Origin of the sequence: Alloprevotella tannerae ATCC 51259 (assembly GCF_000159995.1) — a bacterium.
Taxonomy (GTDB): domain Bacteria; phylum Bacteroidota; class Bacteroidia; order Bacteroidales; family Bacteroidaceae; genus Alloprevotella; species Alloprevotella tannerae.
In genome coordinates, this window is record NZ_GG700643.1 from 153,291 (window position 1) to 268,633 (window position 115,343).

Here is a 115,343-nt window from a genome sequence, read left to right on the forward strand (position 1 = left end):
CTGCTGCAATGAGTACGTCGACAAACTCAAATCTCTTGGAATACAAATAAGTATGACGCAAAGCGGAGACCCATTGCACAACGCCCTGGCCGAGAGGATGAACAATACGCTCAAGAACGGATGGCTCTTCAGTACAGAAGACAAAAGTCTGCAGCAGGTCAAGCGCCTCACAAAGAAAGCCATCGAACTGTACAACACGTTCAGACCGCATCAGAGCCTGCAGATGAGAACGCCAATGGAAGAAGTCGGAAGGTTGACGGCATAACTTCCTCGGCACACATTATTAAGTCGAACAATAAAAGAAGGAGGCAGAAACAACCGCAACAAGAAAATAAAAGAGTAATTTTGCAATTAGAAGACAACTGTCAACTAACTATGTAGTTAAGAAAAGAACAAGACAAGCCTAGTTGAACTTAGCAAATAAACTTGTCAAAGAAGAATGAAATTAAGAAACCAAAGTTGTCAACTAATTCTAGGACATTACAGTTGTTTTTGAGCTTAGGAGAAAAATTCCAACACTCGGAATTTCTTTCCGGCTACTTGGAATTTTTGTCCGCAACGCTTGCAATTTTCGTCCCAAGATAAGCGGACAAATTGGAACACCTTACGAATTGATTTTAAGCCTATAAAGAATATGAAAAGACTACTGCTTATGTGTTTTCTTGTGCTGGGCTCTTTTAGAGCCTATGCTCAGTCGTGTATCATAGATGGAGTCATCATACCCGATTCCCTATTGCGCGTAAGCGTTGACGAGATGCGCTCCGATTCGGCCAAGCAGATTGTAGCCAAGCGCTTAGGCTTCCTTTCTCCCTTTGCTATTGATACCATACGAATATTTCCTAAAGGTAAGATGCAGACCTTTTGCCGGGAACCTGCTGATATAATTTTGATACAAACCAACACCTTGGCTCAACTACAATGGGTCGTAAACGGGAAGCTCAAGAAACCCAAGAAGCGGCTGACGATCATCGACTACAAACTGTCGCCCACGTGCTTAGAAGCAGCTCTGCCAAGAGGGGTAAAGCCGAAGAAGATAGTTTCCGTACAAGTGTTGATACCTAAGGCTTACACCATTAGGCCGGAGGCAAGGCCAACCATAGTCATAGAAATGAAGAAGTAGGGCGATAGATACGCATAGGGCGAACGAAATGACCTAATACGCCACCAAAACCGAATGAAACGCGTTGTTAAATATATCGTTTATGCCTTTGTCGTCATATTGCTCATCAACTTTGGCGTAAAGGCCTATTGGAAAATGAAGCCCTATTCATACGACGCTTACTTGAAGGATGCGTGGACGTATTGTCACGAAAAGGGCTTGAACGAAGACTATTGCCTCTTCGTCGACTTCTCGCGTCCATCAGGCGAAGACCGCATAGCCCTCTACGACTTTAAGACGCAGTCGATGGTTTATGCCGCTCCCTGCGCCCACGGCAATGGTAAGGGCAACACGGCTTGGCGGCCTAAATTTTCAAATGAAGAAGGCAGCCACTGCTCCGTTACAGGACATTTTAAGGTGGGCTGCAAGGGCTATTCGTGCGCAGTAGGCTTGCATTTCAAACTTGATGGCTTGGACGCCGGTAATAGCAATACCCGTCAGCGTCATATATACATTCACGCTTCAAAATATGTTGGCATAGCCGCAACGGTCACCTCTTATCTGCCGCTCACCGATGCTTCGCAAGGTTGCTTTACCACGAGTGAGGCGATGTTGAAAAAGATTGCTGAGATTCGTGCGAAGTGCGACAAGCCACTTTTACTTTATGCCTATTACGAATAGCCGATAACCGGATCTCGCTTCGCAGCATATCCTTGCATAAAAGTATAGTTAAGAAACCAACCGTTAGCTTGAAAAAGCTGCTGCTCAGTAAAGGAGAAGCGGAAAAAAGTATTTACTTTTGCCTCCAATAGTTATGAGACGACCCAACAAGCCTTCAAAGACGTTCACCGTAAAGACCGCAACCACGCTGCTGCCCTTCTTGCTCGAAGCCCTGGGCGGCACGAGTAGAAACCGCATAAAAGCCATTTTAGGCGGAGGCGGCATCAAAGTAGACCGAGCCATTGTCAAGCAATTTGACCATCCGCTTCGGCCAGGTATGCAAGTAGAAATCAGTCAGAGTAAACCGAAGAGCGAACTGAAAAGTTCGCACCTGCGACTGGTTTACGAAGACGAATTCATTGTCGTTATCGATAAGTCGGCGGGCATACTCTCTATGGCCGGTTCGCCGCATATCTTCTCCGTGAAGACCATCTTGGACGACTATTTCGCAAAGACCCATAAACGCTGCCGCGCTCACGTGGTGCATCGCTTGGATAGAGAAACTTCCGGTTTGCTCGTTTATGCCAAGACCATTGAGGCTGAGCAGATTTTAGAGCATAATTGGCAACGCATCGTGAGAGATCGCAGATATGTAGCCGTCTTGTCTGGCGTTTTAGAAACGCCAAGCGGAACGGTGCGCAACTGGCTTAAAGACAATAAAGCCTATGTCACCTATTCTTCGCCGACAGACAATGGCGGGAAGTTTGCTGTGACCCATTTTCGCAGGCTTAAACATAGCGAAACGCACACTTTAGCCGAATTTAAGCTTGAAACCGGCCGTAAGAATCAGATTCGTGTCCACGCGCAAGACTTGGGGCATCCCGTTTGCGGCGACACAAAGTATGGCAATGGTGATAACCCTATTGGGCGCCTGTGTCTGCACGCCTATCGCTTAGATTTTTATCATCCGATAACGGGTGAGCTTTTGCATTTTGAGACGCCCTATCCCAAGCCTTTCTTGTCTGTTTTACAAAAATGACGTCACGCTTTTATGCAACATATACATCGCCGCTTGGTGAAATTCAGATAGAGAGTGACGGCGTAGTTCTCACGGCTTTGGATTTCAGAGAGAGTAGGGGAGATGCGGCAGACAAGTCGCATTCAGACAGCGAAACGTTGCTTTTGCGCGATGACAAGTCGCTTTCAAGCGGAGACAAGGCTGGACTTCATATTTTCGACGAGGTGAAAACGTGGCTCGATGCATATTTTAGTGGCTGTCAGCCACGACATACTCCACGGTTTCGCCTATCAGGAACGCCCTTCCAACTGATTGTGTGGGAAGAACTGCAAAAGATCGCTTACGGAGAAACGGCTACTTACGGCCAATTGGCTGAAGTCGTGGCAGTGCGAAGAGGAAAAGCCAAGATGTCTGCCCAAGCCGTAGGCAACGCCCTGCATAAGAATCCGATTTCCCTCGTTGTGCCTTGCCATCGCATTATTGGAAGCGGCGGGCAACTCGTAGGCTACGGCGGCGGATTGCAAAGAAAAGAGGCTCTTCTGGCTTTAGAGCAAGGGCGCGCTTCTTGGTTAGACGGCTGCAAGATACGTTCCGTACCGAATGTTCGCTAATATCGTTATCAGGCCATTTGATAATTAGGACGATTGCCGCTGATCTTTGCAGAAAAATAAGGAGAAAAAGAGATAGGCGGCCACAAAAATAGTCGGCAAATGCCGCAAGCCGCCAAAGAGAGACGGAATAATTCATAAAAATACAGAAAAATGGTGGCAGAGTAGGTTAGAAGTACGTAACTTTGCACCGTTTTTATTCTTGACTATGCGCCAATTAAAAATAAACAAAAGTATTACCAACCGCTCGAGTGCGGCTTTAGACAAGTATTTAGTTGAAATCGGTCGCGAGGGACTTATATCTACAGACGAGGAAGTAGAACTCGCGCAACGTATACACAAAGGAGATGCTGAAGCGTTGGAAAAATTGACAAAGGCCAACTTACGATTTGTTGTCAGTGTGGCTAAACAATACCAGAATCAAGGGCTTGCGCTCAATGACCTCATTGACGAGGGCAACTTGGGTTTGATTCGCGCTGCGCAGAAGTTTGATGAGACGCGCGGTTTCAAGTTTATCAGTTACGCCGTTTGGTGGATACGCCAGAGCATCTTGCAGGCTATTTCCGAGCAAAGCCGTATCGTTCGTATGCCCTTGAATCAAGTTGGCTTCCAAAGCAAATTGACGAAGGCTATCGTGAACTTCGAGCAGGAGTTCGAGCGTAGACCTTCTGTGCAAGAGCTTGCAGATATTTTGGACACAGATGTCGCTAAGGTGCAAGAGGCTATGGGCACGAACGGCAAGAAAGTATCCGTAGATGCTCCCTTTCAGGACGACGATTCTAACAGTTTGATTGATATTATGACCGACGAGAATGCGCCGGGCACGGATGATCAGATGGAAAAGGAGTCGCTCTCTTCTGATTTGGACGCAGCACTCGGCACCTTGACCGAACGTGAGCGCTTGGTGCTCAAGATGTTGTTTGGTATCGGACGCAATGAAATGACGGCAGAAGAAGTGGCCAATTCGCTAAGTCTGACGCGCGAGCGCGTTCGACAAATTAAAGAGCGTGCACTGCGCCGTTTGCGTGAAGCCGATAACATCCACATTCTGACCAAGTATTTAGGTTAGTAGACGGATTCCTATTTTGCAGCTTTATGGCTGTATGTTTATACTCGACATCTTCACCATGCAAGGCTGAAGGTGTCGTTTGTTTTTCAGGCATAGCGGGCTTTTACATTGCTCGTCAAGCTTTTAGTTGATAGTGTTGAGAGTGTAGGCGATAGCGCCAAGCGCCTGTTTGCTTTAAGCGCGGTTGCGCTAAGTTTTCTCTCGCTTTTCCGGCCTTCAACTCGTTTTTTCAAACGTCATAATACACATTGCAAGATGACAGAATCTTATCTTCTTCGCCTGTTGCTCGCTGTCTGTTTGGGCAGCATCATCGGTTTAGAGCGCGAGTATCGCGCCAAGGGAGCCGGCGCCCGTACTCATTCGCTCGTATCCTTGGGGAGTGCACTGTTTATGGTACTTTCTTACGCCGGTTTCGACTTTGTGTTGGCGCAAACGCCCAATGTCTCACTCGACCCTTCGCGTATTGCTTCGCAAGTCGTGACGGGCATCGGCTTTATCGGGGGCGGCATCATCATTTTCCAAAAGAACGTGGTCCACGGCTTGACTACGGCTGCCGGTCTTTGGGTTACATCGGCCATTGGTATGGCCTGCGGCGCAGGGCTCTATATTGTCTCTTTCTCTGTCACGGTGATGGTTTTGATTTGTATGGAAACGTTTCATCTGATCTTGAGTCGTTTTAGTCGGCGCAGCATTAATTTTACGCTGAGTGCCCCTTCGAGTGAGGAGATTCAGCGCGTAGTCGAGCAAATCAAGGCTGCAGGTATGCAGGTGGATACTTTTGAATATCAGAAGCGTAATTGTTCAGCATCGGTCGCATGTTTCGCTACGCTGGAGGTGAAAGTAAAACGGGGAAAGCGAGCCTTCGACGTGTTCGACTTCCTCTCTCAATTTGACACGATCACGATAGAGCATCTTATCTAAGAAAGTCCGGTGAGAGCGGTAGGTTTCTGCCGGCAGCTGCTTTTCATGTGTTTTACCGGATTGCAAATCTCATTGCTTCCTTTCGATTTATTTTTCAGGGTTACGCGATTAGGCGATGCTTATCTTAGGCTTGTTTTCAATAGTGGCAGGCTGAAATAAGCGAAGGTAGGGCAAGCGTAATGTACCGATTGATCATTGCCCCTTCGACTGTCTTTTATGCTTTCTTTCGGCTGATGTTTGTTTGCGACCATTACGTAGTTGTTTGCGAAAGCGTATTTTTGTAACAGTTATTTTCTTTATTTTTAGGCTAATGAGGTAGAGCTTTTGGCACGCAGCGTTTTCTGTTTTATTGTTTGGCCCGAGCAAACTATCGTTTGCTGGGAACAAACTATCGTTTGGCGGCGGCAAACTATTGTTTGGTGGTAGCAAACGAAATGCTGCTGCGTTTTGAATGACGAAAATGTGTGCATCTGCGTTTGAAAAGTCTTATGTGCCCATAGGAATGTGTGAATGTAGTATTAGCCGTAGGGAGATATATTTTAATCCCCCAAAAGTGAAGATTCAACTTTTGAGGGATTAAAAAATGTAAGTGCTATTCCGAGAGTAACGCTCAGCAGTTGCTCACTAACGTTTAGAGGTTTTTTGCTTGCCGCGCTTGAAAAAGAATTTGAAGCCGCGAACGAGTTTGTAGCCTACCAAGATACCGTCGACGACGTTGTAGATCGTTTCGGCGTGCTGCACTGCTCGCTCAAAGAAGTTGCGGCCCGGAGGTGGAGGTGCAAAGAGTTCTTCTAAATTTGCCTTGATGCTTTCCTCCTTTTTTTCAATCTCTTGCTGCAACAAACGGCGTTGTTCAGCAATCATCTCCGGATGAAAAGGCTGCTTAGTCATTGCGTTCCTCCTTTCTCTTGCTGTGTATCGTTTAGAAACAAAGCGGTCAGCAGATGCAAAAGCGGTTTTAGGATCCACGCTTTGCGCTTTGTGATGAGCAAAATTCCGATGAGGAGATGGGCCAATGCGATGAGCGCGCAGGCCCAAGCCATTCCGCCGACGTGAGGCGCTAAGGCCATCGCTGCTGTTGCCGATAAAAAGAGTACGATGATAGCTAATAGCACGGATAAAACCAAACCGAGTACGAGCAGAGACAGCAAGACGCCGACTTTGCTCACGAGGTCCAGACGCGCTACTTTAAGCTTCAGCTCGATATAATCTTTTATGTCGGCAAAAAGCTGCTGAAGCGTTTTTATGTTTTGGTCGTCAGATAGCACCGCTGTTGTTTTGCTTAGTCGTCAATAGGTTTGAGTTCGTCGGCAATGTCGTCTACCATATCCTCCATGTCTTCGCGGCTGAGTTTTATCCCTTTGTTGCGAAGCGTCTCATTGACCTTATCGGCGATACGTGCGCCTTGTGCTTTTAAGCGACGACGCGTTTCTTTTCCTTCTTCGGGCGCCAATAACAAACCTGCTGCTGCGCCGATCGCAACTCCGCCGAGGAGTGCTGCAAAAATACTGATTGCTTTCATAATTGCGTGTTGTTAAGTGTAAACTCTTGGAGCAAATATAGGGTAATTCTTTCAAAAAATCTTGGTTTTCCATCAAAAGTTTTGAAAAAAGAGCCGTTTAATGTAGTTTAACGGCGATTTTTCTTTTATTTACGGCTTTTCCGTCCTATCTTTGCGGAGATAAATAGTCGAAAACACATACAAAATCAATAAGACAATGAAGAAGACTCTGTTATTTTCCTTTGCTCTATCGGCAGTATTTGCTTTGAGTTCTTGTAAATCTCAAGAGAGTGCCTATCGTCAAGCATATAATAAAGCGAGAGAGCAAGATGCGTCGCAAACTGACAACGGCCGTGCGACGGTTGCAGTAGGTCAGCAGGACAATGGAGTGACTGTTACGCCCGTTACACCGACGACGTCGACGGGTAGACCGGCCGGAGCTGATGATAACAGCGATGTTAGAACCATTCCCGGCGAAGTTACTGTCGTTAGCGGCGGAGCATTACGCACGTATAGCGTCGTTGTAGGTAGCTTTATCAATCAAACGAATGCAGAAGGCTTGCGCGAGATGTTGGTTCGCTCGGGCTACGATGCACGCGTGTTGAGGACGAATGAGACAATTAACGGTCAGACGGGTTGGTTCCGCGTGATCGCTTCTTCGTTTGAAGATAAAGCCAGTGCGATACAAAGCCGTAACGAGTTGCGCAACAAATATGCCGGTGCGTGGCTGCTTTATCGTAAATAAAGAATAGACTACACATTATATAATAGTGATGCCCGCCGTTTACGGTCTTGGGCATCACTATTTTTTATAGGGCTATCCTACGATGAGGATGCGCTCTTCGAGCTTTTTGTGCAATTCTGTGCGGGTGGGGTATGATTCTACGGGTTACAATCATAGAAAAGAGACAACTTTTTACTACTTTTGCAATACTAATGGTCAACTATGAAGAATCCCATTTTGATCGCCGGTCCGTGCGTAATTGAATCTGCCGAACTGCTTGACGTAATTGCTCGGGAGCTCGTGCGCATTAACGCGGCGCTAAATAGACAAATTATCTTTAAAGCCTCGTTTGATAAGGCTAATCGTACGTCGCTCCATTCTTTTCGCGGGCCGGGCATTTCGCGTGGCTTGCAGATGCTGGCGGATATTAAGGAGAAGTATGGCCTTATGCTGACTACGGACATTCACGAAAGCACTCAGGCCGAACAGGTTGGCGAGGTCGTGGACGTGTTGCAAATCCCCGCTTTCCTTTGTCGGCAGACGGATCTCTTGGTTGCAGCCGCCAAGACCTCTTGTATTGTCAACATCAAAAAGGCTCAGTTCCTTTCCGGTGAAGATATGCAATATCCTGTTGAGAAATGCCGAGAAGCAGGTGCAAAAGAAGTGTGGTTAACAGAGCGCGGCAGTATGTTTGGCTACAATAATTTGGTTGTCGACTTCCGTAATATACCCATTATGCACCAATATGCAGATCGCGTCATTATGGATTGCACTCACAGCGTGCAGCGTCCGGGAGCTGCCGGCGGCAAAACGGGGGGCAACAGAGAATATATTCCGGCGATGGCATTGGCTGCTCAAGCTTTCGGGGCTGATGGTTTCTTCTTTGAGACGCATCCTACACCCGACGAGGCTAAAAGCGACGGCCCAAATATGTTATATCTTCGAGATTTGCAACAAGTAATTCAATCCTTAATATCATAAAACCAGTAATGAGTAAGTATATAGACGTCGCCATCAATTGTTTGCGCGACGAGGCGGAGGCAGTTCTTCACTTGATTGACAATATAAACGCCGACTTTGATAAAGCTGTAGAGTTGATTCTCCAGTGTAGCGGAAAGTTGATCGTGACCGGCGTGGGTAAGAGCGGGCATATCGGTGCTAAGATCGCGGCAACCCTATCTTCCACGGGGACGCCCAGCTTCTTTGTCAATCCATTGGACGTCTTTCACGGAGATTTGGGCGTTATTACTAAGGAAGATGTCGTCTTAGCGTTGTCTAATTCAGGACAAACAGACGAACTTCTACGCTTTCTTCCCTATTTGTTGGAGCAAAAAATACCGGTTATCGGTATGACGGGCAATCCAAAATCCCCGTTGGCCCAAAATTCCACCGTCCACCTCAATGCTGCCGTTGCCAAAGAGGCCGGTCCTTTAGGTTTAGCTCCCACATCTTCTACCACAGCAGCTTTAGCGATGGGCGACGCCTTGGCTTGTGCGTTAATGGATGCGCGCGATTTTAAGGCTTCCGACTTTGCTCAATTTCATCCCGGCGGGACATTGGGGCGTCGCCTCTTAACTAAGGCCAAGGATATTATGCGGACAGAGGATCTACCTGTCATTTCTCCGACAATGCTATTGGGTGAGGCTGTCATACATGTTAGTAATGGACGCTTAGGACTATGCGTGGCGCAAGAAGAAGGTAAAATCGTAGGCATCATTACCGATGGTGATATTCGAAGGGCCATTCAAGCCTCGCGCGACAACTTCTTTCAGACCACCGTGGCTGAAGTAATGACGCGCACACCTAAAACCGTGAGTCCGGAAGCCAAAGTTTCCGAGATAGAGTCCATATTAAACACCAACAAAATTCATTGTGTCCTCGTCACAGCTCCCGATGGGCGCCTCTTGGGTATTGTCGATTCATTCCGGACTGCATTATAATTGAGTGTTTTTATGAGTATGCGTCGGCTATTCCTGCTTCTTTTCTTCCTATTTTCCTTTTTTCCTCCCTTTGCGCTCGCTATGAGTGGCAACGGGAGCGACGAATTAAATACGGTTGTTGAGAATAACGAAGCGCCGACTGATAATGTACCGAAGCGTTCTGATCTTCAGATCGCTAATTACTTGAAAACCCATTTTGATGTCCCGTTTACGGACAACAACAAGCTGGTTTTCTTTAAGACCGGACAAGAAAAATTCGATGATCTCTTCGCGGCTATTCGGCAGGCGCGCCGGTCTATTCATCTCGAGTACTTTAATTTCCGCAACGATTCCATATCACGTGCACTTTTTGGGCTTTTAACGGAAAAAGCCCGTCAGGGTGTAAAGATCCGCGCGTTGTTTGACGGTTTCGGAAACTCCTCCAACAATCGCCCTTTGCGCCGTAAACACTTAGAAGCCTTGCGCGCCCAGGGCATTGAGATTTATGAATTTGATCCCCTCCGCTTTCCTTACGTCAACCACATCTTTCATCGCGATCACCGCAAGATTGTTGTCATAGACGGACTCGTGGCTTATACCGGCGGGATGAACGTAGCCGACTATTATATCAAAGGAAAGCCTGAGATAGGCGACTGGCGCGACCTCCACGTGCGCGTTGAGGGAGATGCAGTAGGTGATTTGCAGCGCATTTTCATCAGTTTTTGGAATGCTGTGACCCATCAGCAGGTGCAGGGGCCTGAATATTACCCCGGCGAGAAGCAGGCTTCCGATTATTTTGTCGGACTAAAAGAAGACAAAGACGCAACGGCCGGCCATAAACTCGTTGGTGTGGTTAATCGTGATCCCGATGAATCGCCACGTATTATTCATGATACGTTTGTCCAAGCTATCAATGCCGCCGAAACCAACGTTACGTTGATCAACCCCTACCTGACGCTCTGCCCCCATTTGCGGCGCGCACTCAAGCGAGCCTTGCGCAGAGGCGTTGAAGTCAATATTATGGTTTCTGCCAATAGCGATATACCCGTTACGCCCCGCGTTGTGGAGCATACCGTTCACAGATTGATGAAAAAAGGTGCAAAAATCTGGTTTTTCGAAGGCGGTTTTCATCATTCCAAGATAATGATGGTCGACAGCAACTTCTCATTTGTCGGTTCGGCTAATTTGAATAGTCGCAGTCTTTCGTTTGATTATGAATGCAATTTGCTGATTGCCGATCGCCCTTCGACTGCACAATTGTTGCGTCTCTTTGATGACGATCGCACGAAGCATTGCTGGCAACTCACCCCCGATACGTGGCGCACAAAGTTTAGCAAAGGCCGGCGTTTCCAAGCTTGGTTTTTCCAATTCTTGACGCCCTTTTTATAGTCAGATCCCTCTTTTTTGATAACCCCTCCCCAAGTACGATAAAGCAATGAACGCACAACGTGACATCTCCTTTTCGATTTGTAAGGCCTTCGCTATTATTTTCGTCGTCCTATCTCACGCCGGCGGCCCCGCTTGGTTAAGCAGTTTCGTCTTTCAGTTTCACGTTCCTGTCTTTTTCCTCTGTGCCGGCTACTTTTTTAAGCCGACTGCACTCAACGACGAAAAGACCTTCCTCCTTAAGCGCTTGCGCAGCCTCTATTTTCCCTTTGTGCGCTGGAGTCTGTTCTTCTTGATTATCCACAACGCATTGTTTTATACCGGCTTGCTCAATGAAACCTACGGTAACGGCGCAGGCGGCGTTCTCCATCCCTATAATTGGCCCGTCTTTAGTCAGCGCGTTTGGAACGTAGTTTTCGGAATGAGCGGCTACGATGAGTTTTTGACCGGCAGTTATTGGTTCTTTCGCAGCCTCTTTGTCGGAAGTTTGGGTTTCTTTGTCTTACTAAAAATTCTTCATCATTATAATTACCGTAAACCGATTCACCACTTGGTGGGCGCCATCGTCGTTTTGCTTTGGCTTACCATCCTTTGGATGCTGACGAGCGGGCTCCACGTGCCCGGAATGGCGCAAGGCGGCTATCGCGAACTAATGGGGGCGTCGCTCTTGGGCTTAGGTTTCCTTTATCGCTACTTTAGTGAGCGTATCAAACTCAATCTGCAGGTCCTCCTGTGTTGTTTGATTTTTCTCGTTGTTTCCACTATTTATTTCCCAACGAGCATGGCGCCTCACCCAACGCTACTTCAGTTCTTTACACTTCCCCTTACGGCCTTGGCCGGTTTCTTCCTTTTGCGCCGTCTCTCGCTCTTGTTGGCTGCTCGAGCCGGTTTCCTGACGCGCATCTTAGCCTATATCGGCGACCATTCGCTTTATGTCTTTGCCTTCCACTTAGTGGCTTTCAAGCTGGTCAGCATGCTGAAAGTCGAAGTCTTGGGCTTGCCTTGGGAAGCCGTAGGTGGTCATCCCGTTGTGCAAGCGGGTGCGGCCACAGATGGCTTTTTCCTCTTGTACGTTCTTGTCGGCGTGGCTGTACCGCTCTTGTGGAATGCCGGCTATAAGTATTTGGAGCGCACTTTCCATTTCAATCTATCCCTTTCATCTTTGTTAAATTGGGATTTGTCGCGCCAAATAGCCGCCCTCGTTTGGCTACTGCTCAAGGGCTTCGGGCGTGGCATTTATTGGTTCTTACGCTTTATTGTTTTGAGCGTCAACAGATTCTTCAATGGCTTGATAAGTTTGGGAAAAGGTATCATAGAAGCCAGTCGACCTCGCGACGAATTGCCGGAAGGTGAGGAAGACGAGGAAGAAGAAGAGGACGATCGCGAAGACGGTGGTAGCAATTTTGGGCGCGATCTCTTCTCTTAAATCGTAAAGCCGGCTCGGAGCAGGCCGATCTTGGGAAAACGCCTTATCCGAACGCTATATTTTTTACTTCTGCCGCAAATGCAGCACGCGCGTTTGCTTGAAAATTTTATCCATAGTCGACTACTGCATAAGCAGACGTAGTCGACTATTTTCTTTTCTTGATTTATTGACGATGAGCGATTGAAGACTGTGTTATCAAGGTGCAAGTCCGTTTCGTTTGGTGAGGCCAAACCATCGTTTGCCCCGACCAAACTATGGTTTGCCGGTATCAAACTATCGTTTGGTGCCGCCAAACAAAAAGAGAAGCTGAGCGCGTGAATGAGAAGTAAGCGTTTAGGCGCTTGATAATCAGAGAGGAGTTCGCTTTTTTAAGCGTGAATAAGTTTTCGTAGGACTACAATAAAGCCCAACCATACTGCACGAAGCAGAAAGTTGGGCATCCTTATCTTAAAGTTTATACGAAGTCGTTTTTGAAAAGTCGTGGCAGATCAAGCACCGGCCAGGCGGTTTTCGCGATCAGGGAAAACAACCGTAGGCTTAAACTGTGTCGCCTCCTCGGCCGAAAATTCGCCGAAGGACATAATGATTACTTCATCGCCTACTTGAAATTTGCGTGCAGCAGCCCCGTTTAGGCAGATTACGCCGCTGCCTCGCTCGCCGCGAATAACGTAGGTCTCAATGCGTTCCCCGTTGTTGTTGTTGACCACGTGGACGTGTTCGTAGGGCAGTAAGTCGGCCGCTTCCATCAGGGCTTCGTCGATCGTGATACTCCCCATATAATGGAGATTAGCCTCGGTCACGTAAGCGCAATGTATCTTCGACTTTAACAAACTAACGCGCATGGTTTCTGTAATTTATATTGTCAATCAGTCGAACCGGACGCTGACCGCAGTAGACCGTGATGCAGCCCTGCACATTTTCAGCTTCGCTCCAATCCTTAATGGGTTGTAGTGTCTGAGCATCGACTATTTCAAAATATTCTACCTCTAATCCGTCAAAAGCATTCAACGCTTCGGTGACGAAAGCCTGTGTATCGGCAACGGATTGTGTTTGGCTGAACTCCAAACTTACCTTCAAGGTCTTGTAAATTTCAGATGCCAGCCGGCGCTCATCATCCGTGAGCAGCGAATTTCGGCTGCTCAAGGCTAAACCGCTTGCTTCGCGCACGATGGGACAGGGACACAGCGTGACGGGCAACTGCAGGTCGTTTACCATAGCGCGAACAACGGCGATCTGCTGAAAGTCTTTTTCGCCGAAATATGCCCGCGTAGGCTGCACAATTTGGAAGAGTTTGCTGACAATGCGGCAGACGCCGTTGAAATGTCCGGGGCGGCGCGGTCCTTCCATAACGTTCATTTCCGGATAATCGAAGGTGCGCGTGTCGGGTTCAGGATAAATCGCCTCGACCGTGGGTGCAAAGAGAATATCCGCGTGAAGCGTTTCCAGCAAGGCGCGATCTGCGTCTAAATCGCGCGGATAAGATGAAAAATCTTTGGGATCGTTGAACTGTGTAGGATTGACAAAGTCGCTAACAACCGTTACGTCGTTTTCCCCGACTGCGCGCTCCACGAGTGAAGCGTGGCCGGCGTGGAGTGCGCCCATCGTGGGAACCAAGCCTATCGACTTGTTGGCTTGGCGATACGGGGCTAAAGCGGCGGTAAGGTCGTCTATCGTGGTTAGAGTGATCATTTTCGTTGTTTTTTTAACGGTGCAAAAGTACGATAATTTTACAAGAAGCCTGCGGAGAATGTGCGCTTTCTTCCAAATTCGAAGTAATCGAAGCTCGAACTTGCTTGCTGCGCCGTTTGCAATCATACGTAAACATAAAAAAACCGACTGCTTTTTATTGCAGTCGGGCTTTGTGGGAGGGAGATTCGGCTTTGTGTTTTGCAGCTTGCCGATAGTGTGAACAAGTTTTGGCATTGGGCCGAGCCGGATTGGACGTGGCGCAAGAAGAACAGGCGCCTGTCGACTGCTGCGCGGACTTTAAGTTTTTAAGCGGACATTCGGCTGTGCAGGATGCGCACTTGTTGACGCCTTTTCCTGAAGCGCGAAAATGGCGAAACAGTCCGAGGATACAATATATAAAGGCGGCGCCTACGATAATATAGACGATAATATCTTGTAACATTATAATTCAAATGGGCCGGAGGGAATGCGGCGGCGTAAAACGTGAAGTTGCGACTTGCAGTCCGAACGCTCGAGCGCCTGCGCTATGGTCTTGCGGGCTAATTCAGGATGGTTATTCTCCTCGCTGAGGTGACAAAGCCAGATATTCTCAGTCGTCGCTGCTAAATTTTCTTCCAAAATGCGTGCCGTTTCAGCATTGCAAGCGTGCCCTGTTGGCGCTTTGATGCGCTTTTTCAAATGTAAGGGATATGGGCCTTCATCTAACATCGCGGCATCATAGTTGGCCTCAATCACCAGATTGCGTGCGCGGCGAATGAATGAGATCATCTCAGGCGTAAAACTGCCGGCGTCGGTGATAAAGCAAAAATTGGTGGTGGCTGTCTCTATGAAGTAACCGCAATTGTGGCTCGCATCGTGTGGAACAGTAAAGGTTGTGATGTGAAAAGGGCCAATTGACCAGTCGTCGCCCGGGAGATAGGTGCGACATAATTCGGGGCGAACTTTTTTGTGTGCGTAGTAATTGTTCAGAATGCCTTTATGCACTTCTTCCGTAGCAAACACTTCGAGATTGTATTCGCCGGATAGTGCGCCCACGGCCTTTACGTGGTCGGTATGATCGTGTGTGACGAGTATGGCTTTAAGTGTGGGGTAGGTAAAACCGTATTCGCGGAAGTATTTTTTGAAACTTCGTATTCCGATTCCTGCGTCAATGATGAGTCCGATGCCGTCTTCTAAGAGATAATAACAGTTGCCGCTGCTACCGGAACCGAAACTGATAAACTTCATGTGTGGCTTGTTTTGTTGGTGGCTGGTTATTGGGGCTGCTTGTTGGGCTAAAGGCCTGGCGCGTGGGCACAAATAAAACCAGATGCCGTATGAAAAATTGTAAGAAAGCCGCCTCACTCATTCAGTCAGGCGGCTTTAATTCGTATATAAAAGAGGAGGAGGGGCTACGTCTTAATATTTTAGGATCTGTCCGGGCCTCAAGCGCGTCTTTTTTGTAAGGTTCGAGTTGAATGAACAGAGTGCGTCGACGGTAATTCCCATATCACGCGCAATAGAATAGAGCGTCTCGCCGGCTTTCACCTGATAGAAGCGTCCGCTCATAGCCGGCTCAGCTTTCTTAGAAGCTGTGTGCGTAAACGAATCGTCAGACGCGTTCTTATGGAAGACATAATAATCACCCGTTACATCTTGTTGCGCGAAGTCAAAGAGCAGAGAGGGGTCAATTGCTTCTCCCAAAAGACGTGTCTCAAAATGAAGATGGCTACCGAAAGATAAACCCGTGTTGCCGCCCAAGCCTATAGGTTCTCCTGCCTTTACATTCTGATTAGCGCGTACCAACTGCTTACTCAAATGCGCATAGATCGTCTCCAAACCATTGGGGTGACGAATCACGATATAGTTGCCGTAACCGGAAGCTTCGTAGCGCGCGATACGCACACGGCCATTGAATGCGGCGTAGATAGTGTCGCCCGTATATACTTTAATGTCTAAGCCTTTATGCTTGCGGCGGAAAGCCGGACGATAGCCAAAGCGACTCGTGATCTTGCGACTTGGAGTAGGCATAAAAAAACCACGTAGATCAATACGGAAGGAGTCCGGAACTTCGCTACGTGAGTAACAATGGGTTGTGTTGTTGTTCCAAGAAGAATACAAGTTGTTGGCGGGTTCTTCTAAGTTTTCTTTCTGAATCAGTCGATTCAGCATAATTGTATCTGAAGACTTCAAATGGCGATCAACAGGTGCCTGGCGCGCAATCAAATCTTGCGCCGAGGCTGTTGCAGCTGAAGTTAGCAGCAATAGTCCTCCGATGATTTTTCGTATGGTTACGAACGTCATTTTTTGAATAGTTTTTTGTTTATAATGCGTGGCCGAAAGCTAAAAATCTTCATATATTGGCGCCGCATTTATGGGAAATAGATGCGCAAAGGTAACACTTCTTTTCTGATTATCAATGCTAATGCCTTGAAAACTTCTTTAATAACGTAAACGGAACTGACCTTTAACGGACATAATAATCCTTTGTCAGATCCTCATAAGCACGTGATCTTCTACCATCTGAACCCGTCAAGACAAAACTGTCTTCTACAATTGGGCAAACTTCTTTTCGAAGTTCTACCAATACTCTTTTCGGGGCTTTCTGCATCGTCGTGTGAACAAATGTCGTATGCACAACAAATAAGGCTTGTGCGGCGGCGGCCGAACTGAAGTGTGTCAGCGCTGTGGCGGGAAGGATGGCGCAAAAGCTGCCTTCAGGGCTCAATAAGCGTCCGACATGGAAGAGTAAGGCCTCGAATGTGAGTGCCTGCGTATGGCGAGCTTGCGAGCGAGCTGCGTCGGGCGGGAGTAGCATTTCGTTGAAAAAAGGCGGATTAGAGACAATCAAATCAAAGGCTTGGTATGATGTGTAGCCGGCTATGTCTGTCGCAACGATTTGCAGGCGATCTGCCCACGGAGATGCAGCAACGTTTTCTTGCGCTTGGGCGGCCGAAGCCGGATCAATCTCTATCCCTGTGATCATTGCATCTGTGCGTTGTGCAAGCATTAGGGCAATGAGGCCGGAACCGGTTCCGATGTCTAAGATGCGCCGCTTTCCTTTCACATTAGCCCACGCGCCGAGCAATACGCCGTCTGTACCAACTTTCATGGCGCAGCGGTCGTGGCGAATCGTGAATTGTTTGAATTGGAAAGCTTCAGTCATAATGATCGCAAATGCTTATTTATAAAACAGCACAGCCGCCGGATTATTGTAATGCTCTAAGGCTTTTTGTGGGGATGGCGTGCTCCGTACACCTTTTAATCCCTCACTTTTTGGTCATATTAAGTTTGACGGCCAACTGATTGTATCTGTGATTTTGAACAATTTCTAAACATGTAGAAGCATTTCTGAAATAATTTGCGTAATTTTGTGTTATTGAAAGAAAGAAAACTCTTCTAAACGAAAAATTTGCGGCTTGGGAGAGAACACAAAATAAGGATACGTTGAATTGATGAGTGCCCTTGGGGCCGTTACATTTTGCGCTTTGAAAGCAAATGAATGGGTGTATCGGTCGCGTAGGTTGCAAAATATAGAGGGTGAATAATAAGAAGCGGAAAAAGGTTAGAAAAATATGGCGTCGTTTATTACTGATTGGGTATGGGCATTATATGTACCTTTGGGTATGTTGCTCCTTTTGATGGTTATGATATATTTTCATAGGCATCATTGGCTGAAGTATGTGTACCTTGTCAGTGCTTCTTGTCTGCTTATAGAGATCTTTTCTCTTCTCTATTTACAGTGGCAGTCTCAGGGAGTGTCACCGGTGTCAACTTTTTCGGTTATCGTCGTTTTCTTGTTTATGTCCACTTATGGGCTTGGTTTAGGGCTTGCGGTGTTGTCCGTAGGTGCTTTTCTTGTAGAGTATGCACAGCGGCAGTGGTGGGCGAGAATCGTTATCGGCATTGCGCTTTTTGTGATTATCGTACTATTTTTTGTTTGCGTCTACTGGTTTATGCAGGGAGTAGCCTCACTGAATAGTGGCTGATGCGCTATGGGAGGCGCGCACTTGACGATAGAAAAAGAAGATTAAAAGGATCGTCAAGCGAGTTTGACGTAAGACACTCTGATGAGTGTGGGCACAGAGGAAGAAATGATGTTTTTGGTATTCATTTAAGGAGAACAACAAATGACAAAAGAAGAAAGAACAACAAAATGGCTCAAGCGTATACCGGGCGCAGAGCATATAGATATAGAAAAGAAAATCAAAATATGCGATAAAGTAGCAAGGAGAGCACTAATTGTCTTCTTTACTGTCTTGATCGTAGAGTTTGGTTTGCTGTTAATTATTGGTCAAGGTGAGTTGTTTAACGATATAGCCAATTTGCTGAATGCCATAGCAGATGGAAGCCACAGTCGCGCACACCGTAGAGGGCTGGCGATTGTAGGCGCGTTAGTCTGTGTGCCCATGATTGTGTTGCCTATCATTACCGCTCTTCTGCTTAAAAATAGGTGGCTTCAAGCGGAAGTGGATAAAGAGATCAGCGATTCGCATAAAGGCAAGTAAGCCTTGATTGAGATGGTTAGGACTTGCGGCAGTTGAATGCGGAGTTAGCCTGCTTATATAGTATTAGTTTTCAATTTATAACGTGTTCCATTTCGCGCTCAATAGTTGGGACAAAAATCTCAAGCGTAGCGGATAAAAATTCCGAGCGCTTAAAATAAAATTCCCCGGCTTGGAAATTTAGTGCCAAGTCGGGGAATTCATTTTATTTCAGCAGAACGGCGAACGAGACTACCAAAGCGAAGCGCTGCACACTACTCCTCGTTGAAGCAATAACGGTCTTGGTGCGAATCAAAATCGGTCGGCCCGTCGTAGCCGTGCGCATGTAAGATTTTCCGGATCTCCTCTTGCTGTTTCGGCGAAAGCGTGTGTTTGCCGTTCAAATAGCGATAGTAGTTGCTTCGTCCGTTAAGTAGTCGTATCAGATCAAGGCGCGCGGAGCGCATTTCGCCTACCTTTAAGTCTTCCATCAGTCCTTTAAATCCTGCGGCTATGCGCACTATTTCTACCGGCCTAAAGCAGGGACATTGCGCCTTTTTTAGTGCGGCGGGCACCACAGCATAGGTCGTAAATTCTTTGTTGGGCAGCGCCAGCCCGGCCTTGTAGCGAAGGCATTCGTTCTTGCGTTTACAAGATTCAAGGAAGCATACAGCCCAACCATTGGGCACGTCTTCATGTTTCAGTGTGATCATCATGGTTTGAATGTTTATAGGTGTATATTAGTTGTAAGCTTGAATAGCGGGAGGATATAGATTCTCGCTTGTTTTCAAGTATTTGTTTTCATGCGTTTCAATAGGTCATTCTTCTTTTCTTCAGCTTGCACGCTGTTGGCCGGCACTTTCGCTTTCGGCCCACCAAAGATTGATGAGCCGAAAGGCTGATTATTTGAAAGTGCGTAAGGAGCGCTTTAGCGTTTTACCTTTTTTACGCCGTCTACGATATAGATGCCGGCGGGTTGTTGCTCAAAAGGCTTATCAAGCTTCAAGCCTGTCAAATTGTAGATACCGCACGTCGAGGTAGGCGTCTTAGTGGTGGGCTCGTCAATACCGGTTGTGTTTTTCTTGATTTCTACCCAATCGGTCACTACTTTACCATCTGCACCAAAAACACCATAGAGGGGGTCGCAGATGGGATCAATAACATATTCTTTCCAATATGCTCCGTTAGGACTCGAAAGTTCGCAGCCGATAAACTCCGGCTTTTTATGTAGGCTTGCGATACTGCCTGAATCTTTAAACGCCTTGCTGCCCGGCGCTTGGACGCGGACGTTGCAGCAATCAAACTTCCATTGGCCGCAACACAGCCCAAAATCTTTTCCGCTTACCGCGATGGTGCAGTTGTTTATAGTGATAAAACCCTGATTAAAAATACCATAGCGAGTACCAAGGATGATACTCGTTGTTGTGCCCTTTATCGTTAGTTTTCCGCTCCCCTTAATTGTGAGCAACTTTTGGAACATATTGTATATTCCTTCGCGATGGTCCGCGATAATGCTGTTGTCGCCGATAAGATAAATGGTCAGTCCGTCTATATTGTTTGTAAGTCCGCCCGCATGGCCGCTTTCCTGCGTACTATGAATCGTGGCATTTTCGAGTGTGAGCGTTTTTGTTGCAGGGTCATATTGCGCTTTTCCGCTTACGCCCTCTATGACGCTGAGATCGTTATAATTTTCAGCCGTTACTGCCGTACCGGCAAGGTAGAGACCGTTTTCTTCTTGTGCCTCTGCCTGCTGTGGCAGTAAGAACGCGGCGATGAAGAGCAGGCCTATCGCCGTGTACAGATTTTTAAGTAAAGGTTTGTTCATAATGATATTGCCCCCCTGTTACAACTCCTTACAGAGCATCGCTGATTCGAGGACTTGAGCGTTAAGGTTGTATGATTAGGACGTGAATCAAAGATTCGTTGCAAAGTTAAAGAGAACGGACTATATTGTCAATCAAATGCTATATTTTTTTTCTTAAACTAAAAACATCGTAGAGAGTTGCAGCTTCACTTTAAAACAAGCTCTTCAAAGCAACGAAGAGATTTCCCTTCAGGCTGCCGAGGAGAAGCAGATGAAAACGCTTCATTTACTTGGGCATTCTGCTGATTTGTCGTACTTTTGCGCGAAGAAAGAGCGCATTCTGTCTTTGAGTAGCATTAGTCCGGGTGCTTGTTTATACAATATATTATATACAATAAGCCTTTCCCTTATTTGATATTGGTATATCTTTTGTTAAGAGATGAACGTTTGAATGCGTCATAAGCCTGAATAGGTTCAATAGTAGATAAAAGAAGAATATGAACGATAATAATAATTCTCCCAACCCTTTTTCTTTAATAGCAGACTTTGATGGGGACATCTCCGAACTCTATAATCGAGAGTTTAATGATGTGCTTCCGGTTTTGCCTTTGCGCAATATGACATTTTTTCCGGGCGTAGTGGCTCCCGTCATTGTCGGGCGAGAGTCATCTATGGCTTTGGTCAAACAAGCTGTGGATAATGGTAGCTTGATCGCCTTGGCCTGTCAGCGTGAATCCGAGAAGGAAGCGCCCAAGATCGAAGATCTTTATCCGATTGGCGTTGTAGCCAAGATTATGCGCGTTTTGGAATTGCCTAACGGAGCAACTTCCGTCATATTGCAAAGCTACGGACGCATCAGCCTGGGGGCAGCTACGCGCCAACGCCCTTTCTTGCGGGCTCGCGTAACAAAATTGCCCGATGTCCTCCCCGAACAAAACGATAAAGAGTATCAAGTGATGGTTGATTCCTGCAAAGATCTGACGATTCGCTTCTTGCGCACATCAGATATAGGGCACGAAGAAGCCGTCTTTGCTATTCAGAATATTTCTCATCCTGTTTTCCTTATCAATTTCATCTGTACCAATCTGCCTTTCCCGATGCAAGAAAAGCAGGAGTTGATGGCTGAATCGGATCATAAGAAGAAGACGCTGCGTTTGATGGGCATCTTGAATAGAGAATGCCAATACGCTTCGTTGAAGTTGCATATTCAAAATCAGACGCGCGAAGAGCTGGATCAACAACAGAAAGAATATTTCCTGCAACAGCAGATTAAGAATATTCAGAGCGAACTCGGCGATGCGCAGAATAGCGATGTGAAAGAGTTGCGCGAGAAGGCAAAAGATCTGAACTTTCCACCAAAAGTGGAGGAGACGTTTAATAAGGAGTTGCAAAAGCTCGAACGCCTTAATCCGCAAAACCCTGATTATAGCGTAGAACTTAACTATTTGCAGACGCTGACCAACTTGCCTTGGGGGAAGCAGACGGAAGATAAAATCAGCATTCCGAATGCGGAGCGCATATTGAACCGCGAGCATTATGGATTGGAGAAAGTCAAAGAGCGCATACTTGAGCATTTGGCGCTGATGCAATATAAAGAAGGCTTAAAAACGCCAATTCTTTGCCTTTACGGACCTCCGGGCGTGGGTAAAACTTCGCTGGGCAAGAGTATAGCCAACGCCTTAGGGCGTAAATATGTGCGCGTCTCTTTAGGCGGCGTCCACGATGAGGCTGAAGTGCGTGGGCATCGGCGTACTTACGTCGGCTCTATGCCCGGACGCATTATTAAGGGGCTGATCAAGGCACAGACGGACAATCCGGTCTTCGTCTTGGATGAGATAGATAAGGTCTCAGACAATAATTATAATGGTGATCCTCAAAGTGCACTGCTGGAGGTACTTGATCCTGAGCAGAACAGTGCATTCCACGATAACTTCTTGGACGTAGATTATGACTTGTCCAAAGTCCTTTTCGTCGCAACGGCCAATAGTCTTTCTACACTCCCCAGGCCGCTCTTAGACAGAATGGAGATAATTAGCGTAGATGGTTATTTGACGGAAGAAAAGAGAGAAATTGCCCGTCGTCACCTCATCCCTCGTATCGAAGAGGGTTTAGGCCTGCTTGGTAATATTAAATTTGCGCCTGCCGCATTAGAGTTTATCATCGAAAAATATACGCGTGAGAGTGGTGTGCGCCAATTAGAGAAGCAATTGGAGAAGATTTATCGGAAGATTGCCTTTCATAAAGCCAAGAATGGCACGTTGCCGTTTGATGGCGCCCAGCTTCGTCAGAAAGATGTCGAAGAATTGTTGGGCAAGCCCCTTTTCAGTCGCGAGCGCTATCAAGGCAACGGCTATGCCGGTGTCGTTACGGGCTTGGCGTGGACTGCAGTAGGCGGAGAAATTCTCTTTATCGAGACGAGCATAAGCCGCAGTAAAGCGCCGAAACTGACTTTGACGGGAAACCTTGGCGACGTGATGAAAGAAAGCGCTATCCTTGCTCTGGAATACATCAAAGCCCACGCTGAGAAGTTGCAAATAGATCCTCGTGTATTTGAAAATTGGAGCGTCCATATTCACGTACCCGAAGGAGCAACGCCTAAAGATGGTCCTTCAGCCGGTATTACCATTGCTACGTCCATTGCCAGTGCCTTGACACAACGCAAAGTGCGTCCGCATACCGCAATGACCGGAGAGATTACCTTGCGAGGGAAAGTAATGCCCGTCGGCGGTATCAAGGAAAAGATATTAGCCGCGAAGCGTGCCGGTATTACAGATATAATAATGAGTAAGGAGAACGAGAAAGACATTAAGGAGATCAACGAGAAATATGTGCACGGTTTGACCTTCCATTTCGTAGAGAATGTAGAGGAAGTGCTCAATATCGCCTTGTTGCAGGATAAGGTTGATAACGCCATCCAATTTGTATTTGAAGAGAAGCATGAGCGAGCTGATAACAAATAAACGTGCGGCGGGCTTCTTTACGCTTGAGCACACCGACGCCAACTCTGCCGCGCGTGTTGGGCATATTGCCACGGATCACGGCGTGATTCAGACACCGATCTTTATGCCGGTCGGCACGGAGGCAACGGTAAAATGCGTGCACCAACGCGAACTTCTTGATGATATACAAGCGCAGATTATTCTGGGCAATACGTACCATCTCTATTTGCGCCCGGGTCTGGATGTTTTAAAAGCGGCGGGCGGTCTGCATCGATTCAATGGCTTTACCAAACCGATGCTTACCGACAGCGGCGGATTTCAAGTCTTTTCTCTGACCGGCATTCGCAAACTAAGTGCAGAGGGCTGCGAATTTCGCTCGCACATCGACGGAAGTAAGCACTTCTTCTCTCCGGAACGCGTGATGGATATTGAGCGTACCATAGGTGCCGATATTATGATGGCTTTTGACGAATGTCCTCCCGGTACGGCCGATTATGCGTATGCTCGTAAGAGTCTTGATCTGACGCACGATTGGTTGCGTCGCTGTGTGAATCGTTTTAATCAGACAGAGCCGGAATATGGTTACCATCAGGCCTTGTTCCCGATTGCTCAAGGCTGTGTCTATAAAGACCTGCGCGAAGAGAGTGCCCGTTTCGTTAGCGAATTGGACGCCGAAGGTTATGCCATTGGCGGACTTGCCGTTGGTGAGCCTACGGAGCAGATGTATGAAATGATAGAAGTGGTCAACGCCATCTTGCCGCAAGATCGCCCGCGTTATTTAATGGGTGTAGGCACTCCCATCAATATCTTGGAAGCTATTGAGCGCGGCGTCGATATGTTTGATTGCGTGATGCCTACACGCAATGGGCGCAACGCTATGTTGTTTACAGCCGAAGGCACGATGAATATGCGCAACGCTAAGTGGGCTAAAGATTTTTCGCCCATTGATCCCGCCGGCACGAGTTACGTAGATACGTCTTACACGAAGGCTTATTTGCATCATTTGTTCAAGGCTAAGGAATTCTTAGCTATGCAGATTGCGAGCATACACAACCTTGCGTTCTATTTATGGCTGGCCGGTGAAGCGCGCCGTCATATTTTGGCCGGCGACTTTGTCGCTTGGAAGCGCGATATGGTAGAGCGTATGTCGAGAAGACTATAAATAAAGGAATGGAGCACAAAGCGCAGCACTCTCAGACGAAGACTTTCGCCGCCCGCTTGAGGAGTATTTTCTCCTTCGGCAAGCGGCGACGTGCGAAAGTTGCAAAGTCTGACGCTGCCCCTGCGGATGCAAAGCCGGCACGGCGAGCCAACCGATTGCCGCAACCTTTGCGCCGATTGCTGCAAAACCTTTCCGACCATCCACTACTTACTCGGTTGGATCGTTACATCATTTATAAGTTTCTCAGCACGTACATCTTCTTGATTGGCATTATCATTTCGATTGCTATCATCTTTGATTACAACGAGAAGATTGATAAATTTGAGAAGGCGCACGTATCTTGGACAAAGATAGCGTTCGATTATTACCTCAACTTCATACCTTATTTTTCCAACCTCTTTAGTCCGCTCTTCGTCTTCATTGCCGTCATCTTCTTTACCTCGAAGTTGGCCGACAATTCTGAAATAATTGCGATGAAATCTACGGGCATGAGTTTCCGCAGGCTCTTGCGCCCTTATATGATATCTGCCGCCATTATCGCGCTGACAAGTTTCGGACTCGGTGCCTACGTCATTCCGAAAGGCAACGTTGCTCGCGTTAATTTCGAGAACCGTTACATCAAGAAGTTGAATGCTCCCACGTCCGTCGAAAACGTACAAATGCAAGTCGACACCGGCGTTGTCGTCTACATATCTCGCTTTGACAACGAAACAAAGAGCGGTTATGGTTTCTCGCTTGATAAGTTTTACGGCAAAAAGCTTATTGACCACCTCACAGCGCAGTCTATTCAATACGACACATTGGCCGGCAAGAAAAACCAATGGACTTTGCGCCAAGTGCAACAAAGAAAAATGCGTGGTTTGCGTGAGCGTATAAGTTATGCCGACAAGGTTGACACCATTATTATGATGGAACCGCAAGACTTCTTCTACGTTCGCAACCAGCAAGAGACGATGACCGTGCCCGAACTGCGACAATTCATTGACAAACAACAAATGCGCGGTGCAGCCGGCGTCAGCCTTTTTGAAGTAGAATACCACAAACGCTTTGCGATGCCCTTTGCCGCTTTCATCCTGACGTTGATTGGCGTTTCTTTGTCTTCTCAGAAACGCAAAAACGGTATGGGTACGTCCATCGGTGTCGGCATAGCGCTAAGTTTCTCTTATATTTTATTCCAAACGATCAGTTCGAGTTTTGCGGTCAATGCCAATTGGTCGCCCATGTTAAGCGTTTGGATACCCAATTTACTTTTTGTGCTTATTGCCTTCGGTCTATATAAGCGCACCCCGCAATAACAGTTCACTTTAATAGAGACAGATTAAAACATGATACAGGAAGAACCTATTTTTTTTGAAGATTTAGCGCTCAGCGACGATGTGCTGGACGCGCTCTACGATATGCGCTTTGAGAAGTGTACGCCTGTGCAAGCTCGCTGTATACCTCCGATCTTGGAGGGCCGAGATGTCATCGGCATAGCTCAAACCGGCACGGGTAAAACCGCCGCTTACCTCTTACCCTTGCTCACGCTTCTGAAGCAAGAATCGCATCCTACAGACGCCGTCAACTGTTTGGTGATGGCGCCCACGCGCGAATTGGCGCAGCAGATTGATCAGGCCTTGCAAGGCTTTGGTTATTATGTGGATGTCAACGGAGTAGCCGTTTACGGCGGCAATGATGGCGTGCGCTACGAGCAAGAACGCAAGAGTTTGAAGCGCGGCGCCGACATCGTAATTGCTACGCCCGGCCGCTTACTGACCCATTTGGACCTCGGAACTTTTGATTTGAGTCGTACGACCCATTTAGTGCTTGATGAGGCGGATCGTATGCTGGATATGGGTTTCTCTGACGACATTCTGAAAATCGTAAAACACCTGCCCGAGCAGCGGCAAACGATTCTCTTTTCCGCAACGATGCCCGCCAAGATTCGCGAATTGGCTCACAAGATTATGCATAATCCGGAGGAAGTCTCCATTGCCATATCCAAACCGGCCGAAAACATCCGGCAAAGTCTTTTTATTTGCAAGGAAAACGACAAGACGGCGATTATCAAGCACCTCTTTGCCGACCAAAAGCCCGAGCGCGTGATCATCTTCTGCGGGAGTAAGCAGAAGGTAAAAGAGCTTAACATCACGCTAAAGCGTAAAGGCTACAATGTAGAAGCCATGCACTCCGATCTGGAGCAGAAACAGCGCGACGAAGTGATGCTTGGCTTCAAAGCCGGACGCATTGACATCTTGGTAGCCACGGATATCGTGGCCCGCGGTATTGATATTGACGACATAACTTTGGTAATCAACTACGACGTGCCGCGAGATGCGGAAGATTACGTGCATCGCATCGGTCGAACGGCTCGTGCCGGACGCAACGGCCGTGCAGTGACGCTCGTCGGAGAAAAGGATCGTTACGCTTTGCGCAATATAGAGCAACTTTTAGACAAGGAATTGCCGCGCGAAGTGCTGCCCGAGGGATTTACGCCGCCTGAAAAGCCAACGGCAACTTCAGGAGAACGGCGAGGAAATGCGCATCGTCGTTCGGCATCGATTAAACAGCGGGAGCAGCACGACCATAAGCGACGCGACAAGCGTAAGCCTGCGGGGGCAAAACACAATGATGGCGAAGGGCAAAAGCAAAAGCCGGCTTCCGCCCAAGGCGAACGGCCGACAGAACAAACCAACAAGCGCCGCCGCCGTCCAAACAGGTCGCGTCCGCGTCCGAAGGCGAAAGAAGAGGAGCCCAAGCGAGTGACGCCGCCGCCCATTCCTCCCCTGCCAAAGCCGTAAACTTTTTGGTTTTTTCGGCTATTCGCGCATTGCGAACAGCGATGCATATTCACCCAATATTAGCCCTTGTAGCAAGCGTTCTCTGCTACAAGGGCTTTCCTTCTTTTTTGATCAACCTTGTGCTTGCCTATGGTCGCCAACGGCTGAAATGCGTTATCGGTTGAGGCTGAAAACGATGAAAAACGGCCGGCATTGCTCTGTTGCTTGGCGTACTTGCTAACGATGTAGCTTGATCCTTCTTTCGTTTGCTGCCGGCAAACGATGATTTGGTGGCAGCAAACAATGGTTTGGTGTGAGCAAACTATGGTTTGTCGGCAGCAAACGAAACGTATATTCGAAATGGGGTGTGGCATAAGGCTTTGTTTGGCAGAAAAATCGTTGATGTGGCGAGAAATATTTTGGTGAGCATCTATACGTTTCAAACGTTTGACTGGTCAGCATCATACTTCCCGATACAATCCTTGTAGATGAGGGTTAAATCTTTTATGCTCCGCTGTTCTGATTGGGTGGGGGAGTATTGTAGTCGCGTTTGTAGGCTCAGATTTTGGGGCTTCCGGATTAACTTTCAATAGGGCGTATGAAAGGGATTGACGCCCGTGGAGTATGCATAGGATAGCCGCCTTTGAAGATTATACATCGTCTTCACCAAAAGCATAAAAAACGTCCGAACACGCGAAGCGTTCGGACGTTGGTTCATCTATAAACCTTGTAGGTTAGAGTTGGTCGTAAGCTTCGTGGAAGCCGACAACGGCTTCTATACCTTTGCGGAAAATATCTAAAGAGAAGTTTTCGTTAGGCGAGTGTATCGCGTTGCTTTCTAGGCCGAAGCCCATTAAAATCGTTTTCACGCCCAATACTTTTTCAAACACGCTGATGATAGGAATGCTACCTCCGCGGCGTGCAGCAAGCGGGCGTTTGCCAAATGCTTGTTCGAAGCCTTGCTCTGCAGCCTTGTAAGCGGGTAAAGATATGGGGCAGACGTAGCCATGACCGCCATGAGAGAAGGTGATTTTGACTTTTACGCTCTTGGGTGCAAGACTTTGGAAGTATTGCGCAAAGAGTTCGTTGATCTTATTGTAGTCCTGATGAGGCACAAGTCGGCAAGAGAGTTTGGCGTAAGCCTTCGAGGGGAGCACCGTCTTAGAGCCTTCGCCGATGTGGCCGCCCCAAATGCCACAAACGTCGAAACTCGGGCGGCAACTGTTGCGTTCAATGGTGGAATAACCTTTTTCTCCGCGTAACTCTTCGACATCAAGGGCGCGCTTATACTTCTCTTCATCGAAAGGAATAGAAGCGATCATTTTGCGTTCTGCGTCGGGGAGTTCTTCTACATCGTCGTAGAAGTGCGGAATCGTGATGCGTCCGTCGGCGTCCGTCATTTTCGCAATCATTTCGCAAAGCACGTTGATCGGATTGGCCACTGCACCGCCGAAATGTCCGCTGTGGAGGTCGTGGTTCGGGCCGGTCACTTCTACATCCCAATAGGCGATGCCGCGCAAACCTGTGGTGAGGGAGGGGAGATCAGCTGCCAGCATACTGGTATCGCTCACAAGAATTATATCGCTTTTCAGTAGTTCGCGGTGTTGCGCTAAGAAGGTTTCCAAACTGGGAGAGCCTATTTCTTCTTCGCCTTCGAGTATGAATTTTACGTTGTGGCGGAGCAAATTATGCTTAACCAAAAACTCAAAAGCTGCGTATTGGATGAAGGATTGCCCCTTGTCGTCGTCTGCTCCGCGGGCCCAAATGTGCTCGTCGCGCACCTCCGGTTTGAACGGGTCGGACTTCCATAGCTCTAAAGGCTCAACGGGCATCACGTCATAATGGCCGTAGATCAAAATAGTCTTGTCGGCGCCGGGAATAAGCTTTTCGGCATAGACCAGCGGATTGCCATCGCTGGGCATAACTTCGGCGCGGTCGGCTCCGGCAGCAAGCAAGAGTTCTTTCCATCGGTCGGCGCACTTCAGCATATCATCGTGGTGCTCGGGTAGTGCGCTGATGCTTGGAATACGTATGAGACTGAATAAATTTTCTAAGAGTCGGGGCTCATTATCCCGGATATAAGATTTTATCATTACGGTGTGTTTTATAGTAAATGGGTCTTTTTGCTTTCAATCATCCGCTCTCGCCGGCCGCTTGAGGCGACCGGCGAGCAGATAAGTTGGGTTGTAGAAATGGATCTTTGAATCTTGCCGGCCTGCTATGGCGATAGCGTGGCGCCGGAAGTTATGCGCCTATCGACGATTAAAGACGGCAGCGCCTAATCTTCAATTAGCAGAGCTTGCGAGCGCCATCTCCGATGACAACATCAATAACAACGGGCGCTTTGCCAAACTTTTCTTGATAGCTCTTTCGGGCTTTATCAATGAAATTTGCGTAGAGCTCTTGGCTGACTAAGTTGATCGTGCAGCCACCAAAGCCTCCGCCCATCACACGTGCGCCACTGACGCCGCAATCGCGAGCTACGTCGACGAGAAAATCGAGTTCGGGACACGAAACTTCATATTCGCGCGATAATCCGTCGTGCGTTTCATACATTTTTTTGCCTACTTCTTCGTAATCTTCCTTTTCTAAAGCGGCAGAAACTTCCATTACGCGCTCTTTTTCGCCGATGACGTAGTGGGCTCTCAGTGCATCTTCCTTGCTAACCTCACTGCGTACTTCATCGAGCAGTTCGTAGTTGGCGTCTCTTAAACTCTTGACTTCCGGATGATGTTTGCAGATGGCGGCAGCAACGTTTTCGCAACTTTTGCGTCGGTCGTTGTAGGCAGAATCAGCCAAGCCGTGCTTCACTCGCGTGTTCAGCAGAACGAGTTTATAGCCTTTGGGGGAGAAATTGAAGTATTGGTATTCCAAGGAACGACAGTCTAAACGCATAATGTGGCCGGGCTTGCCAAAAATGGATGCGAACTGGTCCATAATCCCACAATTGCAGCCGATATATTTGTGCTCGGTGGCCTGTCCTACCTTCGCGAGCGTAAATTTGTCGATGCTGTTATTGCCGAAAAGATCGTTGAGCGCAAAAGCAAAGCAACTCTCGAGCGCTGCGGAGGAAGACATGCCCGCTCCTAAAGGAACGTCGCCGGCAAAGGCGGTGTTAAAACCTTCAACAGGGACGCCTAACTTCATCATTTCACGACATACGCCGTAGACAAAGCGAAAATGGGTGGCCGTAGGGCCTTTTTCGTCGTCTAAACTAAACTCTACGTAATCTTTTAAGTCGATGGCGTAAGCGCGAACTTTGCGCGTGCCGTTGGGTTTCAACTCGGCGATGACGCCTTGACTGACTGCGCCGGGGAAAACAAAACCATCATTGTAGTCGGTATGTTCGCCGATGATATTTATACGGCCGGGAGCAGCGTAAACCGAACCCGTGCTGCCATCAAAATGCTTTTGAAAACGACTTCTTACGTCGTCTATAGTTAGTTTCATAGTAGTTGGAATTTTATTGGTTTGAGATTGGGAGGCAAACATTGAAGTCTACCTCCCAATAATGTTATCTGATTAAGTCGTCTGAATGTCTTTGTTTACATTCTTGGACCCTACGAGTGCGTAGAAGAGAATGTAAGCGGCACAAATCAGTACGACGATGTAGCTCCAGAGGAAGTTGTGCATTTGATCTGCGATCCAGCCTTGGAAAGGTACGATAATGCCGCCACCACATACCATTACCATAAACATACCTGAGGCAAACTCTGTGTATTTTCCTAAACCTTCTACTGCTAAGTTGAAGATGCCGCCCCACATAACGGAGGTGCAGAGGCCGCCAAGCACGAGAAAGAGAATGCCAATGGGCACTTGGGCTGAGGTAAATGTGCTTTCAGTGCCGTTAAAGCCGAAAACAGTGATCATAACATCAGTCGGAGCGAGCATTCCGATTAACACCAAAATGATGCAGAGCGTGGAAACAACTGTAAGTTGCATACGACTTGAGACCTTTCCGCCAATCATACCTCCAACAAATCGACCGCAAAGCATCAATAACCAATAGACGCCTGCAATAGTTCCGGCAATGCCGGCGTCCATTCCGAATCCGGGCGTTGCTTTGTCGGGGGATGTGGATAAATACTGAAAGACATATGTTGGCAAACCAACTTCGACACCTAAATAAAGGAAGATGGCTAGGATGCCAAGGCGGAAGTGACGGAACGAAAACGCACTGTGCTTATCCGGCGTCGCTTGCTTGTTTTCTGCTTTTTGCGCCAAAGAGGGCTCGGGAATGCGTACAAACAATAGAACAAAGAAGACAACAGCGAAAATTGCTAAGGCAATAAAGAGCGCCGGCGTAGCGTCGCTAATTTTAGCTTTGGTTGCTTCGCCGATCAGTGCGCCGCCGAGCATCGTTACTGCAGTTGCCGAGAACGAATTTAAGACGCCGCCGAATTGAATCAGCTGGTTTCCTTTATTTCCTCCGCCGCCAAGCGTGTTAAGCATAGGGTTAACAACGGTATTCAGCATACACATACAAAAACCTGCGACAAAGGCGCCGATAATGTAGACCGGAAAACTTTTAATACTGTCCCAACCGGACATATACTCGAGAAAGACGCCGATAAAGCCTAATATGATTGCCAACAAGGCAGTGTTCTTATAGCCGATCTTTTTCAAAAGAAGACCGGAAGGGATGCCCATTATCGCGTAAGCAATAAAGTTGGCAGCGTTACCCAGTTGCGCTTCAAAGTTGGAAGCTCCAAATTGATTCTTAACAATAACGCCCATCGGGTTACAAAGGTTCGTGACGAATGCAATCATAGCAAACAACAAGAACATCATAATGATGGGTAGCGTGTTGTTCTTTTGAGAATTACTCATTTTCTTCTGTGTTTGTTCAGTTAATGTCTAATGTTGATTTATTATGCTTCAACCCCGAAGCGATAGATCGTCTTTTGTGTATAAATCTCTCTGGGTTTAAGCGTTACGGGTGGGAAGTAGGCGTGATTAGGACTGTCGGGGAAATGTTGTGCTTCGAAGCAGACAGCACTACGTTGGGGGAACGTGGCGCCGTGTTGTCCTTTCGTGCCGCTTCCATTATTATTTGTGTAGAATTGGAGTCCGGGTTCAGTCGTGTAGACCTCCATTGTGCGGCCGCTAACCGGCTCTTTCACCTTCGCAGCATAGGATAATTCTCCCGGTTCTCTTTTTTGCAATACAAAACAGTGGTCGTAACCGTTGCCATTCTTCAGTTGCTCATTATCTTCATCAATATGATCGCCAATGCGGTGAGCATTTCTGAAGTCAAAGGGCGTACCTTCCACACGGCGAATTTCTCCTGTCGGAATCGCCGTCTTGTCTATCGGCAGATAGTAGTCAGCATTGATTTCGCAGATCACGTCTTCTACCGACGGCGTCGGGTTTGCCGTTCCTGCCAGCGAGAAATAGCCGTGGCTGGTCAAGTTTACAATCGTCTTCTTATTGGTTGTTGCCGTATAATCAATGACCAATTCATCATCATTCGTCAGCGTATACATCACCGTAGTCGACAATTCGCCCGGGAAGCCTTCTTGATAGTAAGACGAAACGTAACGCAAGACGAGGCAGTGTTCATTTATTTGTTCCGCCTCCCAAACGCGAGCGTGGAAACCCGTCGGTCCGCCGTGCAGATGGTTCTCTCCGTTATTGATGGCCAAATGATATTCTTTTCCGTTCAGGCAAAAGCGCCCTTTAGCTATACGGTTGGCGTAGCGGCCCACGAGTGTACTCAAAAAAGGTTGGTCCGAGTTCAAGTAGTCCTCGAGTTTGTCGTGTCCTTGTATGATATTGGCAAAATTGCCCTTGTTATCAGGAGTCATAATCGAAACGATTGCTCCCCCATAATTCGTTATGGCCACTTCCAGGCCGTTCTCATTGGTAAGAAAGTAGAGGTCTACGGCTTTCCCGCTGACTTCTTGCTGAAAATCTTCCTTGCGCAGACCACTAAGATTTTGTTTGTTTTCCATAACGCTAAAATTTTAAACGATTGTAATGGCAAATTTGGAAATAAAATCGCAAAGTACAAAGCACAAAAGGCTGAATTTTCCACATTAAAAGCGAATATTTGTCTGATTTGCTCCCTTTTTCCTTTTCTTGGCATTTGTTATGCGGTGAATGCGTGCTTTTTAGCTCTTATTTTAGCCAAAAACGGGCAAACTTCCAAAGCTTCAAAAAGCGTGGAAGTTTGCCCGTTCAGTAACGCGAACTGCTTAGAGCGCTCAACGCACTGTTGCCGGTTCGCAGCGTTCTCTTAAATAGTCGAGTAAGAGGTGAATTGCTTTCTCCGTAGCGTTAGCTAAGTTGAGGTCGCGTCCGTTATCCTCCTCCAATTTCAAGGTAACGATGTCGTTTTCCTGACCTACGGCGATCCAAATCGTACCGGCAGGCACGGCAGATGTCGTATCATTGCTGGTAGCCGGTCCTGCGAAGCCACTCACTGCCACTGCGTAGTCCGTATGTAGGAGTTTGTTCGTCCCAATGACCAACTGCTTTACGACGTCTTCGCAAACAGCCGTCTGTTCTGCTATAACAGCCGCATCCACGCCTAAGATTTCCGTCTTGACAAGGTTGCTATAACAGATAATGCCTCCTTTATAATAAGACGAACTTCCCGGAATGGCGGTGATAACACTTGCGATGCGTCCGCCCGTGCAGCTTTCTGCCGTGCCTAAAGTTTTTTTATTGCGCCACAAGAGTTCGTTAATGTCTCTGCTGGCGAGTTTTACGTTCAGTTCCATATAATAATTTGTTTACTTTTTCCGTACTTGAAGGCGTCTTGTTCAAATCAATTGCGCCCTTTGCATTGTATTTAGAGTGTCGTGCGACTATAAGCCGGTTTGTCCAAGTCGCAAAAATCGCCGTCCATATATTTATAGTAGCCCGTGATCGCAATCATAGCCGCGTTGTCCGTCGTATAGCCAAACTTCGGTATATATATATGCCAGTTGCCTGCCGCTTCCTGCGCCTTGAAGGCTGCGCGTAGTGCCGTGTTTGCCGATACGCCGCCTGCGAGTGCTACGTGATTGATCCCCGTCTCCTTGACGGCTTGCTTCAACTTCTTCATCAATATGTCGACGATGGTTTTCTCCAAAGAAGCCGCAAGATCCTCTTTGTGGTGCGCTATAAAATCAGGGTCAGTCTTGATCTGATCGCGCAAGAAATAGAGAAACGACGTCTTCAGTCCACTAAAGCTATAATCCAGTCCTTTCACGTCAGGCTTACTAAAGGTAAAGGCCTGCGCATTGCCCTGTCGGGCGAGCTTATCTATGATTGGCCCGCCCGGATAGCCGAAGCCCATCACCTTAGAGCATTTGTCCATCGCCTCGCCTGCCGCGTCGTCGATCGTCTGTCCCAGCATCTCCATCTGATTGTAGGCGTTTACCTTCACAATCTGCGAGTTGCCTCCACTGACCATCAAGCAGAGATACGGATATGGCGGTGCTGCGTGCGCCTCTCCCTCCACTTCGATGAAATGCGCCAGAATGTGCCCTTGCAAATGGTTCGCCTCGATTAGCGGGACGCCGAGCGCAGCGGCCAAGCCTTTCGCAAAGGACACACCAACGAGCAAACTACCCATCAAGCCCGGGCCCAAGGTCACGGCAACGGCCGAAATCGCTTCTTTATCCACACCTGCCTGCCGCAGAGCTTGATCTACGACCGGCACGATGTTTTGCTGGTGTGCGCGCGACGCCAATTCGGGGACGACGCCCCCATAAGCCTCGTGCACAGCTTGGCCCGCCGTCACGTTGCTCAAGAGATAGCCATTCTTAATCACAGCTGCCGACGTGTCGTCGCAGCTTGATTCTATGCCCAATATGATAATGTCTTTCATACTTCCCAATTACATCTGTCGAGCACCGGCCGGTTTTGGCGCAGTGCTTAATATGTCAGGATTTCCATCCCGTTTTCTGTCAGTAAAAACGTGTGTTCCCATTGCGCAGACGGCAATTCGTCTTCTGTTACGACCGTCCACCCGTCCGCTTCGTCAATAAACACGTCGCGTTTGCCCATATTGATCATCGGTTCGATCGTAAAGACCATACCGGGCACAAGCAACATACCGTTTTTGTGCGTATTGTAGTGCTCTACCTCCGGATCTTCGTGAAATTCGAGTCCGACGCCGTGGCCGCACAGCTCGCGCACGACGCTGTAACCATTGCGTTTGGCGTGCTTTTCTATGGCTTTGCCGATATCGCCTACGAAACCCCAAGGCTTTACTGCCGCTGCCCCGATGTCGAGACACTCTTTGGTGACCTGTACAAGGCGTTCCTTTTCAGGCGTGGTGCGGCCGATGATGAACATACGCGAAGCATCGCTGAAAAAGCCGTCTTTGATGGTCGATACGTCTACGTTGATGATGTCGCCCTCTTCCAATACTTCGTCTTCAGATGGAATGCCGTGGCAGACTACTTCGTTGATACTCGTGCAGACGCTTTTCGGAAAGCCTTCATAATTGAGCGGCGCCGGAATAGCCCCGTGCTCGGTCGTGTAGTCGTAGACCAATTTGTCGATCTCTGCCGTCGTCATTCCTGCGCGAATCTTGCTTTCCACCAAATCCAATACGCCCGTATTGACCTCGCCTGAGCGGCGTATGCCGGCTATCTGCTCATCGTTTAAGACCAAGTGGCGGGGCGGAACGAGTGCGCCACGATTTTGGAAAGACAATACTTTTTTATCTAAATCAGTCATTGGCTGTCCTTTCGGTACATACCAATTCCTCCTTTTTAAGCTATGCATAAATCTCTGCTTTTTATCGGCGCGAAGATACAAAATAATTTTCACGCTGAATCCTATATTGCATAGCCTTTGACGCCGTTTTTGCTTCTCCGGCGCCCATTTTTCTTTGCATCGAGTGGGGCACTTTATGGTTTGATGGCAGCAAACCATCGTTTGGTGGGGGCAAACTATCGTTTGCTCGGGCCAAATCATCGTTTGGCGGCAGCAAACCATCGGAGGGCGGATCGCTGCGCGGCCCGCGTTTGGTCGGGTGGGGAAGATTACGTATCTTTGCGGCGATTTATTTAATACCAACAATTTAAACCATGAGTATCAATTTCAGATTTTTCCGCGCTTCGGGGCGGGTAGCCAATGGTGGTTCGCATTATGTGCGACCTGTGGTTAACAATGTGCTTACTTTGAATGATTTAGCCGCGCGCGTCGAGAGTGAGACCTCGTTCAGCGTGTCAGATGTCAAAGGCTTGGTCGAGGCTTTTCAGAAGTACATCGCTGTAGAATTGTCCTTGGGGCATAGCGTGCGGATCGACGGACTCGGCACTTTCTCTTCCGCCTTGTCGGGCAAAGTGGAATGCAGCAAAGAGGGACGTTTGCGGTTGCGCCGTCCGCGCGTTCGCACCGTCAATTTCCGACCGGCTGTGGCTTTGATGAGGCGTTTTGGTGAAACGACCTTTCGTGCGGAAGCCGGTGCGCCTTTGACATATGCAAATCCGCAGCGCGATGAACTGCTGGAGAAACTTCGCGACTTGGGGGCGCAGCAAACGTGTTTTTTAGCTTCAGATGTTATGCGCGCAACGGGGATGAGTCGTGATCGTACCTATGCGCGCTTACGACAATTTGTGGACGAAGGCACGCTGCTCAATGTCGGGACGCGGCGCAGAGCCGTTTATCGCCTGCCTTAAGCAGAATCGCGCCTTGAAAAGTCGCGCGTTCGGATAGCAGATGCAGCTCTTTTCCCCTCGTAAATCCTTGCCGCTACGGCAAAAAAGAGAGGGGCGCGAGTGGTGGCGCAGGTTAGAAAAACCGTTTGGGAGATTATAAAACACCGTTGTCGTTTTGTAATTCTCTCAAACGGTGTTAATTTTGTACGCTCTAAGCCTTTCACAGGCAGGAGATAGCGCGGCCCGAATCGCTGCCGGTCTTCCTCGTTCCGCTCCGCCACATCGACTCGGTTAAAGCCGTAGTAGATGCTTACACTTTCGGTTGATGCATGCGGCTGCTACGTGAGAGGATTTCGGTAGCAAAGCGGCCACTACTCAAATAAAGAAAACAACGCACAATACAATAGATTTCGCATGGATATTTCGGTAATTATTCCGCTGTATAACGAAGCAGAGAGCCTGCCGGACCTTTACGCCTGGATCAAACGCGTGATGAGCGCAAACGATTTTACGCACGAGATTATTTTTATCAATGACGGGAGCACGGACAATTCGTGGGACGTCATCGAAGGCTTGGCGCGCGAAGATCAGCAGGTACACGCCATCAAATTTCGCCGTAACTATGGTAAGTCGCCTGCACTCTTTTGCGGCTTTCGCAAGGCCCAAGGCGATGTGGTTGTGACGATGGATGCCGACTTGCAGGATTCGCCCGATGAAATACCGGAACTCTATCGTATGATCACGGAGGAGGGCTACGATTTAGTCTCGGGTTATAAGCAAAAACGCTACGATCCGCTTTCCAAAACCTTACCTACCAAACTTTTTAATGCGACGGCGCGCAAGGTTAGTGGGATCAAGAATTTGCACGACTTTAATTGCGGATTAAAAGCTTATCGCTTGGAGGTCGTAAAAAACATTGAAGTATACGGTGAAATGCACCGTTATATCCCTTATCTGGCAAAGAATGCGGGTTTTGATAAAATTGGCGAGAAGGTCGTGCAACACCAAGCCCGCAAATATGGCAAGACGAAGTTTGGCGGTTGGAATCGCTTCTTCAATGGCTATTTAGACTTGCTTTCGCTTTGGTTCCTAAATAGTTTTGGCTTGCAACCGATGCACGTATTCGGCTTCTTGGGCAGCTTGATGTTTATTATCGGCCTCATCGCGATAGTCATTGTCGGCGCTATTAAGTTGATCGCTATTTTCCAATACCGACCTGCGCCATTGGTGACGGACTCGCCTTACTTCTACATCTCGTTGACGATGATGATACTCGGCACGCAATTGTTCTTGGCCGGCTTTTTGGGCGAACTGATTTCGCGCAACTCGTCAAGACGTAATGATTACCAGATAGCAAAGGAGTTGTAATGAAAAAATGGTGCTTCATCGTCTGTGCAAGTTTGGTCCTGCTGGTTAGTTGCTCGAGTATAGATTGCCCGCTTAACAACGTGGTGGGGTTGAAAGCCGGCTTGCGCTCTGCGGCGACCGGTGCGAGTTATACGCTGCAAGACACGCTGACCATTACTGCGGCCGGAACGGATTCCGTTTTGCTGAATCGGGCTACAGGCATTGCGAGTTTGGGACTGCCGCTGAAGTACTTCGGCACGACAGACACCTTGCGCTTGCGCTTTAGCGATGCGCAGGGACGCGTAGCCACCGACACATTATATATAAGCCACGACAATATCCCCCATTTTGAGAATCAGGATTGCCCCGTCTTGATGTTCCATAAATTAGGCAAGATACGCTGGACGAGTCACGACTTGTCGCAGATGCCTGTTACGATCGACAACGTGGTTGTCGTGCGCCCCTTAGTAGATTATCAGAATGCAGAGAACATACGTATTTATTTGCGCACTGCTACTCAGTAGTTTTGCGGCCTTTTCTACCTTGGCGCAAGTGGTCAAAGCGGATTCAGTAGCCGCTGCTGCAGATAGTATCCGACAACAAAAGCCTTCGGTAGTTCAGACGAAGAAAAAGTTGCCGCAAAAGTCGCCACGCATTACCCAATATCCATCGCGCGAGGCTGCAGCAAAAGCCTTAGAGGAAAAAATACCCCTGTTTGCAGGGGTGAGTGTGGGCTATGATTTGTGCGGAACGGTAATGGCACTCGCCACAAGCTATGGTCAATATGAGGGATCAGTGCGTGTGAGCCTCAAAAATAAGTACTTTCCCATCGTAGAATTGGGCTTAGGACTTAGCGATTACACGCATGAGGATACGCACATACACTATAAGACGAGTGCACCTTATGCTCGTATTGGTTTAGACTATAATTTTCTGCGTAATCGGCGCTCCGGTAACCGCCTATTGGGAGGTATACGCTTGGCATATACGAACTACAAGTTTGATTTAACAGCGCCGAGTCTTACCGATCCGGTCTATCATACGACGAGACCTTTTACTTATCAAGGACAAAATGCCTCGCTCTTTTGGGGAGAATTAGTCGGCGGATTGCAAACCAATATCTTCAAGTTTTTGCGCTTGGGTTGGAGCGTTCGCTTGCGTATCCCGCTTTTTGAAAAATCGCCGGCTGTGGGCAAATCCGCTTATATTCCCGGCTTTGGAAAGGGAAGCGAGACGCTCTTTGGGGGGACATTTAATATTATATTCGATATATAATGAGCTATTTTGACGCCTTGCTCTTGGGTATTGCGCTGGCGATGGACTGCTTTACGGTCAGCATCACGTGTGGTATTATCGAGCGGCGTTTAGGCTTGCAGGTTTTGGTGATGTCTTTGGCTTTCGGTATTTTCCAATCGGGCATGACGCTCATTGGATGGGGAGCCGGCGACTTAATTAGTCCTGTCGTGTTGGCGTATAATCAATGGGTGGCTTGCGGATTGCTCGTATTACTTGGCGTAAAAATGATTTGGGAAGGTTTTTGCCATAAAGAGGAAGATGCGCACTTTAATCCGTCAAAAGGTATTACGATCTTGATGATGGCACTTGCGACAAGTATCGACGCTTTAGCGGTGGGCTTTTCCTTTATTGGTACGACGCAGCGAGACTGCACATCACTCTATGTGGCGGTGGGGATTATCGGACTCACATCGTTGTTGGCGGCGTGGGTAGGTAAGTATATTGGAGTCGTAATAGGCCGCCGATTTTGTTTGCCAATGGAGCCATTGGGCGGCATCATTCTTGTTATTATCGGAATTAAACCCCTTTTAGTATAGACTGTTATGGAAAAACATACAACTAAAGATAGTATAACTCGCCGCCCGCAGAGACGCGGATGGCGAACCGTTTTGAGTGTTTTGTTTTTAGCCTTCCTTATTGCGGGAACTTACTTTATTTTGCGCAGGTCGGCCTCTTACGTGATGCAGGAGGATTCGGGCTCTATCTTTGGTACAACTTACTCTATTAAATATAGGTACGACAAGGATCTGAATAAGGAGATCCTGGCTGAACTGAATAAGGTTGACGCTTCGCTCTCAATGTTTAATCAGCAGTCGACGCTTGCTAAGATCAATAGAAATGAGACCACGCAAACGGATGATCTGTTGCGGGAGGTCTTTATCCAAGGGCAGCAGATTTCGAAAGCTACTAACGGCGCGTTTGATATGACTGTCGGCCCGCTTGTTAATGCTTGGGGCTTTGGTTTTAAGCAGGGCATTGATGTTACCGATAAACAGTTGGATAGTTTGCGCGCTTTTGTCGGTTATGAGAAAGTCAAACTTGTTGGCGATCGCTTGCAAAAGACTGACTCGCGCTTGATGCTTGACGCCGGCGCAATAGCGAAGGGCTATGGCGTAGACCGCGTGGCGCGCTATTTGGAAAGCAAGGGCATTAGAGACTATATGGTTGAAATAGGCGGAGAAATTCGTGTGAAAGGGAAGAATGCCAAAACGGAATCTTGGACGATAGGCATTCAGCGGCCGCAAGATGGGGCTGTAGAAGATGGAAGCAATTTGCAAACTGTATTGAGATTGAACGATGTTTCTTTGGCTACGAGCGGAAATTATATGAATTTTTACTATAAGAATGGCCGCAAGTATGCACATACAATAGACCCGCGTACTGGAAAACCTGTTCAGCATAGTCTTCTTTCGGCTTCTGTTTTAGCTTCTGATTGCGCTATGGCTGATGCTTACGCCACAAGTTTTATGGTTATGGGCTTAGAGCAGGCTAAAAAGCTTTTGGAGAAACAGCCACGGCTGAAGGCTTACTTTATATACGAAGATCAGGGTGAGATGAAGGTGTGGTATTCTCCGGAACTTGAGCGATTGATTGTGAAATAAGAGATGGAAACGAGTATTTTTGACGAATTATTGCTGCTTCCTTTCTTTCAAGGAATGTCTAAGGAGCAGTTACTTTCCGTCGCGGAGAGCTTTCGGCTTGATTTTCGGACGCTGAATAGTAAAACTCCTATTGTGCGGCAAGATGAACTTTGTCAAAGTCTCGTGTTTATTATCAAAGGAGAGGTAAAAATTGAGCGCCATAGCGATGATCATACTTACCGTCTCTGCGAATGGGACTCTCGTCCTGATGTTGTACAGCCTTCTTTTCTTTTCGGCTTATCTACGCGCTATAGTCATAGCTATACAGCAAGTGATTGCGTGCACTTATTAGAGATAAAAAAGGACGATATTCGCACTATCCTTTCAACATATCCCACTTTTCGGCAGAACTTTCTCAATTTCGTTAGTTGGAAGAACCAACAAGCCGATCGTGCGCTTTGGAAACCAATGCCGACGGACTTACATGAACGCTTTGTTAAGTTCGTACAACAACGCTGCTTACGTCCTGCCGGCCGTAAAGACCTCTATATCAAGATGACGCAATTAGGAAAAGAATTAGGGGCGACCCGCCTTAACACTTCTCGGATGCTGCACGATTGGGCAGAACGTCAATGCTTATCCTTTGAGCGTGGACATATTATTATTCCTGCTTTTGAACAGCTGATAGCAGCTCCTTGGGAGCCTTAATGAGACGAGTCGCGCCATTCTCGCGTAAGAATTGTTCATCTCGGAATCCCCATAGGCAAGCAACGCATGGTATTCCTGCGTTTTTAGCTGTGGCAATATCTACTTCAGAATCGCCCACATAGATACTTTCTTCGATATTACTGCCCAATTGTTTGATTGCTTGTAAGACTGCATCCGGATTAGGCTTGCGGCGAACGTCTTTACTCTCACCTACAGCAATGTTAATCCACGGCGAGAAGAAGCGAGCGGCCAATTGCTTCACAGCTTCATCCCCTTTATTTGAGACGATAGCCATTTTATATCCATTATCCCGAAGCGCATCGAGCATTTCAGCGATGCCATCATAAGGCTTAGTTTCGTCTTGACAATGTATTTGATAATATGCACGGAAATTGTCGAGTACTTGTTCCGTTATTAAAGAAGTCGTATGTGGAGGTACAGCGTGCGCAATCAAGTAATGGTAGCCATTGCCCAAAAAGCTACGCACTTCATCTTTTGTTCGGCTTGGAAGATTTTGTTTGCAAAGCGCATAGTTTACACAAATGAATATATCTTCCAAGCTATCCAACAACGTGCCGTCTAAATCAAAAACTATCGTATTCTTTTTCATCTTTCTTCTTTAGAAACGTCTGGCCTCAGGCCTGCAAAATTTGCGCTTATGATTGTCATAAAGCGCTACTACATAAAAAATCGCTTTACCGAGATACCCGGAAATGCGATTGATAAAGGCTTATAAGACGCGAAAGTCAACTCAATCCTCGATCAAGTTTAGTTCACGGAGCGTCTTAATAAAGTTTTTTATATCCTTAGTTGCCGTTGCCTCGTCTACTTCGTATGTTTTGCAGAGCAGTGTAACCAGATCCGCTTCGGTAAACGACTTGTCCACGATCTGTTGCCATAGATACGCACTGCTTTCGTTCAGGGCAATTATTTTATTGAAGTCTATATTTTCCAAGCCCTGTGCAATGATCACTTTTTGATTACAGATATCTCGTAATTCGAAGTTCGATTTAATTCTCATTTGTCGTATTTGTTTATTTGAGGTGGAAAGATTTTCAGCCAAATGTTACGATGGGCGTAGAGTAAGTACCTACGCAGAGGCGTAAGAAGAAGCCATATTTTAGAATAGTAGCGCCATTTTCTGCCGCTTGCAAGGTCTGGTGTCTTTCTGCCCTTACGATAAAATTCCGTAACAATGCCTACGACGTCTTTGCGTATGCAAGATTCCGTATAATTTATGTTTCCATCACCTTGCAGCGTGATTTGATCACCTTGCAGGCGGACAACGCGATGCAAAACGTAGTGTTTCGGAGCAACTTCAGCTAAAATAGCGTCTCCGACCTCCGGCGCTTTTGATAAGGGGGCCAAGGTTACTACATCACGCTGGTCTTCGAGAAACGGTCGCATACTGATTCCCCGCACACGGAAGCGTACCGTATGGCCTTCATCCAGCAGTTGCTTAAACTGCGGAATGAGTATTTCATTGGGGATCGTAATAGATTGCACGCCTATATCTTTGTTACGTTTGTAAAAGAAAGGCGGGCAGCTTCCTCGTCCGGTTTACATCTTAAATGGAATAGAGGTGCGCGCATCGCTATTGCAGATACCGTGTTGCAAATCTTTTCATACAAAGGCTTATCCCAAAGCATGCTCGACGTAGACGTCAATAGCGTGGCAAAAGCTTTTAATGGCGGTTCGCGGCGAATGATATTTTCCGGATATTGCTCCAGTTTTACGAAAGCGCCAATCGGTACTTGCTTGTTCTTATAGCAAGGTGTCTTTCCGCTCCAAGGCGTTCCGTAGACGATGACCTCGTCGTTTATTAAGCGAACAGCCGGATTATCATCGTTTAAGAGCTCCGTTCCCGGAATATGCTTCAGCCATAGTTGAGAGTGCGTACTTTTTCCCGTTCCGCTTTTTCCTAAAAAGAGGTAGCCTTTTCCATCTTTCATCGTCACTGAGGCGTGAATAAGCAGAAGGTCCTTTTGGGCGCCACTGAATGCGAAAGCAATCATGATGGCATTGTTCAGTCCGAAAACCCAATTCCTCTTGTTTCCAAATAAGGAAACCTTTATCGAAGAGAAGTCGGCATTCGTAATGAAAGCCGCGGCCGGCTCTTTGCGGGAGTTGGAGACAATCATTTTATACCCCCCATCCGGTAAAAGATAGACGCCGTGGCTGGAATCAGGGTTGTCAAACTGACCAATCTTTTTTCCCGCCTCGTTTAGGTCTACAGCATCCTTGTTGATGGTAAGTGTAAAGATGCGAGGCGCATCTGTTTGCTCTACGAGGAAAGGTTCGTAGGATGGAAGCAGCGCGCGCCCTTCTGCATAATCCTCAAAGTGGATGCAAAAGCTAACTCCTGCTACTTGATATTGCAATATTTGGTTTGTTGTCATCTTGAATAAATTCTATGTAGGTCTGTGAGGGGCTTATGTGCACGATTGTAGCTTTGTGAAACCGGAGTCTTACGTCGTGTTACTCCGTTTTTTTCGTCTCATCTGTAGCGGCCGCAACCTTAGTGACGAGTTTGTAAGAAAAGTCATTGAGCGACACTTCGTGGATTTTCGCCGGACAAGTTTTCTTATACAGACGCATTACGCGCTCATACGAGCGGTCAATCTCTTTACGCGTATGCGCAAAGAACACGGAACTGGTCGCCAACACATAAAAATTGTCGGCAATAAATTCAGAAAATTGATGAGAATAGTCAGCACGATTTTCCAAAAATCCCGTTTTTTGATCATAAGTCAAGTCTGCCAAGTGCTGAATGGGGGAGATGTAGACGGTAGAGTCAGAAAAATTGATTGCCACGCCAAATAGATATCCGCCGTTGGGAATAACTGAGCGCTTTTGAGCCCAAGAAGAAGAAACAGCCGTAAGGAGGATAACGAGGAGTAAAAGTATTTTTTTCATTTCATTCGAAGCTGATTGCGCAGCAAAGTTACGTATAATCTCTGAAATATTATTATTGAGTGAAGCCATAAAGCGAAAAAACGGTGAGGAGAAAGTTTTGAAAGCAAAACAACTGAATTATTTTTAGAGAAGTAAACTTACAAGTCAGCTCAAATTGAGATAAAATTTCGCAGCCTGGTTTATTCGTGAGGACAGTTGCTGTAGACGCCGCTTTGTGCATTAAAATAGATGCCAAGCGCTTGCTTCTTGAGTAGCTTTTGTTCGCTGCAACCATTGTTTGGTGCCGGCAAACAATGGTTTGACGCCGGCAAACGATAGTATGCTCCCGGCAAACGATAGTTTGGTGCCGGCAAACGAAATGACAGAGGAGGGTAGAAATAGAAAACTGAGTTTGCTTACCTTCAAAACCGTCCTTTATCTATGGAACTATTGATGTAAAACGTAGGGATAAAACGAGGGGCGAACAAAAATGTCTACTTTCATTTTCATTCGCCTCTTATCAAAATTTCAGAAATAATCGTTGGGTAACGATTATTCGCGTTTTGTGCTTTCGTGGTGACGCCGCAAGATCATAATGGCCTTTACTTTTATTTGCCTTACGCGTTCGCGACTCAAGCCTATACGATTGCCTATTTCCTCCAGACTGATGCCCTGACCTTTAAAGCCGAGATAATATTCGATAACCGAGCGCTCCAGAGGTGGGAGCAAGTTGAGCATACGCTCTACTTTCCATCGCTCTGCTTCTTTTAGGAGTGGTCCGTCGGCCGACGAGCCTTTGTCGCTCCTTAATCGCTCCGATAGCGTTCGCGCCTCATCTTCAGTCAGGGGGGCATCAATCGATAGGGGCTTGTTTTGCAGTTGTAATGCTAAACGCACGCGCTCTTCTGTTACTTGCATTTGTTCGCAGATCTCTTCAATCGAAGGAGGGCGCTCATAATCTTGCATATACTGATTGTAGAATCGGAGAATCTTTTGAATACTACTCATCTGGTTCTGTGGTAGTCTTATCAATCGGCTCTTCTCAGTAATAGCTAAGAGGATGCTTTGCCGAATCCACCAGACGGCATAAGAGATGAACTTGAAGCCGCGTGTGTCATCGAAGCGATGGGCTGCTTGGATCAAACCGAGATTTCCCTCGTTGATGAGGTCAATTAGGCTGATGCCTTGCCCTTGATATTGCTTGGCTACGGAGACAACAAAGCGGAGATTGGCTCTTACTAAGCGCTCTACGGCTGCTTCGTCGCCATTCTTGGCTCTGCGCCCCAGTTCGACTTCTTCTTCTACGGTGATTCGGGGTTCTCGGGAGATTTCAGACAAATAACGCTCTAATGACTCATTGTTGCGGTTGGTGATAGCCGGGCGTATCTTGATTTGTCGTCTCATGGTTTTTGATTGGTAAAATGGGGTTTCTTATTCGTATTTTTTGATGATGCTTGCTGCGTCTTCATTGCCGAGGGCCTTTGAACGCTGTAAATGACGGAGGGCTGCAGCCTTCTGCTTCAGTTCGCCATAGGCCACTCCTATGATCAGGTGTAAGCCTGCTTCTTCGGGACGAACCTTTAATAGTGGCTCTACATATTGAACTACAGCTTTATAATCGCCTACGCGCAGGAGGATGGCGGCTTCTTCTTCTTGATAGAGCGGAAGCGTTGCTGCATCAGCCTTTGTCTGTGCCGTGCGTATGTCGTCTAAGGCTTGCTGAAACATTCGCGCTTGCATCTCCGCTTGCTCTCGAAAGACGTAAAACTTATCGGTGAGATTGCTCGGCCCAACGTTGCGCTCATATTCGTTTAAGTCTATGACGGCTTCGCGGAACTTGCCTACTTTTACTCTTTGCTGCGCGCGCAGCCAGTAGTATTGTACGCTTGTCGCGTTGAGCGGCGTTTGGATGTTGGCAATCACGCTGTCTAACAATGCCAAAACTTGTAGGTTGTCGCCGCCGGCTTTTTCTAAAGAAATGGCAGCGCCGTAAAAGGCTTCTGGAGATCTGAATGTGCTTTCTTGGCCATCAGCTTGCGCAATGTTTTTTGTGGAGGCCAAATATTTGTCGTAGGCTTCTTTGTAACGCTCCATCGCAAAAAGGCATTGCGCTTCTTGGTAGAGATACAAGGGCTTGGGCTTTATTGTGTAGGCTTTTTGCGCTTCGGCCATAGCCTTCAAAAGGGCATCGTTGCCGAGTGAGTTTATGATAGCGAAGTTGAGGAGCGTCGTACTATATATATAATGTATAGCATCTGCGTTCTTGGTCGGAAGAGATAACGCTTTTTGGAAGCTGCGATCCGCATCGGCTATGGCGTTAGTGAAAGTTTGAAACTTCCCTTGTAGTGCCCAGCCTTCAGCGTTTTGGGGATAAGTTTTCGTGAAATCGCTAAATGCATTTGCAGAAACCAGTGTATCAGAAAAATTGATCAAATATAAGGCGTTCATTGCCTCTTGCTCGTCGTTGGGCAATGCTATTGGTAGCTTTATGGCCAAAAGATCACCGTTGATAAAATTGAGCGCTTTGGGTTGTAGTTCGTTGATAAAACGTGCATCTAAGGCGCAGGCTTGCACCGCTTGTGGTTTCACGTTTTTCTGTATGATTCCGACTAATTCTCCGCTGCTGCTGTAAAGCGGACAGCCGAAATTCTCAGCTTTGTTTGCCGCCGTAATGTCGTAGTAGTTGTAGGTGTTGAAAGGGTTTACTTTTTCTACATTGGCCGTTATCGGCTTGGCATTTTTGTGCGTGCTATATACGAAATATTGTATCTCACTTCCTGCTTGAATGCCCGTAGTCGTAATATCGGATAAAGACTTTTTCTTGGCTGCGTTCGTACTGAAGCGTACCATATCGTAGGTGCTGTTGGCTCCTTCTATGCGCTGTACGTTGTACTTTTTACCGCTATCGTCAACAACAACGGCTTTGCTCGCTCCCTTAAAAAGATGATAAGGGGCGATTCCGGTGCCTTTCTCATCTAAAAAGAAGCCATTACCTTCTCCTTTTAGCTGCCCCTGTGCATCATAAGTGAAGACTTTAAACAGCCAAGTGGAAGGCCCGCCGGCAAAAATAGTGCCGGGCAATGAAACAAGTAGGATTATTAAGTGTAGGAAATATTTCATAGTTTAATTGATTCTCAAAAGTGATTTAGCATTATTGATGGCTGCTTCAGTCATTTCGCAACCTGTCAGCATATTTGCAACTTCTTTGATGCGTTCTTCTTGGGATAAAAGCGAAATGTGGCTTGTTGTTTTGTCTGCGCCTTCGATCTTATAGACGCGATAATGGTAAGCGCCTAAAGCTGCGATTTGCGGTAGGTGAGTGATGCAGAGCACTTGACAATGTTCTGCTATTTGTTGCATTGTTTGCGCCATCTTTTCGGCCATCGTTCCTGAAACCCCGGTGTCGATTTCATCAAAAATAATCGTTGGAAGTGCTTTATTCTTTGCGGTTAATGCTTTTAGAGACAGCATTAACCGGGCAATCTCGCCACCGGATGCTATTGCTGCAACGTCTTGCATTGGTCTGTTTTTGTTTGCACTGAACAGTAGCGAAATGGTATCACCACCATTTTTTTCAAAAGACGATTTGGACGTTAGTGAAAAGTCCAGCTTTACGTGCGGCATTCCCAATGTCTGTAGTTGCTTAATGAGCGATGCGGCGATTGTTTTTGCGGCGGCCGTGCGACTATTTGTTAATGCTTCCCCTATTTTTACTAATGCTTCAAATTGTCGCTCAGCTTCCTTTGCTTTCTCTTTGATCGTTTCGTCGATATTCTCTATCTCACTGAGTCGCTTTTGTAGATCTTCGTAAATTTGTAGGAGTTCAGCGATGGTGCTAACCTTGTGCTTTTGCTCTAAAGAATAGATCGTGTTTAGACGTTCTTCAACGAAGTTTTGTCGAATAGGGTCGAACTCTATTCCCATTTGAGCTTTTTCCAGTTCGGCAGAGAGATCCTCTAACTCAATATATGCACTATTGAGGCGTTCGGCCAATTCTTTGGCCGGTGGATATACAGCACTAATGCTTTCTAATTTCTGTGTGCCGATCTTGAGTTCTTCTAAAAGATGCGACTCTTCTGAGGTTAAGGGCGTGTAAGCTGTGAATAAGGCCTGCTTAATATCTTCTGCATGATTTAATGTTGAGGCCTCTTGCTCCAAATCCTCTTGCTCTCTTTCTGAAAGATTGGCCTCTTCAAACTGTTGTAGTTGAAATTTGAGGTAATCTTGGTTGGCTTGATCCTTTTCTGCTCGGCCTTGAAGTTCTTGTAACACAGCCTGGGCCTTTTTCCAAGCCTCAAAAGTATGGATATAATCCTCTCGTAAACTTTGATTTCCCGCAATGGTATCTACAATATCAAGCAAGAAATCTTCTTGGTGCATCAATAAGTTTTGATGTTGGGAATGGATATCAATCAGGTAAGTGCCCAGTTCTTTTAATTGTGTAAGTGAGACTGGTGTATCATTGATAAAGGCACGGCTTTTTCCTGTATTTATTACTTCTCTACGCAAGATACATTCGGTATCGTCGTTGTCGATGTCGTTATCTACGAAGAAAGAGTTTAGATTTAGCACACGGATGTCAAAAGATGCCTCTATGCAACACTTCTTTTCCCCATTTTTTATAGCCTGTGCGTCAGCCCGCTTTCCCAGTAGTAGTCCTAAAGCGCCTAATATGATACTCTTTCCGGCTCCCGTTTCGCCGGTAATAACCGAAAAGCCGTCGTGAAAATCAATATCTAACTCCTCGATGAGCGCGTAATTTGTAATATATAAATGCGTGAGCATATTATCTTATCTGATTCCAAGAAGGGTTTTTAGAAGCATTGATAGATGAAAGTATTTCTATTACCTCTTCTCGCTCCTTTCCATTTCCTTTTCCTTTAAAGATTTGGACAAGTTCATCTGCTTTGTACTCGGTAAAGATCTGCGGCAGGGCTGACATTGGCTTATTTTCGTGAGCTGTTTTGAGTAATTCTAAAGCCTTCTTTATTGCATTTCTACCAATGTCACTGTCTTCTGCCATTTGGTCGAGGCCTTTGCGATAATACGTATATTGTAAATTGCGGAAAGGCTCCATTCCATTGTCGAGCAAATCATTGATAATAGCATAGCGGTTTTTTGCATTTTCAAATGCTTTCCAGCCTTTATCCGGAAACGATTGCGAATTGTTAACCACAGTCTGAGCCATTTTAAAAGCGTCCGTTCCTGCTTGCGATTCCATCCCATCTGCGTCCATTCCTATTATTAAGTAAGCATAATAGGCTATGAGAGCCGTCAGCTGATTGTCGGCGGCATCGGGCCTAAACTCTAATTTGTCGTAGGCTTGATACTGAAAGTGAAACTCATTGTCTTGTAAAGCGAAGACCGTAGTCGTGTAAGTCGAATTAAAGACAGGGCGAGTAACTTGTACCGACATAGTGCAGTCAAATTTTCCCATAGATTCATTGTACTTGTTGACTACAATATTAAATGAGCAACGGATGCGCTCATTCTTGCGCAATACCAAACCCGTCCATTGTCGGTTATTGATAAACTCCGTTAGGGCTGTTTGCAAATTATCAAAGACAGCCGTTGATGTCTGACTGATCTTACGGTGGTTTATAGTGACGCGAGCCTCCAATTCTTGTGCTTTTACAGCATTGAGGCTAAAAATAAGGCCACAACAGAACAATATCAATCGAATGATTCGCATAAATAATCTATAATATCTTGCGCTACTTCGCTTTTGGTTTTTAGCTTAAACACGCGCTCTTCGTTTTTTGCGATGATGGTCACTTTATTGGTGTCGTGAGCAAAGCCTGCGCCTTTATCATTGAGCGAATTGAGCACGATAAAGTCTAAATGCTTCTTTGCTAATTTGGCTTTTGCGTGTTCCTTTTCATTAGTTGTTTCCAATGCAAAGCCTATCAACTTCTGATCCGTCCTTTTCGCTTGGCCCAGAGCGGCGGCAATATCACGCGTAGCTACTAAATCCAGATGCAGCGTATCGTCTTCTCGCTTTATTTTTTCGGTGGCGGTTGTTGCCGGAGTGAAGTCCGCAACGGCAGCACAAAGAATGCCAACATCAGCCTTGGGGAATGCCCCCGTTGTAGCGGCATACATTTCGGCAGCACTCTCTACATGTATAATATGTATGTTCGGATGCTTCGCCGTTAAGGCGACCGGACCGGAAACGACCGTAACCTCCGCACCTTGCGCTGCACAAGTTTCCGCCAGAGCATAACCCATCTTGCCGGAAGAGTAGTTTCCGATAAAACGTACCGGATCTATCTTTTCGTATGTCGGGCCGGCAGTGATTAAGACCTTTTTTCCTTTCAACCTCTGGTGCGAAGCGAAGAAATCAGCTAAGGTTTCAAAGATCCTTTCCGGCTCTTCCATTCGGCCTTTGCCTATCAGATGACTAGCCAATTCGCCGCTTTGCGGTTCAATGATAATATTCCCAAACGCTTTCAGTCGGTCAAGGTTCTGCCGAGTTGAAGGATGAGCAAACATATCCAAGTCCATAGCCGGCGCAAGAAATACGGGTGCCTTCATAGATAGATATGTCGTGATCAGCATATTGTCTGCCACACCATTCGCCATTTTTCCGATCGTTGATGCCGTGGCCGGTGCGATAATCATCGCATCCGCCCATTGCCCAAGATCCACATGGCTATGCCAAGTTCCATCTCGCTGCGCGAAAAATTCGCTAATGACAGGCTTTGAGGTCAATGCCGACAGCGTTAACGGCGTAATAAATTCCTTACCGCTCGGCGTGATCACAACTTGCACCTCTGCGCCCGCCTTAATAAGCAAGCGTATGAGCGTGCACGCCTTATAAGCGGCTATGCTGCCCGTGATGCCAAGTACGATATGCTTCCCTTTCATTGCGTAGGCTTATAAACCTGCTTTCAATCTTATGCGTAGCAGCGTTTGTTTTGTATTTTGCGTGAAATCACCTTGCATGATCCAAGAAAAATAGCCGGGATCTGAGCGCAGAATGTCAGTAACGGCGCGCCCCTTATACTTTCCAAAATTGAAGACCTCCGTGCCCTGCTCGTCATAAGCTATGCGCCCGGCTAAATCTACATTGCGATTGCGGCGCGTAAATTCAGAAAGCCAGCCTACATTGCCTTGCAACTCTTTACCATATTTGTCCAATTGTGCTTTAAGCACTTCATACGTAGCCTGCGTATCGGCCATAGCCGTATGGGCGTTGTGTAGGTCCTTGTTGCAATAGAATTTGTAAGCAGCAATCAAGTTGCGCGGTTCCAATTTGTGGTAAATGGTTTGCACGTCCACCAGCTTGCTTTTCGTTATGTCAAAGTCAGAGCCGGCTCGGGCAAATTCTTCGACCAGCATCGGTACGTCAAAGACGTTGGAGTTAAAGCCTGCCAAATCGCAAGATTGGAAAATGGCAGTCAATTCTCCCGATTTTTCTTTAAAAGTGGGGCAGTCTGCCACGTCTTCATCTTTAATGCCATTCACCGCTGTCGCTTCTGCCGAAATGTGCATTTCAGGATTAAAGCGTAGGGTCTTTGATTCCTCTCTTCCGTCGGGGAAAACTTTGATATAACTTAGCTCTACGATGCGATCGCGTGCTATTTGCAGTCCGGTAGCCTCTATATCAAAGAAGATGATGGGGCGTGTCAGATTTAGTTGCGTCATTTATCGAATTGTTTCTGTTGGTGTTGCATCAACCAATAAGCGGCCTGATATAGAGCAAGTCGTTCGGCCGCATTATGATGGCGTGGTTTGTATTCTTAATCAATGATCATCATAGGCATGAGGAGCATTAAAATGTCCTCTCCCTCCTCTTGCTCCGTCGGCAGGATCAGGCCGGCCCGGCTGGCATCGCCCAGTTTGAAGACAACTTCTTCGCCCGGCAAGTTGTTGAGCAGTTCGAGCAAGAACGGGCCTCTATAACCGATCTTGATAGGCGTGCCGCTGTAATCGCAGAGTAAGTTTTCTTCAGCCGACATCGAATAATCCGTGTCCTGAGATGAGATTCTCATCTTGCCATTGTCAATGTTTAGCTTGACCAACGAACTAACTGCATTGGAGAAAATCAAGACGCGGCGGAGCGCAGCTATGAGCGCTTCGCGATTGACGCTGATGATGTTAGGATTATCTTGCGGGATAACGCCGGCATAGTTGGGGAAGCGCCCTTCCGTTAAGCGGCAGTTCATCTCGAAGTTTGTGCCCTTAAAGACAGCCCTTCGTCCGTCAAACGCCATATCTATCGTATCCTCCTCTTTGCCCAAAATATTTTTGAGCAATGTAGCCGGTTTTTGCGGAAGGATAAACGAGCCGGGCTTCTCGACTTTTATATCGACGAGCGTGTTGCAAGCCATTTTTTGTCCATCGCTGGCCACCATCGTCAGGCCTGACGTCTTGAGGTCAAAGTAAATACCGTTCATCACGGGGCGCAACGGATCATTGGCTGCTGCAAACAATGAGCGGTTGATAGCGTTGAGCAGGTGGCCGGAGGTTATGTTAACGTGCATCGTTTCCTCATTCAGCGCCGGCGGAATCGGGTATTCATCAGCCGATTCTGCCATAAAGTTGTACTTACCGTTTTGATATTCTACGGTAATTTCCATATTGCTCTCGTTAACAAAGATTTCCAGAGGCTGTTCCGGTATTTCTTTGATCGCGTCTTGAATAGTTTTGGCGTTGACGGCAAAGCGAATGTCGGCGTCGCTCTCAACGAGATCGATGTATGTCCGAAGTGTTATTTCATTGTCGGCGGCTGTCAGTTCTAAACGTTTTGATTTGATGTCGAAAACAAAGCAATTCAGAATAGGCATGGTTGTTTTTGCTGCTATGACGCGTCCAATGGATTGCAGGCGAGCAGATAAAACGGAACTGGAAATAACGAATTTCATTATGAATATCTATTTTTAATTGTTTGACTTAAGTTTGGTGATCAGACGAATAGCGCCCATATCGGGACAAATTTACAATAAAACGACTGCAAAGCCAAATAATCCTACTTTTTTCTCCTCTACGGTCTAAGCAGTGCTAATCAGGTGAAAGCTGTGGGCGAACATAATTGAGGCGCTCCGCCTTATTAAAAAATCAATGCCTTTTTAGAGTGTTTTTGGTGGTATAATTTGCGTTGTCATACCGATATTTGTCCGGCTGTAGCGGATTGTTGGATTGCAGAAATAAGGTTGTTTATGGTTTGCTGGCAGCAAACTATCGTTTGCCGGGAAGAAACTATCGTTTGCTGCGAGCAAACTATCGTATGCTGGCAGCAAACAATGGAGACGTGTGTCGTGATACTTGAATAACCGCTTGCAAATGATGTGAATACGTAGTGTTTTGCTTGTTTGACAAGCGTAAACGATGAAAGGATAGGGAGTGCTCTGTTGAGAAGGTGCTTGTTTCTTCGAAAAACAAAATTTCCGCGTAAAAGACTTGTTGCGGATAATGTTAAAGGCGTGTTCTCCGAATGCTCATCACGCTGCTCTGATTTGGAAATACAAGAAGCGCAACAAACATTAAATTTGCCGCGCTTCTGATAACTAGTTTTCTATGCGATTTTCGCTTATTTCACGATCAATTTTTTACCATTGACAATGTAGATACCCTTGTTGAGCTTATTGATAGGCGTGCTCAGCTTCGTTCCGCTTAAAGTGTAAACAGCAGACAGTGCATTCGTCTTATCCAATTCAGCGTTTGCGATGCCATCACTGAGACGAACGATGTTTACAGCTTCAGTTACGATCTGCCCACCGAGCGCTACGCCTTTGAGGTCTGCATCAAAGGCTGCACCAACTGGTTCCTTGATATAGCTGCCTTCAAGCCTTAGCTCTGTGATGTCACAGATAGAGCCGTCAGAACCCTCAGCTGTTAGTTGCGCATTCTTAATAAATAATTTGCCAGCCTCAGCAGCGTCGCCACCGGCCACGCCCCATTGTCCCTTGGCGCTTACTGAGCAGCCTTCGAGGGTGAGTGAAGAACCGGGGAGGAAGATGCCACAGTTGGCAGTTGTCTCTAAATTCAGAGAGCCTTCGCCGTAGATAGCCGTGTTCTTAGATAAGTAGAGCGTAGACCAGCGATCTGAGAATATTTTGTTGTCGCCGATCAACTCAATCTTGAGGTTTTCAGTCTGTGATAAGACACCATAAGTTTTGGCTTCAATCTCTGCATTTTCAAATGTCAACGTTTTCGTCGGTGCATCAAAGTAGACTTTCCCTGATTTCAGCCATTTGCCTTTAATGTTATCAGCATTGTCGGAGGTTATTTGCTCGCCGCCGATCGTAATGTCGTACGGGATTGTCGTGTTCGTCGTTGCATAGTTGGGGAAGTAGTCGGTTTCGTTGTCAGCTTCGTCCAGAACCTTTACGTAGAAGGAGTACTTCGTAGACATTTCGAGGTCTTGCATTACGTATCCGTCTTTGTTCAACAGCGTGTCGCTCTGCATGTACTCAGTAGCGCCATCTTTTTTGTAGAATACGATATAACGCAAATCCTTTTGCTTAGAAACGTCGTCAGAAGCCAATTCCCAGTAAATCATAATGGTCTTGCCCATAATTTGACCCACCTTTACCACAGGATCTTTGAGTGTGGGCGGGTTCACATCAGCAGGTTGGATAATTACTTCCGTCTTTACCAATTCACCGTTTAAAGTTACGCAGCGTTTAGCGGGATCAAAGATAGCCTTTCTGGGCTTCGTGATCTTGCAGCCTTTTGCTGAAATGTTGGAGATCTGACAAATAGAGCCTTCAGAGCCTTCTACGGAAATCAAAGCCTCTTTGATGATGATGGAATCTTTGTCAACATCATTTCCTTGTATACCATATTTGCCCTTAGCCTTGAGTGCGCACTGATCAATCGTGAGCGCCGCATTGTTAAGTGCGATTGCCGCAGCATTATCTGCAGTGATTTCGATCTCTCCGAGGCCTTTAAAGGTCACGTCTGTCTGTTGTAGTTTCACTGCAACGTCAGTTGTGTGCACATAGTTCTTACCAGTAAGTTCGATTGCCAATTCGGGTTCGCTTGAAACAATACCTTCGTTAGCGCTTTCCAATTTTACGTCCTTCAACTTCAAAGTTTTAGATTGAGAATCATAAGAGATCTTTCCTTCTTTGAGCCACTCGCCGGTCACATTGTCTGCATTCTTGTTGGTAATAGCAGTGCCGTTGATTGTGATGTTGTAACTGAGGACTCCGGAAGTCGTTGTTGCTTCGCCTTCAGTGTAATCTACAGAATTTCCGGCTGCATCTGATGCCGTCACAAAGAACTGATAGGTCGTTTCAGGGTCGAGTTCCGTCAACGTGTATGTGTCTGCATCTTTCAGTGTCGGACTGTTAGCGTAGCTTGCCGCAGTATTTTTCTTGTAATATACAGTATACAACAAGTCGCTTTGAGCTGTCGTCTCGTCAGTTGCTTTGTTCCAAGACAGAGCAATGGATCTTTCCCCAATTTGTCCTACCGTGATGGTTGGATCTGCGACGGTTGGCGCCTTAGTGTCAGCAGTTTTGATCTCACATTCCGATACCAACTCTCCATTCAGCATAATGCCGCGGCCGGCTTTTACGAATTGTGCACCTTCGGGCTTAACAATGCTGCAACCTTCCAATTCAAACTTGAAGAAATAAGACGCAGCGTTCAGTGAGCCTTTGAGCGTAACGTTCGACCTCTTAACAATCAAACCCGTCTTTGCGAGTGGGTCTTCGCCCATAAAGCCAACGCGCCCTTCGAGTTTGACGTTACAATCTTTAATCGTGACAACGGAACCGAAAGCATAGATGCCCATACCATTAGATGACGTCAATTCCAAAGAACCTTCCCCCGTAATGGTCGCGTCAGCCTCAGAAAGGATGATTGCAGACTTGTTGCCGGATACTTTGTTTGTACCGATAACCTTAATAGTAAGGTCTTTGATGCCGGAGTTAATGGCTGCGAGAGGAACGTAGCCTCCAACGTTATACTCCAACACAACATTGTCGAGCGTCAACGTCTTTGTGGCTTCGTCGTAGCTGATTGTACCTGCTGATAACCCGTCGCGTTTAATGTCGCTATAGTTATCCGTCGAGTTGAGCGCTTTACCGCAAATCGATAATATGTTTCCTTGCGCATGAGCTGTGAGTGTGGGAAGCGCAAAGAGCAGTGTGGCAATAAGAAGGCTTGCCAATCTGCCAAAAGGTTTTAGTTTCATAAAATCGTATTTTGAGATTAGTTCAAAGTCAAGTTTATTTCTTGATCAGCTTCTCTACCTTGTTGCCGACTTTGAGCAAGTAAGCGCCGAGGGGCACGTTGTTCAGCGGCAGGCGAGTAAAGTCTGACGTAATGATGCCGCCGGCGAGCTTTGCGCCGTTCAGGTTATAGATAGCATAAGTAGCGCCCAGCATTTTGTGGGGTACAGTTAGCGTTGCGAAGTCGCTACCGGCGTTTTGGTTGACTTCGATAGCGCGCTGGTTGATCAGTTCTATGCCTGTCTGTTCTTCACCGTCGTAGATCACGTATGAGCCTTTTTGATAGTTGAACACATTCCAGCCTTTGTTGCGTGCAATTTGAACGTCTGCCTTTGTTGCTACGTTTTCCTCGTTCTCAAGTGTTTTGTCGACCAAGAAGAGTTCAGAAGCAGTACCGCCCGGCAGCGAGTTAACAAGTGCCGTCATTTTTTCTCCCTTAATCTTATTGCCATACGCATATACCTGGAAGAGGAACGTGTTGTTGGAAAGATTCAATGCTTCGAGCTTGTTTTTGCCGACTGATACGCGCTTCAGTGCGGGAGCACCGGACAAATCGATCTCTGTCAGCTTGTTGTTTTTCAAGCCCAATGAAATTAGATCCTCCATGTCTTTCATTTTGACTGATGTGATCTGGTTTCCGTCAATACCGAGGAGCTTAATTTTGCCTTCAATTTTTACATTCTGTTTCGTCAGTGTAACTAAGTTCCACTCATCGTTCTTAAATTGGCCTTTAAGACCGTCGATTTTGAGCTGTTCGCCTTCGCCAACTTGAAGGAAAATTTGGAATTCAGAGCCAACCGACATATCTGTGGTCAACTCGATCGTGCTTTGTGCAAACGAATTCGCAGCAGCAGCAAACATCGCTAAGAGCGATGCAAAAAGAGTACTTTTTCTCATAGTTTTTCAATTTTGCTAATTCGACATATTATTTGACGCCACAAAGATAAGTGAAAATATATAGTACAAAAGTTTTTTTTAATTTTTTCTTTAGTTTCGTGCATTATTTTTTTTGTCTTGCGAAAATTCGGAAATAATCTAAGTGTAAAATTTACAAATATGCAAATCATAGTTTGTTGTATCTGATAAATCGTTAAGATGATAGCGTCTTCGTAAGCGCATTGTCCGTGTTTGCATCTATTAACACGTAGCATTAGTCGTTTGGTGGCAGCAAACGATGGTTTGGTGGGAGCAAACAATAGTTTGGTGGGGGCAAATGATGGTTTGGTGGGAGCAAACTAAAATTTGATCAATGCAGCAACCCGCTTTGCCTATTATATATAATGTGTAGTTGAGCTATGCGCACTCAGAAAAATGATAAAAAAGAAGCAACAAGCATTTTGCGTTGCTTGTTGCTTGATTGTGTGGTCAGGAAGATGTTTGTTTTAAGTTTGGAAAAGCGTCGGTCGCTTAAAAAAATCGTGTGGCTTATACGCCATACAGCCTTTTGACATCGTCCTTAATAGCATCCGGCACCATTTCTGCGATGTCGCCGCCGGTTTGTACGGCTTGCCGAATCATCGTAGAACTATAAGGATAAATTGGCGCATCGAGTAAGCGGACGTTTGCGGGTAAGTCGGTTGCCGTCACCTCATAGCCATCGCGCGGATAGATTAAAAATTGATAGTTAGCTAACAATTGGTCGTGATTTGCCCATCGATCAAACAGTAACCAGTTGTCAGCGCCGATGAGTAAGACCAACTGATCGGCAGGGTAGTGTTGCCTTAGCGCATCCATCGTTTTCCACGTGAAAGATGGGCGTGGCAGGTGAAATTCAAAGTCGGAAGCTTTGAGCAGCGGATAATCGGCCAATGCTTTTATGGTCAAGCTGAAGCGCAATTGCTCATCTAAGAGTTGCTGATCGCACTTCAGCGGATTTTGTGGCGATACGAGGTAGTGTATTTCGTCAACTTCTTTATCTGCTATTGCCTTTAACCCGATATGGATGTGCCCTTTGTGGATCGGATTAAAGGAGCCGCCAAAGATACCTATGCGCTTCATGCATCCAAAAATTGACTAACGAGCGCCTTGGCCGACTTTAAGACTGTCTCTAAATTGTCGTTGATTAAGGTAGCATCGAATTTGTCGGCTTCACTCAGCTCGTAGTCGGCGCGGCGTATGCGTTCCTCGATTACTTCCGGGGCATCCGTGCCTCGCGCCGTCAAGCGGTGGCGCAAAACTTCCAACGACGGCACTTTGATAAATACCGTCAGCGCTCGGTCGCCGTAGATGCGCTTGATGTTTTGCGCCCCGACGACGTCGACGTCGCAGATGACGTTTTCGCCTTTGGCCAGCAGGCGGTCTACTTCAGCTTTTAGTGTCCCATAATAGCGCCCTTCGTAGACTTCACAAAATTCTAAAAACTCGCCATCGGCAATGCGTTGTCGAAAATCCTCAGCCGTCAGGAAGTAATATTCCACTCCGTGTTGCTCTTTTCCGCGAGGTGGGCGCGACGTAGCGCTGATTGAAAAATGCAGATTCAGCTGTTGATCCATCAAATAGTTGATGATCGTGGATTTACCACTTCCCGAAGGCGCTGAAAAAACGATTATCTTTGCCATAATTGCTTATAGAACGTTGAGTACCTGCTCTTTGATTTGTTCTAATTCATCTTTCATCTTCACGACGATGTTCTGCATCTCTGCCAAGTTGCTCTTAGAGCCCGTCGTGTTGATTTCTCGGCCCATTTCCTGCGCGATAAAGCCCAGCTTTTTGCCTTGTCCGCAACCGCCGTCCAGCGTTTCGCGGAAGTATTTTAAGTGGTTGGTCAGCCGTTGCTTCTCCTCGCTGATGTCCAGCTTCTCTATGTAGTAAATAAGTTCTTGTTCTAATCGGTTCTTATCATAATCTACGCCTTTTAATTCGCACAAGCGTTCTTCCAGACGTTGACGGATTTTCTCCGTACGCTCCTTCTCATAAGGCACAATCGAAGACAAGAGTTGCTCAATGTTGTTGATCTTGAGCGTAAACATCTTGTAGAGTGCTTGCCCCTCTTGTTTGCGAAATTCGATTAGCGCTTGCGTGGCTTGCTGTATGGCCCGATAGACCTCATTCCATTCATCTTGAGATAACTCTTCCTGCTCTACCGGCGTGGTTAATTCAGGTAGGCGAACGATAATGTCCCACCAATTGGTCGTAGGCGCGTTGATCGCCAAATCTTTACTGATCGCCTCAATCTGCTGTTTGTAGTTGCTGACCACAAACGGATTGATGGGCGTAGCTTGCCGATCGGCATCTTTTTCCACCCAGATCGAGAAATCGACTTTTCCACGCTCCAATGCTTGTGCGAGATATTTGCGTATTTCAATTTCTTTCTCGCGATAGAGCGGAGCGATGCGTGCGCTCAAATCAAGCGCTTTAGAATTGAGCGATTTAATTTCTATGTGTATCTTTTTCCCGTTACAATGGGCCTCAGCTTTGCCGTAGCCAGTCATTGATTGTATCATGGTGGAATGCTTTATGAATTATAATCTCTGTTGGTTTGTAAGCGCAAAGATAATGAAAGAGCGCCAACGCTAGTTCAATTACTCGTCATTTCTTCTCTCCGAATATAATAAAATATTACTTTTGTCGTTGTTTTCACAGGTGACGTCTGTAAATACAGGGCGCTTCACATCTCTGACAAGACAAATGATTGACTATATCAAAGGACAGATAGGCGAACTTACACCTACGAGTTGCACGCTTGAGACTTGCGGTGTCGGCTATGAATTGCTGATTTCGCTGAACACCTATACGGCTATACAGGATCGAAAAGAGGCGAAACTTTACGTCTATGAAGTCATACGCGAAGATGCCTACCTGCTGTATGGCTTCTCGACGAAGCAAGAGCGCCAGCTTTTTACGTTGCTGATTTCCGTAAGCGGCGTGGGCGGACAGACGGCTAAAGTTATCTTGTCGTCTTTCTCACCCGGCGAGTTGGCTAACATTATTCAGATGGAGAATGTAAAACTTTTGCGTGGTGTAAAAGGTATCGGGCCGAAAGCTGCTCAACGCATTGTCTTGGACTTAAAGGACAAAGTGGTGGGAATAGAGGGCGGAACTACGGTACAACAAGGCGCGGCGAATGCCGTAAACGCCAATGCCGTGGCAGAAGCCGTATCTGCACTTACTACTTTAGGCTTTCCTCCGGCTGCTTCTCAGAAGTGCGTTGCTGCATTGTTGCAAGAGAATCCTAATCTGCCGATAGAGCAGATAATCAAACAGGCTTTAAAACTACTCTGATTTGCACAAGTTTGCTAAAATAATCTGCTTGATAAGTCTATTGACCGTCATTTCCGTGGCGGCCCGCACGTATACTGTGCGTTTTACGGCCCCTGTTGAACCGACGGATAGCCAAACTCAAGTGGAAACTGCACCGCGAGATACCATTGTAAAACCCAAATTTCCTGTAAAAAAGACTGCGCCGCAGGAAGAAAAGGATGCGAGATCCTCTTCGACAGACTTGAAAGATCCGGAAAACGCCCAAACGCAGGCTTATTACGATGAAAAGGATGGAACCTATCGTTTAGGTACGAAAGTAGGCGATTCCTTTGTTGCAACTCCGCTCGAATTGTCGCCAAAAGAGTTTCAACAATGGACTTTGCGTCACTCGTTGCAAGCCTATTACAAACAAAAGAATCAAGAGCTCTATAAGAATAAAGGCAAAGAGAAGTTTGATTTCACAGATCTCAAATTCGATCTCGGTCCGGCTGCAAAGATTTTTGGCCCGGGCGGTGTGCGTATTCGTACGCAAGGCTCTGCCGAACTGAAATTGGGCGCAAATATGCGCTCTGTTGAGAACCCATCAATTGCTGAACGTAACAGAAAAGTATTTGGTTTTGACTTTGACGAAAAAATTAACGTCAGCGTTAATGGTAAAATCGGCGATAAGATGGGGATGGACTTTAATTATAACTCTGATGCTACCTTTGATTTTGACGCACAGCGCTTAAAGTTACAATATCAGGGCAAAGAGGATGAAATCATCAAGTTGATCGAAGCCGGTAATGTGTCTATGCCGACCAATAATTCGCTGATTCGCGGCACGAGTAGCCTTTTGGGTATTCGTACAGACCTCCAATTTGGTAAATTGAAACTTTCGACTATCATAGCACAAAAGAAATCGGCTACTTCAAGCGTACGAACCAAAGGCGGCGTGCAATTGAGTACGTTTGAATTCTCTGCGGATGATTACGATGAAAACAGACACTTTTTCTTGGCTCAATATTTTCGCGATCATTATGATGAGAACATGGCCCAATTGCCCAATATTCTTAGTGGTATAACGATCAATCGTGCAGAAGTATGGGTGACCAATAAGACCGGACAAACCACAAATACACGAAATATCATTGCTTTGACCGACTTAGGTGAGGCTTCGAAGATTCATAACCCGCTGTGGACGCCGGGAAGTACGACCGTGCCCGCCAACGCAGCGAACACATTATATAATATAGTGTCCGGCATCAACGGAGTGCGTAACATCTCGACCGCAACTTCGGCTTTGGATGGATTTGGCCTGACTGGTGGCGTTGATTACGAGAAGTTAGAATCTGCTCGCCTGCTTTCTCCTTCAGAGTATAAAGTTAATGCAGCTTTAGGTTACATCTCGCTCCGTTCAGCATTGCAACCGGATCAAGTCTTGGCCGTAGCTTTTGAATATACCTACAGAGGTACGAACTATCAGGTTGGAGAATTTTCGACTGACCGCAAGGATAACACGGAAACATTATTGCTGAAGTCGTTGAAAAATACGGCAAACTCGCCCTCTCAAGGCAACTGGGACTTGATGATGAAGAACGTCTACGCCTTAGGTGCCTCCAATGTGCAGAAAGAGAAGTTCAGATTAGATGTAAAATACCTCTCTGATACGACGGGTGTTTATCTTAATTATCTCCCAGAGCCAACGCTGAAAGACAAACGTTTGATACAGTTGCTCGGGCTGGATAGATTAGACAATAATAATAAGCGCAACTCCAATGCGTATTTTGACTATGTGGAGGGATATACTATTGACCCGACTGATGGCCGCGTCTTCTTTACCAGCGTGGAGCCTTTCGGCAAATATTTGCGCAAAGTCATTGGAAACAACGCGATCGCTGATAAGTATGTGTTCCAAGAATTGTACGATTCGACTAAGACTATGGCTAAGCAGATCGCAGAAAAGGATAAATTCATCATTGCAGGACAGTATAAAGCTTCACGAGAGGATGAGATATCCTTAGGTGTGTCGAATGTGCCGCGTGGCTCTGTGCTGGTAACTGCAGGAGGACAAACTTTGGTCGAAGGTGCAGATTATACTGTCGATTATAATAGTGGTGTCGTGCGGATCTTGAACAAAAGTTTGCTTTCCGCCGGTACATCCATCAATGTCAGTTTGGAGAGTAATACCGATTATGGTATGCAAAGGAAAACTTTGCTGGGGCTTAATTGGCAGTATGATTTCTCCAAAAACTTTATGATTGGCGGTACAATTATGCATTTGGGCGAGAAACCTTTGACTACGAAAGTCGCCTTTGGCAGTGAAGCCATCAATAATACAATTTGGGGGGTGAACTTAGCTTTTAAGAAGCAAAGTCAACGTTTGACGGATTGGATAGATAAGCTCCCGTTTGTAAATGCTACGCAGCCCTCTTCAATTAACTTTACGGCCGAGTTTGCCCAATTGATCGCCGGCAAAGTACAAGGCGCTCAGGGTAATGCCTCATACTTAGATGATTTTGAAAATGCAACTTCAAATATAGATATTTCCAATCCGAAAGAATGGAGCATTTCTTCTACGCCTTCAATGTTCGCTGAGTCGTCTCTCTCTAATGATGTGAGATGTGGCTATAATCGCGCCTTACTCGCTTGGTATTATATTGATCCTTTGTTTACAAGGCGTAGCTCTTCTCTGACTCCCGGCTATATCAAGACAGATCTTGATCAACTTTCGGATCCTGATGTGCGCGAAGTACCCAAGAGTGAGCTTTTCCCGAATAAACAGACGAACTACAAGGAAAGCACAATCATGAATGTGCTCAATCTTGCGTTTTATCCGAATGAGCGTGGTCCATACAATCTAGATCCCGATCTAAACGCGGCAGGTTATTTGAACAACCCGCGAAAACGCTGGGGCGGAATGATGCGTAAACTGGATGTCTCTGACTTTGAGAATTCCAACGTAGAATATATTGAGTTCTGGATGATGGATCCTTTCATCAAGGCGCGTAAAGAAGGACGTACTTTTACCGGTGAGCTTTACTTCAATCTCGGAGAGATTTCGGAAGATATCTTGAAAGATGGGAAGAAGTTTTATGAAAGCGGAATGCCTATAGATGGGTCTTCTACTCTTATTGAGCAGACTGCATGGGGTAAAGTGCCGACACAAAGTAGTGTAACCTATGCTTTTAATACGACTTCCGGCGCTAGATCAAAACAAGATATAGGTTTAAATGGGTTGACCTCGGAAGAAGAAAAAACGTATCCTGCTTATCAAAACTACTTGCAGACAATTCGTGGCATTGTGTCGGCTGCAGTTTATGATTCGATAGCAGCTAATCCTTCCGGAGACAGGTATCATTATTTCCGCGGTTCTGATTATGACCGCGCTAAAAAGAATATACTTGAACGCTATAAGTATATCAATAATCCTAATGGTAACTCTTCTGATACGGAAAGTTCGCAGGAAAATTATGCAACGGCTTACAAAACGACGCCGGATGTTGAAGATATCAATCAAGATTACACCTTAAATGAGTATGAGAAGTATTATCAATATCGTGTTGCAATAGATCCTAATAAAATGCGCATTGGCGAGAACTATATCGTCGATCAGCGGACGGCATACCCAAAGACTCGTAATAATAAGAGAGAGCCAGTTAATTGGTATTTGTTCCGCATTCCCATTGAAAATTACGAGAAGAATGTTGGTGGAATGAATGACTTTACGTCTATTCGTTTCATTAGGATGTTCTTGACCGGATTTGATCAGCCCGTCGTGCTCCGCTTGGCAACCTTGAACTTGGTACATGGGGAATGGAGATCTTACGATCAAGCATTATATAATGGTCAAGCGCCCAGTGTGAGTGGTGTACTTGAACCTTCGTCTGTGAACTTTGAAGAAAATAATGATAAATCTCCGGTTAACTATGTAATACCTCCAGGTATTAGTCGCGTAATAGATTCTGGTCAAGATCAATTGCTGCAAAACAATGAGCAAGCATTATCTTTAGTTGTTAAGAATTTAGCTTCTGAAGACGCGCGTGCTGTTTACAAGCGCACCAATTTAGACTTACGACGATATAAGCATCTACAGATGTTTAACCACGCCAATTCTTTAGAAGGCTATCCTGCGGTGGAAGATGGACAAGTCTCTTTGTTTGTTCGTTTAGGCAGTGACTACAAATCCAACTTCTACGAATACGAAATACCGCTAACGGTAACTCCTCCTGAGCATTATGCAAACTCCGATGCCGGTGCTCTTGCCGTTTGGCCAGCAGCAAATATGTTGGATATAGATTTGTCTCTCTTTACCGATCTGAAGCGTAATCGCAATAGAGCACGAGCAAATGGTGCCGCCTCCTTTGGACGACTTTATACAGAATATGATCCACAGAAGCAGGCCAATCGCGTGAGCATTATGGGTAACCCTACGTTAGGGGATATTCGTACGATTATGATTGGAGTGCGTAATAACTCTCGCCAAGTACAGCATGCTGAGGTTTGGGTAAATGAGTTGAGATTACAGCAGGTCTCAAATAAAGGTGGTATAGCTGCACAGGCAGCCCTCAATTTGCAACTTTCAGATTTGGCAACTGTAGATTTGACGGGCCATTTAGAGACCGAAGGCTTCGGAGGTTTGGAGGAGACTGTGCAGCAACGCAGAGACAACAACTTGACACAATATTCTGTGACAACTAATGTACAGTTGGGTAAATTCCTGCCAGAGAAAGTCAAGATGAATGCACCTCTTTATTATTCTTATTCTAAAGAAAGGATTGAGCCAAAGTATAATCCACTTGATACGGACTTACCGATGAAAGATGCACTTTCAGCTTTAGCGACTAAAGCAGAGAAAGATTCTTTACGTCGAATAGCTAATCGCGTCGTAACGTCTAAAAATCTATCGCTGACAGGTGTTAGGTTTAATATACAGACAAAGGGGCATCCAATGCCGTATGATCCTGCTAACTTTACATTCGGTTATGCTCATTCTTCAAGAGAAACTACCGGTCAGACGACGGCTTGGGAGAAGGATCAAAATTGGCGTTGGAGTTTTAATTACAACTATTCACCCAACTACAAACCGTTTACGCCGTTTAAGAAAATATCCAAATCCAAGTGGCTCAAAATTCTTACCGATTTTGGTTTAAATTATCTTCCGCAGAATCTAGCTTTTAATTCGGAGATAACGCGTTCTTATTATGAGCTGCAAGAACGGGATATGGAAAACTTAGGCAATACTTCGATTCCCTTAACTTGGAATTCCGATTTTCTTTGGAATCGTAGTTTTAACTTGCGTTGGGATATTACTAAGAACATACAGCTGAGTTTCCAAAGTGGGACAAATGCCGAAATAGAGCAACCCTATACAGCCGTTAATAAGCAATTGTATCCAGATCGTTACAGAGCTTGGAAAGATTCAATTTGGCAGAGCATTCGCCATTTAGGGCGTCCACTTTCTTATGCCCAAAATTTTCAGGCAAGTTGGCGTTTGCCAATCAATATGATTCCACTCTTCGATTGGCTTACATCCGATGTAAGTTATCAAAGTTCCTATAACTGGATTCGTGGAACCGTATTAGAGAATGGAATGAACCTGGGTAATAACATTTCTAACTCTCGTAACATTACGGCCAATGCACGTCTCAATATGGAGACATTATATAATCATATCCCTTTCCTTAGGAAAGTCAATCAGAAATATTCCAATAGCAATAGTTCTTCTTCTAAAAAACAAGATCAAAAGAAAGTCTTCACGCAAGAGTTGCACTTAAAGGCTGATACAACGCTGATAGTTAAGCATAATCAGCAGACCAAAAAGATCCGATTAACCGCTTTGCGTAAAGACGGATCGCGAATACAGTTAAGGTATAAAGTCATAGATAAAAACACCATTGAGATTCTGAATCGCGACAGCGCACAAGTTAAGCTGACTATTGCTGCACGTAAGAGCAATGAAGACCAAGCTTGGTATAAGACCCTGCAAGGTATCTCACGTGTCTTGATGATGGTACGTAATGTTAGCTTCAACTACTCCAATAGGTTTAATATGTCTCTTCCCGGCTTCCTCCCAGAGATAGGTAATACATTCGGTCAGTCGCGTGGGGGAGGTTTGAAGCCTGGCTTAGATTTTGCCTTTGGCGCGGTCAACGAAAGTTATATTCGCAGGGCCGCAGAGCGCGGTTGGTTACTAAGGACTGATTCCATTATAACCCCCGCCACAACGAATCTTACGGAGACATTCCAATTCCGAGCAACTTTGGAGCCGTTCCGCGACTTTAAGATTGATCTTTCCGCTACGCGCGATGTAAACACGGCAAAGTCTATTCAGTATATGTTTACGAATATGCCGACTTTGGAATCTGGTTCTTTTGCGCAGACTACTATTAGTATAATCTCTTCTTTCGAGAGTTTTGGCAATGCCGACAATGGTTATGCAAGCAATACCTTTAGGAAGTTTATCCAATCACTGGATAGTTATCGCAATCAAGTGGAGGCAAATTATGCTAATGCAACGTATCCCGCCGGAACATCTTTAGCAGGAACGCCTTTTAATCCCGCTAATGGCACGATCTCCAAATATTCGGCCGACGTAATGGTTCCCGCCTTTTTGGATGCTTATACTACCGGCGGATCAGGATTGCGTATTTTTCCCACCATCTTGCGGATGCTCCCCAATTGGTCTATCTCTTATGCCGGCTTAGCGCGTTTATCTGCGATGAAGAAAGTATTCAAGAGTTTCAATTTGAATCATTCCTACAAGAGCATATACAGTGTTGGCGCCTACTCATCTTTTTCTACATTCAGTCGATACATGGGCAACTGGGGATTTGTTACAAATGTTTCCACCGGACTTCCCGTCCCCAGCTCTCCCTTTGACGTCTCTTCAGTTTCGATCAATGAGACATTTGCGCCCCTGTTTGGTGTTGATATGACCTTCTTGAATAATCTTTCTACACGAGTTGAGATTCGTCGTACAAGGATTCTTACGCTGAGTATGACAAATGCGCAGATCAATGAGGCGCGTTCCAACGACTTTGTGATAGGAATGGGATATAAGATTCCCAATTTCAAACTCTTTGAAGCGAAGAAAACCGTTCGAGCTAAGAAAGCCAAGTCCAAGGGAAGCGAAAGAAATAAGGCCGACGACCTTGATTTGCGAAACGCCATTTCTGGCTTCTCGAGCGACTTAAACTTACGTTTCGATTTCTCTTTCCGCAGTCAAGCATCCCTTAATCGGGATATTATGACGGGCTTATCTCAGGCAACGAGTGGTAATAAAGCACTTCAAATAAGTTTTAGTGCGGACTATGCACTCAGTCGTTTGCTGACGCTGACGGTTTACTACGATCGACAGATGAATCGCCCATTGCTGACGTCAGCTTCCTATCCAACGACGACGCAAGACTTCGGCGTAAGTTTGAAGTTTAGCTTGAATCATTAGCGAAATTTTTTGCTTAGCAAGCGGGCGGGAAACCTGTGCCTTTCTTTGACCATTGGTTTCCCGCCTGCTTCTTTTTAAGATGCGATGTTTCGTAGCACTACTATCTGATTTTTGTTACATTGTTATATGCCTTCTTTAGTAACGCAGCCAAGCTTCCTTCGCGTACCTCCGTGTTGCCTTTCCATCGATAAGTTTTGCCTTTTGTAGTGATGCTAATACCCAGATTACCGGGTGTATCCGTAATCGCATATTCTGCATCCTTGGTACAAAACTTCAATGTGTTGTTCTTGTAGAAATAAGAAAAGTCAGTCTGCTTGTTCGCTGCTATTTCCGGATAATAGAATTCTACCAATCCTTCCGTGTTAGTGATGGCATAGTGTAGCGATTGGTCATTCAGACTATAAACTATAATAGTTTTCCTCTTATTGTCTTTTCTTGCCCATCGGTCGTTTATCTTAAGTAAAAATAGCGCAAGACAAGCGCCATAAAGATGCACCTATCGCATACAAATGTCGCGTATCTGCATTAGTTTCCGTATGAAACATTATCAAATGCTTCCTTTAACAGTGTAGCCAAGCTTCCTTTTCGCGTCTTTGTGTTGCCTTTCCACTGATAAGTTTTGCCTTTTGTGAGAATACTGATCCCCGCAATGCCGTTCACATCGGTAATCCTGTATTCCGTATCCTTATTCCAAAAAGTCAAAGTATTTTTTTTGCGAGAATAATGAAAGTCTGTTTTACCCTCACGTACTAATTCCGGATACAAAAGTTCTATTGCTTCCTTTTTATTGGTGATTGTATAGTGAAGCGTACTGCCATCGATGCTGTAAAGTATTATGGTTTTGTTTTGTAAGTCTACATGAAAAGTGAACAAACTCTTGATGTTATTACTGTAAATGTTGAATGAAGTTATAGAGCTTCCTACCATTTTCTTCCCATCCCAGACTTCCTTCGTTAGCGTATGTATCGGTGCGTTGCGAGCATCCTCTACAATCATACTGATGAGAAAAGGCATAAAGTCTTCTATAATGTATGTAGAGTATTTACGCCAATCATCGCCATCCTTGGTCATAGTCACTAATGTCTTGTTCTCATTGTCGACCGAAAACATTCCGCAGTTTTCATGAGTCAAAGCCGTAAGTTCCGGACTAAAGATAAATCCCTTTTTTGAAGTAAAGAAAATATGATACGAAGGTCCGTGATCGTAACTATGCAGTCCATCCATAAGTGCAAAATCTTTCATTCCATCGAAGTTGAAGTCTTGATAAATCAACACGCTGTGTTCCCCATAAGGGGTTTTTGCAATGTTTTGCTTCAACTGACTGCCGTGTAACTTATAAGAGAGTTCATCGGCGTTCACGCGGAATAGTTCCTTGTTTGTTCTGCGATCATATACGGCCACCCAGCCTTCGCAATACACTTCTGAGGTGTCAGAAAAATAGGCTCTGCCATAGTATTTGTCAGAAAAGCCATCAATCTTAAATATTACCTGTCCGAAGCTTGAGAGCAAGCAGCTCCAAAGCACGAAGACAAGGAGTATAACTTTTTTCATAACAACGATTATTTATTGCCAGTCATTGATTATTCTCATTGTAAGTGGCGACTCGCGGCCTGCCTATGTCTTTTTTGAGCCTCGGCCGCCTATTTTATGTAGAGATAGCGCCAGCCGAACGCCAAGGAGGTGCACTTCCCGCGTGCTGATGTCACGTATCAGTATTAGTTTCCGTATGAAACATTATCAAATGCTTCTTTTAACAGTGTAGCCAAGCTGCCTTCACGCTTCTTTGTGTTGCCTTTCCACAGATAAGTTTTGCCTTTGGTGAGAATGCTGATTCCCGCAATTCCGTTCACGTCTGTAATCGTGTATTCCGTATCCTTATTCCAAAAGGACAAAGCATTCTTTTTGCGAGAATAATAAAAGTCCTTTTTACCCTCTTTATTTATTTCCGGATACAAAAGCTCTAATTCTCCATCACTATTTGTGATCGCATAGCAAAGCTGTCTGCCATCGCCGCTGTAAAGGATAATGTCTTTGTTCTGTTTGTCTACATGAAAAGTGAATAAACTCTTTATGTATTCACATTCAAAATCGAAAAAGGTTGAAGTCTTTTTTACCATTTTCTTTCCATCCCATTCTTCCGTCGTAGTGGTATTGATAGGTTCGTTGCTTACATCTTCTATAAGTGTGCTAATGAGAAAGGGCTCGTTGTCTTTGACAATATAAGTGGAAAACTTGTGCCAACCATAGCCATCTTTGGTCATTGCCGATATTGTGTTTTCCTCTTCATTGACTGAAAACATGCCGCAGTTTTCTTGCGCCAATTTCGTAAAACCCGGACTGAAAGTGAATCCATTGTTTGACGCTAAGAAGATTTGAAATGAAGGTCCGTGATAGCAGCCGTGTTGTCCATCCATAAGCGCAAAATCGTTCTTCCCGTCGAAGTTGAAGTCTTCATAAAGTAGCAGACTATGTTCTCCATAAGGGATTTCAGCAATGTTTGCCTTCAATTGATCGTCGTGTAGATCAAAGGAGAGTTCATCGGCGTCTACGTGAATCAGTTTCTTGTTTGTTTTTCGGTCATATACGGCCACCCAACCCTCGCTAAACACCTCTGAAGTATCAGAAATATATGCTCTCCCGTAGTATCTGTCAGAAAAACCATCGATTTTAAATGTTACCTGCCCAAAACTTGAAAGCATACAGCTCCAAAGTGCGAAGAAAAGAAGTAGAACTTTTTTCATAAACGTCTATTATTTATTGTCAGTCATTGATGTTCTTATTGTCATTGGCAAACGCCGCCCAATTTTATCTTTTCTTTGTTGTTCGCCGTTTGTCAAATGCAAAGATAGAGTTAGCAGCCGGTATCGAAGAAATTTTCGAAGGCTATGCTGGCGCCTCTCTTGTGCAAAGATAGCGCAAGCATGTTGCAAAGAAGTCGCTTTTTAGTGTTTTCGATAAACTATTTTAGGCAAAGATAAGATCTGTTTTCGAATTTTTCAACTTTGTATTTTCCCTATTTTGTTTCGTTCCCGTTTTGCGAAATAGCCATAACAAGCGCCTAAATAGAGAAAAGATGAGAAAGAGCTTGCGACAATAACAAATTGGCTTTCGAAATGAGGCGCTTTTAGTCCCCAAAAATGACTTATAAGTTTCCAACTCTGTGCAGGCAACCTCCGCTTGTTTAAATTTTCATCGTGAGAACACGAACGTCCTTTCACGATGGTACAAACTTTTCATCGTGAGGGTACAAGCGTACGCTCACGATGAAAATATAGCCAACTTTACGCTTACGTGCCAAAATCAGACTTTTCTCGCTGCATTTCCAACGTTTGTAGCTCCTAATTCCGACTTTTTCGTTACCAAGTAGCCTTTGTTGGCGTGATATGTAATATGGTGTATATATCATACGAACCTTTAGCATAAGTAGGTGAGGAGGTAGTGTATAAAACGCAACAGAGCGTGAACCGGTAGTGATCTCTTTTCTTCAGCTTCTGATGTTTCTTTCGCCGCATAGCCCTTTTCTCGGTCAGAAGGGCGGATAACGTAGGCAGTAGGTGCTTAAAAAATCGTATCTTTGCATACTTTATGCAGTGGAACTGTGTACGAGGAGAGCTACAATTATGATATATCCGGAAAATTTTGAGCAAAAAATAGGCTTTGATGAGATCCGCACTTTGCTGAAAGGGCGCTGTATGTCGACGCTTGGCACGGAATGGGTCGATCATCAAGTGCAATTTATGACCGATTACGACAGCATCTTAAAGGCGCTGACCCAAGCGCAGGAGTTTGCCCGCTTTTGTGAGACGGAAGACGATGTCTATGAAGAAAATTTCTTTGATCTTCGCCGCCCTTTGCTACGTATTCAGCCCGAAAATACGCATTTGGAAGAGTTGGAATTGTTTGACTTGAAACGGTCCTTGATGACCATTCACGCACTCACATCTTTCTTTTGCAAACACAACGACGAGGACGCTTATACCTATCCCGCTTTGGCTGAAATGGCGACCGGCATTGTGGCTTTTCCGAATATCATTCGTCGGATAGACGAGGTGCTGAATAAATATGGGAAAATAAAAGACACCGCTTCGCCCGAATTGCTCTCCATTCGCCATCAGGCGGAAGTGACGGTCAGAAGTATTTCCCATAATTTGCGCACGATTATCAGCGATGCTCAGAAAGACGGCTACATAGATCGCGACGTAACCCCCACGCTGCGCGATGGACGCTTGGTCATTCCCGTAGCTCCTTCCGTGAAACGCAAGATTAAAGGTATCGTACACGATGAGAGTGCTACCGGAAAGACCGTTTTCATTGAGCCGGCCACGGTTGTCGAAGCCAATAATCGTGTCAGAGAACTAAAAGCTGCGGAGAAGCGGGAGATTATCCGAATCCTTTCCGAATTGAGTAAGGAGATCCGTTTGCACATCCCCGACCTTTTGGCCTCTATGCATTATTTGGCCCATATCGATTATTTGCGTGCATTGGCAAATTTCGCGACTTCCTTTTCCGCCACTGTGCCGCAGGTACACAAATATCCTTGCTTGGATTGGGTGCAAGCCGTGCATCCGCTGCTTCAGCAGGCCTTAAAGAAGCACGGTGCAAAGCAAGTGCCTTTAGACGTGACCCTCAAAGGCAAAGAACGCCTCCTGCTGATTTCCGGTCCGAACGCCGGCGGCAAGTCCGTTTGCTTGAAAACGATCGGACTCCTACAATATATGCTCCAATCCGGTATGCCCGTGCCGATGCGTGAGAACTCTAATGTCGGAATCTTCAAAGATATCTTCTTAAGTATAGGTGACGAGCAGGATATTGAGAACGAATTGAGTACTTACTCCTCTCACCTCTTAGGTTTGAAAGAGATGATGAAGCGCAGCAACGCCAAAAGTATGCTGTTGATCGATGAATTTGGTAGTGGCACGGAACCTCAGATCGGTGGCGCCTTGGCTGAAGGAATCTTAGACCGCTTTGTGCGAAACGGAACTTATGGTGTGATTACGACACACTATCAGAATCTGAAAAACTACGTCGATGCTTGCCCGACGGCCGTAAACGGTGCGATGCTCTACGATCGCTCACGTATGCAGCCGCTGTTTATGTTGCGCATAGGCCATCCCGGTAGTTCGTTTGCCATAGAAATTGCGCGCAAGATCGGACTTCCGGCTGAAGTCGTGGCTTATGCCGAGTCGCTTGTCGGTAAAGATTACGTGATGAGCGATAAGTATCTGCAAGATATAGCGCGCGATAAAATGTATTGGGAGACCAAGCGTGAAAAAGTGCATCGACAAGAGAAGCAATTAGAGGCTACACTGGCCAATTATGAGCAAGAAGTAGAACAGTTTAAGGCACAAAAGAAGAGCGTTATAGCTCAAGCCAAGGCCGAAGCGCAAGAATTGCTCCAGCAATCAAATGCTAAGATTGAGAATACCATTCGTGCTATCCGCGAAGCTCAAGCAGATAAGGAGCGAACCAAAGAGATACGGAAAGAGTTGTCGGACTTCAAAGAAACATTGAGCGCCACCGATGACAACGATGCCGACATTCGTCGCCAGTTGGAAAAGATCAAGCGTCGCCAGCAGCATAAGCGTAACCCCAAAACGCCTTCCGGCAAGACTGAATCGAGCGCTGCGCCTACAAAGTCGGTAGGGGAGCAAGCGGTCGTGCGGCGCGATTTTCGCGAAGGCGACTTCGTTCGCCTGAAAGGACAGACCACCGTGGGGCGTATCGAGCATTTGCAAGGCCGACAAGCAAAGATTCTTTTCGGTAGTATGTATACGGCTGTACCCACAAGTAGGTTAGAGCCAGCCGAAGCGCCACAGACAGAAAAAATAACCCAAGTAGCGACGTTTATAAGTAAAGATACGCGCGACGCCGTTTATCAAAAGAAATTGCATTTCCGTCCGGAAACGGACCTGCGAGGGATGCGTGCCGACGAGGCTTTGGAGGCCGTTACTCATTTCATTGACGACGCAATTCTATTAGAACAACCGCGCGTGAGAATCTTACACGGTACGGGTACAGGGGCATTGCGCGAACTGGTACGCCAATATTTGAAAACCGTGCCCGGCGTTAAAACGTTTAGGGATGAACACGTACAGTTTGGCGGCGCAGGTATTACAGTCGTAGAATTTGAATAAAGCAGTATTTATGCCTATTCCCTTATTAAAATATGCGATAGACAAAGACGTGGTTGCTTTTACAACAACCCGAAATGGGGGTGTGAGCGAGGGCAATTACGGACGTTTTAATCTCAATCCTTATTGCGGTGATTCGCCGGCACACGTCAAGGAAAATAAAGACCGGCTTTGTGCACAATTAAATATAGAAGAAGAGCGCCTAATCTTGCCGCATCAAGTGCATAACGATGCCTCGCTGATTATTGATGAGCCCTTTTTCGCACTTTCTTCCCAACAACGCACTGCGGCTTTGGAGGGTGTCGATGCACTTATTACCCGGCAGCGCCATACGTGCATCGGCGTCTCTACGGCTGACTGTGTGCCGATTTTGCTCTTTGATCAGAAGCAGCGCGTTGTAGCAGCTGTTCACGCCGGTTGGCGAGGCACGGTGAAGAAGATCGTCTCCAAAACTTTAGAAACGCTCTTTTCATCGTTTCAAACGCGGGCGGAGGACGTAAAAGTCGTGATTGGGCCGAGCATTTCTCAACCCGTCTTTCAAGTAGGACAGGAAGTTTATGACGCCTTTTGCGAGGCAGGGTTTCCGATGCAAGATTTCGCTTACCCGCAACAAGATAAATGGTATATAGATCTTTGGGGTACGAACCACTATCTCCTTGATAAGGCCGGCGTTCCTTTAGAAAATATTCAAGTAGCAGGCATTTGTACTTATCAAAACCACGAAGAATATTTTTCAGCCCGTCGCTTGGGTATCGATTCCGGCCGCTTATTTACCGGTATTTTACTCTTATAAACGAATAGGTATAAGCTTTTCACCACAAAACGAAACTCGCGTGCAAGTTCTTCGTAGCAAGAAAGCCGCGCTTTCGTAAAAATTCATATATTTGCAAGTCTGATAAGAAAATAAGACACCGAACGTATTTATTATTATGTATTCAGTAGAACAACTTAACGACAAACTCATAGATCTTGCCTTCTCCGAAGATATTGGTGACGGCGATCATACGACGCTTTGCTGCATTCAGGAAACAGCGATGGGAAAGTCTCGCCTGCTGATCAAAGAAGAAGGTGTATTGGCCGGACTCCGTATAGCTAAAGAAATCTTCCGCAAATTTGACCCCGCGTTGGAGGTAACGACAAGTTTGGAAGACGGCGCAACGGTAAAGCCCGGCGACGTGCCAATGGTTGTATCCGGTAAAATTCGAAGCCTGTTGCAGACGGAAAGACTTATGCTGAACGTGATGCAGCGAATGAGCGGCATCGCCACGATGACGCGTGAATATGTGCGGCAGCTTGAAGGCACGCACGCAAAAGTGCTCGATACGCGTAAGACTACTCCCGGTTTGCGTATGCTGGAGAAAGAGGCCGTCCGGATCGGCGGTGGCGTCAACCATCGCATCGGTCTTTTCGATATGATTCTCTTAAAAGATAATCACGTGGATTTCTGCGGAGGTATTGATCAGGCGCTCAACCGTTGCGAAGCCTATCAGCGAGAAAAAGGATTGCACCTGAAAGTAGAGATAGAAGTGCGCAGCGAAGATGAGATTCGGCAAGTTATGAGCAATGGTAAGGCCGACCGCATTATGCTTGATAACTTCAGTGTCGAAGCTACCGAAAAGGCAGTCAAACTCATCGACGGCAAGTTCGAGACAGAATCGAGTGGCGGTATTACTTTGCAGACCATTCGCTCCTATGCGCTTTGCGGAGTTGATTATATTTCCGTCGGCGCGTTGACCCATTCCGTAAAAGGATTGGATATGTCTTTTAAAGCAATTGATTAATGATTCATTGTACTATGAAAAAAGTATTCCTGACCCTTTTTGCTGCCTTTATAGCAGCATCAAGTTATGCCTGCACAAGTTTTCTTGTCGGCAAGAAAGCCACTACTGATGGCTCAACGTTTATTTCCTACAACGCCGACGACTACGGTATGTACGGGCATCTGATTTACCTGCCCCACGCTAAGCATCCGAAGGGCGCAATGCGCAAGATCATCGATGGAGATTCCAACCGTTACTTGGGCGAGATCCCGGAAGTACCCGAGACGTATGCAGTTCAAGGTTACATCAACGAATATCAAGTAGCCGTGATGGAGTCAACCTTCGGCGGACGTCCTGAACTCGTAGACCCGAAGGGCGTTCTTGATTATGTAAGTCTTATGCGCATCGCCTTGCAACGTGCTAAAACGGCGCGCGAGGCCATCAGCGTGATGACCGGTTTGGTAGAAAAATATGGTTACGCCAGCAGTGGCGAGTCTTTCTCTATTGCCGACAAGAACGAACTTTGGTTGATGGAGATGGTCGGCAAAGGTCCTAACGAGAAAGGCGCACTTTGGGTGGCCGTTCGTATTCCTGACGACTGCATTGCAGCGCATGCCAATCAGAGCAGAATCCATAAATTCCTGCAATACGATAAGAAGAACGTCATCTATGCCAAGGACGTGATCAGCTATGCACGCAAACACGGCTACTTTACCGGCAAAGACGCCGACTTCTCTTTTGCCAATGCCTTCTCACCGGCCGATTTTGGTGCCGTTCGCTTTTGCGACGCGCGCGCTTGGAGCTTCTTCAATCGCTTTGTAGACGGTATGGACAAATACTTAGACTATGTTGATGGTATGCACATCGGCAAGGCTGAGCCCTTCCCCCTCTATTTTAAGCCGAAGCGTTTGCTTTCTCGCCAAGATATTATGGATGGTATGCGCGATCATTACGAAGGCACGCCTTTCGACGTGCAAAAAGATTGCGGAATGAGTCCCGGGGAAATGCCATATCGCCCCACACCGCTCGAATTTACCTATAACGGCAAAAAATATTTCAATGAGCGCCCCATTTCTACGCAGCAGACAGCCGATACATACATTGCCCAGATACGCGGATGGTTTCCCGACGCCGTGGGTGGCATACTTTGGTACGGTAGCGACGATCCTAACATGATTAGCTACACACCGATTTATTGCCGGAACACGTCCGTGCCCGAGTGCTTCGATGCTCCGGGCGCCGATGGCTGCACCTTCTCTTGGAAGTCGGCCTTTTGGGTTTGCAATTGGGTTTCTAACATGACCTATCCTCGCTATAATCACCTCTTTCCCGTTGTAAAAGAAGTGCGCGACGGGCTCGACAAAGATCTAAGCGCAAAGCAGCCCGAGGTAGAAGCTAAGGCTGTAGGTTTATACAAAACGAATCCGGCTGAGGCTGTTCGTTATCTGACCGACTATTCCGCAGAGCGCGGCGCAAAAATGCTGACGGCGTGGAAAGCCCTCGGCGAACGTTTGATCGTAGAGTTTAACGATATGGCTGTAAAGCCTCGTAAAGACGGACAATACCTGCGTACGAAAGAAGGACTTCCTGCTCGCGTTCAGCGTGTGGGCTATCCCGATTCATACAGAAAAGTTATTGTCGACCAAACGGGCGATAAATATCTGCTTCCGGCACAATGAAAAAAGCCATCGTAGCGTTTGCGCTCCAAGAAGAAGTAGTCCCCGTAAGCATTCCCGGCTTTGAGGTACACACAATTCTAACGAAGATCACCAAAGTGCAGGCCGCTTTTCGCCTGACGAAGGCTATCTTCGAGTTGCAGCCCGATTTCGTGTTGAATGTGGGCACCGCCGGCACCTTAGCCTACAGCGTGGGAGATATTTTCTCTGCCACACACTTCATTGATCGCGACAGTGCAAAGCAAAATTTCACGAGTATCTCGTCCGAAGTTCAGACTACGCCTCTGCTGTCATTGCCCTCAATTGTCGAAGGCCAAGTCACGACCGACGCTTTTATCGTCAATACCGGCGATGATTTTGTTACGGCCGCTGATGCCGTCAATGGCGCAGCCGTAGATATGGAAGCCTTTGCCGAAGCCTTGGTTTGCCGCGAAATGGGCATTCCCTTTCAGTCCGTAAAATATATAACGGATAAGATCGGCGCCAATTCGATGAAGCATTGGGAAGATAAACTGGCTGATGCGCGCACAGCTTTGGCCGACTATTTCAAAACATATTTAGGCTGATAGCCATATATCAATGAGCAAGCCCCGCATTCCGGCTGTTAAAGCTGAGGTGCGGGGCTTGCTGTTGGCTTATTTCCGGTAAAAGCGACAGAATATTTAGCGATGCGCTGCTATATTTGAGGTGTTCCCTTTGATTTTGACTATTGTTTGGTGCAGCCATACTATCGTTTGGTGGGAGCAAACCATAGTTTGGCGGGGGCAAATTATCGTTTGGCGGGAGCAAACAATGAGGAAGTGGAGTAATGGTGGGCTTAGCCCGACATCTTCTGTCTGGAAGTCTGTTGATTAAAATTACAGTTTGTGCTGCAATTTTTCGCGTTGTTGGCATTGTTGCACGACGCTAGGCCGTTGCTCTCAATAAGATGAAATGGACTTGCCGGCCTTTGGTCGAGCCTTTTTAGCAGAGCAGAGATGGGCTATTTCTTTTGAGCAGAGCACGGAAGAGCAAGGTAGAGGTTGGTATTTTATGGGATTATCAATAAAAAAACATCGAGGCTCTTGTTCTTTTCGTGCGTTATGTCTAATTTTGCTTCCGAGAGCCTGCATCTTGATGGGCTACCACTCATTAACAATACGGTGACAACATAACGCGAGAAAAACTTTAAAAACATAATCCGGCTATTGGATCTTTAGACTACTACTATGGGAGAGTATGAAGCTTGAAGGTCTGACAAGCAAACTAAAACCAAATTATTATGAATTACAAGAGTACTACAAAAGCTTTCCTTGCAGCTCTGGCCCTTTCTTGGTCTACTTTTGCAATGACTGCTGATGCGCAAGTGTTACAGCGCAGTCCTATGCCGACATTCCCTACTGTTGCTAACAGCACGCAAGCACAGGCCCCGACGTTAAAGCTCGATCCGGCTGCTAACCAAATATGGTGGGGCCATTATACGCCGGGAAATGACCGCAGCGGCTTGGGTGTGCAGAATGCAGAGACTTACGACTTGGCTATCCAAATCACGCCTGATAACCCGGTTGTGGTTGGTAAAAAAATTCACGCTGTTCGCTTTTATCTTCGCGATAAGAGCGGCCTCAAGGATGTGAAAGTTTGGCTATCCAAAACTTTGCCGGCGAATGTTTCTAAAGCCGAGGTAGTGAAAGATTTGAATACGGCAGATCTGAATGCAGGCGATGAAGGGCAAAAAAAGTTAGGTAAAGTCAACGACATTAAGCTAGATGCTCCTTATGAAGTGACAAGCGCCGGTGTATACGTTGGTGTCAGCTTTACCGTAACGTCTACAAAATCTGATGGCTTGAATTTCCCAATTGTAACCGGAGATGGTAAGGGTATTAAAGGCTCTATTTTCCTCCGCACATCTAAATCCGTAAAAGATTGGGGCGATTTCAAGGATGATAAGTTTGGCTTGTTAGCGATGCAAGTACTTGTAGAGGGTGAATTCACGCAAAATGCTGTGCAGCCGATGGACTTCGGTATGCTGACAACCTTACTTGGTAAAGCAAAAGAGTTTGAGCTTTCTATGGTAAATGCAGGTTCTGCCGGTATTACTGATTTCGATTACACGGTAACTACTGATGGCACTGTTGGCGCAGAGAAGCACGTAACGCTTGCACAGCCTTATAAAGTGTATGGTGGCACTACAAAGGTTGCTGTCACTTTGGATCCGGATGCAACTTTAGGCACTAAAGAGAAGGTTATTACGATTACCAAGATTAACGGCGTTGCCAATGAGGCTGCGGTCAAAACGGCTAAAGGTCAATTGGTCGTCTTGTCGAAAGAACTTCCGCGTGCAGTCTTGGTTGAAGAATTTACCGGTACCGGTTGTCCTTGGTGTCCGCGCGGTATGGCCGGTATGGCTAAAATGGCTAAGACCTTCGGCGAAAAGTTTGCAGGCGTTGCCCTCCATAACTTCAATCAATCAGACCCGATGTCAATCTCTTACGACAGGAACGTGGGCCTCGAAGGTGCTCCTAGTTGCCGCCTCAATCGTGGCCAGGTTATGGATCCCTATTATGGCACAGGTGAGGATATCGCAGACGACTTCCGTAAGGAACTTACTGTGCTTCCTTTCGTAGGTATCACGCTTACGGGTGTATATGATAAGGCAACTGAGAAGGTAACAGCTGAGGCAACTATTGAGCCTTTGGTATCAGGCAATTTTAAGCTTGCTTACGTCTTAACGGCTGACGGCCTCACTGGCGATGAAAACGCTTGGAAACAAGCTAACAACTATGCTCAGTTTGATCAAAACCGCCTGCCGGATGATATGAAACCTTATGGTAAGGGTGGCGAGTTTGGTCAAAAAATGTTCAAGGGCGTATTTGATGATGTAGCTATCGCTTCTTCTTTCTCCGGCGCTGCTGTTGATCTTCCTGCTTTGACTGAGAACAACGTTGTGAAGAACTCTTATACTTTGGCATTGCCGACGAAGCAACCGCTTCGCAAAGCCATCAATGTAGAGAAGATGCACGTGATTGCATTCTTACTGGATGCACAAGGCAAGGTTGTTAATGCTGTAAAGGCTCCTGTAAAAGATGTTCTTGGCGTAAACGGTGTGATTGCTTCTGAAAACATTAAGGAAGTAGCACGCTACACGATCGACGGCCGTCGTATCAACGAACCGCAAGCCGGTATCAACATCGTGAAGATGTCTGACGGCACGACGGTTAAGGTTCTTGTAAAATAAGGAATAAGAATCTCTGAACTATAAGACGGGTTTCTCCCTCCGTCTCTCACTTTCCCCGAAGCTTCATAGCGAAGCTTCGGGGCTTTTTTGTAAAAGAGACGCCACTGCGCTGAATAAATAAGAAAAACCTTTTGCTTTTACTGCGATTTGGCGTAACTTCGCACGCACATAGCGGATCAAATGATGGAACCCCTAAAACATGAATGTGGCGTCGCAATGATTAGATTGCGCAAACCCCTCTCTTATTTTCAGCAGAAGTATGGTTCTTGGACGTATGGACTGAATAAACTCTATCTTATGATGGAGAAACAGCATAATCGCGGACAAGAAGGCGCGGGCCTTGCCTGCCTAAAGATGCACGCAGTGCCCGGCGAAGAGTTTATCTTCCGCGAAAGAGCCCTGGGTGCCGGTGGTATCGAAGCTATCTTTGAAAATGTCAAAGAAAAGCTGCAAAAATATACGCCGGAGCAAACACAAGATATTAACTACATCACGCATCACCTGCCCTATGCCGGCGAAATCTATATGGGGCATTTGCGCTACTCAACAACCGGAAAGAGTGGTTTGTCATATGTGCATCCGTTTTTGAGGCGATCTAATTGGCGTGCGAAGAATCTTTGCATCTGCGCAAACTTTAATATGACTAACGTGCCGGAGATTTTCGGCTCGATTGCTACCAAGGGGCAACATCCGCGTATGATGTCAGATACGTATATTCTTTTGGAGCAGCTGGGCCATCGGCTGGATCGCGAAAGTGAGCGTTGTTATGTCGAGGCAAAGAGTAAAGGGCTTAAAAATACGGATATTACGCGCTATATTGAAGAGAATATAGACGTAGCCAATATATTGAAGTCTGCTGCTCCTGTATGGGACGGCGGTTATGCGATTATGGGCGTTACGGGGTCGGGAGAGTGCTTTACAATGCGCGATCCTTGGGGCATTCGCCCTTGCTTCTGGTATATGAATGATGAGTTCTTGGCCGTAGCTTCGGAACGTCCCGTGCTCCAGACAACGTTTGACTTGGAGGTGGATGATATCCACGAACTAACGCCCGGTCAGGCAATCTTGATGCGCGAGAATGGCGAAATGCGCCTTGAACAAATTTTGCCGCAACGTGGATATCACGCTTGTTCTTTTGAACACGTGTATTTCAGTCGTGGCTCTGACTGCGATATTTATCGTGAGCGCAAGGAGATGGGGCGTAGATTAGTTAACCCGGTATTGAAAGCCATTAATGGAGAATTGGACAATACGGTCATTTCGTATATTCCCAATACAGCAGAAGCCTCTTTTTTTGGTCTTGTACAAGGCTTTAATGAATATCTGAACGAACAAAAAATAAAGGATATAGAGTTGCTCGGCGGTCACCCACAGCCTGAAGAGCTGAGGCGTATTCTCTCGCGCCGTGTGCGCTCAGAAAAGGTGGCATGGAAAGATATTAAGCTCCGCACGTTTATAGCCGAGGGCAATAGCAGAAAGGATTTAGCCGCCCACGTCTATGATATTACGTATGAAAGTCTTGTTGCCTATAAAGACAACTTGGTTATTATAGACGACAGTATAGTGCGCGGTACGACATTGCGGGAAAGCGTTATTCGCATTCTTGATCGGCTACATCCAAAACGGATCGTGATTGTTAGCGCTTCGCCCCAAGTGCGTTATCCTGACTTCTATGGTATTGATATGCCGGACTTGGGCGAGTTTATTTCGTTTCGCGCTATTATTGCCTTGCTCAAACAGCACGGCAAAGAAGATATCATTCGCTCCGTTTACAAACGTTGCAAAGAACAGGAAGGGCGGCCGAAAGAGGAAATGGAAGAGTATGTGCGCGAACTCTATGCTGAATGCTCAGGTGACGAAATTAGTAAAAAAACTGCCGAACTGCTGCGCCCTGAAGGCGTACAGACTGAAATACATATCGTTTACCAGACGCTTGAAGGCTTACACAAAGCTTGCCCATTGGCGCCCGGTGACTGGTATTTTTCAGGTCATTATCCCACACCCGGTGGTCGAATGCGCGTAAATCAGGCTTTCATTAACTTCTATGAACGCAATGAGGCCCAACTCAACCAAAAGCAGTTTAATCTGTAAAGATAGACAACTAACAATCCCAACGCTCAAAGTAATGGCACACACAATAAATAATAGAAGACGTGCAACGCTAACATTAAGTGACGGCACAACCTTTTGCGGACAATCTTTCGGCTATGAAGTACCTGTTGCCGGAGAAGTTGTCTTCAATACGGCAATGACAGGCTATCCGGAAAGTTTAACAGATCCGTCTTATGCCGGTCAGATATTGGTGTTGACTTTCCCGCTGGCAGGAAATTATGGCGTTCCTCCTTTTACAATGAGGCAGGACGGCATGGCAACTTTTATGGAAAGTGAACACATTCATATCTCAGGGCTTGTCGTATGCGACTATAGTGAGGACTATTCTCATTGGAATGCTGTTGAAAGCTTGTCAGACTGGTTACGGCGTGAAAAGATTCCAGCCATTACGGGCGTTGACACACGTGAACTTACAAAAGTTTTACGTGAGCACGGCGTAATGCTTGGAAAGATTGAGTCAGAAGATACTATTAGTGATGTGCCCTCCGCACAATATGAGGGCGTAAATTATGTGGAAAAAGTATCATGCTCAGAAGTCATTAAATATAATGAGGGGGCAGGAAAGCGCGCTGTGCTTGTTGATTGCGGCGTTAAGCACAATATTATCCGTTGCCTGCTTCAGCGAAACATTGAAGTTGTTAGAGTGCCTTGGGATTATGACTTCAATGCGTTGGAGTTTGATGGTTTGTTCTTAGCTAATGGACCTGGTGATCCGGATACTTGCGAGCGAACAGTTGATAATATCCGGAAATTTTTGGGTAAAAGCGACGTGAAGCCCTGTATGGGTATATGTATGGGTAATCAATTACTTTCAAAAGCTGCTGGCGCAAGCATATACAAATTAAAGTATGGCCATCGAGGACATAATCAGCCCGTTCGCAGAGTGGGCACAACGCAGTGTTTCATTACAAGCCAAAACCATGGATACGCAGTAGACACAAAGACTTTACCACAAGATTGGGAAGCTCTCTTTGTTAATATGAATGATGATTCTAATGAGGGCGTGCGCCACAAACATAATCCTTGGTTAAGTGCGCAATTTCACCCGGAAGCCTGCAGCGGGCCTCTCGATACTGAGTTCCTTTTTGACGAATTCGTCCAACTATTATAAATGATCCGACTATGAATGATGCAATTCACAAAGTACTATTGTTAGGTTCCGGCGCTCTGAAGATCGGGGAAGCGGGCGAATTTGATTATTCCGGCTCACAAGCGCTTAAAGCGTTGAAAGAAGAGGGGATCGAAACGGTTCTGATTAACCCTAATATAGCCACGGTACAGACGAGCGACGGGGTTGCAGATAGAATTTATTTCCTTCCGGTCACTCCATATTTTGTAGAAAAGGTGATACAAAAAGAGCAGCCGCAGGGTATTATGTTAGCTTTTGGTGGACAAACTGCTCTTAATTGTGGCGTGGAATTATTCCGCGCGGGGATTTTAGACAAATACAACCTCAAGGTTCTTGGTACTCCTGTTCAAGCCATTATGGACACGGAAGATAGAGAACTATTTGTAGATAAACTAAATGAGATCGACATCAAAACGATCAAGAGTGAAGCTTGCGAAACCATTGAAGATGCGCGTAAAGCAGCGCACGACCTAGGCTATCCGGTCATCATTCGAGCTGCTTATGCATTAGGCGGATTGGGTTCAGGTTTTTGCGACAACGAGGATGAGCTGAATAAGATTGCTGAAAAGGCCTTCTCTTTTTCGCCGCAAGTGTTAGTAGAAAAAAGTTTGAAGGGTTGGAAAGAGATCGAATACGAAGTCGTGCGCGACAAGTTCGATAATTGCATTACGGTCTGCAATATGGAAAATTTCGACCCGCTTGGTATCCATACGGGAGAAAGTATCGTAATTGCTCCGTCCCAGACCCTGTCAAATGCCGAATATCATAAATTACGCGCACTGAGTATTAAGATTGTTCGCCACATAGGCATTGTTGGTGAGTGTAATGTGCAATATGCTTTTGATCCTTATTCAGAAGATTATAGAGTCATTGAGGTGAATGCTCGCCTGAGTCGCTCTTCTGCATTAGCCTCAAAAGCGACCGGCTATCCTTTGGCTTTTGTCGCAGCTAAATTGGGCTTAGGGTATGGTTTGTTTGAACTGAAAAATTCGGTAACGAAGACGACAAGTGCATTCTTTGAGCCGGCCCTCGACTACGTGGTCTGCAAAATTCCTCGTTGGGACTTGGGTAAATTCCACGGCGTCACTCGCGAATTAGGCTCCAGTATGAAGTCTGTCGGCGAAGTTATGGCCATCGGCAGAACATTTGAAGAAGCCATTCAGAAAGGAATCAGAATGATCGGACAAGGCCTCCACGGCTTTGTGGGCAATAAAGAGATCACGATTGATGATATCCGACAAAGCCTCTCGGCACCTACCGACAAGCGCATCTTAGTCATTGAAAAGGCATTCTTTGATGGGATGAGTGTAGAGGAAATCCACGAATTGACCAAAATCGACCGATGGTTCCTCCACAAACTTGAGCGTATTTTCCATACAAACCGAGCTATAAAAGCTTGTGGTAGCATCAATAACCTCTCAAATGAGTTATTGTACAAAGCAAAGTGCGAAGGCTTCACAGATTTCCAAATAGCCAGAGCCGTTGGTTTAGAGAAAGAATATGACGATATGGACAAAGCAATGCTTGTTGTGCGCGGTAGGCGTAAAGCAGCAGGCATTGTACCATATATCAAACAAATAGATACACTGGCAGCAGAATATCCTGCGCAGACGAATTATTTGTATCTGACTTACAGCGGTGTAGCGCACGACATCGCCTTAGAATATGATCGACGCTCGGTTGTTGTTCTAGGCTCCGGAGCTTATCGCATTGGTAGCTCTGTTGAGTTTGACTGGTGCGGCGTGCAAGCGCTCAATACGATTCGCAAGAATGGTTTTAAGAGCATTATGATCAATTATAATCCGGAGACTGTTTCTACGGATTATGATATGTGCGACCGCTTGTACTTCGATGAACTGACTTTCGAGCGCGTGATGGACATTCTCGAACTCGAATCTCCTTACGGCGTCATTGTTTCTACCGGCGGGCAGATTCCTAACAACTTAGCCATGCGGCTTGATGCGCAAAACGTACCTATTTTAGGTACGCCGGCTAAGTATATCGACAATGCAGAAGATCGTGAAAAATTTTCCGCAATGTTAGGGCGTATCGGCGTAGACCAGCCGGAGTGGAGCGCACTGACGACGATGGACGATATCAACGCCTTTATTGAAAAGGTGGGTTTCCCCGTTTTGGTAAGGCCTTCTTATGTTCTTTCGGGGGCAGCCATGAACGTTTGCTCTAACCACGAAGAATTAGAGCATTTCTTGCAGTTGGCTGCCAATGTCTCCCAGAAGCATCCGGTCGTAGTTTCCCGTTTCTTGCTCCACGCCAAAGAAATTGAGATGGATGCTGTGGCTAAAGACGGTGAGATTTTGGCTTATGCCATCAGCGAGCATGTTGAGTTTGCCGGTGTCCATTCAGGAGACGCAACCATCCAATTTCCGCCGCAGAAACTCTATGTTGAGACGGTAAGACGTGTTAAACGCATCTCGCGAGAGATTGCTAAAGAGCTACACATCAGCGGTCCGTTCAATATACAGTTCCTTGCTCGAGAGAATGACATCAAAGTAATTGAGTGCAATCTTAGAGCTTCCCGTAGTTTCCCCTTCGTAAGTAAAGTATTGAAGATAGACCTTATCGAATTGGCTACAAAAGTTATGCTGGGACTTCCCGTAGAAAAGCCCGCCAAGAACCTGTTCGATTTAGATTATGTCGGCGTTAAGGCCAGTCAATTCTCGTTTAATCGACTACAAAATGCAAATCCTGTACTCGGTGTGGATATGGTAAGTACGGGCGAAGTAGGATGTTTAGGCGAAGATGCTCGTGCGGCTTTGATCAAGAGCTTACTTTCCGTCGGACAACGAATTCCCAAGAAAGGCATCCTGCTGTCTACCGGCAACGGAAAGCAGAAGGCGGATATGCTGATGGCCTCCAAATTGTTGGCAGAAAAGGGCTACAAACTTTATGCAACAAAAGGCACACACAGCTATCTTACCGAAAACGGCATAGAAAGCACGCGCGTTTTCTGGCCTAACGAAGAAGGCACGCCACAAGCCTTGGATTTACTCCACAGCAAGGAGATTGATTTCGTTGTCAACGTTCCTAAGAACCAATCGGGTAGTGAGGTGACCAACGGTTACAAGATTCGCCGCTCGGCTGTCGACTTAAATATTCCGCTCATCACAAATGCCCGCTTGGCGAGTGCATTTATATATGCTTTCTGTACGCTTTCTGTAGATGAACTCGACATAAAGTGCTGGCAAGAATATTAAAATTATAGCATGCATCTGTACTGCGACTCGGAGTCTCCTAGACTCCAAGCCGCAGTACGTGTTTTTTAAAAGGACTGACGTATATGAAAAAGCTACAGCAACTACTGCTCCCGCATATCCACCAACTATTGGAGTCGGAGACTAAAGCGCAGGCGCCAGAAACCCCCAAAGCAAAGGTCTTGCTCTACAACAATGAGAGTCCATACAATACGCCCAACAATCGTTTCCCGGAAAAGCGGGCCTCGCGACTCTATGAAGCCCTCAGTCGCCAAAGAAAAATACGGCAAGATTGCATTTTCGCCACAGAAGGATTAGACCATCTGTTTAGCCTCTTCTTGCGCTTATTTTGTGCGCCAAGTCTTGATAACATAGTCGTTGCAGCACCTTCCTCTCCGCTTGTTAGCCGGCAAGCAGCATGGCACAATATCACTTGTCTAACCATAAATTTAGGGGAGCAATTCTGCTTTTCAGCTGATAGTGTCTTAGCTGCGTGTGACGAACATACGAAACTCATCTACCTTTGCAGTCCCAACGATATCTCAGGCCTCTGTTTTGATCCTAAAGAGATTGTAAAACTTTTGGCGCAGTTTGAGGGAATAGTTCTTATTGACGAATCTTATATCGACTTCTCTTCGCAAAAAACGCTGTTGCCCGCGATAGAAGAGTATTCCAATGCAGTTATCATTCAGACATTCTCGTATGCGTGGGCCTCAGCCGGCTTAAATCTTTACGTAGCTTACGGCGTTCCCGAATTAATCAACTATTTACAACAGATAGCTGCCCCTCAAGGCATCAATACACCAACGGTTACGCAAACCTTGCAGATACTTTCCCGCCCCGTTGATGCACATAAGTGGACACAACAAATAATAGAAGAACGCGGAAGACTTATTCCGGCACTCCAATTGTTGCCTTTTTGCGAAAAAGTATATCCCTCTGAAGCCAATTTTGTTTTAATACGTACAAGCGAGGCGGAAAAGTTGCATGCTTATCTAAAAGCACGTGGCATAAAAGTCTTGTTTTTACCACAACTATTTCCACAACACGATTTTCTGCGTATCACGGTTGGCTTACCCAATGAGAATGTTGCTCTGTTGGGTGCTTTACGCACGTATCGGTCGTAAGGACTTTTTTCGCGTCTGATAGGCAAGTGCTGCGTAATGACTTGGCACAGGTCAAGCAGAGCAAAGGGTGCGTAAACTAAGACACGGAACGTACAGCTTTTAAACGCATTTTAGAGAAGTGGGGTTCTATGTTTTTCTTATGAAGTGCCAACTATTCCTATTTTTATCGTGAGCGTAAGCTTGTACCATCACGAGCGTACGCGTGTGCGCTCACGAGGAAAAAGGTGTACGCCCGTGAGCGTATTTTCCACTTACTTGCTTGTTTTCGTACAAAGTCTCATCCTTTTTCTCACAAAAGTTTGGATGCATAAGGAATAAACGCTATCTTTGCACCGCATTTCAAAGGAAGTGTGGAAAGGAAGTTTGGGTGAGTGGCTGAAACCACCAGTTTGCTAAACTGACGTACGGTCTTCCGTACCGGGGGTTCGAATCCCCCAGCTTCCGCGAAACGATTATGGCGCTTTCATCTAACGGTTAGGATACATGCCTCTCACGCATGGTATACGGGTTCGATTCCCGTAGGCGCTACAAAAGGAGAGAATAGTTCTCTCCTTTTTTGTTAGGATGTAAAGCTCAATTCATCTTGCTATATTTACTATGAACAACGAGGAAATACAAAAGCATAAAGCCGAGTTTATAGATCTTTGCCATCGCTATATTAAGCGAAAGGGACTGGAAGAGTTGCTTTCGTATTTGGAACAGTCAGACTTTTACACTGCTCCTTCATCTACAAATTTTCATTTGAACGAAGAAGGCGGTTTGTGTCTGCATTCGATGAATGTCTTTCATACTGCGCTACGGCTGAATCAGGCTGTGCTGCAGCCGGCGCTTGACGAGGGCAAAGCTAATTTTACGAAAGAGATTGCAGAAGAAAGTATCGCCATCTGTGCCTTGTTCCACGATTTATGTAAAATCAAACTTTATCATAAAGCAGAAAAATGGAAAAAGGATGACGAGGGGCGTTGGGTTACTTATCCGAGCTTTGAGATTCAAGACGACTTTCCTTTTGGGCACGGCGAGAAGTCCTGCTTTATCATCAATTGGTATTTGCACTTGACGCGTGAGGAGTTGCTTGCCATTCGTTGGCATATGGGTATGTTTGATATGGGAGAGCAAGGGAGCAGTATGCGTTTTTCTTTCCGCGCAGCGCTGGAAAAGTCTCCGCTGGTGGCTCTTCTGCACGCAGCCGACTTCTTAAGTTCCAACTGTTTGGAGACAACGACGCAATGGAAATAGAGCTTTGCTTGTTTTTTTGGCTGCTTAAACGGTTTAACTATAAACAACCACAGTTGCTGACAGAATAAAGCCTCTGCAAATGATATTATACGAAGAGAGGGCAGCGATTTCGCTGCCCTCTCTCTTTATCTATAATAATAGCGTATTAATCCAATTTGTGGATAACGAGACCACTACGCAATTTTGGTTCGAACCACGTCGCCTTAGGCGGCATAATCTTACCTGAATCGGCAATGTTCATAATTTGTTCCATTGTCACGGGATACAAAGCTAAAGCAAACTTCATCTCGCCATTGTCCACACGGCGCTTTAGCTCCTCCAAGCCGCGCAAACCACCGACGAAGTCAATGCGTTTGTCGCCACGAAGGTCTGTAATGCCTAAGATTTCATCCAAAATCAGACGAGAAGAAATGTCAACATCAAGCACGCCGATAGGATCGTTCGGGTTGAATGTTCCCTCTTTTGCCTCTAAGCGATACCAATGTCCTTCTAAATAAGCAGAGAATTCGTGCAACTTCTTCGGACGATAGTTCTCCGTGCCCATATCCTCAACAATGAAGTTCTTACCTAAAGCTTTCAAGAACTCATCCTTTGTCAAGCCGTTCAAATCTTTAACTACGCGGTTGTAGTCTAAGATCGTCAGCTGTTCTGCCGGGAAGCAAACGGCCATGTAGAAGTTGTACTCCTCATTGCCCGTATTGTTCGGGTTCTGCTTTGCGCGTTCAGCGCCAACCAATGCAGCAGCAGCGCTGCGGTGGTGACCATCGGCAATATACAAAGCATCCATCTTATCAAATTCAGTCGTGATTACCTCCTTATCTTTCGGATCTGCAATCACCCAGAATTGATGACGGAAATGATCAATCGGCGCTACGAAATCATAAACTGGAGTCTCTTTCGCTGTTCTGTCGATCAAATCGATCAGTGGTTGGCTGCTCTTGTAAGCAAGGAAAACAGGCTCGATGTTTGCATTCGTATTGCGAACGTGCTTCATACGATCCTCTTCCTTATCGCGACGCGTGAGCTCGTGCTTTTTGATTACATTGTTCATGTAATCATCCACGTGGCAGCACAATACGATACCATATTGTGTTTTACCGTTCATCGTCTGCGCATAGAGATAATAATTCTCTTCATTATCCTGCACTAACCAACCCTCTTGTTGGAACTTCTTAAATTGATCTGCGCCACTTTCGTAAACGCGAGGATCATATTCGCTCGTTCCTTCGGGGAAGTTGATTTCCGGCTTGATGATATGATAGAGAGACTTCTCATTATTGCCTGCCTCTACGCGTGCTTCATCTGAGTCAAGGACGTCGTAGGGTCTTGATTCTACTTCTTCAACCAAAGCTTGAGGAGGGCGAACTCCTCTAAAAGGCTTAACTCTTGGCATAGCTCAGGATTTATTTGTTTACTTGGAATTTAGTGATACCATCTTTGAAGAAGCCAACGATTTGATTGGCTGCTGCGAGGCCTGCGTTGATATTTGCTTCAGCCGTTTGTGCACCCATCTTCTTGGGAGTTGCGAAGTAGCGGTCGCCTAATTTGTCTACGGCTTCGTCATGTTTTTCTAACATCAAGTCGCTTACGTAGCGCAAGTCTGTACGCTCGAGGAGAGCCTCTATCAATCCATCCTCGTCAATAATATCTTGACGTGCGGTGTTCACAACAATACCGCCCTTCGGCATAGAAAGGAGCAGTTCTTTGTTGATGCTTCTTCTCGTTTCCGGCGTTGAGGGGATGTGCAAGCTGACTACATCGCACTCCTTAAAGAGTTCTGCGGGCGTATTTACTTGCTTAACGCCGTGTTGCGTGAAGACTTCAGCCGGGATGTAGCCGTCGAAAGCGCAAACTTCCATACCGAGGCCTTTAGCAATGCGTGCTACGTTTTGAGGAACGTTACCGAAAGCCAAGAGACCAAGCTTCTTGCCCATCAACTCCGTACCTGCTTTTCCGTTGAATCTATTACGTACCGTGTAAAGCAGCATACCGAACACCAATTCAGCCACAGCGTTGGAGTTTTGGCCCGGCGTGTTCATCACAACTACACCGTGCTTCGTCGCAGCTGCCAAATCTACGTTGTCGAAGCCTGCACCGGCTCTCACAACGATCTTTAATTCGGGTGCGTGTTCAAAAACTTCTTCATCAATTTTGTCAGAGCGGATGATGATAGCGTTTACATCCTTAACGGCCTCCAACAATTCAGCCTTCTCTGCATATTTTTCAAGCAGCGCAAATTCATAGCCTGCTTTTTTAACAATCTCTTCGATGCCCTTTACCGCTACCGGTGCGAAGGGTTTTTGGGTTGCAACTAATACTTTCATAGTCTTATGCTAATTGCTTAGGGTAAAAGGAGCAGGAGGTGGCATTGTTTCCCCTCCCGCTCCTATGTTTGATTTAGTGTTTCTTTTCAAATTCCTGCATGCAAGCGATCAATGCTTTAACGCCTTCTACAGACATTGCATTGTAGCAAGAAGCGCGGAAGCCGCCTACGTCGCGGTGGCCCTTAAGACCCCACATGCCATTTTCCAAAGCAAATGAAAGGAATTCAGCCTCCAAATCTTTGTATTCATCGTTCATTACGAAGCAGATGTTCATACGGCTGCGGTCTTCTGCAACGGCTGTTCCGCGGAAGAACTTGTTGCGATCGATTTCTGCGTAGAGTAAATCAGCACGCTCAGAAGCGCGACGATCCATCTCTTTCACGCCACCCTCTTGCTTGATCCAGCGCAGCGTCTGCATTGCACTGTAGATAGGAATTACAGGAGGTGTATTAAACATAGAACCCTTCTTCTGGTGCGTACGATAGTCGAGCATTGTCGGGATCGTGCGGCTTACCTTGCCAAGCATATCATCCTTTACGATAACGAAAGTAACGCCGGCCATAGCCAGGTTCTTCTGTGCGCCGCCGTAAATCATCGTATATTTGCTGACATCAACCGGACGAGAGAGAATGTCAGAAGACATGTCAGCGATTACAGGAATCGGAGAGTCGATGTCTGTGAATATTTCCGTACCATAAATGGTATTGTTCGTCGTGATGTGGAGATAATCAGCGTCAGTCGGGATGGTGTAGCCCTTGGGTACATAAGTAAAATTCTTATCAGCAGAAGAAGCTACTTCTACAACCTCGCCGAAGAGCTTAGCTTCCTTTTGTGCTTTCGTAGCCCAAACGCCTGTGTTAACATAAGCCGCTTTCTTCTCCAAGAAGTTGTAAGGAACCATGCAGAATTCGAGGCTTGCACCGCCACCAAGGAAGATTACGCTATAACCTTCGGGAACGCCGAGCAATTCTTTCATCAAAGCTTGTGCTTCATCCATCACAGCTTGAAATTCCTTGCTACGGTGGCTCATCTCCATCAAAGAAAGACCGATGCCATTAAAGTCAATGCACGCCTCAGCTGTAGCTTTCATTGCTTGTTGCGGGAGAATTGAGGGACCCGCACCGAAATTGTACTTCTTCATATCTTTAGAGTAATTAGTGTGTGTTTTCTGCAGCGAATATAGGGAGTTTTCTACGCGTAGCCAAATTTCAAAGGGAATATTTCAAGTTTATCCGACAAAAAGCGAAAACTCACATTTAGTTTAGGCTAAAATGAGAAAAAAACAGCAAAATTCGGCTGCAGTTTCCCCCTGCCCGGTTAACTAATGAAAAGATTCAGTGGGGCAGTCTTTATTCTTTTGTATGTGTCTTTTTATGGCTTTTCGTGTGAGTTGTAAGGCTGGTTTTTATGGTCGGAAGCAGAAAATTAGTTGTCTTCTCATCCATAAAATCGATACTGTGGATGCGATGTTGTGTGTCGGCGGCAAGAACGGGTTTTGTTTGGTGGCACCAAACGATAGTTTGCTCCCATCAAACCATAGTTTGCTGCCGCCAAACGATAGTTTCTCCCCAACAAACAATCGACGGATAGGCAAGAATAAGTGGGAAATATGGATTGGAACTGCTGAAAATAAGGAAATTGAGTCCTCTTTTCGCCGCGCTTGTCGGGTGGTCGAAAGATTTGTGCTTTTGTGATTAACATTCCGTCTATTGCGGCCTAAGTTTCGGCGAGAGATAAGCGGGTCAATTTTCTTCCTGGTAAATGAGAGTCGTAAGAGTTGGAGTGGGCGATGATCGTAATACCGGCCTAATGAAGTGAAGGATTGAACTCAGCATCCCCATATAGGCTTTTCGCCCCTACCGTTCCGGCACATCGCACGGCAACAGCAGAGGCGAAAAGTCTGTAGTCGGCAGGGCGTTTATTTCCCTTTGCCGTAATGCTCGTCTACTTTGATTAAGCCGGCTGCTATAAAAGTCAGTGGCGTTAGGCAGAGGACGATAATAAAGAAATTAAGATAGCCGACGGCCTGTTGTAGCGCTCCGGCAAACAGACCGGGCAGCATCATACTTAAAGCCATAAAGCCGGTGCAAAAAGCATAGTGGGCCGTGGTGTTTTTGCCTTGCGAAAAATACATCATATAGAGCATATAGGCTGTGAAACCAAAGCCGTAGCCAAACTGTTCTAAGAAGACGCTGATGTTAATCAAGGCCAAACTCTCGGTTTGGTAGTAGGCCAGGAATATGTAGACAACGTGGGGGAGCGTAATGCTCAGCACCATTGGCAGCAACATCTTCTTTAAGCCTTTGGAAGCTACTAATACGCCGCCCAAAATGCCACCCAGCAGAAGTCCGATGACGCCTACTGTTCCCTGTACAAAGCCTACTTCGGCCGTCGTCATACCTAAGCCGCCTTTACTTACGGGGTCGAGCATGAAAAGTGGGCAGATCTTGATGAGCAATGCTTCGGGGAAACGGTATAGCAGCATAAAGATGACGGCCACAAGAAACTGGGGCTTCAGGAAGAAAGACTTAAACGTTGCGGCAAACTCCTTCAACTCCAGATGGCGGGAACTGTCTTGCCGTGGGTGCGGCAGCATAAAGGCATGATAGCAGAAAAGCAGCAGGAAGGTGGCTGTGCAGACAAAGAATGTGGCCATCCAGGCTGAGAATGGGTTGCGATAAAATACTTCCATTGTCCCGGCAAACATTACGAGCAAGCCTTGCCCTGCGATGGTGGCAACGCGGTAGAAGGTGCTGCGCACGCCGACAAACATACTCTGCTCGTGTTCCTCTAAAGCCAGCATATAAAAGCCGTCGGCCGCGATGTCGTGTGTGGCCGAACTGAAAGCCATAAGCCAGAAAAAGACGAGCGTCCACTGTACGAAGTGGGGCACTTTGATCGTAAAAGCCACACCGGCCATAGATGCGCCCAGGATGAGTTGCATCACGACAATCCACCAGCGTTTCGACTTCAACAAATCCACAACCGGACTCCAGAAGGGCTTAATTACCCACGGGAGATACAGCCAAGAGGTGTAGAGCGTGATTTCTTCGTTGTTCAGTCCGAGTCGCTTGTACATAATCGCCGCAATTGTCATTACGATGACGTAAGGGATGCCTTCTGCGAAATATAAAGAGGGTACCCAGCTCCATGGTGATTGTCGGCGCCGCGCTTTTGCTTCGGTTTCTGCTATATTTTCCATCAATAGATCTTCTTAATGTTTGCTCCTTTATAATAATGAGTGAGTATGGTGTCGTAGGAATAGCCCTTGTCGCTCATCACGGCAGCGCCTATTTGGCACATACCGACACCGTGTCCCCAGCCGGCGCCACGTAGTGTGAAGGTTTGGGGCACATCTTCGCCGGAAGTGGAGACCGTGAAAGCAGAACTATAAAGATGTGTGGGCGAGAGCAAACGGCGTATTTCCAATTCCTTGCCTATCGTCATCTCTTTCTCCGTCCCGACGATGCGCAAACGCTTGATGCGTCCGCTCTCTCCGCGCTCTACGGGGATAAGAGCTTTGATGGCACCGAAGTCAATGCCTGACTTTTGCTTGATTAAATCAGCCAGTTCGGCCTGCTGGTAAGATGTCGTCCATCGATAGAAGTCGGGCGTTTCCTGATCATAGTCATTTAATACTTGCTGAATCAGTCGCGGATCCTTCGTATTGCAAAAGGCATCGGGCGATGCTGCGATCCACGCTTCGGCTTGCGCCTCTTCCGTTAAGTCGGGCAGCGTCTCATCTTTGCTGTCTCTGATGGGCGCTAAATAAGGATAGTCGTCGTCGCCCCAGCACGTGGAAAACTTTTCAGAAGCTCCGCCGCAGCACTTCGAGAAGCGGGCGTCGCACAAGACATCTTCATATGTGAGTACGCAGCCGCGCGTCGTTTCTACAGCTTCTACGACTGCCGCCGAACTCTGGCGCGTTATGCCTTGATAGCGTTGGCAATGATCATCGGCGCAAACATCGAACAAGGCGTGATCTGTGCGGTCATACCAACGCAGATATTCGCTTTCTTTGCGTGTAAAGGTGAAGAAACCGCCGGCATTTTCCGGGTTGCTTCGACGCGCTTGCATCTGATAGAAGAGCCAACTGCGGGAAACGACGGCGTGAGCCTTTAGAAGTTCCATAGAAGACGTGGAGCGCATCTCCGAACTGATAACGCTCTTTAAATATTCTTCAGCATCGACTTCGTTAATCACGACAATCTTTCCTTCATCTACGAGCAAATGCAGAGTTCCGTGGAAGGTTTGCGCCTCTTTGCGCTCCCAATGGAAGTCTACTCCGATCGTTACATCTTCTAATGTGAAAGAGGCATCTTGCTGTGTGGGCTTAAAACGCAGCTCACTATAAATATTGTCCTGCCATAAAATGCCGCCGTCGCGATAAACTACGTGCTGTACGCCTTCTACGGCATTTCCCTTGGCCGTATACGGCATATTCAGCGTGAAAGTCACTTGTTCGCTCGTCAGAATCCCGACTGCGACGTTCGGACATTCATTATAATGCATAATGTTTTTGCCCAGTTTTCCCGTGCGCGCTGCGGCCGCGGGCTTATCCGTGAGACGCTTGGCGATGGCTGCCACTTCTTTGTCGGAGAGTGTCACTTCGCGTAAAATAGTTGTGGCCTCCTTCGCTGTCAAAGCCTCAAAATCTTTCGCACGCGGCGTAATAATCAGTCCACCCATATCAATGGCGCCGGGAGATATGATTCGCTGCGCTGCGCCCTGAGCAAAGTAAACCTCCGGACGGTGCTTCTTGCGCGGAAAAAGGACGGCCACGGTATGTGCCGGTTTGGAGGTGGTAGCAGCTTGTTGCCAAACCAGTAAGTTTAAGTCCGGCTCACTCTGTCCCTTATCTTTAGGCAGCAAAGCTAAAAGGCGCTGCAGCAAGTGGCAACCCTTGTCGGCACTTTCGTCTATCAGTACAAATGCGGGACAAGCATAATCGCGCAGAAGATAAATACCTGCTTCAGCTGAATAGCCGGCTTCGGTCAGATTATATTCTTCGGCGGACGACAAAGGATAGACTTTCTTTAAGCGTCCGGCATATTTGGTCCAATCTTTTTCAATGGGTACATAACCGCGCAAAGCTGCTTGTAAATGAGCGTGGTCTGGGGCTGATGCTCCACTGCGTGGACCATTATATAATAGAAAGAAAGAAGGCCAACGCTCAGCCAAATTAAAGAGAGCCGGCAATAAAGCTGTTAGATCCTGCGGCCGATGATGGCGCGTAGGTAGCGTGAGGTGCTGCGGAACGATAGGGAAGGGATTGATAAGTAGTTCGAGCGTTCGGTCAGTTGGTAACACCATTTGCGCTTTCGGCCTATTCTGGCTACACAAGAAGCAGGGGCGTTCTGCTAAAGCTTCTTTTGTGAGTTGTGCGCCGGTCGAAGCCATTCTGCGCGGGTTATATTGTGCGGCAAGTACCTCGTTTTCTGTGGTGAGCTCGCGCGTTTTTACTTCTGTTTCCAGTGCGGAAAATCGCTGCGCCGTTTCGGGCCAACACGCTAATTGTTCATGGAAAAAAGCTTGTAGTTCCTCTTCAGCTACTTTGTGATTCCAAGCCGCATTGCGCCTACATCTGGCGGTCAGTTCTATGGTGCGTAGCATATCCTTATACGCATTGTTTCGATTAACCTTATCGATGCTCAGCGCTGCATCAGAGTTGCCCTCCCAGCGTCGACATAAATAGAGTTCGTCGTAAATGCGTCCGATACGATAGCGGCGCGAAATGGTCAGTCCGAGCGCATAATCTTCTCCGTAAGAAGTGTTGGGGAAACCAATTTGCCGCAAGATGTCCGTGCGGAAAGCACGCGGCGCACCAAGGCCGTTGATGCGTAAAGCATTGTTGCGTCCGTTGTCGTCCGTCCACTCTTTATGATCGATCAAGCCCGGAGGTAGCGTTTGCAATTGGAAGTTTACCATACGATAAGCGCCGATGACCATCGCCACTTCTTGCGTTTGGAAGGTCTCTATAATGCGCTGCAAAACATCAGGGCCGCTATAAAGATCGTCGGAGTCTAACTGAACGGCATAGCAGCCGCAGTGTTCGTCGCGGATAGCCCAATCCCAGCAACCGCCGATTCCTAAATCCTTGCGCGAGGGAACGAGATGGACGACGCGAGGATCTTTTGAGAAAGCTGCAATGGCGTCCGTTGTACCGTCATCAGAGTGATTGTCGACGACAATAATATTATAATCAAAATTTGTCTGCTGCGACAAGACGCTTCCTATGGCGTCCGCAATAGTTTTCACGCGGTTGCGCACCGGAATAATGACAGAAGCAGTAACAGGATAGTCAGCGGCGTCAATAGCAGGTAATGCTTCATATTCATCAGGCGCCAAATAGCCGCCGATAGCTTTCAAGTGGGCTGTACAAGCGGCTTCGCATTCAAGTTGGACAGCTCTATTGTGCGGCGCAACGTAGTCGAATTGCTTCTCTCCGCTCTTGCGGTTGTCTGTTTCGCACGAGGTGTAGAGCAATTCGCGTAAATGGTACAAGTTTCCGTGTCTGCTTAAGAAGAGACGTAAGGCGTAGAGTCCGGCATATTTATAGTGGTGTTCTTCTTGTGCAAATTTTTGCAAGAGATCCGTACGAACCAGTAGCAACTCGCCAAAGTCGAAATCGTCTCGCAGACTTCCTGCCTGATAATCTAGTACGGGGTGGGCTGCTGTGCCATCGTAGCGATCTGAGTAAACCATAGCGGCCTTTGTCGCTTCTGCAGTTTGCAGCAAGCGCTCGATGCAACGATAGGATAAAGTTAGCTCTTTGGGAGATAGATATAATAAGGTGTATGGACTTGTCGTCATGCGGGCAATGCGCTGCAAGAGGGCAGTGCTACCTAACGCATCTGCTTTCAAGTAGTGCGCATTCGGCGCTGCAGCTTTCGTCTTCTCTTGCGGGATTAGACGGATTAAGCGATTCACGCGAGGATGATGCTCGCAAAGGTTAGCCTCTGCAGCACTAAGAGCTTCGTCTACGATAAAGAAATCCGGATTCGGCATCATTTTACTTTCATTTTATCGGGCGAAGTTACGCAAAGAAGTGAAGAAAACAAAAGGTTTTCTCTTTCATTCTTTGTAGTCGGGAGTGCGCAGATGAGTTATAGCCAAAAACAAATGTAAAAGATGTAACTGCATTGCGTCTGTGAGTGCTTATCATATACAAATTTGTAGTAATAAAAATCCCCTCACTGCATTCTTATCAGTGGGGGAGTATATAATATGGTATGCCGAAAGCTTAATTGAGCATGTGATTGTTCTTCTCAAAGTGCTCTTTAGCATAAGCAGCCGTCACCTTAAAAGTATCCTCCTTAGCCGAAGGAATATCAAACATCGCGTCCATCATAATGCTCTCCATAATAGAGCGAAGGCCGCGCGCACCAAGTTTATATTCCATCGCCTTGTTTACGATAAAGTCGAGGGCATCCTCTGCAAAAGTCAAGGTAACGCCGTCCATCTTAAACAACTTCTCATATTGTCTTACCAAAGAGTTCTTCGGCTCAACAAGAATGCGGCGCAATGCAGCCTCATCCAACGGATTGAGATATGTGAGGACCGGGAGTCGGCCAATAATCTCTGGAATCAAGCCAAAAGACTTCAAATCCATCGGCTCAATGTATTGCATCAAGTTGGCCGGATCAATCTTCTTCACGCGTTGCACGTTGTCGTAGCCGACGGTGTGCGTATTCAGACGCTGTGCAATCTTCTTTTCGATGCCATCAAAAGCACCTCCGCAAATAAAGAGGATGTTGCGAGTATCGACGTGAACGTAATCTTGATCCGGATGTTTGCGGCCTCCCTTTGGCGGAACGTTCACCACAGATCCTTCGAGCAGCTTAAGCATTCCTTGCTGCACGCCCTCGCCACTCACATCGCGCGTGATGCTCGGATTATCGCTCTTGCGCGCAATTTTATCTATCTCATCAATAAAGACAATGCCTCGTTCTGCGCGCTCCACATTGAAGTCAGCCTCTTGCAATAAGCGTGAGAGAATGCTCTCCACGTCTTCACCCACGTAACCTGCTTCCGTGAAGACCGTAGCATCAACAATCGTGAAAGGAACATCCAAAAGGCGAGCTATTGTGCGTGCCAAGAGCGTCTTTCCTGTACCGGTCGTGCCTACCATAATAATGTTAGACTTTTCGATCTCCACACCATCGTCGACAGCGTCCAGATTCTCCTGTGCCAAACGTTTATAATGGTTGTAGACAGATACGGATAAATAGCGCTTGGCATCCTCTTGCCCGATCACATACTGATCCAGGTAAGACTTTATCTCTTGCGGACGTGGTATGCGCTTAAGATCAATATCTTCTTTGCTGATATTTTCCAGTCCGTCAAGGGGAGTCAGGCCGTTTTCTCGCAATAAATGATAAGCATTTTCGATGCAATTGTTACAAATATTGCTGCCGTCAGGACCGGAAAACATTACGCTGACGCCACTTTCCTCTACTCCGCAAAAAGAACACTTTTTCTTTTTAGCCATTCCTGTTTGTTACTTAGTCAGAACCTTGTCAATCATACCATATTCTTTTGCCTCTTCTGCGGTCATCCAATAATCACGATCGCTATCTTGCCATACTTTCTCAAAGTCGGTATGCGAATGGTCGGCAATAATGGTATAGAGTTCTTTCTTCAATTTCTGTATTTCGCGAGCCGTAATTTCAATGTCTGAAGCCTGTCCTTGTGCGCCGCCCATCGGCTGATGGATCATCACGCGACTATGTTTCAAGCCGGAGCGCTTACCTTCCTTGCCCGCCACTAAGAGGACGGCGGCCATAGAAGCAGCCATACCGGTACAAATGGTTGCTACGTCGCTGCCGATAAACTGCATCGTGTCGTAGATGCCTAAGCCTGCATAGACCGAACCACCGGGAGAGTTGATATAAATGGAAATATCCTTGCCGGGGTCTGCTGAATCCAAGTAAAGCAACTGCGCTTGCAGCGTGTTGGCCGTATAATCGTCAATTTGTGTCCCCAAAAAGATAATACGATCCATCATCAAGCGCGAGAAAACGTCCATTTGCGTTACATTCAATTGGCGTTCTTCCAAAATATATGGGTTCAAATATTGCGCTTGCGCCTTAATTACGTCATCGAGTACCATAGAATTGATACCCAACTTGCCCGTGGCGAATTTTTCAAAGTCTGTCCTCATTCCTATATTATATTGTGTGTATAGAAAGACAGGAAAGGCAATCATTATGCCAATCTGCACGTCTTTCTATCTTTATTTATCAGTAAGCGACGCGCCTTACAATAGGATAAAGGAGCGTCGCCTCTGAAAAACGTGCTTATTTTGTAGAGATTACTTGAAGAGTTTCTCGAAGTCTTCCTGAGAAATTTTCTTTTTCTTCAAGCCAACTTTTTCTTTTAATGCAGCTGTGAGTTTCGTATCTATTACGCGATCAAAGATAGCACGCGCTTGGTCTTGCTTTTGCAGCACTTCTTGCGCATATTTTTCCAAGTATTCATCGGGCACGTTATTAATGCCGTATTGCATAAATTGGAAACGAGCAGCAGAAATCGCCATTTCTTTCATATCAGCGTCTTCTACTTTAATGCCGGCCTCGCTCGTCAGTTTTTCGCGAATCAGTTGCCACTTCAATTCTTTCAAGCTGGAGTCGAAGTTGTCGTCAACATATTTCTCGTCCTTATCCTTGTTGTTAGCCAACATAAAGCGGCGCAGCAAGTCTTTCGGGAATTCCAGTTCGCCCACTTTGTTTTCAGCATAAGCGCGAGCGTCCAGTAAGAACTTATAATCAGCATCAGCTACGCGTTGGTGCTGCAATTGCTCTTTGATCTTCGCGCGGAATTCTTCTTCGCTCTTTACTTGACCTTCACCAAAGATGCGATCAAACAACTTCTGATCGAGTTCGCTCGGCACAAAGCGGCTTATTTCTTCAACTTGGAAAGAGAAATCGCCGGCGTGTTGTGCTACCTCATCCTTCTTTACCTTCAACAAAGAAGCAGCCTCAACATCGCTGTGAGCTTCAGCAGGCTTAAAAGTGATGACGTCGTTTTTCTTCGCACCGTCAAACAGCTTTTTCTGATCGTCAGCCTTAAAATAATTCGGCATCAATGAAGCGCGCTCTACTTGTATGCCGCCTTCTTTCGGCTGTCCTTGCTCATCGAGCTCCGTTAACGGGCCGCGGAGAATATCACCATCGCGATATTCTTCAACATCTTCCGGATGGCCGGCCTGACGCGTCATTTCTTCAATCTGACTATTGACTTGTGCATCGTCTACTTCGATTTCGTAATAGTCGACCTTGTCTTTTTTGTTCAACTCGATAGAGAATTCGGGCGCCAAGGCAATATCAAACTTAAATTCGAAGTCGTCTTGATTCTCTATGTCTTGAGGAGCTTGCGACTCATTGCCCATCGGTTCACCCAGTACTTCCAATTTTTGTTCTTTAATATAGCCAAACAATTTGTCGGAAAGCAATCTGTTCACTTCCTCCATCTTTGCTTGCGGACCATACATTTTATTTACCAAGCTGAAAGGCACCTTTCCCGGACGGAATCCCGGCATCTGCGCCTTTTGGCTCATTTTTTTCAATGCCTCATTGACCTTCTCTGCATAATCAGCCTTGACGAGTTGAATCGTAATCGTACCACTGACCGGAGTGGACTTTTCAAATGAAATGTTCATCGAATTATCTTCTATTTATTGTTTTTATTATCTTACAGTAAAGGGCACCTTTCACCCACAATTTAAGGTGAGGAGCGCGCAAAGTTAACAATTTCTTCCGGCTTACCCTCATCTTCATCCTTTTTTTCGCTTTCTATCTACTTCTTATGCCCGATTTATCGCCACAGTCGCTGAGATTTTACCGACATAAAGCGCTTATATTTAGACTAATGTCGCTCGCTCTCTTCCTGATAACCATTTGCGGAAGGGGTTAAAATGGATTTACAGACAGCGCTTGTCCTAATTTTATGAAGAACAATAAGTTTCTGCTTAAGCAAGACTTATTTTCAATTGCTTCTCATCGTCGTGGCGCAAACTCTTCCCTGACGATCTTATTGTTTGCTGCCGCCAAACGATGGTTTGGTCCCGGCAAACAATGATTTGGCGCCGGCAAACGATAGTTTGGTGGCAGCAAACAATAACAACAAGAGGTAGGACAAAGCAAAAACGGGAAAACGAACCACAAAGAGTAAGCAAAATTCTTTAACTTTGCAGCCTTAATTACTATAATCCACAAAACATGGAATTAGCAGCTAAATACACACCACAGGACGTAGAGACCAAGTGGTATGATTATTGGATGAAGCATCACCTCTTCCGCTCTCACCCGGACGGAAGAGAACCCTATACAGTCGTAATCCCTCCCCCCAACGTCACAGGCGTATTGCACATGGGGCATATGCTGAACGAAACGATTCAAGATATTCTCGTGCGCCGCGCGCGAATGGAGGGCAAGAACGCCTGCTGGGTGCCTGGAACTGACCACGCCTCCATCGCCACGGAAGCTAAAGTCGTAGCCCGTCTGGCTGAAAGGGGTATCAAGAAAACAGACCTCACGCGCGAGGAATTTCTGAAGCACGCTTGGGAGTGGACAGACGAACACGGCGGCATTATTCTCCAACAGCTGCGCCGCGTAGGGGCTAGTTGCGATTGGGAGCGCACGGCATTCACGATGGACGAGGAGCGTTCGCGAAGCGTCATACACGTCTTTGTGGATCTTTATAAAAAGGGATTGATTTATCGCGGCGTACGCATGGTCAATTGGGACCCAAAGGCGCTCACGGCCTTAAGTGATGAGGAAGTAATCTATAAAGAGGAAAACTCAAAGCTATATTACTTACGCTATTATTTGAGCAACGACGATCAAAAGGAAGCCCCCGAAGGCTCCGTCGTACACATCGACGAGAAAGGGCGGCGCTATGCTGTCGTTGCAACGACGCGTCCGGAAACGATAATGGGAGATACGGCAATGTGTATCAACCCAGAAGATCCCAAAAATCAGTGGCTCAAGGGCCAAAAAGTAATCGTTCCGCTCGTTGGTCGCGAGATACCCGTCATTGAAGACGAATATGTCGATGTCGCTTTCGGTACGGGTTGTTTGAAGGTAACGCCTGCGCATGACGTCAACGACTATATGCTGGGCCAAAAGCACAAGTTGGCTTCCATAGATATATTCAACGACAACGGTACTCTGAGCGAAGCCGCCGAACTTTACGTCGGACAGGATCGCTTGGACGTGCGTCGCCAAATAGAGAAAGACTTAGAAGCTGCAGGCTTGATGGAGCGCGTAGAGTCTTACGTCAACAAGGTTGGCTTCTCAGAGCGCACCAACGTGCCTATTGAACCTAAGCTCTCTATGCAGTGGTTTCTCAAGATGCAGCACTTCGCCGACCTCGCATTGCCGCCGGTAATGAATGATGAAATCAAATTTTACCCGACAAAATATAAGAACATCTATCGCCACTGGTTGAGCAACATTAAGGATTGGTGCATCTCGCGCCAACTTTGGTGGGGGCATCGCATTCCGGCTTACTTCCTGCCCAATGGCGATTGCGTTGTAGCTGAAACCATCGAGGAAGCCGTAGAGGAGGCACGCAAACTTTCAGGCGACGCAACCATTGAAGCCAAAGACTTAAAGCAAGATGAGGACGCGCTGGATACGTGGTTCTCTTCGTGGTTGTGGCCCATCTCGCTCTTCAACGGTATTTCTGATCCGAACAATGAGGAGTTTCGGTATTATTACCCGACGGCCGATCTCGTAACCGGTCCGGACATCATCTTCTTCTGGGTAGCTCGAATGATTATGGCGGGCTATGAATATACCGGAAAGATGCCCTTTAAGCACGTTTACTTTACGGGTATCGTGCGCGACAAGCTTGGGCGAAAGATGTCGAAGTCGTTGGGCAATTCTCCCGATCCTTTGGCTTTGATAGACAGTTTTGGCGCAGACGGCGTCAGAATGGGGCTGATGCTGGCCGCACCTGCGGGCAACGACATTTTATATGATGACAGCTTATGCGAACAAGGGCGCAACTTCTGCAATAAGATTTGGAACTGCTTCCGTCTGATTGACTCGTTAGAAGTATCTGACGGCGCGCAACCGCAAACGGCGCGCCGCGCCTTGGATTGGTTTGGTGCTCAGTTGCGCAAGAGTGCAGCTGAAATTGCCGATCTCTTCACAAAATATCGCTTAAGCGAGGCCCTGATGGAGATCTACCGCCTGATTACTGACGAGTTTAGCGGCTGGCTGCTTGAGATGACGAAGCCGGCTTACGGTGAACCGATCGACCGCCGGACGATTAACGAGGTCAAAGCTTACTTTAATGATCTCCTACATTTGCTCCACCCGTTTATGCCTTTTATTACCGAAGAACTTTGGCAACACTTGGCAGAGCGTAAATCGGGAGAAAGCATCATGATCGACCCGCAAAATATAGCGCAACCGCAAGCTGAAGACGCGCAAATCTTGGCAACGTTTGAGCAAATTAAATGCATCGTGCAGGGAGTGCGCGCCGTGCGCAATGCGAAGAACATTGCGAAGAAAGAAAGTCTTGAGCTGGAAGTAATCGGTGAGAATCCGGTGAAGTCGGACAATGGAATTATCGAGAAGATGGCCAACATTAGTAGCATCACCGAGGTAACTGAGAAGAATGCTAATGCGTCTGTCTTTATGGTAGGTACGCATACATTCGCCGTTATTTTAGGCAACTTAATCGATATTGAGGCAGAGCGCTCTAAAGCTGAGGCAGAATTAGCCCACTTGAAGCAATTCCTCGCCGGCATCGAAAAGAAATTGGGTAACGAGAAGTTCGTAGCCAATGCACCTGAAGCCGTTGTCGCCTTAGAGCGGAAGAAGAAGAGCGATGCTGAAGCGAAAATCCAATCACTTCAAGCGCGCCTTGCAGATTTAGCGAAAGAATGAAGCGATTCCACCAAGACTTTGCGGAGCTATGAACGTATGTTGCAAAGCCAGCTTTTGCTTTGATGAATGAAAGTCGGTTAAAACGACTATATATAATAAGGTGTACCAAGTAAAAACTTGGTGCGCCTTATTTTTATTCTTGAACTTACGCCTCGCCCGCTTCGCTCTCTGTATAAATACAAATGCTTTAAAAGGGAAGATAAACGCGGAGCTGATAGATTCCTTGGTCTATTATTGTTAATTATTGCGCGATGTGGTAATTTTGCACCTTATTATAGCAGCAAAACAATGAGCCATAAAAGACGTTCTCCAATTCGTAAGCAGATCCTACAAAGTCGCCGTTTGCGGCGTCGGGTTCGGCGCAAGGTTGGTGCGCGCTTGACTTGGTGTCGTCGGTATTGGTGGGCTGTATTGGCCGTGTTGCTCTTTTCCCTCTGTGCTTGGGTCTTTATACCTAATGGTTTGCAGCGACAATTGAAAGGTGTGGCGCTGATTGAGGCTGAAGTTTGTTATCGCGTAACGTCTTCCGAGGGGGATACATTATATATAGAGGGGACGACAACAGATAGTATTGCGCCAAAAGTAGATGTGCGCCCCGATTCCATTTATAAAAAGACAACTGCTACCGGCTTCTTCGTTTCTAATGCCGGACACTTAGTTACGACGAGGCGACTTCATGCTCGTCTGCCAGAAAAACTTCCAAACGAAACTTTACAGGTTCGGTTACAAATGTTGGCCAAAGCCTTGAAAGCAGAGATGAGTAAACAAAAGATTTTACGACGTGAATTAGATAACTATGCTCACTCTCACACGGTCGTTGATGGCGGCTACAATAACGTAATGACGCTGCGTGATAGTATTATAAGGCGGCAAGTGAAAACTGATTTGCTTCTGCAACTCGTGTTGAAAATGCTTCCGTCAAAGCACTTGGCGGCAAAAAGAGTAGAAAATTATCGCATAACGACCAAGCAGGAGGTTGAGAATTCTATCGTGTCGCGTCAGTATAAGGCACATTATACGGGCGATCAAACGGCTCATCTCATCTTGTTACAATTGGACGCAGAGCGTTTACCTAAAGAGGCGCATCGATTTGTGATTTATCGTTTTAATCCACAAGCGTGGGCCTTCGGGCAAGGTGCGCATTACTTTTTGGGTTATCAATTGATGACGCCGGAAGAAGCATCGATAGCCTTGCCTGATGCAGCAAAAACTACACAGCCAAATCTGCCTTTAGCTGAAGGCGGACCTATGTTGAATAGCTTCGGGCAGGTGTGCGGCGTTGTTGGTTTTGGTAAAACGAATGTGGGAGATGAATTGTCTAAATTGTTTTATTCAAATCATTCTTACCCGTCGAGAGTCTTCGACAATTGGATAAAAGGCGTTAAGCTGTGGTTTCGTCAGCCGCGTGCTTTAGCCACAGATTCGCTCCGCCTTACTCAGCCTTTGCGGTCAAACGTTTCCGGTTGGCAACGAATAGCTGATCATTACGTGTCGCGCTCACTGCCCGGCGGACGCTATACGGGTTCTTATTTAAACGGTGTGCGCGTTGGTTCCGGACGTATGCAATATGCCGATGGGTCAGTCTATGCCGGTCAATGGCTGAAAGATAAGCGCGAAGGACTCGGGGTTTATATCGATAAGTGCGGGCGTATTTACACCGGACAGTGGAAGGCCGATACGCTCTATCAGGGATCTTGCCGGACGGAGAGCGATTTTTATGTCGGCGGCATCGACAAAGCTTTTCGTCGCACGGGCTTTGGTGTTTTTACGAATGAGCAGGGCGACTATTATGAAGGACTTTGGCGGAAAGGTAAACGTAATGGTTTTGGTATTGGGCTTTCTTTGCACCACATTGTCCGTGCCGGCATTTGGCGAAAAGGTCGTTTCTTAGGCGAACAGATGGTTTACAATGCGGACCGAGTGTATGGCATTGATATTTCCCGCCACCAACACGAGCTGGGGAAGCAGCGCTTCGCCATAGACTTTTCTCGATTACGCATCACGAGTCTTGGAACGCTCCCGCGCAAGGTAAAAGGGAAGATCAATTACACCGTTACCTTCGTTTATATTAAGGCAACTGAAGGTGCAACGCTTTATAATAAATACTATAAAGGAGACTTGGATGGCGCTTTGCGAAACGGTCTGCACGCCGGAGCTTATCATTTCTTTTCTACCTACACGCCTCCTGCAGAGCAAGCTTCCTTTTTTCTGAAGCAAACGCATGGAATGCGCGGAGATTTGGCGCCAATGCTTGACGTGGAGCCTTCGCACAAGCAGATAGAGCGCATCGGTGGGCGTGATGTTCTTTTTAATCGTATGCTACAATGGCTGCGCATCGTGGAGCAACGCACCGGGCGCCGTCCGGTTCTGTATGTCAGCCAACTTTTTGTCAACGATTATTTGTCTTATGCACCCGAAAGTTTGCTGAAATACAAAATGTGGATTGCGCGTTATAGCGAATATAAGCCTTACGTTCATTTGGAGTATTGGCAACTAACGCCGGAAGGCCGCGTCAGAGGTATTCACGGTGAAGTAGATATCAATGTATTTAATGGTTCTAAAGCGCAATTTTTACAAAATATGGTGCATACGCCTTAATGCACTATTTGTTTATTGATAATTACTTAGCCATGTGTATGTAGCTTGAGTCAGTTAAAGTCGTGTTTACCTTTGAAGTTATTTCTGTTGGCCATTGGCGTTCTAAAATAATTTGTCGCAAACAGAGTAATCAATTGGCAAATAATATTTTCCTAAAAAATAGGGCTTGTAACAAATGATACAGGAAAGCAAAACGTTTTCCTCTACTTTTGCAGCACATACAAATAATTCAGGCGTGAAGCTAGCATCAATGGAGTAGGGGTAAGCCCCGATGCACTGTTGCAACCTTCAAGTTCATTAATGTGAAACAAATAATTAAGGCAATGGAAGATATGCTACGCGGCCTTTCGGCCAAAGATACGGAGCGACTGAGCGCTCTCTTACAAATCGAGGAGGATTATGAGACGGGTAAAATCGACTTGAAAGAAGCCCGTCGCCAACTGAGTGAGAAAGTGGGGCGTGTACACCCTTATGACATTGCGAAGGCAGAGCAGCACCTTGTGCCCGCTGACGATGAAGAGTGTCGCAAAGTCGATATGAAAAAGACTTTGCAGCTGCTGGATGGCTTCTTGGATACGTCGCGCCCGGACTTGCCGGCTGACCATCCCATTATGCTTTACTATCGTGAGAATGATGAGATGCGGAAATATTTGGCCGAGGTCGAGAACTTGTTGCAGTTCCCATTGATCAAGAATCAGTGGCTCGAACTGTATGAGGCGCTGCTGCAATATCCCGTGCATTATACGCGCAAGCAGAACCAGCTTTATCCGCTGTTGGAGAAAAAGGGCTTTGATAGGCCTACAACGACGATGTGGACTTTCGACGATTTTGTCCGCGATGAGATTAAGGCGGCTAAGCGCTTGCTTGATGAAGATAAGGATGATGAATTCTTGGCGCACCAAAAGAATGTGCTGGCTTATACGCGCGATTTGATGGAAAAAGAAGAGACGATTCTTTATCCTACGTCCTTAGCGATGATTTCTCCTGCTGAGTTTGAAGAGATGAAGGAGGGGGACCGAGAAATTGGGTTCGCTTTTATTGAGCCGGAGGCGTCGCTTGCCAAGCAGCCTACACAAACGCCGGCTACAGAGACGAGCGGATTTGCAGCCGAACTACAGGCTTTGTTAGGAAAATATGGTTATTCGGTGGGCAATGATAAGGATCAGGTTTTAGAAGTTAAGACCGGAAAGCTTACATTAGAGCAAATCAACTTGATTTTTCGCCATTTACCCGTAGATATCTCTTTTGTTGATGAAAACGAACTTGTAAAATTCTATTCGGATACGCCGCATCGCGTCTTCCCGCGTAGCAAGAATGTTATCGGTCGTCAGGTTACCAATTGCCATCCACGGTCCAGTGTGCACATCGTACGAGAAATTGTAGACAAATTTCGTAATGGGGAGCAAGATAAGGCTGAATTTTGGATTAACAAACCGGGTTTATTCATCTACATCATCTACTATGCGGTAAGAGATGAGGCCGGACGCTTCCGTGGCGTTTTGGAAATGATGCAGGATTGTACGCACATTCGTGACTTGGAAGGCTCGCGCACGCTCTTGACGTGGGAAGCTGAAGAAACAGATGAGGCGGCGGAAGCTTCTCAATCGGCCAATGCGCCACTTTCAGCTGAAACGCGTTTGAAGGACTTGTTAAAAACTTATCCCTGGCTCAAAACTGAATTGGTGAAACTTCGGCCGGAGTTTAAGATGCTCAATAGTCCGCTCGGCAAACTGATTGTGGCACGCGCGACACTTAAGGATGTGAGTGAGCGCAGCGGAATGTCGGTAGACGAACTCTTGCAAAGTTTGCAAAAGTTGATAGCTGCGCACGCCTAAGTTACTTTTTTGCTGCCGGCCGCTGTGATTTTCCTTTGAAACTTACAGAGGCCGGTACGCGAAAGAGTCCGGCTGCTTTGCTGTAGATGTTAAGTCGAAGCGTCAATACATTCGTGCCGTCCACCTGCTGTACATGGCCGTAAAAGGGCGCCTCGTTTTTGACCGTGTTATCCCAATAAAGTGTTGAGTTAAACAGCTTCATCATCTTTATACTCCCCGCATTTGGCGCGGAGGTCTTCATCGTGCCGTCAGAACTTATGCTTATGCCTTTTATGGAAAAGAGTATCGTTCCGGGCATCTTGCCAATTTTAGGTACAGCTCCCGTTAACACGCCGTTGTGTAAACGAAAGACCATCTTTTGTGAAGGCTTTAGTTCGCCCTTCATCTTAATATTGTAGGCCGCGCCGCTATAAGCTCCATCGAATTGCGTGTTTACTTGCGCCTTCAGTGAGGCGAAAACAGTACAAAGTAGTAAGCAGAGAGAAATCAGTCGTATTTGCTTCATCGTTTAATTTGTTTTTGTTGGTGGTCAACACACTTTTCGTTCGCGCGTTGCTTATTATTGTTAAGCACATTAGTTTGCTGCAAATTGATAGTGCGCTAAAGTGCCGGCCCCCAAGGCCGTTTGTCTGCGAGTGTGCAGTCTGTTATGATTATGTCTGGATTTGTTGACCGCAGCATCGAATTGTGGCGACAAAGGTAACCAAGATTCTGCTATCGGTTAATGATTTTCGCGTAAAGCATCGCTAAAAGTAATAACCCTGTCCGTTTTTTGCTTCCGTAAAGTGGCGTATTGAGGGCATTAAGCCCATAATCGCTTTGTTTTTTTCTTTTTTCAGATATTCTCGCATTGACTTCCACAGCATCGAAGCGCTGCGGCTCAATGTACGCTCGTGATGGTAGAGATTTACTCTCGTGAGCGTACGTTCGTACGCTCACGAGGGGACAAACGTGCGCTCACGAGAGTAAATAGCCGACTTGCGTCGGCGGAATGCTGAGCTTAGAATTTTTGTAGAAGAAATGAGACTTTCGGTTTTAGAAACGGCTACGTAAGAATATTTAAGTAGAAAGAAAGCATTGTCGGTGGGGAATATTACCTTTGCAAATCAAAACCATAGGTGAGTATTAGCGAATAGAGGCGATAATAAACAGGTGCGTGTGCGCTCAAAGCTTACACAGAAAGTCTTAGATGCACAATCTTAGCATCTGCAAAGGCTGCTTAGCGCTTGTTATGTGCTGATTGTTTGCCCGCTTGGGCGATTGTGGCGCGAGATCGTCGGATATTATTTTTCAAATGAGCATAACAACTCCTTGTCGGCCTGCTGTGCTGCGTCAAAAACAAGTTGGAGGAAGCGCTAAGCGCATGGATGAATTGGATTTTCTAAAGGCCGTATTCATCCTGCTGATGGTAGCTTTCCACTTAGTCTATATCGGCAATAAATATCCCTATGCTAAAGCCGTGGTTTACACGTTTCATATGCCGGGATTCCTCTTGATTTCAGGCTATTTGGCTAATACGCAAAAAACGGCGAGGAAGTTTTTGCGCGGAATGGGGCGTTTGCTCCTCCCTTACTTGATTATGGAGGGCGCTTATATTATCTTAGCCGCTTTTTTGCCGATTCGCGAGCACATCGATTCGCTGACCGTCGGGACATTCTTGCAGCATTTGTGGCTCAAACCTTTAGGGCCTTATTGGTACTTGCATACGCTTGTGATTTGTAGTGTGATGTATTTTGCAATCATGCGACTTCCATTGTTGGCGAATTGGATGAAATGGACGATCGTCTTGTTTGCTTATGGTGCACTTGCCTTTGGTTTACACTTAATCTCGTTCACGCACGCTTGTTATTTTGCAGGTGGCATCGCCATACGCTTCCTGCATAAAGATTTTATCAGTTTTTTTCGCCTCGGATTATGGGGTTTTATCCCTTTTACCGCATTGCTGTTTTGGCCTGATCAGTTGCATAGTGGGACTTTTGTAGGCGTATTGATTGTCTATTGCGTGATTTGCGGATTATTGGGCCTTTATCCTTATTTCAAAACTAACGGCCGCTTGTTGTTTATAGGGCGAAATACGCTTGTTATCCTCTTGTTTTCTCCGGTTTTCACGCTCTTAGTCAAGCCGCTTGTGCCTTTCCTCGCTTTTGATCCGACGGGGATGCTCTTCTTGGTGATTGCCGTTTCCCTCGCTGTGGGAGGTAGTTTGGTGATAGCAAGGGTAATGGAGAAAACGCACACAGCTGTTTGCCTCTTTGGCCAATCAAAGATTTTGCATTGAAAGAGTTGCTAAGCGTATAATAAGTATGTTGGGGTGCAGATCTTTTGATATGCCGACCATCTTCATACTTCATCAAGCGTAAACGAAAAATTCCCTTCACCACGCCAAGGGCGGTGAAGGGAATTTCGTATGTTTTGTACTTGGGTCGCAACTAAGCGCCGAAAATAGCTTATTTGCTATGTTTGCGTTGCTTATCGGCTACCTGCCGATGCTGATTTTCAATCCACTGTTCGCGAGCATAGGCCTGCATATCGGTGACGGTATCTTTCTCGTCGACAATTTCTGTGCCCAGCATGGTCTCGATGACGTCTTCCATCGTTACAATGCCGCGCAAACAGCCATATTCGTCGATGATTACGGAAATGTGCTCTTTCTTTTCCAATAATCGCTCCCAAATGGTTGAGACGCTTTCCGTCTCTTGAAAAGACAAAATGGGGCGTACCAGCTCCGAAAGTCGCATTGAAAATTTATCTTCTGAAAGTTTTTCCAAGATTGTTTGGCGTAAGACGTATCCTGTAATGTAATCGTCCTTATCGTCTTTGTAAACAGGGATTCTTGAGAAAGTTTGATAGCGCTCATGCTGCCTGAACTCTGTGACCGTCATTGATTCATCAGCGATCTCGACGACGCTGCTTGGCGTCATAATCTCGCGCGCCGTTACTTTCGAAAGTTTAAGCATATTCTGAATCATCCGATCCTCCTTCTGCTTGAACACACCCTCTTCCGTGCCGGCCGTAACCATAGCTGAAACTTCCTCGCGGCTGACCGAAGTAGCATTTTGTCCGGGCGAGATGAAGCGCGTAATGAACTCCGCCATCAGAACAAAAGGAAAAGTGAGAAAAACCAAGGCTCTGTAGACCGGCGTCATAGGAATTACCAAGCGACGCCAATGATTAGCGCCTAAAGTCTTGGGGATAATCTCTGAAAAGACTAAAATAAGCAAGGTTAAACCCGCAGATACCCAGCCAAACCATTCTTCTCCTAAAACGAGGGCCGCTTGCTTTCCGACGCCCGCAGCACCAGCGGTATTGGCAACGGTATTCAGAGTCAGAATAGCTGAAATAGGACGGTCAATGTCCTGCTTGAATTTACGAAGATGTTTAGCTGCTTTTGAGCCTTCCTCCTCTTTCATCGTAATAAAAGAGAATGGCGTAGAGAGCAAAGTCGCTTCCATAATAGAACAAAGGAAAGAAACGACTAATGCCAATAAAAGGTAGAATATGAGTAGCCCCATGTATAATTAAAAAAGTATCTCGCTCACTGCCAAAACGCTAGAAGTAAACTGAAACTCGGCCCTGAAAGGGCAAAAATGCGCTTCATTAACCTTCAAATAAAGCGTCGTTTCGCAATGTTAGATCGCTGCAAAGATAGAAATTCTTAATTGATTAACCAAAAACAAGTATGATTCTTACAAGAACTTGACAGAAACGAAGGGCATACAATATATATAATGAAGATTGCGCACATGCTTACAAAAAAAGCAGGATAGCCTGCGCAATAATGAAGCAACGTTTGGCGAGACAAGACTTTGAGTTGTTTTAATGTCGTGTTGCTGGTGAATAAGCCTAATCTCTCTAGCGGAAAGCTCAGCAACAGACGAAGTTTTTCTAACTAAGTAGACGTAAATCTTGGCAAAAAAGGAAAATTGCTGTACCTTCGCGAGAAGATTTGCAGGTAAGGCCTGCATAGGCAAATCATGAAAAAAGGATTGACAGATAAGATGTCCGGCCAGATGGATCAACAAAAGCAAGAACCCATCTCTAAAGCCTGGCGAGAGGATATAAGGCAAGCCGTAGAGGTGTTGAACCGCGGCGGAGTTATACTTTATCCTACAGACACGATTTGGGGGATAGGATGTGATGCGACTAATCCGGAGGCAGTACAGAGAGTCTACGATATAAAACGTCGTATAGACTCTAAAGCCTTGATTACATTGGTCGATTCTGAAGCAAAATTGCAGTTTTATGTGCGCGACGTGCCTAATGCTGCGTGGGATATTATAGATTATGCTACTCGGCCGACAACAATTGTTTACGATACCGTGCGTAATCTTGCTCCAAATTTGCTGGCTGAAGATGGAAGCGTTGGCATCCGCATTACGCAGGAACCTTTTAGCCGCGAATTATGCGCTCGCTTCAGACGCGCGATTGTTTCGACTTCGGCTAATGTGAGCGGCGAGCCTTCGGCAGCTTGTTTTGATGCAATCTCTGATGAAATAAAAGAGGCAGTTGATTATATTTGTACGTCTCGCAGGAATGAACGTAAACCGGCTTCGGCCTCTGCTATAATTAAGTTGTCTTTCGATGGGACGGTACAAATCATTCGCCAATAAATAGACGCCAACGTGACGACAGCAGCAATAGACCGTGGGTACAATCCGATCCTGAGAGGCTTGCTCTTCTTGCAAAGTCATCTTAATCGTCG

General features: G+C 46.4%; 93 protein-coding genes and 2 tRNA genes (1 of these 95 only partly in view). 46 read left to right on the forward strand and 49 right to left on the reverse strand.

The genetic code is table 11. From position 1 onward, the window contains the following. The 7 genes from GCWU000325_RS11545 to GCWU000325_RS06675 all read left to right on the forward strand — a co-directional run. The coding region (locus tag GCWU000325_RS11545; protein ID WP_006255548.1) for an IS3 family transposase at positions 1-265 on the forward strand (265 nt) is incomplete at its 5' end. Between the two features lie 369 nt (positions 266-634). Continuing rightward, positions 635-1,120: a hypothetical protein gene (locus GCWU000325_RS06650; protein WP_006255549.1), complete on the forward strand. Its 486-nt coding sequence runs from the start codon at positions 635-637 to the stop codon at positions 1,118-1,120. A 54-nt stretch (positions 1,121-1,174) separates the two neighbouring features. After that, positions 1,175-1,780 (forward strand): murein L,D-transpeptidase catalytic domain-containing protein, encoded by a 606-nt coding sequence (locus GCWU000325_RS06655; RefSeq protein ID WP_006255550.1) that lies wholly within the window; start codon positions 1,175-1,177, stop codon positions 1,778-1,780. A 133-nt stretch (positions 1,781-1,913) separates the two neighbouring features. Next, positions 1,914-2,798: an RluA family pseudouridine synthase gene (locus GCWU000325_RS06660; RefSeq protein ID WP_006255552.1), complete on the forward strand. Its 885-nt coding sequence runs from the start codon at positions 1,914-1,916 to the stop codon at positions 2,796-2,798. Beyond that, complete coding sequence (locus tag GCWU000325_RS06665; protein ID WP_006255553.1) at positions 2,795-3,388, forward strand: methylated-DNA--[protein]-cysteine S-methyltransferase; 594 nt, start codon at positions 2,795-2,797, stop codon at positions 3,386-3,388. Before GCWU000325_RS06660 ends, GCWU000325_RS06665 begins: the two co-directional genes overlap by 4 nt. Positions 3,389-3,593: 205 nt before the next feature. After that, the gene (locus GCWU000325_RS06670; protein WP_006255554.1) at positions 3,594-4,454 is read left to right on the forward strand and encodes a sigma-70 family RNA polymerase sigma factor; all 861 of its coding nucleotides are present in this window, start codon (positions 3,594-3,596) and stop codon (positions 4,452-4,454) included. Positions 4,455-4,709: 255 nt separating this feature from the next. Next, on the forward strand, positions 4,710-5,375 hold the full coding sequence (locus tag GCWU000325_RS06675; RefSeq protein ID WP_006255555.1) for an MgtC/SapB family protein: 666 nt from the start codon (positions 4,710-4,712) through the stop codon (positions 5,373-5,375). Between the two features lie 624 nt (positions 5,376-5,999). Here GCWU000325_RS06675 and GCWU000325_RS06680 read toward each other — a convergent pair. From GCWU000325_RS06680 to GCWU000325_RS06690, 3 genes are read right to left on the reverse strand one after another with little or no spacing between them, the layout of a single operon-like run. After that, positions 6,000-6,266: a hypothetical protein gene (locus GCWU000325_RS06680; RefSeq protein WP_006255557.1), complete on the reverse strand. Its 267-nt coding sequence runs from the start codon at positions 6,264-6,266 to the stop codon at positions 6,000-6,002. Beyond that, complete coding sequence (locus tag GCWU000325_RS06685; protein ID WP_006255558.1) at positions 6,263-6,643, reverse strand: hypothetical protein; 381 nt, start codon at positions 6,641-6,643, stop codon at positions 6,263-6,265. Before GCWU000325_RS06685 ends, GCWU000325_RS06680 begins: the two co-directional genes overlap by 4 nt. A 14-nt stretch (positions 6,644-6,657) precedes the next feature. Beyond that, positions 6,658-6,897 (reverse strand): YtxH domain-containing protein, encoded by a 240-nt coding sequence (locus tag GCWU000325_RS06690; RefSeq protein WP_006255559.1) that lies wholly within the window; start codon positions 6,895-6,897, stop codon positions 6,658-6,660. 196 nt (positions 6,898-7,093) lie between these two features. Between GCWU000325_RS06690 and GCWU000325_RS06695 the strand changes: the two genes are divergently transcribed. The 5 genes from GCWU000325_RS06695 to GCWU000325_RS11005 all read left to right on the forward strand — a co-directional run bounded on the left by GCWU000325_RS06695 (position 7,094) and on the right by GCWU000325_RS11005 (position 12,331). Then, on the forward strand, positions 7,094-7,621 hold the full coding sequence (locus GCWU000325_RS06695) for an SPOR domain-containing protein (protein WP_006255560.1): 528 nt from the start codon (positions 7,094-7,096) through the stop codon (positions 7,619-7,621). Between the two features lie 201 nt (positions 7,622-7,822). Continuing rightward, positions 7,823-8,581 carry a 3-deoxy-8-phosphooctulonate synthase gene (kdsA, locus tag GCWU000325_RS06700; protein ID WP_006255561.1) on the forward strand — a complete coding sequence of 253 codons (759 nt, stop codon included), beginning with the start codon at positions 7,823-7,825 and terminating at the stop codon, positions 8,579-8,581. Between the two features lie 8 nt (positions 8,582-8,589). Next, entirely contained in the window at positions 8,590-9,540 is a 951-nt protein-coding gene (locus GCWU000325_RS06705) for a KpsF/GutQ family sugar-phosphate isomerase (RefSeq protein WP_006255562.1), read from the forward strand. 12 nt (positions 9,541-9,552) lie between these two features. Then, on the forward strand, positions 9,553-10,908 hold the full coding sequence (locus GCWU000325_RS06710; protein ID WP_006255563.1) for a phospholipase D-like domain-containing protein: 1,356 nt from the start codon (positions 9,553-9,555) through the stop codon (positions 10,906-10,908). A gap of 46 nt (positions 10,909-10,954) precedes the next feature. Next, complete coding sequence (locus GCWU000325_RS11005) at positions 10,955-12,331, forward strand: acyltransferase family protein (RefSeq protein ID WP_050756624.1); 1,377 nt, start codon at positions 10,955-10,957, stop codon at positions 12,329-12,331. A 488-nt stretch (positions 12,332-12,819) separates the two neighbouring features. Here GCWU000325_RS11005 and panD read toward each other — a convergent pair whose 3' ends face one another. The 6 genes from panD to GCWU000325_RS06745 form a co-directional block, all read right to left on the reverse strand. Beyond that, entirely contained in the window at positions 12,820-13,173 is a 354-nt protein-coding gene (panD, locus tag GCWU000325_RS06720) for an aspartate 1-decarboxylase (protein ID WP_006255567.1), read from the reverse strand. Continuing rightward, entirely contained in the window at positions 13,163-14,020 is an 858-nt protein-coding gene (gene panC / locus GCWU000325_RS06725; RefSeq protein WP_040599683.1) for a pantoate--beta-alanine ligase, read from the reverse strand. The genes panD and panC overlap by 11 nt, the downstream gene beginning before the upstream one ends. Before the next feature lie 154 nt (positions 14,021-14,174). Continuing rightward, on the reverse strand, positions 14,175-14,462 hold the full coding sequence (locus GCWU000325_RS11990) for a hypothetical protein (RefSeq protein WP_006255569.1): 288 nt from the start codon (positions 14,460-14,462) through the stop codon (positions 14,175-14,177). Continuing rightward, positions 14,462-15,247 carry an MBL fold metallo-hydrolase gene (locus tag GCWU000325_RS06735; RefSeq protein WP_006255570.1) on the reverse strand — a complete coding sequence of 262 codons (786 nt, stop codon included), beginning with the start codon at positions 15,245-15,247 and terminating at the stop codon, positions 14,462-14,464. Before GCWU000325_RS06735 ends, GCWU000325_RS11990 begins: the two co-directional genes overlap by 1 nt. 171 nt (positions 15,248-15,418) lie before the next feature. Further along, a complete protein-coding gene (locus GCWU000325_RS06740) occupies positions 15,419-16,303 on the reverse strand; it encodes a M23 family metallopeptidase (RefSeq protein ID WP_006255571.1) in 885 nt (294 codons plus the stop codon). A gap of 163 nt (positions 16,304-16,466) precedes the next feature. After that, on the reverse strand, positions 16,467-17,165 hold the full coding sequence (locus GCWU000325_RS06745) for a tRNA1(Val) (adenine(37)-N6)-methyltransferase (RefSeq protein ID WP_006255572.1): 699 nt from the start codon (positions 17,163-17,165) through the stop codon (positions 16,467-16,469). A gap of 409 nt (positions 17,166-17,574) precedes the next feature. On the opposite strand from GCWU000325_RS06745, the gene GCWU000325_RS06750 reads away from it, so the two are divergent. After that, positions 17,575-17,988 (forward strand): hypothetical protein, encoded by a 414-nt coding sequence (locus GCWU000325_RS06750; protein WP_006255573.1) that lies wholly within the window; start codon positions 17,575-17,577, stop codon positions 17,986-17,988. A 141-nt stretch (positions 17,989-18,129) separates the two neighbouring features. Then, entirely contained in the window at positions 18,130-18,507 is a 378-nt protein-coding gene (locus GCWU000325_RS06755) for a hypothetical protein (RefSeq protein WP_006255575.1), read from the forward strand. Positions 18,508-18,758: 251 nt separating this feature from the next. Here GCWU000325_RS06755 and GCWU000325_RS06760 read toward each other — a convergent pair whose 3' ends face one another. Together GCWU000325_RS06760 and GCWU000325_RS06765 are read right to left on the reverse strand one after the other, a co-directional pair. Then, a complete protein-coding gene (locus GCWU000325_RS06760; RefSeq protein WP_006255576.1) occupies positions 18,759-19,199 on the reverse strand; it encodes a DUF6078 family protein in 441 nt (146 codons plus the stop codon). Positions 19,200-19,411: 212 nt separating this feature from the next. After that, positions 19,412-20,308 carry a hypothetical protein gene (locus tag GCWU000325_RS06765; RefSeq protein ID WP_006255577.1) on the reverse strand — a complete coding sequence of 299 codons (897 nt, stop codon included), beginning with the start codon at positions 20,306-20,308 and terminating at the stop codon, positions 19,412-19,414. Between the two features lie 476 nt (positions 20,309-20,784). Between GCWU000325_RS06765 and lon the strand changes: the two genes are divergently transcribed. The 4 genes from lon to GCWU000325_RS06785 are packed head-to-tail and all read left to right on the forward strand — an operon-like array spanning position 20,785 to position 27,168. Continuing rightward, positions 20,785-23,247: an endopeptidase La gene (gene lon / locus GCWU000325_RS06770; protein ID WP_006255579.1), complete on the forward strand. Its 2,463-nt coding sequence runs from the start codon at positions 20,785-20,787 to the stop codon at positions 23,245-23,247. Beyond that, positions 23,225-24,388, forward strand: a complete 1,164-nt coding sequence (tgt, locus tag GCWU000325_RS06775) for a tRNA guanosine(34) transglycosylase Tgt (RefSeq protein ID WP_006255580.1) — start codon at positions 23,225-23,227, stop codon at positions 24,386-24,388. The genes lon and tgt overlap by 23 nt, the downstream gene beginning before the upstream one ends. A gap of 8 nt (positions 24,389-24,396) precedes the next feature. Next, a complete protein-coding gene (locus GCWU000325_RS06780) occupies positions 24,397-25,683 on the forward strand; it encodes an LptF/LptG family permease (protein WP_006255581.1) in 1,287 nt (428 codons plus the stop codon). A gap of 30 nt (positions 25,684-25,713) precedes the next feature. Then, positions 25,714-27,168 (forward strand): DEAD/DEAH box helicase, encoded by a 1,455-nt coding sequence (locus tag GCWU000325_RS06785; RefSeq protein ID WP_006255582.1) that lies wholly within the window; start codon positions 25,714-25,716, stop codon positions 27,166-27,168. Positions 27,169-27,227: 59 nt separating this feature from the next. Here the strand turns inward: GCWU000325_RS06785 and GCWU000325_RS11995 are convergent, their stop codons facing one another. The 8 genes from GCWU000325_RS11995 to map all read right to left on the reverse strand — a co-directional run bounded on the left by GCWU000325_RS11995 (position 27,228) and on the right by map (position 35,871). Beyond that, complete coding sequence (locus tag GCWU000325_RS11995; protein WP_154646619.1) at positions 27,228-27,590, reverse strand: hypothetical protein; 363 nt, start codon at positions 27,588-27,590, stop codon at positions 27,228-27,230. Positions 27,591-27,881: 291 nt separating this feature from the next. Further along, entirely contained in the window at positions 27,882-29,240 is a 1,359-nt protein-coding gene (locus GCWU000325_RS06790; protein WP_006255586.1) for a dipeptidase, read from the reverse strand. Positions 29,241-29,436: 196 nt separating this feature from the next. Further along, entirely contained in the window at positions 29,437-30,597 is a 1,161-nt protein-coding gene (gene galK / locus GCWU000325_RS06795; protein WP_040599461.1) for a galactokinase, read from the reverse strand. Between the two features lie 72 nt (positions 30,598-30,669). Then, on the reverse strand, positions 30,670-31,977 hold the full coding sequence (locus GCWU000325_RS06800; RefSeq protein WP_006255588.1) for an MFS transporter: 1,308 nt from the start codon (positions 31,975-31,977) through the stop codon (positions 30,670-30,672). A 41-nt stretch (positions 31,978-32,018) separates the two neighbouring features. Further along, entirely contained in the window at positions 32,019-33,101 is a 1,083-nt protein-coding gene (locus GCWU000325_RS06805; protein ID WP_006255589.1) for an aldose epimerase family protein, read from the reverse strand. 252 nt (positions 33,102-33,353) lie between these two features. After that, positions 33,354-33,872, reverse strand: coding sequence for a CinA family protein (locus tag GCWU000325_RS06810; RefSeq protein WP_006255590.1), 519 nt, complete (start codon positions 33,870-33,872; stop codon positions 33,354-33,356). Positions 33,873-33,943: 71 nt separating this feature from the next. Then, entirely contained in the window at positions 33,944-34,966 is a 1,023-nt protein-coding gene (gene tsaD, locus GCWU000325_RS06815; protein WP_006255591.1) for a tRNA (adenosine(37)-N6)-threonylcarbamoyltransferase complex transferase subunit TsaD, read from the reverse strand. Positions 34,967-35,013: 47 nt separating this feature from the next. Next, a complete protein-coding gene (map, locus tag GCWU000325_RS06820; protein WP_040599464.1) occupies positions 35,014-35,871 on the reverse strand; it encodes a type I methionyl aminopeptidase in 858 nt (285 codons plus the stop codon). 305 nt (positions 35,872-36,176) lie between these two features. On the opposite strand from map, the gene GCWU000325_RS06825 reads away from it, so the two are divergent. From GCWU000325_RS06825 to GCWU000325_RS06855, 7 genes are all read left to right on the forward strand, one after another. Further along, positions 36,177-36,770 (forward strand): HU family DNA-binding protein, encoded by a 594-nt coding sequence (locus GCWU000325_RS06825; RefSeq protein WP_006255593.1) that lies wholly within the window; start codon positions 36,177-36,179, stop codon positions 36,768-36,770. Positions 36,771-37,163: 393 nt separating this feature from the next. Continuing rightward, entirely contained in the window at positions 37,164-38,117 is a 954-nt protein-coding gene (locus tag GCWU000325_RS06830) for a glycosyltransferase family 2 protein (RefSeq protein WP_006255595.1), read from the forward strand. After that, positions 38,117-38,620: a DUF6452 family protein gene (locus GCWU000325_RS06835; RefSeq protein ID WP_006255596.1), complete on the forward strand. Its 504-nt coding sequence runs from the start codon at positions 38,117-38,119 to the stop codon at positions 38,618-38,620. The genes GCWU000325_RS06830 and GCWU000325_RS06835 overlap by 1 nt, the downstream gene beginning before the upstream one ends. After that, complete coding sequence (locus tag GCWU000325_RS06840) at positions 38,577-39,371, forward strand: DUF6048 family protein (RefSeq protein WP_154646620.1); 795 nt, start codon at positions 38,577-38,579, stop codon at positions 39,369-39,371. The genes GCWU000325_RS06835 and GCWU000325_RS06840 overlap by 44 nt, the downstream gene beginning before the upstream one ends. After that, the gene (locus tag GCWU000325_RS06845) at positions 39,371-39,928 is read left to right on the forward strand and encodes a manganese efflux pump MntP (RefSeq protein WP_006255598.1); all 558 of its coding nucleotides are present in this window, start codon (positions 39,371-39,373) and stop codon (positions 39,926-39,928) included. The genes GCWU000325_RS06840 and GCWU000325_RS06845 overlap by 1 nt, the downstream gene beginning before the upstream one ends. A 6-nt stretch (positions 39,929-39,934) precedes the next feature. After that, positions 39,935-40,993: an FAD:protein FMN transferase gene (locus GCWU000325_RS06850; RefSeq protein WP_006255599.1), complete on the forward strand. Its 1,059-nt coding sequence runs from the start codon at positions 39,935-39,937 to the stop codon at positions 40,991-40,993. A gap of 3 nt (positions 40,994-40,996) precedes the next feature. Then, positions 40,997-41,680 (forward strand): Crp/Fnr family transcriptional regulator, encoded by a 684-nt coding sequence (locus tag GCWU000325_RS06855; RefSeq protein ID WP_006255600.1) that lies wholly within the window; start codon positions 40,997-40,999, stop codon positions 41,678-41,680. Here GCWU000325_RS06855 and GCWU000325_RS06860 read toward each other — a convergent pair. The 17 genes from GCWU000325_RS06860 to GCWU000325_RS06940 form a co-directional block, all read right to left on the reverse strand. Continuing rightward, complete coding sequence (locus GCWU000325_RS06860) at positions 41,634-42,290, reverse strand: HAD family hydrolase (RefSeq protein WP_006255601.1); 657 nt, start codon at positions 42,288-42,290, stop codon at positions 41,634-41,636. The two genes, GCWU000325_RS06855 and GCWU000325_RS06860, sit on opposite strands and share 47 nt — an antisense overlap. 141 nt (positions 42,291-42,431) lie before the next feature. Further along, positions 42,432-42,701 (reverse strand): PqqD family protein, encoded by a 270-nt coding sequence (locus tag GCWU000325_RS06865; protein ID WP_006255602.1) that lies wholly within the window; start codon positions 42,699-42,701, stop codon positions 42,432-42,434. Continuing rightward, positions 42,698-43,186, reverse strand: coding sequence for a S24/S26 family peptidase (locus GCWU000325_RS06870; protein ID WP_006255603.1), 489 nt, complete (start codon positions 43,184-43,186; stop codon positions 42,698-42,700). Before GCWU000325_RS06870 ends, GCWU000325_RS06865 begins: the two co-directional genes overlap by 4 nt. A 2-nt stretch (positions 43,187-43,188) precedes the next feature. Continuing rightward, positions 43,189-44,079, reverse strand: coding sequence for a hypothetical protein (locus GCWU000325_RS06875; protein WP_006255604.1), 891 nt, complete (start codon positions 44,077-44,079; stop codon positions 43,189-43,191). Between the two features lie 79 nt (positions 44,080-44,158). Further along, the gene (locus GCWU000325_RS06880; RefSeq protein ID WP_154646621.1) at positions 44,159-44,596 is read right to left on the reverse strand and encodes a hypothetical protein; all 438 of its coding nucleotides are present in this window, start codon (positions 44,594-44,596) and stop codon (positions 44,159-44,161) included. Between the two features lie 531 nt (positions 44,597-45,127). After that, the gene (locus tag GCWU000325_RS06885) at positions 45,128-45,979 is read right to left on the reverse strand and encodes a sigma-70 family RNA polymerase sigma factor (protein WP_006255607.1); all 852 of its coding nucleotides are present in this window, start codon (positions 45,977-45,979) and stop codon (positions 45,128-45,130) included. A 27-nt stretch (positions 45,980-46,006) separates the two neighbouring features. Next, a complete protein-coding gene (locus GCWU000325_RS06890; RefSeq protein WP_006255608.1) occupies positions 46,007-47,695 on the reverse strand; it encodes a tetratricopeptide repeat protein in 1,689 nt (562 codons plus the stop codon). Positions 47,696-47,698: 3 nt separating this feature from the next. After that, positions 47,699-49,360, reverse strand: a complete 1,662-nt coding sequence (gene recN, locus GCWU000325_RS06895; protein ID WP_006255609.1) for a DNA repair protein RecN — start codon at positions 49,358-49,360, stop codon at positions 47,699-47,701. A gap of 1 nt (position 49,361) precedes the next feature. Next, positions 49,362-50,267, reverse strand: a complete 906-nt coding sequence (gene porD / locus GCWU000325_RS06900) for a type IX secretion system protein PorD (protein ID WP_006255610.1) — start codon at positions 50,265-50,267, stop codon at positions 49,362-49,364. Beyond that, positions 50,249-51,442 carry a bifunctional phosphopantothenoylcysteine decarboxylase/phosphopantothenate--cysteine ligase CoaBC gene (gene coaBC / locus GCWU000325_RS06905; protein ID WP_006255611.1) on the reverse strand — a complete coding sequence of 398 codons (1,194 nt, stop codon included), beginning with the start codon at positions 51,440-51,442 and terminating at the stop codon, positions 50,249-50,251. The genes porD and coaBC overlap by 19 nt, the downstream gene beginning before the upstream one ends. A 9-nt stretch (positions 51,443-51,451) precedes the next feature. After that, entirely contained in the window at positions 51,452-52,222 is a 771-nt protein-coding gene (locus GCWU000325_RS06910; RefSeq protein ID WP_006255612.1) for a 3'-5' exonuclease, read from the reverse strand. 95 nt (positions 52,223-52,317) lie between these two features. Next, entirely contained in the window at positions 52,318-53,442 is a 1,125-nt protein-coding gene (dnaN, locus tag GCWU000325_RS06915) for a DNA polymerase III subunit beta (RefSeq protein WP_006255614.1), read from the reverse strand. 665 nt (positions 53,443-54,107) lie between these two features. Continuing rightward, positions 54,108-56,723, reverse strand: coding sequence for a fibronectin type III domain-containing protein (locus GCWU000325_RS11010; protein WP_006255617.1), 2,616 nt, complete (start codon positions 56,721-56,723; stop codon positions 54,108-54,110). 34 nt (positions 56,724-56,757) lie between these two features. After that, positions 56,758-57,657: a leucine-rich repeat domain-containing protein gene (locus GCWU000325_RS06925; protein WP_006255618.1), complete on the reverse strand. Its 900-nt coding sequence runs from the start codon at positions 57,655-57,657 to the stop codon at positions 56,758-56,760. Positions 57,658-58,185: 528 nt separating this feature from the next. Further along, the gene (gene nadD, locus GCWU000325_RS06930; protein ID WP_006255621.1) at positions 58,186-58,758 is read right to left on the reverse strand and encodes a nicotinate (nicotinamide) nucleotide adenylyltransferase; all 573 of its coding nucleotides are present in this window, start codon (positions 58,756-58,758) and stop codon (positions 58,186-58,188) included. After that, positions 58,755-59,318: a guanylate kinase gene (gene gmk, locus GCWU000325_RS06935; RefSeq protein WP_006255622.1), complete on the reverse strand. Its 564-nt coding sequence runs from the start codon at positions 59,316-59,318 to the stop codon at positions 58,755-58,757. The genes nadD and gmk overlap by 4 nt, the downstream gene beginning before the upstream one ends. Before the next feature lie 6 nt (positions 59,319-59,324). Next, positions 59,325-60,203 carry a YicC/YloC family endoribonuclease gene (locus GCWU000325_RS06940; protein ID WP_006255623.1) on the reverse strand — a complete coding sequence of 293 codons (879 nt, stop codon included), beginning with the start codon at positions 60,201-60,203 and terminating at the stop codon, positions 59,325-59,327. A 184-nt stretch (positions 60,204-60,387) separates the two neighbouring features. Here GCWU000325_RS06940 and ruvA point away from each other — a divergent pair, with 184 nt between their 5' ends. Beyond that, positions 60,388-60,981, forward strand: a complete 594-nt coding sequence (gene ruvA, locus GCWU000325_RS06945; RefSeq protein WP_006255624.1) for a Holliday junction branch migration protein RuvA — start codon at positions 60,388-60,390, stop codon at positions 60,979-60,981. A gap of 1 nt (position 60,982) precedes the next feature. Further along, positions 60,983-68,386, forward strand: a complete 7,404-nt coding sequence (gene sov, locus GCWU000325_RS06950) for a T9SS outer membrane translocon Sov/SprA (protein WP_006255625.1) — start codon at positions 60,983-60,985, stop codon at positions 68,384-68,386. 100 nt (positions 68,387-68,486) lie between these two features. Here sov and GCWU000325_RS06955 read toward each other — a convergent pair whose 3' ends face one another. The 3 genes from GCWU000325_RS06955 to GCWU000325_RS06965 all read right to left on the reverse strand — a co-directional run bounded on the left by GCWU000325_RS06955 (position 68,487) and on the right by GCWU000325_RS06965 (position 71,127). Beyond that, the gene (locus GCWU000325_RS06955; protein ID WP_040599474.1) at positions 68,487-68,738 is read right to left on the reverse strand and encodes a hypothetical protein; all 252 of its coding nucleotides are present in this window, start codon (positions 68,736-68,738) and stop codon (positions 68,487-68,489) included. A gap of 173 nt (positions 68,739-68,911) precedes the next feature. Next, on the reverse strand, positions 68,912-69,937 hold the full coding sequence (locus tag GCWU000325_RS06960; RefSeq protein WP_006255627.1) for an XAC2610-related protein: 1,026 nt from the start codon (positions 69,935-69,937) through the stop codon (positions 68,912-68,914). A 164-nt stretch (positions 69,938-70,101) separates the two neighbouring features. Continuing rightward, positions 70,102-71,127: an XAC2610-related protein gene (locus GCWU000325_RS06965; RefSeq protein ID WP_006255628.1), complete on the reverse strand. Its 1,026-nt coding sequence runs from the start codon at positions 71,125-71,127 to the stop codon at positions 70,102-70,104. 879 nt (positions 71,128-72,006) lie between these two features. Here GCWU000325_RS06965 and GCWU000325_RS06970 point away from each other — a divergent pair. The 13 genes from GCWU000325_RS06970 (at position 72,007) to GCWU000325_RS07030 (ending at position 89,983) form a co-directional block, all read left to right on the forward strand. Further along, positions 72,007-74,520, forward strand: a complete 2,514-nt coding sequence (locus tag GCWU000325_RS06970) for an endonuclease MutS2 (RefSeq protein ID WP_006255632.1) — start codon at positions 72,007-72,009, stop codon at positions 74,518-74,520. A 10-nt stretch (positions 74,521-74,530) separates the two neighbouring features. Then, entirely contained in the window at positions 74,531-75,310 is a 780-nt protein-coding gene (pgeF, locus tag GCWU000325_RS06975; RefSeq protein ID WP_006255633.1) for a peptidoglycan editing factor PgeF, read from the forward strand. Positions 75,311-75,446: 136 nt separating this feature from the next. Next, positions 75,447-76,298 carry a carboxylating nicotinate-nucleotide diphosphorylase gene (gene nadC / locus GCWU000325_RS06980; RefSeq protein WP_006255634.1) on the forward strand — a complete coding sequence of 284 codons (852 nt, stop codon included), beginning with the start codon at positions 75,447-75,449 and terminating at the stop codon, positions 76,296-76,298. 14 nt (positions 76,299-76,312) lie between these two features. Continuing rightward, positions 76,313-77,956 (forward strand): dipeptidase, encoded by a 1,644-nt coding sequence (locus GCWU000325_RS06985; protein ID WP_040599476.1) that lies wholly within the window; start codon positions 76,313-76,315, stop codon positions 77,954-77,956. Then, positions 77,953-78,519, forward strand: coding sequence for a 5'-methylthioadenosine/S-adenosylhomocysteine nucleosidase family protein (locus GCWU000325_RS06990; protein ID WP_006255636.1), 567 nt, complete (start codon positions 77,953-77,955; stop codon positions 78,517-78,519). The genes GCWU000325_RS06985 and GCWU000325_RS06990 overlap by 4 nt, the downstream gene beginning before the upstream one ends. 695 nt (positions 78,520-79,214) lie before the next feature. Continuing rightward, entirely contained in the window at positions 79,215-81,167 is a 1,953-nt protein-coding gene (locus GCWU000325_RS06995; RefSeq protein WP_006255639.1) for an Omp28-related outer membrane protein, read from the forward strand. A 183-nt stretch (positions 81,168-81,350) separates the two neighbouring features. Further along, positions 81,351-83,258 carry an amidophosphoribosyltransferase gene (locus GCWU000325_RS07000; RefSeq protein ID WP_040599478.1) on the forward strand — a complete coding sequence of 636 codons (1,908 nt, stop codon included), beginning with the start codon at positions 81,351-81,353 and terminating at the stop codon, positions 83,256-83,258. Between the two features lie 34 nt (positions 83,259-83,292). Beyond that, positions 83,293-84,390, forward strand: coding sequence for a glutamine-hydrolyzing carbamoyl-phosphate synthase small subunit (gene carA / locus GCWU000325_RS07005; protein WP_006255641.1), 1,098 nt, complete (start codon positions 83,293-83,295; stop codon positions 84,388-84,390). Positions 84,391-84,401: 11 nt separating this feature from the next. Further along, on the forward strand, positions 84,402-87,623 hold the full coding sequence (gene carB / locus GCWU000325_RS07010) for a carbamoyl-phosphate synthase (glutamine-hydrolyzing) large subunit (RefSeq protein WP_006255642.1): 3,222 nt from the start codon (positions 84,402-84,404) through the stop codon (positions 87,621-87,623). Positions 87,624-87,706: 83 nt separating this feature from the next. After that, a complete protein-coding gene (locus GCWU000325_RS07015; protein WP_006255643.1) occupies positions 87,707-88,747 on the forward strand; it encodes an aminotransferase class I/II-fold pyridoxal phosphate-dependent enzyme in 1,041 nt (346 codons plus the stop codon). Positions 88,748-89,104: 357 nt separating this feature from the next. Continuing rightward, positions 89,105-89,191 (forward strand) — tRNA-Ser (locus tag GCWU000325_RS07020). A gap of 12 nt (positions 89,192-89,203) precedes the next feature. Beyond that, positions 89,204-89,275 (forward strand) — tRNA-Glu (locus GCWU000325_RS07025). A gap of 69 nt (positions 89,276-89,344) precedes the next feature. Continuing rightward, positions 89,345-89,983, forward strand: coding sequence for an HD domain-containing protein (locus GCWU000325_RS07030; protein WP_006255644.1), 639 nt, complete (start codon positions 89,345-89,347; stop codon positions 89,981-89,983). 145 nt (positions 89,984-90,128) lie between these two features. On the opposite strand, the gene GCWU000325_RS07035 is transcribed toward GCWU000325_RS07030, so the two are convergent. The 8 genes from GCWU000325_RS07035 to tig all read right to left on the reverse strand — a co-directional run bounded on the left by GCWU000325_RS07035 (position 90,129) and on the right by tig (position 102,967). Then, entirely contained in the window at positions 90,129-91,376 is a 1,248-nt protein-coding gene (locus GCWU000325_RS07035; RefSeq protein WP_006255645.1) for a DUF1015 domain-containing protein, read from the reverse strand. Positions 91,377-91,386: 10 nt separating this feature from the next. Continuing rightward, a complete protein-coding gene (locus tag GCWU000325_RS07040) occupies positions 91,387-92,307 on the reverse strand; it encodes an NAD(P)-dependent oxidoreductase (RefSeq protein ID WP_006255646.1) in 921 nt (306 codons plus the stop codon). Between the two features lie 73 nt (positions 92,308-92,380). Next, positions 92,381-93,448 (reverse strand): 3-phosphoserine/phosphohydroxythreonine transaminase, encoded by a 1,068-nt coding sequence (serC, locus tag GCWU000325_RS07045; protein WP_006255647.1) that lies wholly within the window; start codon positions 93,446-93,448, stop codon positions 92,381-92,383. Positions 93,449-94,225: 777 nt separating this feature from the next. Beyond that, positions 94,226-95,509, reverse strand: coding sequence for an MFS transporter (locus GCWU000325_RS07055; RefSeq protein WP_006255649.1), 1,284 nt, complete (start codon positions 95,507-95,509; stop codon positions 94,226-94,228). Beyond that, on the reverse strand, positions 95,509-99,318 hold the full coding sequence (locus tag GCWU000325_RS11015) for a DUF4922 domain-containing protein (RefSeq protein ID WP_006255650.1): 3,810 nt from the start codon (positions 99,316-99,318) through the stop codon (positions 95,509-95,511). The genes GCWU000325_RS07055 and GCWU000325_RS11015 overlap by 1 nt, the downstream gene beginning before the upstream one ends. A gap of 232 nt (positions 99,319-99,550) precedes the next feature. Next, the gene (gene clpX / locus GCWU000325_RS07065) at positions 99,551-100,798 is read right to left on the reverse strand and encodes an ATP-dependent Clp protease ATP-binding subunit ClpX (RefSeq protein ID WP_006255651.1); all 1,248 of its coding nucleotides are present in this window, start codon (positions 100,796-100,798) and stop codon (positions 99,551-99,553) included. Between the two features lie 9 nt (positions 100,799-100,807). Beyond that, positions 100,808-101,470 carry an ATP-dependent Clp endopeptidase proteolytic subunit ClpP gene (gene clpP, locus GCWU000325_RS07070; protein WP_040599481.1) on the reverse strand — a complete coding sequence of 221 codons (663 nt, stop codon included), beginning with the start codon at positions 101,468-101,470 and terminating at the stop codon, positions 100,808-100,810. A 150-nt stretch (positions 101,471-101,620) separates the two neighbouring features. Further along, complete coding sequence (gene tig, locus GCWU000325_RS07075; protein ID WP_006255653.1) at positions 101,621-102,967, reverse strand: trigger factor; 1,347 nt, start codon at positions 102,965-102,967, stop codon at positions 101,621-101,623. 559 nt (positions 102,968-103,526) lie between these two features. On the opposite strand from tig, the gene GCWU000325_RS07080 reads away from it, so the two are divergent. The 3 genes from GCWU000325_RS07080 (at position 103,527) to GCWU000325_RS07090 (ending at position 110,641) form a co-directional block, all read left to right on the forward strand. Beyond that, positions 103,527-106,208, forward strand: coding sequence for a valine--tRNA ligase (locus tag GCWU000325_RS07080; protein ID WP_006255655.1), 2,682 nt, complete (start codon positions 103,527-103,529; stop codon positions 106,206-106,208). 288 nt (positions 106,209-106,496) lie between these two features. Continuing rightward, a complete protein-coding gene (locus GCWU000325_RS11020) occupies positions 106,497-108,806 on the forward strand; it encodes a GH25 family lysozyme (RefSeq protein ID WP_050756626.1) in 2,310 nt (769 codons plus the stop codon). A 323-nt stretch (positions 108,807-109,129) separates the two neighbouring features. After that, positions 109,130-110,641 carry a PAS domain-containing protein gene (locus GCWU000325_RS07090; protein WP_040599701.1) on the forward strand — a complete coding sequence of 504 codons (1,512 nt, stop codon included), beginning with the start codon at positions 109,130-109,132 and terminating at the stop codon, positions 110,639-110,641. A gap of 1 nt (position 110,642) precedes the next feature. Here GCWU000325_RS07090 and GCWU000325_RS07095 read toward each other — a convergent pair whose 3' ends face one another. Next, entirely contained in the window at positions 110,643-111,146 is a 504-nt protein-coding gene (locus GCWU000325_RS07095) for a hypothetical protein (protein ID WP_006255658.1), read from the reverse strand. Positions 111,147-111,935: 789 nt separating this feature from the next. Between GCWU000325_RS07095 and GCWU000325_RS07100 the strand changes: the two genes are divergently transcribed. Next, complete coding sequence (locus tag GCWU000325_RS07100) at positions 111,936-112,919, forward strand: acyltransferase family protein (protein ID WP_006255660.1); 984 nt, start codon at positions 111,936-111,938, stop codon at positions 112,917-112,919. Positions 112,920-113,088: 169 nt separating this feature from the next. On the opposite strand, the gene GCWU000325_RS07105 is transcribed toward GCWU000325_RS07100, so the two are convergent. Then, entirely contained in the window at positions 113,089-114,153 is a 1,065-nt protein-coding gene (locus tag GCWU000325_RS07105; protein WP_006255661.1) for a CNNM domain-containing protein, read from the reverse strand. A gap of 498 nt (positions 114,154-114,651) precedes the next feature. Between GCWU000325_RS07105 and GCWU000325_RS07110 the strand changes: the two genes are divergently transcribed. Both GCWU000325_RS07110 and GCWU000325_RS07115 read left to right on the forward strand, forming a co-directional pair. Continuing rightward, positions 114,652-115,251: an L-threonylcarbamoyladenylate synthase gene (locus GCWU000325_RS07110; RefSeq protein WP_211205533.1), complete on the forward strand. Its 600-nt coding sequence runs from the start codon at positions 114,652-114,654 to the stop codon at positions 115,249-115,251. Between the two features lie 12 nt (positions 115,252-115,263). Further along, positions 115,264-115,343, forward strand: the beginning of a protein-coding gene (locus GCWU000325_RS07115) for a chloride channel protein (RefSeq protein WP_006255664.1). 1,726 nt of this gene lie beyond the right edge of the window; 80 of the gene's 1,806 nt are visible here — the first part of the coding sequence; it begins with the start codon at positions 115,264-115,266; the stop codon falls past the right edge of the window.

Coding starts and splice junctions, on each gene's coding strand:
- GCWU000325_RS06995 (WP_006255639.1), top strand. CDS start 79,215: ATGAATTACAAGAGTACTACAAAAGCTTTCCTTGCAGCTCTGGCCCTT.
- GCWU000325_RS06745 (WP_006255572.1), bottom strand. CDS start 17,165: ATGACTGAAGCTTTCCAATTCAAACAATTCACGATTCGCCACGACCGC.
- GCWU000325_RS06970 (WP_006255632.1), top strand. CDS start 72,007: ATGATATATCCGGAAAATTTTGAGCAAAAAATAGGCTTTGATGAGATC.
- tgt (WP_006255580.1), top strand. CDS start 23,225: ATGAGCGAGCTGATAACAAATAAACGTGCGGCGGGCTTCTTTACGCTT.
- GCWU000325_RS11005 (WP_050756624.1), top strand. CDS start 10,955: ATGAACGCACAACGTGACATCTCCTTTTCGATTTGTAAGGCCTTCGCT.
- pgeF (WP_006255633.1), top strand. CDS start 74,531: ATGCCTATTCCCTTATTAAAATATGCGATAGACAAAGACGTGGTTGCT.
- GCWU000325_RS07095 (WP_006255658.1), bottom strand. CDS start 111,146: ATGAAGCAAATACGACTGATTTCTCTCTGCTTACTACTTTGTACTGTT.
- GCWU000325_RS06910 (WP_006255612.1), bottom strand. CDS start 52,222: ATGACGCAACTAAATCTGACACGCCCCATCATCTTCTTTGATATAGAG.
- GCWU000325_RS07015 (WP_006255643.1), top strand. CDS start 87,707: ATGAAAAAGCTACAGCAACTACTGCTCCCGCATATCCACCAACTATTG.
- GCWU000325_RS07105 (WP_006255661.1), bottom strand. CDS start 114,153: ATGGGGCTACTCATATTCTACCTTTTATTGGCATTAGTCGTTTCTTTC.
- GCWU000325_RS06940 (WP_006255623.1), bottom strand. CDS start 60,203: ATGATACAATCAATGACTGGCTACGGCAAAGCTGAGGCCCATTGTAAC.
- GCWU000325_RS06875 (WP_006255604.1), bottom strand. CDS start 44,079: ATGACAACAAACCAAATATTGCAATATCAAGTAGCAGGAGTTAGCTTT.
- GCWU000325_RS07100 (WP_006255660.1), top strand. CDS start 111,936: ATGAGCATAACAACTCCTTGTCGGCCTGCTGTGCTGCGTCAAAAACAA.
- GCWU000325_RS06885 (WP_006255607.1), bottom strand. CDS start 45,979: ATGAGACGACAAATCAAGATACGCCCGGCTATCACCAACCGCAACAAT.
- lon (WP_006255579.1), top strand. CDS start 20,785: ATGAACGATAATAATAATTCTCCCAACCCTTTTTCTTTAATAGCAGAC.
- GCWU000325_RS07030 (WP_006255644.1), top strand. CDS start 89,345: ATGAACAACGAGGAAATACAAAAGCATAAAGCCGAGTTTATAGATCTT.
- GCWU000325_RS06675 (WP_006255555.1), top strand. CDS start 4,710: ATGACAGAATCTTATCTTCTTCGCCTGTTGCTCGCTGTCTGTTTGGGC.
- GCWU000325_RS07055 (WP_006255649.1), bottom strand. CDS start 95,509: ATGGAAAATATAGCAGAAACCGAAGCAAAAGCGCGGCGCCGACAATCA.
- GCWU000325_RS06760 (WP_006255576.1), bottom strand. CDS start 19,199: ATGATGATCACACTGAAACATGAAGACGTGCCCAATGGTTGGGCTGTA.
- GCWU000325_RS06690 (WP_006255559.1), bottom strand. CDS start 6,897: ATGAAAGCAATCAGTATTTTTGCAGCACTCCTCGGCGGAGTTGCGATC.
- ruvA (WP_006255624.1), top strand. CDS start 60,388: ATGATTGACTATATCAAAGGACAGATAGGCGAACTTACACCTACGAGT.
- GCWU000325_RS07000 (WP_040599478.1), top strand. CDS start 81,351: ATGGAACCCCTAAAACATGAATGTGGCGTCGCAATGATTAGATTGCGC.
- GCWU000325_RS06845 (WP_006255598.1), top strand. CDS start 39,371: ATGAGCTATTTTGACGCCTTGCTCTTGGGTATTGCGCTGGCGATGGAC.
- GCWU000325_RS06925 (WP_006255618.1), bottom strand. CDS start 57,657: ATGAGAAAAAGTACTCTTTTTGCATCGCTCTTAGCGATGTTTGCTGCT.
- tig (WP_006255653.1), bottom strand. CDS start 102,967: ATGAACATTTCATTTGAAAAGTCCACTCCGGTCAGTGGTACGATTACG.
- GCWU000325_RS07090 (WP_040599701.1), top strand. CDS start 109,130: ATGGAAGATATGCTACGCGGCCTTTCGGCCAAAGATACGGAGCGACTG.
- GCWU000325_RS06695 (WP_006255560.1), top strand. CDS start 7,094: ATGAAGAAGACTCTGTTATTTTCCTTTGCTCTATCGGCAGTATTTGCT.
- GCWU000325_RS06985 (WP_040599476.1), top strand. CDS start 76,313: ATGAAAAAAGTATTCCTGACCCTTTTTGCTGCCTTTATAGCAGCATCA.
- GCWU000325_RS06680 (WP_006255557.1), bottom strand. CDS start 6,266: ATGACTAAGCAGCCTTTTCATCCGGAGATGATTGCTGAACAACGCCGT.
- GCWU000325_RS06785 (WP_006255582.1), top strand. CDS start 25,714: ATGATACAGGAAGAACCTATTTTTTTTGAAGATTTAGCGCTCAGCGAC.
- GCWU000325_RS06660 (WP_006255552.1), top strand. CDS start 1,914: ATGAGACGACCCAACAAGCCTTCAAAGACGTTCACCGTAAAGACCGCA.
- GCWU000325_RS06765 (WP_006255577.1), bottom strand. CDS start 20,308: ATGAACAAACCTTTACTTAAAAATCTGTACACGGCGATAGGCCTGCTC.
- GCWU000325_RS07110 (WP_211205533.1), top strand. CDS start 114,652: ATGGATCAACAAAAGCAAGAACCCATCTCTAAAGCCTGGCGAGAGGAT.
- clpP (WP_040599481.1), bottom strand. CDS start 101,470: ATGAGGACAGACTTTGAAAAATTCGCCACGGGCAAGTTGGGTATCAAT.
- dnaN (WP_006255614.1), bottom strand. CDS start 53,442: ATGAAATTCGTTATTTCCAGTTCCGTTTTATCTGCTCGCCTGCAATCC.
- map (WP_040599464.1), bottom strand. CDS start 35,871: ATGCATAGCTTAAAAAGGAGGAATTGGTATGTACCGAAAGGACAGCCA.
- porD (WP_006255610.1), bottom strand. CDS start 50,267: ATGCGAATCATTCGATTGATATTGTTCTGTTGTGGCCTTATTTTTAGC.
- panD (WP_006255567.1), bottom strand. CDS start 13,173: ATGCGCGTTAGTTTGTTAAAGTCGAAGATACATTGCGCTTACGTGACC.
- GCWU000325_RS06835 (WP_006255596.1), top strand. CDS start 38,117: ATGAAAAAATGGTGCTTCATCGTCTGTGCAAGTTTGGTCCTGCTGGTT.
- serC (WP_006255647.1), bottom strand. CDS start 93,448: ATGAAGAAGTACAATTTCGGTGCGGGTCCCTCAATTCTCCCGCAACAA.
- GCWU000325_RS11010 (WP_006255617.1), bottom strand. CDS start 56,723: ATGAAACTAAAACCTTTTGGCAGATTGGCAAGCCTTCTTATTGCCACA.
- tsaD (WP_006255591.1), bottom strand. CDS start 34,966: ATGAAAGACATTATCATATTGGGCATAGAATCAAGCTGCGACGACACG.
- GCWU000325_RS06735 (WP_006255570.1), bottom strand. CDS start 15,247: ATGAAGTTTATCAGTTTCGGTTCCGGTAGCAGCGGCAACTGTTATTAT.
- GCWU000325_RS06810 (WP_006255590.1), bottom strand. CDS start 33,872: ATGGAACTGAACGTAAAACTCGCCAGCAGAGACATTAACGAACTCTTG.
- GCWU000325_RS06790 (WP_006255586.1), bottom strand. CDS start 29,240: ATGATAAAATCTTATATCCGGGATAATGAGCCCCGACTCTTAGAAAAT.
- coaBC (WP_006255611.1), bottom strand. CDS start 51,442: ATGAAAGGGAAGCATATCGTACTTGGCATCACGGGCAGCATAGCCGCT.
- panC (WP_040599683.1), bottom strand. CDS start 14,020: ATGATCACTCTAACCACGATAGACGACCTTACCGCCGCTTTAGCCCCG.
- GCWU000325_RS06840 (WP_154646620.1), top strand. CDS start 38,577: ATGCAGAGAACATACGTATTTATTTGCGCACTGCTACTCAGTAGTTTT.
- nadC (WP_006255634.1), top strand. CDS start 75,447: ATGTATTCAGTAGAACAACTTAACGACAAACTCATAGATCTTGCCTTC.
- GCWU000325_RS06710 (WP_006255563.1), top strand. CDS start 9,553: ATGAGTATGCGTCGGCTATTCCTGCTTCTTTTCTTCCTATTTTCCTTT.
- GCWU000325_RS06750 (WP_006255573.1), top strand. CDS start 17,575: ATGGCGTCGTTTATTACTGATTGGGTATGGGCATTATATGTACCTTTG.
- GCWU000325_RS07080 (WP_006255655.1), top strand. CDS start 103,527: ATGGAATTAGCAGCTAAATACACACCACAGGACGTAGAGACCAAGTGG.
- GCWU000325_RS06800 (WP_006255588.1), bottom strand. CDS start 31,977: ATGAGTAATTCTCAAAAGAACAACACGCTACCCATCATTATGATGTTC.
- recN (WP_006255609.1), bottom strand. CDS start 49,360: ATGCTCACGCATTTATATATTACAAATTACGCGCTCATCGAGGAGTTA.
- GCWU000325_RS06830 (WP_006255595.1), top strand. CDS start 37,164: ATGGATATTTCGGTAATTATTCCGCTGTATAACGAAGCAGAGAGCCTG.
- GCWU000325_RS11020 (WP_050756626.1), top strand. CDS start 106,497: ATGAGCCATAAAAGACGTTCTCCAATTCGTAAGCAGATCCTACAAAGT.
- GCWU000325_RS06825 (WP_006255593.1), top strand. CDS start 36,177: ATGAGTATCAATTTCAGATTTTTCCGCGCTTCGGGGCGGGTAGCCAAT.
- GCWU000325_RS06755 (WP_006255575.1), top strand. CDS start 18,130: ATGACAAAAGAAGAAAGAACAACAAAATGGCTCAAGCGTATACCGGGC.
- GCWU000325_RS06965 (WP_006255628.1), bottom strand. CDS start 71,127: ATGAAAAAAGTTCTACTTCTTTTCTTCGCACTTTGGAGCTGTATGCTT.
- GCWU000325_RS06650 (WP_006255549.1), top strand. CDS start 635: ATGAAAAGACTACTGCTTATGTGTTTTCTTGTGCTGGGCTCTTTTAGA.
- kdsA (WP_006255561.1), top strand. CDS start 7,823: ATGAAGAATCCCATTTTGATCGCCGGTCCGTGCGTAATTGAATCTGCC.
- GCWU000325_RS11990 (WP_006255569.1), bottom strand. CDS start 14,462: ATGTTACAAGATATTATCGTCTATATTATCGTAGGCGCCGCCTTTATA.
- carA (WP_006255641.1), top strand. CDS start 83,293: ATGGCACACACAATAAATAATAGAAGACGTGCAACGCTAACATTAAGT.
- gmk (WP_006255622.1), bottom strand. CDS start 59,318: ATGGCAAAGATAATCGTTTTTTCAGCGCCTTCGGGAAGTGGTAAATCC.
- GCWU000325_RS07040 (WP_006255646.1), bottom strand. CDS start 92,307: ATGAAAGTATTAGTTGCAACCCAAAAACCCTTCGCACCGGTAGCGGTA.
- GCWU000325_RS06670 (WP_006255554.1), top strand. CDS start 3,594: ATGCGCCAATTAAAAATAAACAAAAGTATTACCAACCGCTCGAGTGCG.
- nadD (WP_006255621.1), bottom strand. CDS start 58,758: ATGAAGCGCATAGGTATCTTTGGCGGCTCCTTTAATCCGATCCACAAA.
- GCWU000325_RS07035 (WP_006255645.1), bottom strand. CDS start 91,376: ATGCCAAGAGTTAAGCCTTTTAGAGGAGTTCGCCCTCCTCAAGCTTTG.
- GCWU000325_RS06655 (WP_006255550.1), top strand. CDS start 1,175: ATGAAACGCGTTGTTAAATATATCGTTTATGCCTTTGTCGTCATATTG.
- carB (WP_006255642.1), top strand. CDS start 84,402: ATGAATGATGCAATTCACAAAGTACTATTGTTAGGTTCCGGCGCTCTG.
- GCWU000325_RS11015 (WP_006255650.1), bottom strand. CDS start 99,318: ATGATGCCGAATCCGGATTTCTTTATCGTAGACGAAGCTCTTAGTGCT.
- GCWU000325_RS06855 (WP_006255600.1), top strand. CDS start 40,997: ATGGAAACGAGTATTTTTGACGAATTATTGCTGCTTCCTTTCTTTCAA.
- GCWU000325_RS06865 (WP_006255602.1), bottom strand. CDS start 42,701: ATGAGAATTAAATCGAACTTCGAATTACGAGATATCTGTAATCAAAAA.
- galK (WP_040599461.1), bottom strand. CDS start 30,597: ATGAAACTAACTATAGACGACGTAAGAAGTCGTTTTCAAAAGCATTTT.
- GCWU000325_RS06880 (WP_154646621.1), bottom strand. CDS start 44,596: ATGAAAAAAATACTTTTACTCCTCGTTATCCTCCTTACGGCTGTTTCT.
- GCWU000325_RS06990 (WP_006255636.1), top strand. CDS start 77,953: ATGAAAAAAGCCATCGTAGCGTTTGCGCTCCAAGAAGAAGTAGTCCCC.
- GCWU000325_RS06890 (WP_006255608.1), bottom strand. CDS start 47,695: ATGAAATATTTCCTACACTTAATAATCCTACTTGTTTCATTGCCCGGC.
- GCWU000325_RS06805 (WP_006255589.1), bottom strand. CDS start 33,101: ATGGAAAACAAACAAAATCTTAGTGGTCTGCGCAAGGAAGATTTTCAG.
- GCWU000325_RS06850 (WP_006255599.1), top strand. CDS start 39,935: ATGGAAAAACATACAACTAAAGATAGTATAACTCGCCGCCCGCAGAGA.
- clpX (WP_006255651.1), bottom strand. CDS start 100,798: ATGGCTAAAAAGAAAAAGTGTTCTTTTTGCGGAGTAGAGGAAAGTGGC.
- GCWU000325_RS06740 (WP_006255571.1), bottom strand. CDS start 16,303: ATGACGTTCGTAACCATACGAAAAATCATCGGAGGACTATTGCTGCTA.
- GCWU000325_RS06705 (WP_006255562.1), top strand. CDS start 8,590: ATGAGTAAGTATATAGACGTCGCCATCAATTGTTTGCGCGACGAGGCG.
- GCWU000325_RS06780 (WP_006255581.1), top strand. CDS start 24,397: ATGGAGCACAAAGCGCAGCACTCTCAGACGAAGACTTTCGCCGCCCGC.
- GCWU000325_RS06665 (WP_006255553.1), top strand. CDS start 2,795: ATGACGTCACGCTTTTATGCAACATATACATCGCCGCTTGGTGAAATT.
- GCWU000325_RS06960 (WP_006255627.1), bottom strand. CDS start 69,937: ATGAAAAAAGTTATACTCCTTGTCTTCGTGCTTTGGAGCTGCTTGCTC.
- GCWU000325_RS06860 (WP_006255601.1), bottom strand. CDS start 42,290: ATGAAAAAGAATACGATAGTTTTTGATTTAGACGGCACGTTGTTGGAT.